A 115,343-nucleotide genomic window follows, 5' to 3' on the forward strand; every position below is an offset into this window, starting at 1 on the left:
GCTTTGCAGCCTTCTTAAATCCTCATGTATTTTAACAGGGTCTCCAACAAGGCTCTTTGATATCGGTGTGGAAGCTCGCGACATTAACGAATGAGCTTCTGCCTCCGATTCAGCACATATGACCGAGACCGCTACCATGGTATCTGGAATCTGTCTAAGCTTACCGGGTCTGAATTCATCCCGGTAAGCCCTCAAGGCACTTTCACCGTCATGCTCACTCATAAAATGACCAAACACATAGCCGGTTCCAAATTCCGCTGCATATTTCCCACTCTTCTCATTCGTTCCAAGCATCCAGATATCAGGTGGGTCTTGTGGAATCGGACGAGCCACCACAGGATGATCTTCATATTGGTACTCATTCTCAAAGAACTTGATCAATGCATCCATAGAGGAAGGCATATCAGTCACATTCTGAAGAAAGTTACCGCTTAACGCCATTGATGCATGAGCTGGCCCCCCTGGAGCACGGCCAATCCCAAGATCAATCCTTCCCGGGTACAGGCAAGATAATAGATGAAAAGATTCAGCTACCTTCATCGGACTGTAATGCGGCAAAAGTAGCGCCCCTGAGCCCAGACGGATCCGCTGCGTTCTTGCACCGATATGAGACATTAATATTTCTGGTGAAGTACAGGCCAGACCTTCCAAATCATGATGCTCCGCGACCCAATATCGATCATAACCCCAAGTTTCACTGTGTATCGCAAGCCGGACTGCTTCCTGAAGGGCAACCTCTGAACGTACACCATTATATTGAGGCACAAGGTCCAAGACGCTAAGCCTAATCGATTCCATGTTTGACACCTCTCGCACTTTGATTCTCCTCCAAAGAGTATGTTACTCTAAAACTGTAAATTAATTACCAAATAGACATAACGAGGTGAGACAATTGAAACTGACTTTCTTGGGACATTCCACCGTTTATGTTGACACTGGCGAGTACAAGTTCATTATCGATCCCTTCCTTACAGGGAATCCATTGGCCACTGCCAGCGCAGAGGACATCGAAGTGGATTATGTACTCCTCACTCATGGCCATTCGGATCACATTGGGGATGCCGAGCTAATTGCACGTAGGAACAAAGCCACAATAGTGGGCATCGTCGAACTAGCCAATTACTTCGAACATCTGGGTCTGGACACTATTGGAATGAACCTTGGTGGTTCTTTTCGCCTGCCTTTTGGGACGATTAAATTCACTCCGGCACTGCACAGTTCATCCATAACCAAGGATGGAGTAAATCTTTATCTGGGTGTCGCAGCAGGCATAATCATACAACTGGACCAGATCACCCTGTACCATGCAGGAGATACCGCCTTGTTCAGTGACCTGAAGCTCATAGGTGAACAACATCCTATTGATGTTGCGATGATTCCGATCGGAAATTACTTCACGATGGGTCCTGACGACGCTTTGCTTGCAGCACAGTGGCTTCAAGCCAAGATCACCGTGCCAGTCCACTATAATACCTTCCCTCCAATTGAGCAAAATGGGGATGAGTTCGTCAACCGGCTCAAACAAGCAGGTCTAACTGGACAAGCTTTGAAGCCGGGAGAGTCCATTGATCTGACCTAGCTAAAACAACCGACTGTACACCAAAGTAATCATTTAGTAACAAACAGCCCCCTATCCTTATGGAAGGGGGCATTCATCTTTTACTATAGAACTATACAGCTAAAATAACCATACCGATCCCATCGACTTCCAGCTTACTCGAATTAAGACTTCTAATTTGTTCTCGACCATGGATGATCTTCCACTCACCAAGTACAGGAAGCTCCAGGGAGACAGCCTCCCGTCTCGCATTATACAGCACATAGAGATGTTCAGCCGGGTCCCCTCCTGCATGATGACGAAGGGTATATGCCACTGTATTACTAGGGCTTGCTTCAAAGCGCAAATGCTTCCGTATTAATTCAGCCGACTCCAGTCTGAAGGCAGGGTGCTCTTTACGAAGCTTAATCAGCTCTTTCATAAATTCTACATCATCTTTGTATTCCGCACACCGTTCCCAATCGAGCCTGTTAACCTCATCCGGGAGGTTATAGCTGTTCTCAAAACCAAATTTGGAGCGGCAGAACTCTTGTCCAGCATGTATGAAGGAAATACCTTGACTGGTTAATACGATTGAAGATCCAAGCCGGTGCATTTGACGACGAATCTCGTTCTCTTCCCCGTCAACGGACACCAGAATCTTATCCCATAGGGTATGGTTATCATGGCACTCCGTATAGGTCACAGTCTGCGTAGGCTCGGCCGCAAAGCCTTTAATCCAATCGTCAAAGTCAATGCAGGCGGTAACCCCTTGCTTAATTGCATGCTCAAGGCCTTGACCTCCACTGATAAATCCCTTCTCTCTCGCTTCAAACACGTGTCCTCTAATTGCATCCCGAATGACATCGTTAAACAATCCGATTCCCGGCATCTGCCGGGCTTGGTGCTGATTCGCTCTCTTGTGAGAAGGAAGCTCAGTCTCCATAATCCAGCCTTCTCCAATCGTGATCAGCGAAGGATCAATCTCATCCAGCCTACGGCGTATCTCATTCATAGTGTCCACGTCTAAGAGACCCATAAGATCAAAGCGGAAGCCGTCGACATGGTACTCCTTAACCCAATGGAGGATAGAGTCGACAATGAACTTGGACATCATTTTCCGTTCAGAAGCCACATCATTTCCACAACCTGAACCATTAGAGAATTCCTGCTGACTGTTATAACGAAGGTAATAACCGGGTACAAGCTTGGTGAAATTAATAACATATCCATCGTAAACATGATTGTACACCACGTCCATAATGACGCGGAGGCCCTGATCGTGCAGAGTTTGAATCAGTTGTTTCAACTCGCGAATACGGACTTCAGGCTGATACGGATCTACCGAGTAGGAGCCTTCTGGAACGTTGTAATTCTTAGGATCATACCCCCAATTATATTGGGGAATATCAAGGCGGGTCTCGTCCACACTTTGAGTTGAGTAATCATAGATCGGCAGCAGCTGAACATGAGTTACACCGAGTCCTAGGATATGATCGAGTCCCGTCTTGATCCCTTCAGGTCCACGTGTTCCGGTCTCGGTCATACCAAGATACTTGCCCTTATGGGTGATTCCGCTCTCTGGATGGATTGAGAAATCACGAATGTGTGCCTCATAGATAATAGCATCTGTTGCTTTACTAAAAGGAGGCTTCTCATCGGTCCATCGTTCCGGATTGGTTCCAGCTAGATCAACAATTGCTGCGCGGTCTCCATTTACCGCGACAGCGGTTGCATAAGGATCGGCTGCTTCGTTCCACTGATCTCCAATGCGGACAAGATAAGTATATAAATAGCCGTTCAAATCCTCATCAATCTGTAGTGTCCAAGTGCCACGAACATCCTCATTCATTGGAACCAGACGTTCGGAACGCCCATCCCAAGTCCGGTATAGGACTACGAACACCTCGCTGGCCGTAGGCGCCCACAGACGGAATGCAGATCTCTTCTTACTATAGCGGACCCCCAGGTCATCTCCATCATAAAAATAGTGCTCATCAAACTCAGGTGCAAAAATGGAGATTCCACCAGTTCTGGCGGGATCTCCATAATCTATATGAACATTTCTGTCGATCTGTACGGACAAGCTGACTCACTCCTTGAAAATGAAATTCATGGTATTGTTGGCAATCGTTTGCACTCCAAACTATTTAACATTATAAAGGAGATTATCGGCTATTTGAAGACGAAAAATAAGACATCATGAATTATTGTGTTCCGCTTACAAGGGATTCATTCTACATCAAGCTACGCTGACAGTCTCAGAACAGGATCTGCGTACATTGTAGGCGAACTGGCGAAACGAGAAGAATGCTTCTTGGCAGAAGCATGCCCAACTAGTCCGCTACGGAACATGTTGATGACAAGATGTGGTTCAGCCAGATCATTATTCAACATTTGAACTAGAAGATCTGCATCTTCATGGCGAATTGCCAGCAAATATTGATGAAGCTCCGCTTTAGAATGCTCCGTAACTCCAGCAAGAGCCTCTAATTCTACCAGGCTTTCTCGTGTCATATTAACGGAGGCAAGGGCCACCCTCGCTCGATATAAAGCAGATTTCACAGCTCCTTCAGTCATATTCAGCTTATCCGCCACCTCGCGTGAGGTATAAGACAGAACGTCCCTTAATAGAAAAATACATTGCTGCAATGGAGACAGATGCTTCAATACATGTCTCATTACACTCGTAACATCCTCTGTATCCACATCAGCATGGTCTTCAAGATTAAATTCGTATTGTAGATCAGCTAGCTTACGATCAAGCACCTTCTGTCTTCGCAAGTGATCAATCCATTGGTTTCGTGCCGCTCTGAACAAGTAAGCCTTCGTATTCTCATGATATTTAATCCCTTGAATAACCGGCAGAGCCTTCAGACAGATATCCTGTACCAAGTCCTCCGCCTCCCACTTCGATCCGGTCAGAGTTAGGCAATAGCCGAGCAATGTGGAGCGGAGCTCCGAAAGCTCCACTGCGGGTACAGGAGCAGGGAGTTCGATTGATACGTTAACGCTCATGGCAATCTTCCTTTCCACAGTTCTTCGTTATTAAACGAAGAATGCCCGTCAATGGATACGCAAATTCATGAAAAAATTTATCTCTCGAACAAGTTGCCAAGTCCGCCGAGAATACTTCCTTCTTCTTTACTTCCACCGAACCTTGCCGCCGACATAACCCGGTCTGCCATGCGACTGAACGGAAGGGACTGAACCCATACCTTGCCTGGTCCGCGAAGTGTCGCGAAGAACAGCCCTTCTCCGCCGAACAGCGCGCTCTTGATTCCTTTTACAAATTCAATATCATAATCCACGCCAGCCGTCATCGCTACAAGACAGCCTGTGTCCAGACGAAGAACCTCACCAGGATTAAGAGTACGTTCCACTACCAGACCGCCCGAGTGGACAAATGCCCAGCCGTCCCCCTCGATCTTTTGCATAATAAAGCCTTCTCCACCGAAGAAGCCCGCTCCTAGCTTGCGCTGAAATTCAATTCCGATCGAGTTCCCTTTCGCGGAGCACAGAAATGCATCCTTCTGACAGATTACCTTACCGCCCAGCATCTGAAGATCGAGCGGAATGATTTTACCCGGATAAGGTGCGGCAAAAGTTACGTTCTGGCGATAACGACCTGCGTTCGTGAAGACGGTCATGAACAAGCTCTCACCTGTCAAGAGCCGTTTGCCAGCTCCCATTAACTTGCCCATCATTCCATTCCCACGCGCGCCATCGCCAAAGATGGTCTCCATCCTAATATCCTGATCCATCATCATAAAACTGCCAGCCTCAGCTACAACACTCTCTGAGGGGTCCAGCTGAATTTCAACACACTGCAATTCTTCACCCAAAATTTGATAATCAATTTCATGTGCACTCATGTACATTCGCCTCCAACTTTAACTTCTGTTTTATTTACGCGTAAGAGTGATCATAGTTGCAAAATAAGATGTCGTTTAAAAGTATTATAACAGCCTGAATTGAAAAGAGACCGCCTAACATATTCTAATGTTCGGAAGTCTCTTTTAGGCTAATTTATATTATTTAGCTTTAGCGAGTAAGTACAGGAAATAGGGGGCCCCGATAACCGCTACCACAACTCCGATCGGAATTGAGACTGAGCTCACACGGGTCACGGCATCAGCCAAAATCATTAGGAACCCTCCACATAACATGGATGTCGGTAGCAGCAATTGATGCTTGGGACCAACTAGCCGGCGTGCCAAATGAGGGCTGATCAGACCTACAAATGAAATCGCTCCTCCAACCGCAACACAGACACCTGCCAAGGCTACAGCTACCGCCATCAGCTTAAATCGCTCCCGATTGACCGCCGTTCCCAGACCCTTCGCTGCCGAATCGCCCAGTGTCAGAACATTCAGCACTTTCGCCTTATATAGGGAATAAGGAACAAGGATAAGCAGCCAGGGAATGAAAGAAAGCACGTAAGTCCAGTCCGTTCCTCTTATACTACCGGCCAGCCAGGTATAGATCAGCTGATGATTCTGGGGGTCAAGCTTCAACGATATCACTATGGTAAAAGCGTTAACTCCGGCGGCTACACCAATTCCGCTTAGAACAAGTCGGATAGCTGAGAGGCCGTCCCCTTTCTTATATGCAAGATAATAGATCAGGCCTGCGGAGGCTCCAGCACCGACCAGAGCAAGAACAGGCATAAGATAGACCGAGCCCAGCAGCTCCGCGGGATATAAATATACAAAGATCAACACGGCAAGTCCCGCTCCAGAATTAATCCCGAGAATTCCCGGCTCCGCCAGGGAGTTGCCTGTTACCCCCTGGAGCAAACAACCCGAGAGCGCAAGTCCTGCTCCAACCATAACCGAGATTATAATTTGCGGCAGACGAAATTCAAACAGAATCAAGTTTTGCTTCGGTGTTCCCCGTCCAATTATTGTCTGTAGAACTTCGGAAGGCGTAAGACGGATTTGGCCCAAATTCATGCTGATTAGGAACATGATTAATATCAGAATCGAAAGTGTAAGCATTACGACGATACCTCGGGCTCTCCTTCGGCTCTCTGCCTGTGAGATCAGGAGCTTATTCATAGACTAGATCAGCCCCCTTCCCGAACGCCGTATGAAGACAATGAAGAACGGTACACCTAACAGAGCAATCACCGCACCTAGAGGCGTTCCATATGTGGGGTCCAGCCATTGTCCCGCGATATCGGCTATTTCAACCAGCAGGCCGCCGAGAATTGCTGAGCAAGGAATGATCCAGCGGTAGTCGACACCCACCATGTACCTGGCAAGATGCGGAACCATTAAGCCAACAAATGCGATCATACCGGCAATCGATACACTACCTCCAGCAAGAACCATAACAACCACCAATGTTGCCGCCTTAACCCAGCCAGTTCGCAGGCCAAGCCCGGACGCCACCTCTTCTCCGAGGCTCAGGAGAGTCACTGAACGAGAGAGCATCAGCGCACCCGCCAGTGCAATGACAGCCCAAGGGAACACCATGTCTAACTGGGTCCATTTGGTCCCTCCAAGCCCGCCGGCATACCAGAACGAAAGCTCCAGTCCCAGATTAAAGTACACAGCGATACCTGTGCTTAGTGCTACAAATAAAGCACTGACCGCCGCGCCTGCCAGAGTCAGCCGGATCGGGGTTATTCCTCCTCTGGTCAACGAACCGATTCCGTATACAATGCCGACCGCGACCGCTGCTCCAGCGAAGGAGAAGAACATCAATCCCGCTGATCCAACAGAAGGAAAGAATGCAAAGCATACAGCTATCGCGAAACCCGCTCCTGCGTTCAGGCCCAGCAGTCCCGAGTCTGCGAGCGGATTTCTGGTCAGACCCTGCATTAAGGCTCCGGCAACAGCCAGACAAGCACCGACTAATACACCTGCCAAAGCTCGGGGAATACGAAGTTCCCTGATCACCTGATGCTGCTGCAGATCTGGATTGAAGTGAATGATTGCCTGCCACACAGTGCTAAGTGAAATAGCAGAAGAGCCGGTAGCTACAGATAGACCTGTAAGAAGAACCAGCATCATTAGTCCAGTAGCCATGATGATCATAGCTGTGATTGGCCGGCTGCTCTGCTGAATTAAATTTATATCCGAGTCTCGCGATGAGGCAGACATATGAAATCATCCTTTTAGAAGTTAGTAAAATAATTCGTTCTTTCGTCTACAGTTCATTGTATTGATAACGATTCTCACAGTCAATAATTTCTCTTATTAACCCTACCAAACGTCCATACCATATAGTCGTATGTGTAATATGATGTGTATTATCCCAAGAGAGGAGCTGATGATTGTGGCATTACAACCATCAAATTGTTCAGACCCACGGCCGATTTATACGGATAAAAAGGTAATTTATGAAGATGTGTTCAAACCGGAACCTGTGCCTGTTATTCATGAAATCGAGGTCGTAAAGCGGATTCACCATGTGCCCGTACCTGTTCATCACGTTGTCGTAACAAGAAGAGTCGTTCACTGCGGTTACGATTGTTAAACTAAAATAAGAGCAGCCGTCCCGATTCCCGAACGGCTGCTCTCGCATGTACTCCTTGCTATTCTACTATAGATTTCTCATAGCAAACACTGACTTCTGTCTGCGTATATTCACCAAATGTGCTAATACTTTCATAACCATATTTCTCATACAGAGCGATAGCCTCAGGCTGATTGATCCCCGTCTGAAGACGAATCCGACGATACCCGTCCTTTCGAGCCTGCTGCTCAAGCTTCTCAAGCATGGAAGATGCGATACCACGGCCGCGGTATTCTTCCTTTACATAAAACCTCTTAAGCTCTGTCACTTCCTGATTAAGCGGTCTTGTTGCGCCGCAGCCTACAGCCTTACCATTCCAAAGCGCAAGAACAAAGGTAATGGATTCCACCGCAGGATCACTGAAATCAATACCAAAGATAGGTTCCCCGGGATATCTGTCCCGCAGCTCACAGTCTAGCTCCTCTACTAGCATATGGAGGCGCGAATCGGTGCTACTAACCTGTTCAATGGAAAGCGTGTTTGATGAAGATTGATTTAGGGCAGGCTGGTCCACGGGATTGATTACCTTGCCTATAATCACCAGATCTCTTGCTACGCCGTCCAACATGGCCACTTCGGGCAAATACCCCCACTGAACAAAGCCAAATTTCTTCAGAAGGGACAAGCTGGGTTCGTTATGGGCAAAGACAAAACCAACCAGACGTGTAAGGGATAGCCGGGGGCATTCCTCAATCGCTTTCTGAATCAGAATTTTGCCAAATCCTTGTCCACGGGAAGCCTCTGCAATGTAGATACTTATCTCAGCCGTACCATTATAGGCCGGTCTTCCGTAGAACGATTGAAAACTAAGCCAAGCGGCGATCTCATCACCGACCCGCAGCACCCAAAGAGGTCTGTGATCCGGAGAGTGTTCATGGAACCAGGAAATCCGGCTCTCTACAGAGATAGGATCAAGATCTGCTGTGACCTGTCTACCTGCAATAGTACTGTTATATATATGTACAATCTGCTCAAGATCGTCAAGCTTAGCATCGGTTATCGTATAGGATGTCATGGTCTTTTGCGCGCCTCCGGTGATGTATTTAATGTGTAAGTTACTAAATACATTATACATGGGTACCGGGAATATTAAAGAGCTGCCAGGCAAGCCTGGATAAGCTCATCCAAGGTTTCATAATAGTACGTTGGCTGTACCCCTAGAAGCTCCTCCTTCGATCCATAACCATACCCTACACCTACGCTATGAATTTGATTAGGTTGGGCACCTAGAATATCGTGCTTTCGGTCCCCAATCATTACGGTCTTCACTGGATCCAGCTGAAGTGTATCTACTATATAAGCTATCAATTCTTTCTTATTCGAGCGGGTACCGTCCAGCTCACTTCCGAAAATCCCTGTGAAATAGTGATCTAACCTGAAATGGGTAAGAATCTCCGATGCGAAGACAAGAGGTTTCGAGGTTGCCACATATATCTTTTTGTCTTTCGACTTCAGCAGGCCGAGCAGGTCTGTAATTCCGCCATATACCTCATTCTCATACAAGCCCTTCTCTTTGAAATATTCCCGGTAATATTCAATAGCCTGCCATGTTGTTGTCTGATCAAATTCGTAGTGCTTACTGAAGTTCTCCTGCAGTGGCGGTCCAATGAAGGATTGAAGTTTGGTTAAGTCCTCCTCCACGATACCCATTTTGGAAAGCGCATATTGCACCGATTTGGTAATACCCGGAGCCGGGTCTGTTAGTGTTCCGTCCAGATCAAATAAATAGTGATTGTATTAAAGTATCGTAAGCACCTCTTTCTACAGATCGATTATCTCGTCAGTATTTTACAGCAATAACAATGGATTTGAAATACAGCACAATGTTTCCTCAGGGAAAAAATTTGTTGTACATGCATTTTTATTGGTGTATGCTAATATTGTAGTTTATGGGAAATACATACATCTTAAACGGCTTTTTTTATCCAAAAAGTTTCCTATAGGAAACAAATATGCCACAATGCAATATGCTTGGCCTACCTGTTGGAAATTCCAAAAACATTCAAAGGAGTGAAGCATGTAATGAAAGAGCGAGTCAAAGGAAGACATGGTAACAGATTCTTACCCTCAAGTAGGATGATAATTCTGATATGGATGAGTCTCATCATCGTCCTATCAGCCTGCGGGAACAGCAAGTCTCTGTCCTACCAGGATGGAGGTAAGGTCAAGATTACAACCACCACCGGGATGATCACGGATATTACCAGACAGGTTGGAGGCTCCCATGTAGAAGTTACCGGGCTCATGTCGGCCGGCGTGGACCCTCACCTGTACAAGGCGTCTCAAGGTGATATTCGCAAGCTGGATGAGGCCGATATTATTTTTTACAACGGATTGCATTTAGAGGGCAAGATGGTTGAAATCTTCGAGAACATGGCTAAGACAAAGACCACCGTTGCCGTCTCCGACTCTATTGAGCGTTCAGCATTGAGATCGGGGGCGCTTATGAAGACCGAGTATGATCCGCACATCTGGTTCGATGTACGGCTGTGGATGAAGGCAACCGAGAAGGTAAGAGATACGTTGACCGAGAAAGACCCGGCCCATGCCGAAGATTATAAGAACAATGCTGCAGCTTATCTCAAGCAGCTAGAACAGCTGCATCAAGAGGTAATCGAGCAGATCCTCACTATTCCGGAGGCTAGCCGCGTGCTGGTTACCGCGCACGATGCTTTCGGTTATTTCGGAGATGCCTACCATCTCAAGGTTATGGGACTACAAGGCATAAGCACGGCTTCCGAAGCTGGAACCAAGGATGTAACTGATCTTAGAGACTATCTGGTTAGTAACAAAATCAAAGCCGTCTTCATCGAATCCAGCGTACCTAGAAAGGCCATTGACGCCGTCATCCAGGGTGCTAGAGAGAAAGGTCATGAGATCAAGATCGGCGGCGAGCTCTTCTCTGACGCGATGGGCAAGGAAGGTACGCACGAAGGAACCTACATTGGAATGGTGAGACACAATGTGAAGACTATTGCGGAGGCGCTGAAATAAATGAGCATCCTATTTGAAGGGAGACTGGTCAAATGAAAGAATGCCCGTTAATCATTCAGAACTTATCTGTTGCTTATCAGAAAAAACCTGTCCTGAGAGATATCAGCTTCGAGGTGCCCGAAGGCCAATTAATTGGGATTATCGGCCCTAACGGCGCCGGCAAATCCACACTGATCAAGGCGGCCCTCGGCCTCCTTCCCCGGCTCTCGGGTGAGGTCTTAATCTATGGAGAGCCTTACGCCCAGCAGAGACAACGGATTGGATATGTGCCGCAGCGGGAATCCATCGACTGGGACTTCCCCACCAGTGCCCTTGATGTTGTGATGATGGGGAGATATGGACATTTGGGATGGTTGAAGCGGCCCGGCCGGGAAGAACGGAGAATAGCGATGGAGTGCTTGGCAAAGGTTGGAATGATGGACTACGCTGACCGGCAGATCAGCCAGCTGTCGGGAGGACAGCAGCAGCGAATCTTCCTGGCAAGGGCGTTGGCGCAGGATGCAAGTCTGTATTTCATGGATGAGCCGTTCGTTGGTGTGGATGCAGCAACCGAGAAAGCCATCATAACACTTCTGAATGAGCTCAAGCAGCAGGGCAAGACCGTGCTTGTGGTACATCATGATCTGAACACAGTGAAGGAATATTTCGACTGGGTAGTGCTGCTGAATGTGAGTCTCGTGGCAGCTGGGCCTGTAGATCAGACGTTCACCACAGACCTTCTGCAGCTTACTTATGGTGGACGCTTAACTATACTTGACCAACATAACCCAGCTTCCTTAATTACAAGTTAGAGAAAAGGAGGATCTAACCAATGCCTGAATGGATTCGCATATTTCTGGATCCCAATGCCAGGTGGATACTGCTGGGGTGTATGCTGCTCGGACTAAGCAGCGGTGTCATCGGCAGCTTCTCCTATCTGCGCAAGCAGTCGCTCATGGGAGATGCCCTGTCCCATGCGGCTCTGCCCGGGGTATGTATCGCCTTCATGCTGAGCGGTTCCAAATCCATCTTATTATTTCTGATCGGAGCAGCTGCCGCGGGCTTCCTGGCAACGTTCGGGATCGGCTATATCACACGTCATACCCGGATCAAACAGGACGCGGCTCTAGCTATTGTTCTATCCGTCTTCTTCGGATTCGGAACCGTGCTATTGACCCACATTCAACATAGCGGGAACAGCAATCAGAGCGGGCTGGATAAATTCCTGTTCGGTCAGGCGGCTTCCATGGTCCAATCTGACGTGATCATCATGGCCCTGATTTCTGTGGTGTTGATAGGGATATGCTGTCTGCTGTACAAAGAATTCAAGCTGCTTAGCTTCGACCCGGGATTTGCCCACGGGCTCGGTTACCCTGTGGCGCTGCTGGATCAGCTGATTATGTTCCTGATGGTTGTAGCCGTTGTGGTAGGCATTCAAGCTGTAGGAATCGTGCTTATGGCTGCACTCTTGATTACTCCGGCGGTCTCCGCCAGATATTGGACTGAGAAGCTGGGGATGATGGTTATTTTATCAGGTCTGTTCGGCGCTCTGAGCGGGCTTGCAGGTACCTTTGTCAGTGCAGGTGGCAGCAACCTGCCAACGGGTCCCTTAACCGTGCTCGCTGCAACCACTCTGTTCCTGATCTCCATGGCGCTTGCTCCTAAGCGAGGTCTGCTCTCCAAATTGATCATGAGAAAGACAGCCACAAATATGTACCGTCAGGATCAGCTAAGAGTGGCAGCCGCTCTTAAGCGCAGTGAAAGGAGGATACCAAGTGAGTGATTTCTGGATTATTCTGACCGGCGCACTGGTTGCCAGTACATGCGGAATTGTGGGCTGCTTCCTGGTCCTTCGCAAAATGGCCATGATCGGAGACGCCATAAGTCATTCGGTTCTCCCCGGGATCGTGATTGCTTTTCTGATCAGCGGCTCCAGAGATTCCCTCTTCATGCTGCTCGGTGCGGCAGCCTTAGGCCTGGTCACTGTGCTGCTGATTCAATTGTTTCATCAAAGCGGTCTGCAATCGGATGCTGCCATCGGAGTTGTATTTACTGCCCTATTTGCGGTAGGCATTATTCTGGTGAGCTTGTACACACGGGACATTGATCTTGATCTGGACTGTGTACTCTATGGAGAGATCGCATATGTACCCTGGAATACACTGGAAGTGGGCGGGATGGATATTGGCCCTAAAGCCGTATGGGGCGTGGGAGCGGCACTGGTGCTCAGTGTTGTAGTCATTACGGTATTCTATAAGCAGTTCAAGGTCTGTTCATTCGACCCGGCCTTCGCTGCCGCGATCGGAATACCCATTGCCCTCTTCCATTACCTCCTGATGGGATTGGTGTCGGTCAGCACCGTCGCTTCTTTCGAAAGTGTTGGAGCTATCCTTGTGGTCGGCATGCTGGTCGTTCCGCCAGCTACTGCCTACCTCTTAACCGACAAGCTGAATCGTATGATCGTCTACAGTGTGACGATTGGCATCGTTAGCTCCATTACAGGCTACTACCTGGCTCAGTGGCTAGATGCCTCTATTGCCGGATGTATGATTAGTACGGCAGGAATCTTCTTTGTAATCGCCCTGCTCTTCTCACCACGTCATGGCGTCATCTTCCGCAAATGGAAGCAGCGGCGCATGCTGCTCGAAGCTTCCGCATAATCCGGGTTAGGTTGAACGGCGGGATCGCATCGCGGGAACAAGTGTGGGCTTCCCTTTACCTGGTTCTGTGAATCTGCCGTACTCGTCCGTATCCATACCATATATGGCAATCCTGCCCTCTTCGTTATAGTGGATGCCCCATCCGAATTTCTTGGGAAGCTGAGAAGCTCTCAGGCATGGGTGCGGCTTCCGGAACAGGTCTTCCCAGATCTCATCAGCATGGGCAAGGACATAAGCTTCTTCTAGTTCTTTATGCCGAATATGGATCTCATAAATCAATTCTGCCTCGGTATAACGGTAAGGATTATTGGACAGCAGATCAAATTCAATTTCATAAACAGTCTTCTTGGCCCTAGAGGATACAGGGACCGTGCTGGTTGTTACCGGACAGTCAGTTGAAATCACAATGAATGTATTTCTGTAACTCATCCCCATCTTTCCTTTCCGAAAAATTTAATTGGTATTACCCAATGTATACCACTTCTGTGTATTTCAATTCAAATGAAAATAAGAGGGCAGCCCCAGGCTGACCCTCTTATCGTGCATACATCCTTAATGCATGGACATTTGCCGTACCGGATTAATTCTCCAAATCTCTTCCGCATACTGCTCGATCGTACAATCACTCGCAAATTTGCCTGAATGCGCAATATTAATAATAGACTTCTTCAGCCACTCTTTCTGATTCCGGTAAGCTGCATCAATCCCAAGATGTGTATCCACATAAGGTGTGAAATCCTTGAGCACAAAGTATTCATCATTATGATTCAGAATGGAATCATAGATCGTTTCAAATTCTTTTGCCGTAGAACAGAACGGACCTTCATGAGTGAGCTGATCCAGAACCTGATGGATACGCGGATCACTGTTATAGATCCCTCTCGCATCATACCCGCCGTATTGATAGTAATTAAACACTTGATCCGACCGGAGACCAAAGATGAACATGTTCTCATCGCCCAGCATCTCGTGCATTTCCACATTGGCTCCATCCAGTGTCCCGATCGTCAATGCCCCGTTCATCATAAACTTCATGTTTCCTGTGCCCGAAGCTTCCTTGCTTGCGGTCGAGATTTGTTCACTGATATTGGCAGCTGGAATAATCTTCTCCGCCAGTGACACCGAGTAATTCTCCAGGAATACAACCTTCAGCTTCTCACTCACAACCGGATCACGGTTAATAGTATCAGCTACGACATTAATCAGCTTAATAATCCGTTTGGCCAGATAGTAGCTTGGAGCGGCCTTCGCGCCAAAAATAAAAGTTCGAGGTACCCTATCCAGGGAAGGAGTAGCTTTAATCTGATTGTATAAGTGCATAATATGGAGAACGTTAAGAAGCTGGCGCTTGTAACCATGCAGTCGTTTGACCTGAACGTCAAAGATCGAGTTCGGATCGACGCTGACTCCATTCTTCTCTTGGATGTACGCCGCTAGCTTCATCTTGTTGTCCATCTTAATCTGGTGAATATGTTGTTGGAACCCTTCATCCTCACTAAACTTTAGGATATCAATCAGCCTGCGGGGCTCCGCAATCCAGCCACTGCCAATCGATTCGGTGATCAATTCAGCAAGTCTTGGATTGGCATGCATCAACCAGCGGCGATGCGTAATTCCGTTCGTCTTGTTGTTAAAGCGATCCGGGTACAAGTCATAGAAAGATCGCATTTCTCTCTTCTTAAGGATATCCGTATGCAGCGCGGCAACGCCGTTCACGCTGTGGCTTCCGGCAATTGCAAGATGAGCCATTCTGACTTGATCCGAGCCAATGATTGCCAGACGATCGATTCTCTCCTGATCATCCGGATTCTGTTCATGAAGCATCCTGCAGAAGCGTCTGTTGATCTCTTCAATAATCATATAGACCCGCGGAAGCAAATCTTTGACCATTCCTGTTGGCCATTTCTCTAGAGCTTCACTAAGGATCGTATGGTTCGTATAAGAGACCGTTCGCACTGTTATGCCCCAAGCCTGCTCCCAGCTGTATCCTTTGACGTCCACGAGAATACGCATCAGTTCCGGGATGATCAAGGTCGGGTGCGTATCATTAATATGCAGGGATACTTTCTCAGGCAGATGATCATAAGATAGCCCAAGCTTCTCGAAGGTTCTCAGTATGCTCTGCAGACCTGCCGAGCAGAGGAAGTACTGCTGCTTCAATCTGAGCAGCTTCCCTTCATACTGCGAATCGTCCGGGTACAGGAACTCCGAGATCGACTCCACCGAGCGGTTATAATTCAGGAAATTATAATAGTCATAATGCTTGGAAGCCATTCCTTTACTGCTGCCCAGCATCGCTGACTCCGCACTCCAGAGCCGAAGTGTATTCACATGATGGTGACCGTAACCGATCACAGGTACATCATAAGGAACAGCCAAGACCGATTCATAGTCTTTTGTCTCGAATATCCAGCGCCCATTCTCTTCGCGTGCCTCGACTTTACCCCAGAAACGAACCTCCACTTTCTTGTCCGCACGTCTAACTTCCCACTCGTTCCCCTTTTGCAGCCAATAATCCGGCAGTTCTACCTGATCGCCATCAATAATCTTTTGTTCAAAAAGACCATATTTATAGCGGATCCCACAGCCATGACCTGCATACTGAAGTGAAGCGAGTGAATCCATGAAGCAGGCGGCCAGACGGCCAAGGCCCCCATTACCAAGACCGGCATCAGATTCCTGTTCTTCAATATCTTCAAGGTTCCATCCCAGCTCCTGAAGGCCATCTCGCACGATATCCAGAATCCCGAGATTCAGCAGGTTGTTCCCCAGCAGACGGCCAATCAGAAATTCCATGGAGAAATAATAGACCTGCTTCTCCCCACGCTGCTGATATTCCCTGTTCGTTGCCGCCCAATCCCGGCCCGCATATTCCCGGATCAGTCCGCTGAGAACCTTATATACATCCGCGCTCGTAGCCTCCTCGAGCGGCGTCCCAAGCTCCCCTATAAAACTATCGCTGAACACTCTCTTGAAGCTTTCCTTATCGGTAAACAAAATAAATCCTCCTGTCGGGCACTCTAATCGTAGTTTAAAGTGTACTGCTCTTCGCTATGACAAATGGCCGCTTCACATCCCCAACCAGCATACGGTCAGGGGGAAGATTCACATCTTTATCCAGTATCACATTCTCGATAACGGCATTCTCACCGATTACACACTTCTGCATAATGATAGAGTTGGTAATTTTAGCACCCTTCTGCACTCTTACTCCGCGGAACAGAATGCTGTTCTCCACTTTCCCTCCAATTATGCAGCCATTTGCAACCAGAGAATTATTCACGCTTGCACTATCGAGATATTTTGTAGGTGCCTCATATTTTATTTTCGTATTTACAGGCCGTTCTTTGAATAGATTTTTGTAATTTTTTGGACAAAGCAGCTCAAGACTATTTTTGTAATAGCTCTCCACTGAGTTAATGACGGCATGATACCCTTTATATTCATAGGCGGCAATTTTTAGATTATGATGATTCTTTTGAATAGCATCCCGGAAAAAATAGCTGTCGCCATGTGCGATACAATGCCTTACCTGCTCAAGGAAGAACTTTTTCTCCATAATGAACATTTCCATATAGATGTTGGGATGATCCTTCTCATGGTGGATATTGCTTACCAAACCGTCCTCGCCTACTTCAAGTCGCAGGCAAGGATCGTGCTCTGGTTCAAGCTGATCCACCTTGGTATAGATCAGGGTAACATCGGCCCCCTTCTCCTTGTGATAATTGAAAGCATCACAGAAATCCACCTTGCACAGATGCTGGCTGCCGGAATGAAGAATGAATTTGGCCTTGCCGCGATTGAAGAAATCCAGATTATTGCGTAAATGCTGTAAATCGCCATGCGAGGTATCGGAGCTATCATTCCAGTCAGGCGGGAGTATAAAGAGTCCACCTCGCTTCCGATCCAGATCCCAAGGTCTTCCCTCTCCCAAATGGTCCATAAGGGAACGATATTTACGCCGGACGAAGACCGCTATATCTTTCATTTCGGCGTTAGCCATATTGGAGAGTACAAAGTCAATCAATCGGTATCTCCCGGCAAAAGGAACAGCAGCCCCGCAGCGGAAGTAGGTTAATTCATTCAGCAGGTCAAGCTCATGGTCGAGATTAATAACACCCATTAGTTCTGACATGGGAACACCGCCTTTTTTCATTTATTGGTCGATACCGAAGCTTCATGTTCTTTGTAAGAAGAGAGCTCTTCATCTGTAATTAAAAGTATTTCGTCTTCATCGGGTCGATTCAGGCCAAGAACGGTGTTGTCCTCGATGACAAGATTCTCACTGACGATCGCTTTATGGATGCGGACATTTTTGCCTATTTTCACCTTGGGCATGATCACGGAATCCGTAATCACACTACCTTCGCCAACCTCAATTCCGTAGAACAGCACAGAATGCTCAACGGATCCATGAACAACGCAGCCTTCATTAATGACACTGTTCATTACGGAGGCCTCGGGAGCAATATATTGAGCGGGCTGGTTCGGACTCCGGGTGTAGATCCGCCATGCTGGGTCGTTCAAATCAAGAGGGGGATGATCTGACAATAGATCCATATTGCTCTGCCACAAGCTTTGCACGGTCCCCACATCTCTCCAATATCCTTCAAAAGGATACGCATACAATACTTTCTGATTGCTTAGCATTAGAGGGATAATGTCTTTCCCGAAATCAAACGAAGAATCGGGATTTCGTTCATCTTCATACAAATGCTGCTTAAGAACATCCCACTTAAATAAGTATATTCCCATAGAGGCAAGCGTGCTCTTCGGATGCTCCGGCTTCTCCTCAAATTCATAAATGCTGAGATCCTCATTCGTATTCAGAATGCCAAAACGGCTCGCTTCCTCAAGCGTGACGTTAATGACTGAGATCGTACAATCAGCGTTCTTTTTCTTGTGATAATCAAGCATGGCATCATAGTCCATTTTATAAATGTGGTCTCCGGAAAGAATCAGAACATGCTCAGGGTCATACTGTTCAATGAACTTCATATTTCTGAAAATGGCATCGGCCGTACCTCGATACCAGCTGCTTCCATCCTCGCGTTCGTGCGGAGGAAGCACGAAGACCCCTCCATCTTTTCGCTCCATGTCCCAGTCACTGCCTACGCCAATATACGAATGCAGCACCAGCGGTTCATATTGTGTCAGGACCCCTACGGTATCGATTCCCGAGTTCGAGCAGTTGCTAAGCGGAAAATCAATGATCCGGTATGTACCCCCGAAATATACAGCAGGTTTGGCCAGGTTCTTGGTGAGACCTTTTAGTCTTTTTCCTTGTCCGCCGGCAAGCAGCATCGCAACCACTTCTTTTTTCTTCATTACGATATACCTCCTTCACTTAAGTTCAATCCCACGGCCGATCCATGTACAAGCTTTTTTGCTAAACAAAAAAAGATTAATCCGCCTTCTAAACTTTAGAACAGATTAACCTTGTTGAACCTACGCATCTGGGTAAGCGAAAGCTCTTTTCTTCATATATTTAAACAAGAATAAGTCCGTATAATCCTGCTTGAAGCTCACTCCCCGATATAATATTTGTATTGATTAATTCGACCAATATTACCTGCTCATGGACATACTTCCCTGGGTATTTGCTACGAGTTACAAGATATGTGGTTCAGCCATAAAAAAAGGCCCCGGTATGAAGTTCATACCAAGGCCCTTGATGGAAAATCCACGTTACTTATGGCGACATATAACGCCCGCCCTTAATTTCAAGCTCAACCAGAGCTTTGTCCGTTTGATTCAGGAAGATTGCATTCTTCCCTTCCGCACCCGCCCACTCCATGCCAAGGAGAATTCCGTTCTTAGTGGAAGCTGCGAATAAGAATGAGAACATATCTGGCGTAACCTCCCCGCCATCGTCTACCCGCCATGTCGAATTCGGATCATAATCGGCCACATAATCTTTGGTGACCATCTGTGACCCGTGCTTCAGTATAATTGAAGCCGTTACCTTCTTGCCCTTCTTCTTGAACTGGACCAGATAGATTTGGTTGTCCTGGCCCACATGACCGATCTCCCAAATTTTCTCGATTTGCAGCGTCTTCAATTTCTGAATGGACTGCTTAACCGAATCCTCTACACCGGATTTGACCTCGCTTGTGACGGGTATGACCGCATTAATGTTCATCTTGCGATCGTCAACAAGGTAATAAGTCTGGTTGGGAGAAGCCTTCCCTCCAACTACCTCGAAGATAAGCCCATCCAGATTGTCGAAATTGTTCGCCCATTGTCTGCCATCGTCCTTATCACTCCGGGACTGCTTCTTAATAAATTTCACGTCCAGGATCTTACCGCCTTCACCAATCGCTTTGTTCAGGTTCATATTCTGATTGCCAGTAAAAGAAATAAGATACTTGCCAGTACGATCTGCAAAGCTGTAACTATCGGTTAATGCAGCGGGGTCAAGCAGCTGCTTCTGATCTGGTACCTTTGCCGGCTGTTTATCTTTTTGGGTTGGGACTTGAACTGTTGATTCCTGTTTAGCTGTATCTGGATTGCCTACTGAGCAACCTCCAAGTGCAAGTATTACGCCAATCAAAATTGCGAGCTTTCTCACTATATTTCCCCCTTAGCTTTATTCGTCTTAAATTGTAACGTTGCAGCTTGGGGGATTGTTTCAAAATTTCCCAATTATTTATTAAGAATTGGCTGTGCCTACAGAGGAGTTTCCTGTGCTTTTCCGAGTTTCATAAGCACCTTATTAATTGAAATTGCGGCCATAGCACCATCACCCATGGCTACTGTCACTTGCTCAGCATGGACGCCCAAATCTCCCGCAACCCATAAATTCTGGACACTCGTCATTCTGGAACGCGCATCCGCCTCCACATGTTTATTGTGATACAGCTTGGCCCCAAGCTCCTCAGCAAGCTTAGAATGAACCTGATTGCCTCCAAAAGCAATAAAGCCTCTCTCCGCTGGAATTACTGTACCATCCTCAAGAATGACACTCTGGATCATCCCGTCATGCTCTTCCAGAAGACGGCTTATACCTCCCTCAATATACTGGATCCCTCGATTCTTTATTTCCATAAGGGTCTCCGCGTCAACAGCCTTCTGTTCATGATTAATATAAATTAATTCGGAGGCACGTTCAGCAAGCAGCAGCGCCATATTGGCACCTGGATTGCCCGAGCCCATGACTACCGTTTTTCTATCATGGATTTCAACCCCGTCACAATCCGGGCATACATATACAGACCGTCCCATTGCCGGAAGGATGCCAGGGATGTCTGGAAAGCGGTCCATCAAACCGGTTGCCAGCAGCAGAGTCCTCGCTTCATAATGCTCACCTTGTTCTCCAGTAAGCTTAAACAACTGGCCATGTCTGACTGCCTTTATCACCTTGTCTTGGACAAACTTAACGCCAGTCGAGGCCGCTTGGGCCTTCCCTCTCTTCCGAAGCTCTATACCGGAGACCCCCTCAGGCCAACCAAGAATATTATGATAATTACGGCACAAGGTGGACCTTCCATGTCCAGAATCAATCACAAGAATCTGATGAGTCATATATCGTCCTAGCTGAATGGCAGCCTGGAGACCCGCTATTCCTCCCCCGACGATGATACAATCGTAGGTCACAGAAATCCCTCCTGTCTGTAGTCAGTACCTTCGTTCTATAACTTCACTTTTCAACAATTAACCCGGTCATCCAGAGAACTGGATTATCTGTTCTATGAAAGATGATGTATAATGAGATCATACTGTCATCATGTGACAATCTTCCACATTTACTTATTATTTTCTTACAGGCGGGATATTACTTTGAAATTTGTGAACAAAAAAGGCTTTACCCTTCGATTCGGCATCAGCGTTCTTGTCATTATTGCTGTTCTCCTCACTATGCTGATCGGCATGATCTCTGCAATACAAGTTAACCGGGATTCCCTGATTTCAAGCTATCTGCAGAGTAATAACCAGTACGCCAAGAAGCTGGCCTCCAACACAGGAGACCTGTTAACCACCATGAGGATGAACATTATATCCATCTCATCCATCGTCAAACGCGGCACCAAAATGGACGCCGAGCTTCTAGATGATCTCTATCAGGAGAATCGCCAATATTTCAATTCCATCTTCATTGCGAATGAGAAGCGGGTTATCCAGTTCACGAGCCCGAACACGTCCGGAGTCCACCCTGGAGATCAGCTAACTTCGGAAGCAAGCAAATTGGCGATTACGTCCAGGACCCCTTTTATATCCAATCCATATCGAAGCAAGTCGGGAAGATATATTATCCTGATTTCCGCACCTGTCTTTAGTCAGAATGGTGAGTATAAAGGATTTGTTGGCGGAACGATCTATCTGGAGGAGAAGAATGTACTCAATTCTCTGCTGGAGGAGCATTTCTTTGGAAACGGCTCTTATGTCTTCGTAGTCGAGAAGACCGGTCATCTGATCTTTCACCCGGACAGGAAGCGTATTGGGCAATCCGTGAGCAGGAATGCTGTTGTCCAGAAGGTGCTTGCTGGCGCCAATGGCTCTCAGAAAGTAACCAACTCCCAGAATCACGATTTCTTTGCCGGGTATGCCTTTGATCCAACCAGCTCCTGGGGGATCATCGCCCAGACGCCAACTTCGGTTATCGAAGGCCCATCTTCTCATTTGATTTATAAGATGATGCTTCAATCCCTGCCCTTTCTCATCCTGATCCTCATCATAGGATGGTGGGTTGCGAAGCAAATCTCCAGACCCTTACATATTCTTGCCAAATTCTCAGACGAGGCTACACTTAATCTGGGAAAAGGAAAGAGTCTTCCTGAGCTAAGGTCCAATTATTACGAAGTACGTCTGCTGTACCAGAGTGTTAAGATTGCTTTTCAGAATATTAATCAGGATATCATTCAGCTTCGGGATGAAGTGAAGATGGACGGGTTAACCGGACTTGGAAACCGCAGATCCTTTGATTCTGTGATAAACAAACTAATGACAAGACACACGCCCTTCTCCCTGATCTTATTAGACATCGACCACTTCAAGAATGTGAATGATACCCACGGTCACCTTACCGGAGACGAAGTCCTGAAGTTCCTCGCGAGCACACTGGAGGATCTGGCGGGAGACCGCAGCTTAACCTTCAGGTATGGAGGAGAAGAGTTCGCTATTCTGGTGAAGCACGAGGATACGAACTATGCGTTCCAAATTGCTGAACGAATAAGAAAAATTCTCTCGGTTACGAAAAGCCCGACAGGTGATCCTGTCACGATCTCCCTTGGTATCGCTTCCTTCCCGCTTCATGCCAAGGAGACCCAGGACCTTATTATGAAGGCCGATCAAGCCATGTATCAGTCCAAACTGAATGGTCGAAACCGTACAACCCTAAGTGAAGCTGGATTATAGAAAAGAGCCTGAGAAATCAGGCTTTTTTTTATGATGTTATTCTTTTGAGTCATAGAAAATATGCTTCGCCTCTATTCCATTCTCTCTTAATTCAAGGAGACCGACCGAATAGCGGGCCTCTCGCCGCTTGTCGGCAGCTGAACCAGGATTAAATAAAAGCACGCCGTTCACCTGCTTTAGCAAAGGCTGGTGCGAATGACCGAACAAGATGACATCCAGATCGTCATCCTTGAACGAGAGCTGCGCTTTCTCTTCCGTAGTCCGGCCCGCAAATGGCGTATGGCCATGTACGAGTCCAACCTTGTAATTCTCAAGTGTTAGGATTTTCCGGTGTCCGAACCGGTCAATAATTTCACCCGGATCATTATTCCCTGCAATCCCCTCAACAGGGGCAAGCGCAGCAAGCTGCTCATAGACATCCATAGTGACCCAATCTCCAAGATGGAGAATGAGGTCCACACCACCGAACACCTCAATCACAGCAGAAGGCAGCCGATTGGCGGATCTAGGCATATGCGTATCTGATATAACTCCAATAATCATAAATAACTCCTCCTAATCTATAACCCGTTATCTCTTCCAAGAAACTGAAGAGGACTGGCGTCTATAGAGCAGAGCAGCTCCTGCCGGAGACCAGTCCGATTCATTCAGGTATCATCACCTACTTTAACAAGTATACCCTAGCCTCATAGGGTCTGAGCTGAAGCTTCTGAACATTCTCTTCCGGAACGGGCTTATAATTTGAGATAAGCAGTTCGGCTCCATCTAGATTCAGATCCTCAGGCCATTCAAAAGTCGGCTGCTGATCGAAAAAGTTCAGGATAACCAAGAGCTTATCCTCCTCACAAGTCCGGGTATAAGCATAAATCTCGGTTTCTAGAGGGCACAGGAGCTTATATTCCCCATATACCATAACCTTGTGCTCCTTCCGTAGAGCAATCAGAGCCTTATAATAATTATAAATGGAATCCGGGTCCTTCTGCGCCGCTGCCACATTGACCTCCATGTAATTGGAGTTCACTTTAATCCATGGCTGCCCACTGGCGGTGAAACCGGCATGCTCGGTATTATCCCACTGCATGGGAGTACGGGCATTGTCCCGGCTCTTCTTCCGAATTGCTTTCATGACTTCTTCTTCCGGGACTCCCTGCTCTCTCCTCTCATGATAAAAGTTCAGCGTCTCCACATCCCTATAATCCTCAATAGAGTTAAATGAGGGATTCGTCATCCCAATCTCTTCACCCTGGAAGATGTAAGGTGTGCCCTCCAAAGTTAAGAGGAACGTCGCCAGCATCTTGGCTGATGGCACGCGATAATGCAGGTCATTCCCGAACCGGGATACCGGTCGGGGCTGATCATGATTCCCCAGGTAGTTCGCATTCCAACCCTGGTTATGAAGCACAGTCTGCCACTCGCTCATGACTTTTTTGAGCTCAAGGAGGTTCCATGGCTTGATCTCCCATTTCCCGCTTCCGGGCGAAGTCGCATCCAGATACATATGCTCGAATTGGAAGACCATATTCAGCTCCCGCCGGGTATCCCCTACATAATCAAGTGCCTGATGGGGACCAAGCCCCGATGTCTCCCCGACGGTCATAATATCGTAGTAGTATAGTACCTTGTCATGAAGATTTTGCAGCAGGGTATGAACTTTATCCAGATTCGAGAACAGCTGATAGGCGCGGACCGTTGGCAGATGATTGGGATTCTCTGCGTCAGGCAGCCCTTGGGCTTTGACAATATGGGCTATGGCATCGAACCGGAAACCATCTACACCTTTCTTCAGCCACCACTGGATCATGTTATGAAGCTCATCAACCACAGCCGGGTTATCCCAGTTCAGGTCAGGCTGCTGTTTGGCATAGAGATGGAGATAATAGCTGTCGGTAGTTGAATCATGTTCCCAGACGGAACCGCTGAAGTAAGACTCCCAGTTGTTTGGAGGCCTGCCATCCTTCCCTTTGCGCCAGATATAGTAATCGCGTTTAGGATTGTCTTCCGAGGATCTGGACTCCACAAACCACGGATGCTCGTCTGAGGTATGATTAAGCACTAAATCCATCATCAGCTTCATCCCGCGGGCATGGACTTCACGAAGCAGCCGGTCGAAATCCTCCAAAGTTCCGAACTGCTGCTGAATATCACAATAGTCACTGATATCGTACCCATTATCATGATTCGGTGACTTGTATATTGGACACAACCAGATCATATCCACGCCGAGGTCCTTCAAATAATCCAGCTTGGAAGTGATTCCTCTAAGATCTCCTATTCCATCCCCGTTCGAGTCTTTGAAGCTGATTGGATAGATTTGATATACCACGCTTTCTTTCCACCATTTGGGATTCACCTTGCAAGGCCTCCTTTTCCTATGTAAAACAGTCCTTATTGTATACTTTTAAACAAGGTCTGCCATTTAGAACATTTTTAATGAAATATGAAGTCATTCATTCCAGCTTAAGACTATATTTATCCTTTACATTTTACGTCTAATGTATAATAATCAGGGCTGGTCAAAAACTGTAACTGCTACAGTATCATCTCGGACAAGAAAGGAAGAAATGGCCCATCATGAATACACTAGAATCAGGAACTGAGCCGCCCCTGCAATTATCACGATCCCGCCGGTTATGGACGGCGGTTATACTAGGTTCATTATCAGCATTCGGACCTTTGTCCATCGATATGTATCTGCCCTCGCTTCCAACGCTAACAGTAGATCTTCATACTACTGCTTCCCTAACCCAGCTGACTTTAACCGCATTTCTGCTTGGTCTTGCTCTCGGACAGCTTGTTGTAGGACCCCTTAGCGATGTAAAAGGAAGACGTTCTCCCCTGATAATTTCGCTTGCCGTATATACCGTATCCTCACTATTGTGCGTGTTCTCCCCTTCCATTGGGGTCTTAATCGCACTAAGATTCATCCAGGGTGTATCCGGAGCAGCCGGGATTGTTCTCTCCAGGGCCATTGTCCGGGACTTGTATTCTGGTACAGAACTGACAAAGTTCTTCTCATTATTAATGCTCATTAACGGAGCTGCGCCGATTCTGGCTCCACTAATCGGTGGGCAGCTGCTGCGAATATTTCCGTGGCGTGGTGTATTTGTTGTTCTTGCCCTCATTGGAATAGTTATGCTTGCAGCCGTCTTCTTCAGTCTTCCCGAGACCCTCCCCAAGCACAGAAGAGCTACAGGAGGTATTCGTCAGACCTTCTCCACCTTCGGCAGGCTGCTGACAGACCGTGTCTTCATGGGTTATACCCTTGCTAGTGGCCTCGTAACGGCTGCGATGTTCGGCTACATATCCGGGTCTCCCTTTGTCATTCAGGATATATTCGGTGTATCCCCTCAGATCTATAGTCTAATCTTCGCTTTGAATGGGATCGGGATTATTGCAGCCAGCCAACTCACCGGACGCTTGGCTGGCCGGGTTCGCGAGGAGACGCTGCTTGTCTTCGGGCTGTGCATGGCAGCAATAGGCGCGATTGTTCTGCTGCTGAGCATCGTTTTTTTTCCGCGGCTGGTAATGGTACTGCTGCCGCTCTTCTTCGTCGTAGCTTCTGTCGGCGTAGTAGGAACAAGCAGCTTCCCGCTGGCCATGAAGGAACAGGGCCATTCAGCAGGAAGCGCCTCTGCCCTTCTTGGACTGCTGCCCTACATCTTGGGTGCGGTAAGCGCACCGCTGGTTGGGATGGGCGGAAGCCATACAGCTATCCCAATGGGTGTGGTTATTACGGTTGCCAATGTTTGTGCAATCGGAAGCTATTACTTACTGGTTCGCAGAGCAGGGAACCGGGCCTAATTAAATTTGAGTAAAGAAGAAGCGCCAGGAACTAAGGTTCCCGGCGCTTCTTCTTGTTGTACGAAAGCGACTAGATTGAAGATTCTGCAAATAGTGGCTTGAAATAGAGCGCGTAAGCTTGTGCTGCTATTGCATCTGGACTGTAATTATTATTACGCCGCAGATAAATGTAGCAATCCGGCCTGAACAAGAACAAGAACGCATTGATATTGAAGCAGGGGTCGCAAGACATGATCTCATTATTGTCAGCCGCCTTCTTCAACAGGTCATTAAGTATTCCATAGATAAATGCATGAGGATGCGACTCGGAGAATTCGAAGCCCATCTTCTGCATTTTACAGTTCTCTTCCAAAGCGCCTATCCAGTTCATCATTTCCTCAACGAAGTTCACCCATTTATGCACAACATCTTCTATTTTCTCACTAGTCGATCGCGACTCCTGACTTATCCCACTGCGAATATCCTTCATGGCGGCAGTCAGTTTCTCGTCAATCAGATTCAAGCAAATGTCTCCAACGCTTGTGTATCTTCTATATAAGGTTCCTTGCCCGATTCCTGCGGCTTTGGCAATCTGGTGCATACTGACTTTGTCGGCACCTTTCTGCTCGATCAGCAACCGGGCATTCTTCAATATTAATTCATTAATTTCAAGGTGGCTTCTACTCTCTTCATGAAGCGTCATGGACCAAGATCTCCTTCTAAGCAGGTAATGGATCGTACATCAACTCATTGTAACCCTTACTCTCTTAAAGGATCAATACCTACTAGAATTAGCTCTTAGCTCCATGCTCTTGAGGAATGGCGCTGCGGCGCATGAACAGAGCCAGAATCAGGGCGACAACCGTCAAGATCGCAGCGAACCAGAAAGCGTTATGCACACCGGCGGTCATGGCCTCCGGAAGGTGCTTCGGATTGGTTGGATCTTGAAGCCCGCTCAGATAACGCGTCTGCCCTGAGGTCATGATGCTGATGAACAAGGCAGTACCGACTGCCCCAGCAACCTGCTGAATCGTATTCATAATGGCAGTTCCATGAGGATACAGATTACGCGGCAGCTGATTAAGTCCAGTTGTCTGTGCAGGCATAATCACCATGGACAACCCGATCATCAGGACAGAGTGAAGAATTATAATAATGAACACTTCCGATGTGGTCGTTACTCGCGTGAACATCCACAGGGAGAGGGTCATGATCACAATTCCTGGAATCACCAGGGCTCTTGGCCCGAATTTATCGAACAAACGCCCCGTAACTGGTGACATAAGTCCATTAATAACTCCACCAGGGAGCAGGATGAGGCCAACGGTAAAAGCTTTCAGAGCCAGTCCGGTAATCATGAACATTGGCAACAGAGTCAGTGTTGAGAATAAGGTCATCATCAGAATAACCATTAGAATGACGGCCAAAGTGAACATCGGATACTTGAAAGCCCGCATATCCAGTACAGGCTCAGTAAGCTTAATTTGACGAAGAACGAACAACAGCAAGCCAATAAAGCCGACAACCAGACATGTAATGACCAGCGAGCTGGACCAGCCAACCTGTGGATCCCCAGCACTGCTGAATCCGTATACGATCCCCCCAAAGCCTACGGTGGAGAGCAGAATGGATAGGATATCTACCTTAGGACGTGTAACCTCAGAGACGTTCCGCAAATAAATGAATGCGAAAATTATCGAGAACAAGGCAAGCGGTAGAACTGAGAAGAACAGCCAGCGCCAGCTCAAGGAATCCAGAATCAATCCTGCAAGAGTAGGACCAATGGCAGGAGCGAACATAATGACCAGACCGATTGTACCCATGGCTGCTCCGCGCTTCTCCGGCGGGTAGATCGTCAAGATCGTATTCATCATGACTGGCAGCAGCAGACCTGTTCCAAGAGCTTGCACCAAACGGGCGACCAGCAAAACCCCGAAGCTCGGTGACAAGCCGGCAATCAGTGTCCCGGCGAGGAACAGTACCATCGCACTGATAAAAATCTGCCTGGTTGTGAACCATTGAATCAATAAAGCTGTTACCGGGACCAGAATACCGATTAACAGCATATAGCCTGTAGTCAACCACTGAATCGTTGAATATGACACCTTCAGATCCTGCATTAGATCCGTTAGGGCCACGCCAAGCAATGTCTCATTAAGGAGGGCTAGAAATGCCCCGATCATGAGAGAGATAACTATGGGGAGACGCTTAATCTCACCTATGGGTGCAGCCGCCCCCGACGTTGTACTTGCTGTATTCATTGAAAATCCTCCTTATATGTATCTCTATCTAACCGCACTGTACAGTATAGTCTGTCTATTAAAAAGTCTCCGCTCTCCCTTCATACGAACATATGATATCGCGGACAATTGTCCGCACGTTGTATATTAGCAGACAATTGTCCGCTGAGTCAATGTAAACAATAATTATATTTATTTTCATCCTTGTTGACTTGTATATGAGAAAATGAACCGTTCCCCATGGCAGGAGAACGGTTCATGTGCAGATCAATTTCCAAGCATCTTACAGTTATTAGATTGTCCTTACATTGCTATTCTTGACCCCAGATCGCAGCGCCTCTTGCTTCAAGTTCCCTCACCAGTTCTTCGCACAGCTCATGGGTCATAAGTGCATCCCTGGCTGAAGGCGATGGATTTCTCTGCTCTCTTACTGCGGTTAGGAATTCATCAATTACCTGATCAAAGCCCCTTCGGTAGAGATTCGGATCCCAATCCTTGAAATGAGAATGCTTTTCTTCTCCATTCTTATAATGAATGGTGGAATTCAGATCCTTAACCCGCCACTTGTTCCCGGGACTCATGACTTCCAGTATCTCTTCATTACTTCCGTTATCCCGGTTCATAATCCCTATACAGCTGAATCCCTGACCCTCAAGCTGCAGCATCACATGATACAGCTTACCCTCTTCGATATGAGCCGAGATACGAGTCTCTGAAATCTCACCTGGAGCCAGAAAGCGAAGCGTATCTACAACATGGATGAAGTCATCCAGCACGAACCGGCGGGCGATATCAGGGTGGTGCAAGCGATTTTTCTGCAGTATTACCAATCGCCGTTCTTCTACATCCTTAAGCTGAGCATACATCGGGGCAAATCTCCGATTGAAGCCAACCATCAGAACAAGACCGGCCTGTTCAGATAATTCCACGATCCGGCGTGATTCTTCAAGTGTGTAAGCAATAGGCTTATCCACGTAGACATGAATCCCTGCCCGAAGAAGCTGCTCTACAACAGCGGGATGTGATTCCGTTGAGGTATGTACGAAGGCCCCATCTACACCAAGGGTAATTAGCTCCTCCAGTGTCCGAACATGCTCCTGAATCCGGTACCTGGAGCTTAATTGTTGCAATGTCTCTTGGTTGCGGGTGCAAAAAATCAATTCAATATCCTCACGTGCGGTAATCACGGGTAAATAAGCTTTCTGGGCAATACTTCCCAGACCAATAACGCCAATTCTCATAGGTTAGCTCCTCCAATATCAACAGCTTAGTCTCTTTATTATAAGGTTCAAGAGACTTAGATTAAAGGAAGCCACCCTCTCTCACAAATAAGAGGAGAGGTCTTCTATTCTTCGTAGATCATTTTGCGTGTCATTCCACCGTCAATGACCAGATTGGCGCCTGTGATAAATGTATTGTCCGGATGGGTCAAATATAGGCAGGCTCTCGCTATATCGGCTGGCTTCCCTACTCTTCCTGCCGGATGCTGCTGATGATCCTCTGGGCGAAGCGCCTCGTAGTCTCCTGTCTCAATCCATCCCGGACTAATACTATTGACTCGGATCCCGTCCTTGCCAAGTGAGATCGCCATCGCGTGGCTTAGTGAAATAATGGCCCCCTTGGAAGCCGCGTAAGCTTCCGAATTCGGCTCTGACATCGCAGCCCGTGTAGATGAGATGTTGACGACAGCTCCTTGTATCCCCAAATCCGTCATATGCCGGGCAACTTCACGTGTGGCCAAAAAGCAGCTGCGAACATTGGTGTTCAGGACGTCATCCCATTCCTCGAGCTTAAGCTCGTAAGGTGATTTCCACCGGGAGACACCCGCATTATTAATCAGGATATCGATACGTCCATACTCCCTTATAGCCTCCTGCATTAAATGTATGATGTCTTCTTCCTTCCTCACATCACATGAAACGAACAAGGCATTTCTTCCTTCTTGACGAATTTCAGCCGCAGCGGCTGCTCCTTTGGCTTCCTGAACGTCCGCAAGAACGACTGAGGCCCCTTCAGCAGCGTAAGCTTCCGCAACAGCGCGCCCGATCCCATCCGCCGCACCGGTAACAATTACAACCTTCTCGTCATAAGACAAGCCGTCCCCTCCTGTTCAACTGAACTCTAGGCCTTTCCACTAGCAATATCTCTGACAAGCTCAGGGAACCAATCGGACAACGAATTAAATGAATAACCCGCTTGAACCGCTTTACTTGTATCCATAACCCAGTCTGCCGGCACACCAAACGGGGATTTATGCTCAGGCTGAGTATCTGTCTGTATAACTGCAATCTGTCCGGTGATCTCCTGGATGATACTTAGAATCTGACGGACGGTCAGGCTTCCAGCGGATGCTGCGTTAACCGGCCCGTCTATCTTAGCCTGGCTCAGCCATGCCAGGAATTTCGCTGTCTCATCAGATGAAATAAAGCTGAGTCTAGCAGCCGGATTTGGAACTCCGATAGGCAGCCCCTCTTTTACGTGGTTCACATGAAAGTGCAGTCGCTTCGTATAATCATCGGGCCCCAGCACGATAGGAATCCGCATGGCGATTACAGGGAAATTTGCTCTCTGGAATAAGACGGCCTCTGCCTGACGCTTACCTTCTTGGTATGTGAAGACAGCCGACGAACCTTTTTTAATTGAATATGTATACGGATCAAAATCTTTCTCAGTCAGAAGCCGATCTATAGGATTATAGACGGACAAAGTTGAAGTCAATATATAACGCCCAACATGACCATCGAACACTTCAACCGCACTGCTGGCGTCATCCGGCGAATAGCAGATGTTATCATATATGACGTCCCAATCTCCCATTGATACTGTTCTGAGAAGATCTGCCTTGCTCGTTCTGTCGAGTGTTAAATGCTTGACCCTTCTGCTGAAAATAACCGGTGTGTTCCCTCTGGTGGCCAAGGTTACATCATGTTCACCTTCTCTGAGAAGAAGTTCAACCAGTTTTTTGCCAAAATAACGAGTTCCTCCGAAAATTAATACTTTTCCCATGATTCTTATCCTCCTCTGAAGTGTATTCACTTAGTAGGCGAAATCATATCGATTAAAGAAACCTCTCAACTTTTAAGCACGTAAAGGATTCTCTTAAATTGTAAACATTTGAATGACGCTAAACAACAAGTCTGATGGCATGAGCTTTCAAAATTCAGACTGCTTCACTGATACTTTAGTACCTTATTTCCATTTGATAACCTGGAAGGAAGTCCCAGTCTACTGAATATATGAGTCTCCCTTCTTCCATAATTTATGAGTATTGTGGGATACCCAAATGAAAACACTTCCATAATAATGGAGAAACAGGAGTCTTCCAACTATCAATAACAGCCATTGTACAAAATATTTGGGAGGAGTGTCGAAGTTTGTTCCAATCTATAGTCCGCAAATCTGCTTATTTGATTACTAGCCTTACTGTAGTCTCAGGAGTTTTTGCCAGCAATGGCTATGCCGCTCAGGAAACTCATAAGTCCCCTGTTATAGAATGGTCTCAGGAATATGGTAAAGGGCAGCTGTCCGCAAATGGGCGCGGTGTAACGCCTACCCCGGATGGAGGCTACATCGTGGCCGGAGATTTTACAGGGAAAGATCCATCCAGCTATGGAATTACACAAGCCTACATTCTCAAAGTTAACGCCTCCGGTCAGAAAGAATGGGAGCGAAAGGTTCAGCATGGTGACTCGGAGTATTCCTATGCTTACAAAGCAGTCCCCACTAATGACGGCGGCTATATTGTCAGCGGAGCAACTAAGAATTATGATGGCAAGCCGCGCAACGTGGTCTATTTAATTAAGTTAAATGCTGAAGGCAGCGTGGAATGGGAGAAAGAATACGGGGATGGATACACCAATCAGTATGGCGAGTCCGTTGCTCAGAGTGAAGATGGCGGATTTGTCGTAACCGGGTACAGCGTAACTTCAGCCGGAGAAGCACCGGCTTATGTACTCAAGACCGATGCCAAGGGGAATCAGTTGTGGCACAAGAAGTTCCGCTTCGACGATAATCAGTACTTTAATGACCTAATATCCACCTCTGACGGCGGTACGATTTCAGTAGGAACCATTAATACCTTTTTCGGTCCCGGTGATAATGATGCCTCTGTAGCCACCAAGCTGAATGCAAATGGTGAAGAAGTATGGACTAAGAAATTCGTTCAACCTGGCTCCTCACGCTCGGCGTTCTCCATTACGTCTACTAATGAGGGAGGTTACATCATTGGAAGCAGAACCCGGGATGACATTAACATCCTGACCAAGGTTGATGCAGACGGCACAGTAATCTGGGAGAAGACCTATAACCCTACTCCAGACCGCGAGCTCTTCACCCAGGTCGTTCGTACTCAAGACGGATACGCCCTGCTAGGTGAGAATCAAAAAGGCCAATACCCTGATGAACAAAGGCAATTCGAAGTATTAAAGGTCGATAAAAATGGCGGCGTGCTGGATAATGTACTCTTTGGTGAACCGAACCTGTATGGAATTGGTAAAGGTACGATCTCTAAGGACGGCGGCTTTGTACTTACGGGCCAAGCCAACCAAGGGGGAGAATATTATCTTCAGCTAACTAAGCTTGCGGGAAGCAACGCGCCAGCGGAGCCTACGATCACAGGCATCGAATTCTCGGAGACAACCAAGACTCTTGAAGTAGGCAAAAATACGGCTGTAGCACTTAATGCTCTGTATTCGGATGGCACAAAAGCAGGGGTATCTGATTCAGTCTCCTACACCTCTGCCGATGAGAATATTGTATCCGTAGACAGCTCAGGTCTGCTCACCGCGAAGCAGCCCGGCAGCACCACAATCTCTGCCGATTACAAAGGACTGGTTGCACAGCTTCAAGTAAATGTCTCAGCGTCTGGAACATCGGATGGATCCTTTTATCTGGATTCTGACGAATATTCCTTATCCGCGGGAACTTCTCTTGATACCATAGCCATCTTTAAGGACAAGGATGGACAGATTCATAATGTTACTGGACAGGCTGTCTTTAAAAGCGAGAACCCACTGGTAGCCGAATATGACAAAGACGGCAATATCATCGGAGTGCATGCGGGTATCACGCATGTAATAGCGGAATATAACGGTCAGACCTACAAAGCTTTGGTTCAGGTTGTTCGTGCCTATGTGCCGAAATAACCAGGAGAGCCATCCTTAGGGATGGCTCTTTATTTTAAGATAAATTTTGAAATTCCCCATACTGCCCCTAGCCAAACTTCTACCTAACTTTTACCGTATTGGGACACCACACCATCATGATTACCTCTTAGTAGTTTACTAGCACTTACATACCAGAGCGGCACACGAAAAAAATTTTTGAGAGGAGTGTCTTAGTTTGTTCAAGTCTATTATTCGTAAAACCAGCTATGCTCTTGTAAGCCTCACCCTCGCATCAGGTATTCTTGTTGGTCACAGCAATGCAGCATCAGGGTCCAGTCAGCCCGTTATTGAGTGGTCCCACCAATATGCCAAGGATCAGCTATTCACAGACGGCAGCAGCATTGTCCCAACCTCGGATGGGGGCTATATTACAGTTGGAAGACAGGATGCGGGCAGCGAGAACAGAGCCTATATCATGAAGCTGGATGCTTCCGGGAAAATGGAGTGGGAACAGACAATTAAGATTGGATCCTCCAACTATACCGAAGCATTAAAGGCTATCCAGACCCGGAACGGGGAATTTATTGTCAGCGGATCTGCCAACAACGGTTCGTATAATGTAATCTTCCTGGCCAAACTTAGTGCTCAGGGTACGGTGGAATGGCAGAAGGAATTTGACCATGGTGTCCATGAAGACGGAAATTCTGTGGCTGAGACTAAGGATGGCGGCTTCGTCATCACTGGTTTTACCTATTCCGGTTCTGGCGAAGCCCCTGCCTTTGTGCTTAAGACAGATGCCCAGGGACAACAAGTATGGTACGACAAGTACCGGGTAGGCAGGAATCAATACTTCAATGATATCATTGCAACCCCCGATGGAGGATCGATTGCTGTGGGTACCATCGATCGTCGAGTTGACAGCAACGACATACTCGGCGGTATCGTGACTAAGCTGAATGCGAACGGGCAGAAAGTCTGGACCAGACAGCTCATCACACCGAATTCAGGGCGCAATGCCTCTTCAGTTATTCCCTCCGGGGACGGAGGATATGTGGTTGCGAGCAGAAGCTGGAGCAGCATTAATTATCTAACCAAGATAGACACAAATGGAAAAGTGATCTGGGAAAATAGTTATTCTGCCGCTCCCGACCTGGAGCTTTTGAAAAAAGTTGTTCAAACGGATCAAGGCTATGCTCTTCTGGGTGAATATCTAAAAAGAGACAATTCTGATCATAATAAACAGTATGAAGCATTAAAGGTCGATGCTCATGGAGAGATCGTGGACCGCATTATTTTTAGCAGCAAGAATTATGAGGCTTTTACTACTGGGACGATATCGCCAGATGGTGGATTAGTTGTATCAGGACTAGCCAAGGTTAATAATAAGTACTTTTTGCAGCTCACCAAGCTAGCTGGACAAGACCGTTCGCCGGTAGATCCAACCGTGACGGAAATCTCTTTTACGGATATAAGCAAACAGATTGCTGTCGGTGAATATACCGCTATTAACGTCAATGCGCATTACTCAAATGGTACCGAAGCAAAAGTAACAGACTCTGTATCGTTCACATCAGAAAATGAGAGTATAGCTACAGTAGACGCGAAAGGAATAATTACGGGAGTCAAGCCAGGCAGCACCACAATTAATGCAGTCTACCAGGGTCATCGTGCACAGTTAAACGTACAAGTAACCGAAGTTCCAGGCAGCGAAGGCCCGGGTGAGTGGACGTATCAGTTCGGTAAGGATCAGCAGTCCACAAATGGAAGCAGCGTCACCTCTACCTCGGATGGAGGTTATATTGTAACGGGGGATTCTAGCAATTCTAGTGACGGAGAGACAACGGCCTTTGTTATAAAGCTAAACTCTTCAGGAGGCGTACAGTGGCAGCAAAAGATTCATCATGGAGAATACGCCTATGCTAAAAGTGCTGTTCAGACCAGAGACGGCGGATTCATTGTCAGCGGCTCGTTCAGCAGTCAGGACGGAAGGCCTCATAATGCCATTTTCCTAACAAAACTCACTGCCCAGGGTATCGTAGAATGGGATCAAGAATTTGACATCGGCGCTAATGTGAACGGGGATTCTGTGGCCGAGACCGAAGATGGCGGTTTTGTTGTTACTGGTTATACCTTATCCGCTTCCGGTGAAGATTCTGCCTATGTGCTTAAAATGGATGCCCATGGACAGCAAAAGTGGTTCAAATGGTACCGATTTGGCAGTAATCAACACTACAATGATATCATCGCTGCGCCGGATGGCGGCTCCATCGCAGTCGGTACCCTTGATACGATAATCGGCAGCACAGATGATGACGGCGCTATCGTTACCAAACTAAACGCCGATGGCGAGGAAGAATGGACCAAGAAACTAGTCCATCCTAAATCCGGTCGCAGTGCATATTCAATCACTTCTTCCGATGATGGAGGATATGTAATCGCCAGCACCGCAACACAGGCCGGCGTTGATGTTAACTACCTGACCAAAATTGACGCTGCAGGTAACGTAATCTGGGATAAGAGCTACGATCCAACCTCTGATCGGGACTTCTTCACTACAGTCAATAGAACCGGGCAAGGATATGCCCTGATCGGGAATGCCCGAAAGGGAACCTACCCTAATTACGAGACCCAGTTCGAAGTGTTACAGATTGATAAGAATGGGGAGATCGTGAACAACACCTTGCTTCCTGAGCCGAATTTGTACGGTTTAGGCCGTGGCGTTGCTTCATCGGATGGCGGATATGTACTAATGGGAACGATCGCGGTGAACGATAAGTACATGTTGCAGCTGACCAAGCTGGCTGGACAGAACCATCCACCAGTGGAGGGCACTTTCTATCTGGACTCGGATGAATACTCATTAACGGCGGGAACTTCACTCGATACTGCTGCCTTTTTTAAAGATAAAGACGGCATAGTCCACAACGTTACAAAGCAATGCATATTCAAAAGTGAAAATCCAAAGGTCGTTGATTATGACTCAGATGGCAATATCAATGGCTTGCAGGCTGGAATTACAGCTATTACTGCTGAATATCAGGGTCAGACTTATCGGGCAACGGTACAGGTGGTTCGTGCTTCTGTTCCGAGATAATGAAGAAACCACCTATATCAGGTGAACTATTGATTTACACATGAGGCGGCCGTGTGAAATGTTCTTCCGATCGCTGTTGTTCCCAGATTTCTTAATTAATTATATACAAGGTGGAAATCCAGTCACAAAGGCGAACGCTTCGCTTCTCCAGAATCATTTCACACTCTTGCCCATGGGTAATTCTTAAGTTCAACTTATATAGCTAAAAAAGACGTAAAATGAAAAGCCCTGTCCAATTAGGAACAGGGCTTCTTGTCATACGTCTTTTTGGGTATCATCTTTTTCGATAACATCTTTTTCGTTACCATCTCATCCAATACGTCTCGTGTATGACAGAATTCATCGTCATGCACAAATGTTTATTTGCAAGCAACCTATCTGAATAATACCGGCCCTGGACTCGATCTCTATTGCTGTACAACTGGCTGTGCTTCAGTATCTCCGGTTCTTTGTCCCAGTTCCACATCCGCTGTTACCAGCATATATACTCTAGATTCATAAGGCTTGAGTGCAAGTGTCTGGATACTCTCTGAAGGATCTGCCTCGTAATTATGAACAAGGAGCTTAGCGGATTCATATTCCCAACCGATTGGGCAGTCGAACAGCGCTTCCTGGGCTGAGAGATTAGAGATTACCAGCAGCTTCTCATTGCCAAGTGTCCGGCTGTAAGCATACAGATTCGGGTCCTGCTGTGGCACAAGATCATATTCTCCATATACAATCACCGGGTTCGCGGCACGAAGTGCAATCAGCTTCTTGTAATGGTTGTAGATCGAGTTCGGATCCTGGATCTGCTGCTCCACATTGATCGTTCTGTAATTCGGGTTAATCTTCAGCCAAGGTGTGCCTGTCGTAAACCCTGCGTTGGCTTCTTCGTTCCATTGCATAGGTGTCCGGGAATTATCACGGCCGTTCTTCCAGATGATCTGCATAATCTCATCATGGCTCTTCCCCGCTTCCAATTCCAGCTGGTAGAGATTCTTGATAGCCACATCGTTGTAGTCATCAATGGAATCGAACTGCACGTTCGTCATCCCGATCTCCTGTCCCTGATAAATAAAAGGTGTACCCTGCATGAGGAAATACATGGTTGCCAGTGATTTGGCAGATGCTTGCCAGTGCTCCTGGTCGTTACCCCACGTGGACGTAGAACGAGGCTGGTCATGATTCTCGATGAAGAGCGCGTTCCAGCCTCTTCCCGAAAGTCCTTTTTGCCAGCGGCTAAGAGTCTCCTGCAGGGCCTTGATATCCAATCCCCCGGTCACGCTCTTGTTCCACAGGGCCAAATGTTCAAATTGGAAGATCATATTGAACTTGCCATTCTCTTCTCCGACCCATTGATCCGCTTGCTCGGTCGATACGCCGCTGGCTTCCCCAACGGTCATGATGTCGTACTTGTCAAATGTCTCCTGCTTCAATTCCTTCAGGAAGTCATGAATGCCTTCCCGGTTCATATGACCTTCGAAGGAAGGAACATATTTGAGACTTTCCGGGTTTGGCATATCCGGGAATCCGTCTACTTTCTTAATATGAGAAATGGCATCTACCCGGAAACCGTCAATTCCCTTATCCAGCCACCAGTTCACCATGTCATATAATTCCCTGCGCACGTTCGGATTCTCCCAGTTCAAATCCGGTTGTCTTGTGGAGAACACATGCATGAAATACTGCTCGGTGGCAGCATCGTACTCCCATGCGGAACCACCGAAGATACTTTCCCAGTTGTTCGGCTCCGAACCTTCCTTCGCATCGCTCCAGATATAATAATCACGCTTTGGATTGTCCTTGGACGAACGGGATTCAATGAACCAAGGATGCTCGTCCGAAGTATGGTTGATAACCAGGTCAAGAATAAGCTTCATTCCGCGCGCATGTACCTCACGCAGCAGCTCATCGAAATCTTTCATACTTCCGAACTCTTCCATAATGTCCTGATAGTCTGAAATATCATATCCGTTATCGTCGTTGGGAGACTTGAAGATCGGGCAGATCCAAATCACATTAATTCCGAGATCGTGCAAATAATCAAGCTTGGAAATGATTCCTTGAATATCACCGATACCATCTCCGTTGCTGTCCATGAAACTCCGGGGGTAAATCTGATATGCTGTCGCTTCTTTCCACCAAATTTTTTTCATAATAGCTCCTTAAATCTTGAGTAGTCTTATTTGTGTGCACCTTATTGTGCATACGATTGCACAAAAAGTTTCTGTGACTATTTTAACGTTTTTCCCGCCATTTGTCCTTAGAATTTTTCATATAAATAATTGGTAGACAATTAAAAAAAGAAGAACCACCGCAAGGATATATACCCTGCTGTGGTTCAACTTAATGTATGGCTACTCTTGATAGAAGAACAGTGCCTAGCTCTCCCCCTGTTATCTCCATCACCTATTGAGCGAGCTTCTATCCCCTCACTATCTTCTTGTATCGAACAAGCTCTTAATGAGCGACAGCCCGCTAATCACCCCGAAGAAGAAATGACCGTTACGGCCTGAGCCGCTTTACTGCTTGGGCTCGTTGACTTAATTACCTTTTGTCCTTTACGGGCTTTGTAGCCAAATATCGCCCGTCCTCCTGCATAGCCACGCTGTTGGGTTATCTTGTTGCTCCCCCTGCTAACTTGAGGGCAAATTCTAGTCTTTGGTACTGGTTAAGCAGTTCCATCAAGCCGTTAATCAGAAAATTGCTTAGGTCTTTCTTATGGATGAAATAAGACGGTTGCTCGATGCTTTTCACATTCACGCCGTACTTCTTGAACTCTTGATGCACCAACACTTTTACAATGTCAGACCGCCATAAACGGCTTGTATTGAGGACTACAACAGTCTCATAGTTCGGGTGGCTAGGGCGGCTAACATGCTCCGAAAGCCGATTTTGTCCACTTCAAGAGCATCCTTATCCACCTTCATCCCCTAACACCTTCATCCATAAAGATGTCCTAGGGGTGATGAGGGTTAAGTTCGATTGGGATTAGCCACCCGCTTCATTCGGCACTGGGTAGGGGTAATAGAAAGGCCTTGAGGATTTCTGCCCTCAAGGTCAATGAAATTACATAAGTTTAATTATACTTCGACAATCGTTGATATTGATTTGTATCCTTCTGGCAGATTATTTCTCCATAACTCTTCTACTCCAGATCCACCAATATTAATACCTAAGATTGAAGGATCTAAAAATATTTCTTGACGGTTAGTTAAAATCAATTTAACCGCATCGCATATTAACTCACAATTATTTACATCTATGTTGAACAACTCGATCATTGCAATCTTATTTTCTAGCATTGGATTATTAAAGATAACCCCACTAATTCTCGACTTTGCAGGTATAACATCTTCCAAATCGATATCTATTTTTATAGTATCAACTTTAGCGATAGATAGTTTTGAGTATTGTTCAATGGATTGAAATTTAATCAATTGCTCTCCGAACTCAAAAATGAGATAGTCCGTATTGGCGACAAATTCAGACAACTGATTTTCTTCGAAATCAACAAAACCCGTTAAATATATCTCATTTAAACAAGACTTACGCATTACTTCTGTAATTTCTTTTAACATTCGCAACTCCATTCTGAAACATTATTTGAATACTATATTAAGATCCATACCCTTGCCAGTTTCTAAATACGTAACCCATTCGCCATTTGGTTTAGTTACTACAGTCAGCCCGTTCCCTCGATAAATATTCATCAATCCTGAATCTTTATTTATCGTTCCTTGATCTACAAAACTTACTGTCCCATCATCTATCATTTTCCCAATATCCTCAAGAAACCTAGGTCCATCTGCTGAAAGCTTAGAATACTTTGTACCAAGAGTTTTTTCCAGTAATGTCTTATGCTTCAAAAAATGAGATTTAAATTTATTTCCTGCGGTAATAATAGTACAATTATGCACCCAAACTCCAAGGTTAGGATACAAAGTAAGAATGATACCCGTCGACCATGAAGTTGTAAACCGTTGTTTGTCTCGGCGCTTTCTCAATCTTATCTATTTCCAGTTTAGTACCATCACTTGAGACAAGCAAATCTCCAACCTTTAGGTCTTGTACGAGAGTCCACCCTTTTTCCATCAAGCCAAAATGGATGTAATCCAGTTGTTTCAATGATTTCATCACCGATACGGACATAATAAATCTCATCAGCTTGCTTTTGGAAAAGCTATACGACCTCTTTATATTCTACTTCTCCAGTTTCTTCATTCTTGGAAAGTACTTTATCACCTACCTCGATTTCCTCGATAGGTTTCTCCCCTACGTCTGTTAAAACCTTTGTTCCTGCAGTAAAACAATAACATTTAGAAATAACCGCTCGTCCTTTATTTACTTTACTATTAATATTCGGAGAGAGTTCAGATAAGGCAATAGTCCAAGCTATATTTCAGCATACTTCTGATAAGCCTTTAGAAACTCGTCTCTTGCCCAATCCGCATTTCCTTCACTATTCTTATATGGGCTGGTTTGAGTGAGCAGCCCAATTAGATAATTAAAACGATTGTTATTCTTTTCATTAAATACAGGTGCAAAGTGTTTAAGCATGTTTGCTTTATAGGCGTTGTATTCTTTTGTATTTAAATGCGACTTTGCTTGTTCTTGCCTGATCACATCTTTGATTTCGCTATACTTAAGCGGTGTCTTGATGGAAATCGACATGTTGCCACTCGGATCAAAAAGAGTTAATGGATTATTGCTTACATATGTATACAAATTTAAAGTCAGAGGATTCGTAATGTTCCCCTCATACGTATCCTCACTAATGAACCTCGCATCTCCCGGATCATAAACATCATCATAGATTTGGTTATTTGTGCGTATACTATGTGCATATGATTGCACAAGGAGTTTTCTGTGACTTTTTTAACGTTTTTCCCGCCATTTGTCCTTAGAATTTTTCATATAAATAATTGGTAGACAGTTAAAAAAAAGAAGAACCACCGCAAGGATATATACCCTGCTGTGGTTCAACTTATTGGCATGACAGATCTGGGTAAAAGGACAGTTGTACTCTCCTTCTCTTATCTCTATCACCTATTGAGCGGGCTTCTATCCCCTCACTATCTTCTTGTATCGAACAAGCTCTTAATGAGCGACAGCCCGCTAATCACCCCGAGGAAGAAATGACCGTTACGGCCTGTTATATCCGCATAGTAAGGAATTGTAGGAAGCTTCGTATAACTGGACAATAGTACATAAATCAGCAGAATAAAGCTTGGAAGGAACACCGAAATGAACATCGGTTTGTTGAAATTGGATCTGCCCGGCAGACCAAATAATGCACTTAAATAGATCCCCAAGATGAAGGAGTAGGCGGCACCCACCCATACCCCTCTTTTAATATTGAAATCTACTTCCCCCTGCCGGACTACATCATTCAAGTAATGATTCCCGTAATAGAGCAGCAGAAGCGCGCCAATAATCCAGATAATATAATACATATAGCCTTTTTTCTTCATAACAACTCTCCCGCAATCCAGATTCAGTTAAGCACATCAGCTTCAGACTGTTCGACAGACTTATGATCGCTAAGGTCACGCTGGCCTTTGACGTGCTTCAACTGGGCAACAATAATAAGACTGATGACCACGAGCAGGAACCAGGAACTTATTTTACCGAGATGGACAAGCTGCCAGGCATGCTCCTGATCCGGATAACGCCAGGCACCGAGCAGGGTTGATATATTCTCGGCCACCCAGATGAAGAATCCGACCAACAGAAATGAAACAACGAGCGGCATCCTTAAGGTAAGCTCCTCAACCTTGAAATGGATCTGTGTCTTATAGAATATGAGACATAACAGCACAATCAGAACCCATCTGTAATCACCTATATAGTGATGAGTGAAGAAGTTCAGATAGATCGCGCCACTGATCAGCCAAGGCAGAACAGGTCCCGGCCAACCCGTGATCCGAAGATCCATTCGCCTCCAGGCCTGGCAGATGTAACTTGCTACACTGGCATACATAAAGCCGCTGTAGAGCGGCACACCATAAATTTTGCTCCACCCGGGCTCTGGATATGACCAGGAACCCATATGCACTTTGTAGAGCTCCAAGGCAAGCCCAATAATATGGAACAAGCAGATGACCTTGAGCTCATCGATCGTCTCCAGGCTGAATAACACCATGGCTACTTGGGCCACGATACAGATCATCAGGATCAGATCATATCTTGGCACATAAGGTACATGGATGAACTTGGTTATAGCCAATGAGGCAAAGATAATAACCGGGAATACACAGCAAAGGGCCTCTTTCCAGGTAAAAGCCCATAATTTACGCCAAAATATCATTTTTCACCACCAAATCTCGAATTCACAGCTTGATCACCATATGAATATCTTCTGGTTCAAGCTGGTACAGTTCTTCATCCACCTCAGCAGTCAAGCGGCTCCCGCAATGGGTATAGAATTGTACAGCTGACTGGGTTTCGGTAGAGGACACATAGAGGTATGCAGCCCCTCGTCTGATTGCTTCACGCTTCAGCTCATTCATAATGGTTCTTCCAATGCCCTGTCTCCGGTATGCTCTCGACACGTACATCAGATCCACCTGGAGTTGGTTCAGGTCTTGGCCACGGAATTTATATCCTAGAACTCCGAAGCCAGCCAGTGTCGTACCGTCATATGCACCATAAGCAAAGCCACCGCCATGCAGCTGTTCGCGGTACCTTGCCTTTAGCTCTTCCAGATGATGCGAGTCCCATGCTACACATTCATGCCCGGCCTGAATTTCCTGAATACTTCCTTCCTCTATCCGATAAACCTTCTCAATATACTCCGAACGGTCAATTTGTGCAATCAATTCCGCCTCTTTTACATTCATTACTCTGTAGCTAATCACGTGGTCTTCTATCCTTTCATTCATTTAAGTCCATTTCAAGCATGATCATATCTCTGCAAGGAATCCCATTCTCAAATATGGGCTCATTATAGTGCTTGATGAAATAATCCCGCAGGACACCCACTATGCGAAATCCACTCTTCTGGTAAAAGGCCAGTTGATTCAGGCTGGAGTTCCCAGTTCCTACCTTCAGATGAAGATAGCCAGCCTGACGGGCAGCATGAATGGTGTACTGCAGCAGCCTGGTCCCGAAGCCTTTACCTTGTGCATTCTCAGCTATAGCAATGTTAACGATCTCGACAGTGGCGCCCGAACGGGGCACAAGTACACTAATACCCAAGACCTTCTCGTCTTCCAGCAATTTGTAGATGATACCATTATGTATATATGTCTCAATCATATGTTCATCAGGGTCAGCTAGAAGCAGCAGATCCATCGGCAGTTGTTCAGATTCCATATGCTCTCGTATAGATATAGTTGAAATTTAAGTTCCCCTCCCATCGCTTTCGCGTAATTTCACAGCACTCGTCCTATTATACCATTTCGTACAATCTCGCACTTAGGGAGGATGTAATTTAGATGCAAACGGTTTGCAGTGTGTTAGAGATTGACATTCAGGAGTTAATCGAGTTGGAGTAGTCCTTTTGTTCTAGTAAGTCGTTCTATGCACGTAAAAATTGCAAAACAAATTTAAATGGCAGGGAGAAAGCGACAGTATGACTTTGGAGAATAGAAATGGTGGTAAATAAAGTTATTATAGTTATTTGCTAACAAAATAAAGAGTAAAGAGGGTATACGTTTTAAAGGTGATGTACATACTAAAGAATTTGCTAAAACATCATTTTAGGGATTGCAAAAGGTAAGCCAATTCTCTATACAAAAAAATAAACTATTCGATACTGTGTAGTCCCTCCAACAAAAAGAACCTTGAAAGACATTCAGCCAATCAAGGTTCTTGAGAAAAAATTCAGGGAAGATAGATTTCACATTTCTATATTTTAACAGTACCCTTTGTCTTTTAAGTCTTTTTTCGCTAAATCAAGAGCAACAGCCAATTTAATTTGATTTTGCTTATTAAGTCCTTTTAAATACTGAGATATTGTTATAGTTTTGACTTTTGGCTCTATTTCAGAATTATTACGCTCTAGTTCAATTTCTGCTATAATGCTATCGTTTATCAGTATCTTATAGATATCCTCACCTTGTTCAGGTATCCAATTAATGATATATGCTGTAATCATTTCTGTATAAAAACTTTTTATCACTTCTAGAAGCGTTATTTTATCTTCACTTTTGAAAAGTAACTGATTAGATTTAATAAGGAGTTCCCTAATTTCTTGTTCTGTTTTGCTCCCAATAAGTTTCACAATCCCATCCTCTCCAGACATTTTCTATTTTATTTTTCCTGGCGTTACTGTCACTAGGTTACCATTTCTATCGGTCAGGATAGTCATGGTAGATGTAGGTTTAAAATTATTGAACTTGTCAAGCCCAATTGATTTATTTAATGTGACTTCTCTTATATATCGAACACCATCAGCACTATCTAGGCTTCTATTAATAGGGGATTTAACAATATCTTTGCTTGATAGCAATGAACGTAATTCATCCTGAGAAATTGTAAAATGTGAATCATTCTTATAAGAAAAATGCCTATCTATTACATGACCCCATCCATCATTACTTAAACTAATGCGTGACTGAACATTAGGGGGCATTCCCTTAACTTTACCTATACCCTGAGTTATATTCCCTGTAGGTCTACTTCCTCCCTCTGGTGCCAAAGTAGATGGCAACATCTCCATCACAGAATTGCGCTCCCAATCCTGATAGGCCGCAAGGAGTTGGCTTTTTGCCAATCTGTATTACCTGCACTATTCTTATACGGACTTGTCTGCGTTAGCAACTCGAACAATTGCTTAAACCAATTGTTGTATTATTAAGTATGGATTAGTATACATAATCAATATTTGATATAATCATAATAATCCCAGTACCCCGCATTCTTGGTGGAGGTTGCTTCATAGTTCGATTAGTCGGTCTGGTCCTCATACAAAGTTCACTACTGGGTTACTTGCATTGGATCTGGAAATAACCAGGCTATCGTTTTTTATATCGGGTCTTGTTACTATCCTCGATTTTAGATATTCTGATCCCTACATCTCAACCCGAATTTTGGTAGTTTTATTTTCCTTGATTACAGTCTTGAGCCGGTCAAGACATTGTAGGTGAATGTCATTTCCGGCGAATCATTAGTGTTACTATCTCCTTCAATGTGGATCGATACCCGGTGAATCGTACGAATTAGAACATTGGCTTTCCTAGAGAAAACCACAATACGAGACTTAGTCGCATTGTTGTTTGTAGTCATGATATCTTGATAACTTGAGTATCTATTCTATAGCTTCACAAAACATTTCTTCCACAGTACCAATTTTCCTCTTAATAAGGCTCCTCTCTATTAGATGATTGAACAATATATCCATGTACTGATATTTTACGTACTAATGTGAAAATATATCCGTTAGCTAATCAAGGTTGAGAGATATGCAATTCCTCTAACATTATGTCAGAACATACTACTGACAACCACGGTTTTGAGTAGTCTGTAGTAAAAATCCCCACATATTTTTGCTCATCTGAATTATTTTTACTCTCTACCAGCTCTTTAAAGAGGACAATCGTAAAGAGACTTTCTTTGTTTACTTCATCAGGAGTTAAGGGAAGTTCTGTGCTAATTTGAAAATCCGCCTTTATACATTTTTTAAAAATAATTTTTAGCAGCCTTGTAGTGTCCCTTCCATCTTGGATATCCCAATAATAATCAACAACAACTATCAGGTCTATTAAATTTTCATCCCATTTCACTTCAGTAACAATACTATCTGTAAAATCAAAGTTTTCTAGAACGTCATATAAGCTGAAAGCCAACACTTTTTACTCACCTACTTTTTAAAATAAAAATGGGTCAAATCTCTTAATTCTTGCTTTGTTGCGTTGCTTGGGAATACCCCATTGTTATCGAGATAGCCGCCCTTATTTGGGACCCAAAATAAGGAGTACCTTCCCCAGGCTCTGCATGTATTCTCACCTTTGTACCTGTTTTTGAGTCAGTTAGAATGGTGGCAGGCCCACTTTTCTTTCCACCAGGCTCAATTATTACGTAAATCTTCAATAGTTATATGCATCCCTTTTTCTGGGTCGTAATCTAATTTCCCTCTTATTTTTCCATAAGCAGACTGCCCACCAACCACATTACCATATCCAGCACACTAAAATTTAAAGCCTTAAGAGACACTATCTCTTAAGGCTTTGTTATCACTCAAAATGAATATCTATCATTTTAAGCCCATCTAATAAAAAATAACAATTTTCAGTTGTATCAGAGGCTAAAAGTTCAGTTAAAGGGCTTCCAAACCTTGTCCAATTGTCTGAAATCCCCCCCAAAACATTATTTATTTCCTCTTCGGTAGTACCTACTGAAATTAACATTGTAATCTCTACAACGTATACTCCATCAATCTTCCAATATGGTTCTATCTTCTGGATTTCTTTACTCCTTAATATAGGTTGAAAAATATTAACTCCTTATAGAGATGAAAAAGGCCATTTTACTACTAATTCTTCAGGAAGAAAAGTCTACAGTGAAGAGTTTATATTAATAGGGAGGAAATAAGTAAAATGGTTGAAAAATTAGCCATTAAACCATACGTCAGGTTATTGAAGATGTTAGGCGAAGACTTAATTAAAGACTCAAAAACTGCTTTAATCGAATTAGTAAAGAACGCTTACGATGCTGATGCGACATGGGTAACTGTCAACTTCAAAAATTTCGGAGATAATTTTAGTGTCACCGCTAAATCTGAAATAATCATTGAAGATAACGGGGATGGCATGACTGATGATATATTAAGAAATGAATGGTTAAATCCAGGCACTCCTTTTAAAAAAAATATGAAGAAAAACAATCATGTAACAGAGAAAGGAAGAATTCTTCAAGGGGAAAAAGGCATCGGTCGTTTTTCTATGTTCAAACTAGGAAGAATAATTGAACTTAGTACAAAACATCAAGAATCTTTAAATGAACATAAAATTGTCGTGGATTTATCTAATTACGACGATGACTTTATGTCTAGTTCAGCAAGTAGCGAAGCTGAATTTTTAGAAGACATGGAAGTTACTTTGTCTCAAAACAGTGTTTCTACCTTTGATGAACCAGGATACTTTGAAAGAAAGGGCACTGGAACAAGGATAACTATTTCTAATTTAAATGGATCTTGGAACGCAAAAAAAATAAAAGAAGTATATTCGGACGTAGCAGCTTTACAATCAATCGGTCCAATTATTAATGGGTGGACCACCGATTCAAAACTGGAAGACTTTAGTACAGGCGCGCGCGAGTTTGCAGTTCATTTTTATCGGGATGGGGTAGAAACTTATCACAAAAAAGAATACGAAGCCAACTTGGAGCAACTGCTAAATATCATAAAGGAAAAGTGTTTTCTAGAAGTAAAGCAAGGCAAATTTAATGATCAAGATAAAGAATTCAGTTTCACTATCAACAATGCTAGCAAGACAATAAAAATAACCGATCCACTAATGAAAAACCTTAATGTATATAAAAGATATTTTGTTGATGAAAGAGATAGCTTTGAAGAAGACACTATTGAATGTGGCCCGTTTTCTTTTGAGTTCTATATCTTCCTTCTAGATCCACGTGCTTATAATAAAATTGAAACCGAAAAATATAGAGTAAATACAGAAGAAAGAGAAATTCTTAAAAAACATCGTATTTATCTATATCGTGATGATATAAGGGTTTACCCTTACGGTGATCCAAAGGATGATTGGTTACAAACAGATACATTGCGGGGAATATTGCAAGCTGGACAATTTTTTAGTAATGATCAAGTCGTCGGCATTATAAATATTACTCATTCTGGAAATCTTAATTTGCAAGATAAAACTAATAGAGAAGGTTTGATAGCTAATGGTGAAGCTGTTTCAGAAATTATAGCTTTACTTCAAACATTTTTATCATACCTCAGAACACATCAATACAATGATTTTTTATTAGAATTAGAAAATGCAAAAAAACAAGCTGAAAGAAAAAAAGCAGAGGAAGCAAGAAAAAAAAGAGAAGAAGAACGTCAAAAACAAGAAGAACAGAGAAAAAAGGATGAGGAAGAGCGCTTATTAAGAGAAGAAGAACAGCGAAAAAAAGCAGAACAGGATAAACAAGAAGCAGCACGAACCAAGCAAAATCGAGAGGATGAACAGCAAGAGGGCCAAGATCAGAACCCTAATGGAAGTAATAAGGAAAATGAATCTGATCCTGGTAACAAAAGTATTGAAGAGATTGAAACAGCGATAGATATGAAAAACAAGAGAAAAAACTTATTTTTTAAGCGTTCAGATATTTTGAAATCCTCTATTCAAGGATCAACTTTTTACCTTGAGCATAATGAATTAATAGAACAATTATCCAGTTTGAAATACGAGAAGCATTATCTTCTATTTGTAATGTCTTTTCGTGTTTTGATTGAAAACGCAGCTAAAAAATACTTAGTTAGCTTTGCTCAAAAAGATTTGCGCGCTGGACTTGGAGAAAATGTTAATCTTATGATTGAAGATATTCTAGCCAGAACTTCTCAGTTAGAAGCTCCTAAACAAAGTATTATATATGGAATGTTCGGTGGAAGAGATTCTTTCCGAAACCAATTAAAAGTAATAAAAGACGAATTTTACAAAAATGGAAGTCAAGAACTCTTGGCGACTCGTTTAAATGCGTTAACTCACAATCCAATAAGAATGGAAGAGTTAGATGCTTTAAACATAGCGAATAATAAAATTCTACCCTTGATCTTAGTTTCTGAAAAGTTAATGGAACTTTAACCATATATGAGAATGGTAATACACGTATCCGTGATTTGCTTCATAAAAAATAGTAAAGAATGAAAGATTGAATGATCGGCCACCTTTAGTATATTTCAAAGGTGGCCTTTCCAGCCAAAGGGGGCCAACATTCACTGACTGTGTCGCAATTATTGCTCAGTAGCAACATCTGCTGTAGCAAGAGCTGTTGGAATCACTACTGGAGCATACATAATCCCTGCCGCTAAAGCAGGTACTGATAAGGATAAGGAGAACCAATCTTCCTTGACACCTCTTGTCATATCCGTACTGCGTGAAGAATTCGGATGGATCCGAGACATTCATCAACCGATTCTGATCATCGAATTCATGACGGACGATATTTTGGACGCCTTCGGACTCTTTGGCTTATATCGCTGGGAACTCTGTCACTAAAAAACAACCCTCAAAAGAGGGGTAGAATTTCTCTTCTGAGGGTAAATCCTGTATTACTTTAATCCTATTCTTACTTCACCATCATGAAATATCTCTATAACATATCCAGAAGATGGTGAAAATAACCACGTATCAAAACTTACAGCAGTAACATCATCTATAAATTCAAATACTTTTTCTAAATTAGATTGAATAATAGGTAATGTAACTTCGTCCCAAATTACATAAATAATATTACTGTAATCAACGTTTTGATTTAAAAAGGAATTTATATCTTCAACTGTATTTACCTCTGTGTGATTAGATACTTTATCCCAATCAATTCGCCCCCAATGAGTAAATGGAAATGAATCTTCAAAATTGTTTAATATTTGCTCCCTTTGACTGTCAGATAAAACATGTGCATTCTCACCAAGTACTTCGATACACTCATCAAATAGACTCATTTTGTCTCTCCCTTATTTATTCAAATGTTTTAATAGAGATTTGAATGTACTTTCGCTGCCCTCAAACGGAATTACTATTTTTATAGCATTAGAACCTTTACCATTACGATAATCTTCAATATTTATGTGCATACCTTTTTCTGGGTCGTAATCTAATCTCCATCTTACTTTTCCATCAGCAGACTGCCTACCAACCACTTTACCATATCCAGCACTGGATTTAAGTGTTCCAATATAAGGTTTTGAATTTGGTCCTAAATCTCCAACCAAGTGCAGGGCTTGATTTCTAGCTTGTTCAAAATTTTTGACTTTACCTAGTATCACCTCTCCTTTTCCTATACCCTTAAGTTTTCCAAGCATTCCGAAAGATGATACAGCTATGCTCTCACCAGGGTGATTTTCAATAAAGTCAGATACACCTTTAAGAAAGCTTTGAACAGCGCTCAATAAAGGGTTCGATGCATGGGCTTTGTTCATTATAGAATCCATTGGTATCATCTTATCTGTACTTTGCATGATATCAGAATCAGAATATTTTTTTCTTGCCTGTACTCTTATTTTTTCTGCTTCCTTAGACCAATAGTCTCTTTCCCCTTGAGTAGTTGCATTCGCCCACATATTTTTCATTTCATTAATAGTATAATTAAAACCGAGATTCTGGTTCCATTGACCGGTTGGATCAATATAAATTAATGGATTATTAGTTACGTACGTATACTGATTCAAACTCAGTGGATTAGACACATCCCCTTCATACGTATCCTTACTAATAAACCGCCCTGAAGATGGATCGTAATATCTTGTCCGCAGATAATAAAGCCCGGTCTCTTCATCCTGCAGTTCCCCCGCATATTTGAACGAGTTCGGTACCTTCTCCTCTTTTTGAAGAATATTGCCCCACTCATCGTACTGGTACTTGTTTACCACTGTACCATTCTCGTCAATGATCTGGACAACATCCCCATGTCCGTTATACATATAATAATACTTCTTGTTCGATGCCGCATCCCGCTTCTCAATTAGACGGTCTGGTCCCCATACATAGTTCGCTACGGCTTGGTTAGTAGCGTTCGCTTCCGAGATTATCAACCCATCATTGTTGTACGCATACCGCGTTTTATTACTTCCCGTAGCCTTGTACAACCGGAGCCCTTGCATTTCATACTCAAACTGAGTCGTCTGTTGCCCCTTGGTTACCGTCTGGAGCTGGTCCCAGACATTGAAGGTATACGTCTTGTCCGACGAATCCTCAAGCCCGCTGTCCCCCTTCACGGTAGAGCGGTTCCCACGAACATCGTAAGCGTAGACAACAGTCTGTCCGTTTGGACGCTTGACCTGGGTCAATCGGTTCAATTTATCATACTGATAGTTCGTCGTTCCCGTACTGTCTGTGATCGCTGTGATATTGCCATTCGGGTCATACCCATATTGGTAATCGGATATAACCGCGCCTCCCTTAGTGTTCGTTACCTTGGTCTGCCGGCCTATCCCGTCATAACTCTTGCTTGTCTTCAGAATGCTGCCGTCATTAAGCTTTGGATACGTGATGCTGCTGACCTTACCATCCGGTTCATACTGGTAGAATGCATTGGCTGTATCCGCGCTGGAAGCCGCATACGCCCCATCTGTCTGCACTCTTGAAATGCGCGTCTTATCATATCCATACTGTGTAAAGAAGTCGAATGGATCGGATACGTTCTTCAACCGATTCTGGTCATCGAATTCATGACGGACGATATTTGCTACTCCGTCTGACACGTTTGCTTTGTAAGTTTGTGACCCATACATATTATAGTCATTATAAACGGTCATAAAGTTAGCGCCGCTACGGGTCTCTTCTTGACGAGTAGGACCGAACGAACTGTACTGGTATATATTCTTAAGGGTTGTCTGATTGACCACCTTAGCTAGGTTACGTCCAGCTTCATCATATAGATAGTTAATCATGTTGCCATTCGGATCGGTACGGAGTGAGATTTGTCCCAATTTATTTCGAGAGAACTTATCCTGATTGGATGCAGGATCTGTACTGCTCTTCAGGAAGCCCGTCTCATCGTAGTCCTTGGAGCTTACCCAGGATTTGATTCCATCCGTTTGCGTTGTGGTTTTAAGCTGTCCTAGCTTGGTATACGCGTATGTCGTAGTTTGATTCAGCGCATCGGTTACCGATGTCAACCGGTTCAGCTTGTCATATGCATATTTCGTCGTGTTGCGATTTGGGTCCGTATAGGTAAGGACATTGCCCGCATCGTCATAGCTGTAGTTCTCTTCAACTACATTCGTGGTCCGGTTCGGCCAGTTCGGAAAGCCCTTACGGGAGACTTCTCTGCCCCAATTATCGCTGATAGATTCCATGACATTCCGCTTAATGCCGTCCTGCGGGTTGCTACGGAAAGCAGGGACATCTGCACTAGCCACAAAGTAAGACGTGTTCTTGTGGTCAATAAGATCGTAGTCGCTCCGGTACAGATTGCCATAAGGATCAAGCATTTCATTGGCTCTCCCCCATGCATCATATGATGCCTTGGATACATTGCCGCTGGTATCCGCCACATACTCAGGACGGGCCATAATATCGTAGTGATACTGGGCACGAATTAACTCTTTACTTTTGGCAATATCTAGTTGGCCTTGAAGTACCAAGTTACCAAAACCATCATAGAACTCGTGAGTGTAGTTCTCATAGCTCGGAACGTTATTCTCAAGCTTGGTTGTCTTAGTATAGCTGTCGACTCGAGTGGTAATGAGATACTTATTATCCGCGTCGAAATAATCCGGGCTGCTATCCACAATCTGATCATTGTAGACCCAAACGTCTTCAACCTGATAACGTTCTCCTGATTGATTGTTCGTAATAGGATGAAGGGCACTGATTACTCTTCCGTATTCATCATACTTAAACTGCGTGGTTTGGTTGTCGGAATTCGTCTCGGAAGTAAGCAGTCCCAACAAGACATTATAGGTTCGCTGCACCGTTGTCTCAATTTGTTGTCCTGCATCATTAGTGTAGTGGCTCTTGATTGTTGTAGGGAACAGTTGAGAGGCTGCCTGGCCATATACAGAGATGGTCTGGGACGTCTTCCCGCTCTCCAGTAGTGTTGAGACTTCTACCGTTCGAGAGTCAGCCCCCATTGTATAATTATAGGATGTGACTTCCCCATTCACATTCTGGGCGGTCTTGATACGCCCCTGACTATCATAACTATAGATCTCATTAAGCAATGTAGTACCATTATAGTACTGCGTCTTGGTTGGCAATTTGTAGGTTGGATCATATTCATATGTTGTGGTGTACTGCCTTAGCTGATTAGGATCATTTTGTTGGGCGGCTGTTAAGGGTCTTGTCTCCGATAACAGGTCTCCTGCTGCACTATACTGATAATTAGTGTACAGCTTGTTCTCCCTGCCGCCGCTGGTAACCTTACTCTCTACCTTTGTCGGCTTAAATTTGTAGTTCGGATCATACGCCTGAACCGTCTCTACAGAAGTCTCACCGTTCTTCGCTGTCTGTTCAGTTGTTAACAGCTGCTTCTTTCCGTTAAATGTCGACTTTGTCTTCATTCCATCATTGTTAGTAACCTCGGAGCCAAACCGGTATGATTCAGGCAGATTCTCTTCTTCAGAGTAGTTCGGATAGCCCGTAACGTCGCCAAAGTAGGTATAATTCCTCTGATTGTATAATCCCCTGGCCTTGATCTGTGGATTAGGTTGGTCATATTCATAGATATTTAGACCATCCCAGCGACGGGAGACTTCAAAGGCCTGGTAAGCCCCGTTTCCTCCCCAGTTCCGTGACACCACGTGATATTCATAAAAGCTGGTAGAATGCGGGTACATAGCGTATTGAAGTAAATATACAGCAGTTCCCGCTGTGCTGCTGCCAAGTGACTTGCTCTGAGAATCAAATGCCTCGGAAGCTAAATAATAATTATAGAATGTACTGTAGCCTTCTGTATCCTTAACGCTGGACAAGTAAGGCTCATATCTTGTTCCAATTAAGGTTCCATTCTCAAAAATGCTTACCTGTTTCCTCTTTTTGCTATACACAATTGTCTGTTTGTCGATCGTTGAAGGGTGACTTACAGTTATTTTAATATCTTCTGTCATATTCTGTGTATCAAAATTAGGATCATTCAAATTACTCTGATAATTAAAGTCAATATTACGCCCAACAGAATCCACAATCTTCACTATGACCGGATAAGTATGACCATTCATAGTCCTGTTAATATGTGTAAACCGCACCTCATTACCGAACCGGTCCTTTATCCCGAGCAGCCTGCCGTCACTGCCAAAGTAGGTCTTCTTCTTATGCTCATCGGTAAAAACATAACTGGAATTCATTTGTCCGTTAGAATAACTGGAATCGTAGAGCATACTTACATCATTTCGACCATAATCCTCCAGTTTACCCTGGTTATTCCCATCGAAACGTACAATATACGCTGCTCCAGTTCCGTCATGGAAATGGATGTAATCCCCTTCTATTTGCAGCGAAGGAAAGGCAAGCGACCAGCCTCCCCCAATATCATAACGGAGGCGACTGTATGAGTTCTCATCCGGATAAATCTTTGTTGTTGTAGTATAAGTAATCTGTACGTACTGCACCGTCTTGTATTCAATATCATATTCAATATACTGCCTTCCACTGTCAGGCTGATTTCGAATATAGTAATCAGCTATGCTGTATGCTGAGCTATAGTCGCTGTAATAACCAGGTACCTTGGTTCCATAACTTGATGTAGCATTATCCCAATACAGCAAAGTGACATAATATCCTGTACCGTAACCAACCAGTTGGCTTGTATCTGAAGTAACGGATACTCTCTTAGTACCAACTTCAGCTTGGCTGGAGTTATATTGCCGATCCAAGTTGACATCAAGCCCATCCTTGCCGGGAAGACTTAAGTCATGCTCCGTCAAGGTTAATGTTCCTGTGGCCGGGTCTATACTTTCCGATACCTGATTCCTATCCGACAAGTTAGGCTTATTCGACTCATTTACCAATTTTGGAGTGACAAGTCCGTTCAACACACCTTCGAGAACTTTGTTGTCCACCTGAGCATAGGTAGATGGAGCGCCAATTTGTGAACTTACAACAAAAAGGACAAGGGCAATTATAAAATTACGTGTATAGTTAAATAGTTTGATCACCAAATACTCACTCCTTCTCCACGAGTACATTCTTACTCAAATCTTTGGCGCTCTTATACTTACTTATAAGTTCATTTAGAGGGGTGCCCGTCTTCTCAGATATCCCCTTCAACCTGGTCAGCACATTTGGATCAATATCCGTCGAATCGGAGGAGTTAGTTGACTGGCTCTCTACCTTTACCGATTTAGCTGATTCATAGTTTGTAACTGCCTTCTCCCCCTTGGACTTAAAGGTGCTTAACAGGTCCGTTATGCTCCCCTTCCCTTGATCCAAGGAGCTCAGTAAGAGTATCTTGTTCTGATCCGTCAGCTTCTCATTCTTAATTTGTTGATATTCACTAGGGTGCTCCTTAATCAGAACCTGCAGCATAGAGGTATCTTTCTCCTGTTGGAGCACCTCACCGAGCTTAGCCCAGTCTAGCTTATCTCCCTCTTTTCGGGTGATGATAGTCTGAGGGTCTATTAATAACTTGTTAGCCAACTCATCAATTTTATAAATGTCGTCCACACTATATCCTTTGGTCACCAGGTCTTCAATCTGTTGCTTGCTCAGGTTGAACAGGTCTGACTTCTTGTTATCCACTTTGAAGGACTTTGATGTTGCCGGGTTAACCTTAGGCTGGTACTCCTTTTCTGTATGAGCAACGCTACTCTCTGAAGTGAAACCTTTAAATTTCTCAAGGTCTTCATTAGCATTAACAGTAATATTACCTTCCTTGTTAGGCACCTGAATGAATGGCTTGTCTGCTGGCTTGCCAAGAATCTTCTCGTTGAACTGACTAAGTACCTCTGCTGCGAACCCTGTTGTTACGGAGGAGAATGGAGATACCAGAACACCAAGGCAAATTGCAGCTACCATTAACTTTTTAACAGATCGTTTGTTATTTTTATTCAATTGGTTCACCTCATCAATTAGATTTAGGAGTCTTAGTAACACGTCTTAACAATAGATTGCCGTTCCGGTCATATTCATACTGAATAACGTATTGATATAAACCTTGTTCATACTCTACTTTTATCAAGTGGTTAGCATCATCATAGGTATAAGTCTTCAGCGGTGACAGCGTAAGACGCAGCAGGTAAGGATCAGGTCCAAAAGCCCCTAGATCGGCATAAACCCGGATATACACCGTTTCATTTTTAACTGCAAAAAAGGAAACATCGACATCTTGCTTATTTTGAGTTTGTAGAACATTAAGTTTCTGTCCAGCTGAGTTCAGTATTTCAACTTTATAGTTCTTATCTTTCGGCGACTGCAAGGTCAGGAAGTAATTGTCAGTATCGGCAGCGACAACTTTATAATAATCCTGATCCAGAGGCTCTGAAATGTATGCGGTTATCAATTTCGAAGCGGTGATAGCTGATGCAGTTGCAATGGTATTGTTTGGCTCATAGAGATCTGCAGCTGACTTAGAGGCAGTTAAATAAGCAGCATCCAAGGCAAGGATGTAGCTGGTACTTGCCGTGTTCTTGCCCGTAACTTCCAGCTTGAGAGTATGTGTTGCCCGGTTGTCCAAGTTAATATTTCCCACAGCAACATTTGCATACTTTGCAGAGGGACTGTATAGATCAATAGGTTGTCCAACAGCTATCCCATCTACATACACCTTTGCTATACCACGATTTGTGAACTGCTTAAGTCTGAGATCTAGCTGATAAGAACCCGCCTTACTAACCTGGAAAGGGAATTCTATATAATCTCCTACGGTACTAGATTCATAAAATACATGATTCCCGCCACTAGATTCTTTCTCACTTATTTTGGTCTGCTTCTTTCCAGAGCTATTTCCACCAGTTAGCTGCTCTAATTCAAGAACGGTTTTGCCTGCAAGCGTTGAAACTTGTAGAGTAGTGCTCCAGTCTGAATAGATTCCGTCTTTGTTCTTCGCTTTGACACGGTATGAATAAGTTGTGCCAGCAGTGAGACCTTGAATTGTAGTGAAGGTTTGTGTACCCGCTACCTTTCCAGCAAGTTGATCGTGCTCGTATATTTCATAGCTATCTATCCCTTTTGTATCTGTAGAAGCTGTCCATTCCAAATTCAATGTGGTATCTGCCTGAATTGAAGATTTCAGGTTCTGAGGTGTGGATGGCTTTGCTGCTGTTATTTGTTTAGTTAAATAAAGTGCATCCAACCCTAAAAGGTAAGAAGTACTTAAGGGGTTCTTATCCGTCAGAACAAACTTAATTGTGTGTGAAATTCCGCTGCTTAAGTCCGCCACACCAATTTTGCTATTTACATAACGGGCAGTTGCATTATAAGAGTCTAGTGGGTCCCCAACAGCTTTTCCGTCAATATAAATTTGAGCAATTCCACGATTCTTGAACTGCTTATTCCGCAGATCAATCTGATATTGTCCCGGCTCCGCTATGCTAAATGGATATTCAATATAGTCTCCGTTGGCACTGGCTTCATAGAACATATGATAGCCTCCGCTTGACTCCTTCTCCGCTACTCTTGAAAGAGGCTTACCGGAGTGTTTAACACCAACAAGAGACTCAAACTCAATAACCGTTTGACCTTTTAAGGTTGCAATATCCAGTATGTTGCTCCAATCGGAGTAGACTCCGTCAATATTTTTGGCTCTCACTTTAAAAGAGTACGTTTGACCCGGAGTGAGCCCTGCAACCGTATAATTGGTTTGTTTCCCCTCAACGGAAGCAATTTGTTGATCTTTCTCATAGATTTCATAAGTGGCAACACCTTTGGAATCCTGAGAACCTGTCCATTCCAAGTTGACAGAAGTATCGGATTGAACTGCTGATTTCAAACCAGAAGGAACAGAAGGTGCTGTAGTTGTTGCCTTTTTAGTTAAATAAAAAGCATCTACTGCCACAATGAAATTACTGCTAGCCGAGTTTTTACCTGTTAGTGCAATCTTAAAGATATGATTCTGGGTTTTATCTAAATTCACAGTGCCCACCAGCGAATTGATATATCTAGCAGTTACATTATAGGAATCAGTAGGTTGACCGACTGGTGCATCATCAATGTAGATTTGAGCTATGCCTCGGTTAGTAAATTGTTTCGAACGAAGTTCTATATCATAACTTCCTGTCTCTGCAACTTGAAATGGGAACTCGATATAATCACCCGCTTCATTAGCTTGGTAGAAATCATGATAACCTCCGCTTGATTCCTTCTCATTTACCTTTGTCAGAGCGTCACCCGAGCTTTTAGAAACTGTTAGACTCTCCAGCTCGTACACCTTTTTGCCCGTGAGGGTAGGAATCTCAATGCTTTGACTGAATTCAGAATAAGCGCCTTCCTTGTTTTTGGCTTTTATCTGAATCTTGTACGTATTTCCTGCAGCTAAACCTCCAATCGTATAGAAGGTTTGATTGCCAGGAACAGTGCCTGCAAGGCTGTCGTTAACATAAATTTCATAAGCTGAGATGAGTGATGAATCTTGGGAAGCGGTCCATTCTACATTAATCGTTGTGTCTGACTGAACCGAAGATTTGAGGTTTGTAGGAGGTGTAGGTAATACAGCTTGTAACGAAGTATCAGTGTTATTCGGTAGTTCTTCCTTTGAAGCAGGCTTACCGGCTTCCTGGGGAACTTCCTCAGTAGATTTTCCCTCTGGTGAATTCTGCTCAGTAGTGGGCGGGGCAGGAACTACAGGTGCAGTTTCATCCTTCACTTGGGTAAGTTCATCTCCAGCAGCAAAAATAGGAACATAGGCCGAAGAAAGGAAAAATACAGAAACAAAAAACAACACAAACATTTTCTTGAATAAATTACTCAAAAGATCACCTCTTTCTATAATATATTCAAAATTATACTAAATGTGGTAAATCGGGAAAATGGTTCAATTTTGTTGATTGCTGATAACCTTTGTCGAAGATTACAATAAATCACTTTCATTGGATTTTTTCATTGCCATAATCTCTCATTCATACCTATCCCTGAGCATGGTATAATGATCAGCGCCGACAATCCTGCCAGCGAGATCCTAATGAAAGAAGATGAATTTATACTCATGATTGCAGTCATCCTTGTTCAAGTCGTGCTGCCGATATTTATACTGATCAGCATCGGTTCGGTGATGCAGTACATATTCCGGCTCGACCTCTATACGCTAACCAAAATCAATTTTTATTTCATAACACCCGCAGCGGTCTTTATCAGCATGTACAAATCAGAAATGTCACCTGCGCTCTTTGGAAATGTGGCCCTTTTCTATACCTTGTATGTACTGATTCTCTATGGGGTCGCCACGCTCGTATCACGGCAGCGTAAATTTACAAAGGGCATGAAAGCGGCATTTACGAACAGTCTGATCATTGACAATTCTGGGAATTACGGACTGCCGATCAATACTCTGGCTTTCAAGGGGGATCCCCTTGCCAGTTCGATTCAGGCCCTGATTATGTCGATGAATAGTCTAGTTACATTCACATATGGAGTTATCTCCATCCAGGGTGCGAAGAAGGAAGGCTTATACCGCCACGCCATCATAGGCTTTCTGAAGATGCCCGTCCCCTATGCACTTGTGCTGGGACTCGTCATGCATATATTCAGCGTTCCACTTCCCATGTTCCTCTACCATCCGCTTCAATATGGCAACCAGTCCATGGTCGCAATCGCACTTCTGACGCTCGGAGCACAGATTATTAAATATCCGCTCAGGCTGGACCGGTTGGAGGTCTATCTAAGTGTGGGTCTTAGGCTGCTGCTCGCGCCTGCCGTTGGCTTCGTGCTGATTCTGCTGCTCGGCCTCAAAGGGATTCCGGCCCAGGCCCTGCTCATTGCCTCCGGCATGCCGGTTGGCGTCAATACCTCGATTCTGGCTGAAGAATATCAGAACGAACCGGATTTTGCGGCCCAGACGATCCTGATCTCAACTCTCCTTAATGTAATTACTATAACCGGGCTAATCTCCCTGACTAAATTTGTGGCATAAGTTAGTTCCGGATATGTCCAAATCTGCCTAGCAAAATGAATGAACAGCTGGAAAGGTCCCGAGTTGGTTATGAACTCGGTCCTTCTGCTGCAAGTTCAATTCAATTCTCTATTTTCATATCATCGCCTATTTAAGGCTGATGATTATTTGTGTACCTCTCTCCGACTATCTGTTCCCCCCTTAACACGTGGATTAACTTCGATTCCCTAATGGACTGCTCCAATTGGTAAAACCCAATACCCTTACAACTTAGGACTAAGGTCAGACCTGTATAGTCAGGTATTCTCTTTCTTTTAGATAAATGCATCAAAGCTCATAGTCTTTTTGGGTCCCGTCGTACCTGTCGGACAACCAGGTTATCCAGCACAATTAACTTGTATAACATTGCCAATTTGGGGAGGGATCAGGATTTATGGGAGTTTTGCGAAAGTATGGGAAGATGTTTGCTGCCGTATGTATCGGACTAAGCCTTTGGTCAGGGCAAGCTCACTCAAGTTATGCAGCCACAAGTACTGAGGTGCTGGAGAAGGAGTGGACCCAGTTCTATGGAAATTCGGCTAACTACAACGAGCCCAGTAGTGTTGCTCCCACTGCTGACGGAGGAAGTGTGATTTTAGGTGAGACTACCCCGCGAGATGGTTATATTACGAAAGTCTATGTAATCAAGACTGATAAAAATGGCCAAGTGGAATGGCAGAATGAGTACTTTGAGGATCAATATGATACAGAAGCTGTTCACGGTTACAATATTAGACAAGTAAAAGATGGCGGTTATTTGGTAGGAGGTGCAGTTAAGGACGATAGCGGAGGCAAGTTTGTATATCGGGCCTATCTGCTCAAGCTTTCTGCCTCAGGGCAGAGAGAGTGGGGACAAATGTATGGTAACTACGGTGATAATCCGGTCAATGAGGTTCGAGAGACTAGTGATGGAGGTTATATCGTGACCACATCAACCTATAATGTATCGGACACAGCGCGCGCTTATATTGTCAAGGTAGGAGCCAATGGAGTGAAGGAATGGGAGCATTATTTCCGAAATAATGAGCTCGTCGAGTATAGTGATGATCAATCGTACAGTGATGTCATTGAATCTGAGGATGGGGGCTATTGGGCTATAGGCAGGACACAAGTCTATGGGGCACGGCAAAGTTATCCTCTACTGGTGAAATATGACGCAGCTGGTCAAGTGAAGTTCAAACGAATTAAAGAGACACTGGATTGGGGCAGATTAACTTATAATGAGATCGAGAAAGCCCCTGAGCACGACGGGTATGTATTGCTTAATACGGAGGGCCTTTGGAAAATAAACGAACAAGGACAGACGGTATGGAGCAAGAAATTGGCTGATACCACTCCGGAGCTTGCAAACGTTAACTTCTATGATCTGGAGCCATCTTCTCGTGGATTCCTCATATCAGGCATAAACAAGGTTACAGGGAATCATGTGACTCTAAACGTTGATTCCAAAGGGGCTATCCTTGACGTATTGAGTCAAGAGATTCCCGGTTATTCCTCTCTTAATGCAGCTCGCCGGGCTCCGATTCCTGGAGGGGGACTGCTGCTGTTAAGCAAGACCGACAACGCGGCGCAGCTGGCACTTACCAAATTCAAGTCGGTCTCCCCTAACGAAGGCCCTGGGGGTAGTGAGGAAAGCTATTACCTGGATTCGGAAGAATACTCCATTACGGTGAATACAACTTTTGATATTGTTGCACTTCTCAGGAAGACAGACGGAACGACCCTTCCTGTTACAACGGATACCCGGTTCACAATTGAGCATCCGGACATAGCATCGATTGACGATCAAGGAAACATCACCGGGCTGGCTCCTGGACTTACGAAGATCACTGCTGAATATCAAGGACACAAGGCCGAAGCCACAGTCCTGGTCGTCCGTCCGTACCAGCCGAACTAGACCTGGTTGTTCCTCAGCTTATGAGACCGGCTGAACCCGAGGAATCGGGGACAGCCGGTTTATTTTTATAACAAGTCCAGTATGTCTATATTTGCATAATAAAGAGAGAACAGCCCTTACAGGCCGTCCTCTCTTATTAACGTAACCTACCATTATGGATCAACCGCTTCCTTGGTAAGCTGGTAAAGCTAGAATTCCATTCCTAAGCTCAAATCCACTCCGAAGCCAGAATACCGTAGACCACATGGTCGATATAACGCTTCCCGTTAAGCTCAGCCTGCCGGATTACCCCTTCCTCAGTGAAGCCAAGTCTTTCCGGAATGGATCTGCTCTTCTGATTTCCTACTCCCGCCCTGATCTCTATCCGATTAAGTCCCAGCTCTCCAAAAGCATAATCAATCATAGCTTTGCATGATTTAGTCATAAGTCCTTTGCCTTGATAAGCCGAACCGAGCCAATAACCAATCGATGCTGTCCGGTTAGCCTGATTGATATCCATCACCGAAATGCAGCCTGCAATCTCACCTTGATACACGATACTACAGCTTATGCCAATTCCGCGTGCGAAGATATCCAGCTGGGATTGAATGAAATCCTCTGAATCACCGACCTTGTGAGTGTACTTGACCCAAGGTAGCCACTCGTCTAGCATATCCCTGTCCTGATTTGTAAGTTCAAATAATCGGGCAGCGTCCCGGATACCTAGCAGCTTCAAGGATAAGCCTTCATCTATAACGTGCTTGAACATTTGAACCCTCCCTTGGTCCAGGAATCCGGCCCCTTTTATCGTGCCCTAGCGACTTAAACAGCCTCTTGAAGCTCCTTATCTTTAGGCAGGAAGATTGTAAGCAGTCCAATCAAAGGCAGGAATGCACATACCTTCATAACATTAGTAATGCTTGTTGCGTCCGCGTAGTGCCCCAGCACAGCTGAGCCAATCCCCCCAAGTCCGAAGGCAAGACCGAAGAAGAGTCCAGACACCAGACCCACCTTACCGGGCAGAAGCTCCTGAGCATACACTACAATGATCGAGAACGCCGAGGAAAGGATGAAACCTGCGCATACAACAAGAACGCCGGACCAGAACAAATTGGCGTATGGCAGAAGCAATGAGAACGGTGCGGTGCCAAGAATGGACAACCAAATAATGCTTCTTCTTCCATAACGGTCTGCAAGCGGCCCACCGAAGAAAGTCCCTACAGCCGACGAAGCAAGAAAAGCGAACAAAAACCACTGAGCAGTCTGCTTCGTAATCCCAAATTGTTCTATCACAAAGAACGAATAGAAATTCGTAATGCTGACCATGTACACATTCTTGGAAAATACAAGCAGGACCAGAATCGTCATCGCAACGATCACCTTCGTCTTGGACAAAGTCCGTCTGCTGCCAGCCTGCACAGCAGATGCCTTTCTCCTTGGCTTCAGTTCCTGGGCGCTATACCATTTGGCAACCCGGTATTGAATCCCGATAGCTATAAGCGCTGCGATACTGAACCAGATCACACTGAACTGTCCCAGCGGAACAAAAATCAGCGCGGTCATCAAAGGTCCCAGTGAGCTGCCGAAATTCCCGCCGACCTGAAAGATCGACTGGGCCAGCCCCCGCCGGGGACCAGCTGCAAGATAAGCAACACGGGATGATTCCGGGTGGAATACAGACGAGCCTATTCCGATCAAGGTAACCGCCAGGAGGATATACAAATAATTTGGAGCGAAGGCCACCAGGACAACGCCCAGCAGCGTGAAGCATACACCGAAAGGAAGTATGTAGGGCCTTGGCCTGAGATCTGAATAGATGCCAACAACCGGCTGCAGTACAGAGGCTGTGATATTCATGGCAAAAGTGATCCAGCCGATCTGCCCATAGGTCAGCGACAACGAATCCTTCAGAACCGGAAATAGCGCCGGTATGGCCGACTGCATAGCATCATTTAGCAAATGGACTATACTTACAGCGAATAATATAGGAAATACGGTGGCGTTATTTACAGCGGATCTCATAACGGCAGCAGCTTTGCTCACCTTTCTCCCTCCCTTTCTCTTTGTAAATAGTTTTAAATGGAATCATGCCACATTTTGGAGAGGATGAAAAGAGGAAATGTATTCTTTTCACAATTTTCAGAATCACACAAGTCGTACTTTCTTCCCGTATCTCTGATAACAAAAATAAAATACAATAAAATGGTAAAGCTTTAAAAAGCGTTTTGAAAATAAGTAGATTCGGTAATGAAGGTGGTACTCGGAATGAGACCTTACATAATCTTTGACTTTGATGGGACTCTGGTTGGGTCCAAGGCATTAGCGATCCATATTTTTAACCAACTCGGTGCGAAGTATGGTGGAAGAAGTATTAGCGATGAGGAAATTCCAGCATTATCGAATATGTCCATCCCGGACAGATTGAAAGTGCTGAATATACCTGCTTATAAGCTCCCGGCCTTATTAATTGAAGGCAAAAAGGAATACAAAAAAGAAATTGTCAATCTGGAACCTGTAAGAGGAACTAGAGAAATTCTAATTGAATTGAAGGAACTAGGCTATTCTCTTGGTATCTTATCTTCTAATACCACGGAGAATATTCACAAATTTATAGCGGTTCATCAATTAGACTTCTTTGATTATATTCATTCTGCAACCAACTTATTTGGCAAGCACAAAGCAATTGCAAGCATGACAAAAAAACTTGGAATAACCACGAATGACATCCTGTATATCGGAGACGAGCTGCGCGATATCCAGGCTTGCAAAAAAATAAACGCAAAAGTAATTGCTGTCACTTGGGGGTTTGATTCTCCAGACTTACTTGCCAAATCTTCTCCCGACCTTATATGTCATACTCCTGAGGAATTATTACGATTAGTTACACAAACAATGCCCTGCAGAATTAAATCGATTTGACGAAAGCAATCTCAATTAATCAACAAAAAGGCTGAAGCAGAAGCTCCAGCCTTGTGTTCATCAACAGAATCAGATAAATAACTAAATCTACCTAGAAGTTAAAGTTGTCCGGATCTGGACCGGTACGTTCATTCAGATTCAGCGAATCTATGGCAGCCATATCCTCCGGGCTTAATTCAAAGTTGAAGACATCGGCGTTGCCTGTAATCCGGTCTTCATGGACTGATTTCGGGATGGTGATGATGCTGTTCTGAAGGTCCCAACGAAGGACAACCTGGGCAGCGGTTTTACCATATTTATCACCGATCGCCTTAATCGTCTCATCCTTTACCACCTTGCCCTGAGCAAGTGGAGACCAGGCTTCCACCGCAATTCCTTTCTTCGCACAGAAATCACGAATTTCCTTCTGGCTCAGATATGGATGAAGCTCAATCTGATTAAGAGCCGGGATGATCTTGGCATCCTCCATCAAATCCTCCAGATGATGCACTTGGAAGTTACACACACCAATCGCTCTGGCTTTGCCATCTTGATAGATCTTCTCAAGAGCCTTCCAGGTTTCTTTGTATTTGCCTTTAACAGGCCAATGGATCAGGTAAAGGTCCACGTAGTCAAGCCCCAGCTTGTTCAGACTGTCATCGATTGCCGCCAAGGTTGACTCATATCCCTGGTCCGCATTCCACACCTTGGTTGTGATGAACAGCTCGTCACGCTTTAGTCCATTCTCCTGCAGCGCCTCACGTATAGCTTGTCCTACGCCTTCCTCATTCTTATATGCCGCGGCGGTGTCAATGCTTCGGTAGCCGTGACGAATCGCGGTCTTCACCGAGCTCAATACCTCATCCCCGTCTTTGACCTGCCATACGCCAAGACCGAACCATGGCATTTCTACTCCGTTGTTTAGTGTGACTGTATCTTGTAAATGGTTAGGCATGAACGTAAATCCTCCTTAGATTGTAATTGCATAGTTAATCCATGAACATTATAGGCTGGCCAGGCTGAGAAAGAAAAGAAGGCACATATTTGATACTTACCCCATCCGAAGCGTAATATTCCCTATGAAAGGTAATTTTTATGAATTATACTAATTAGATAGATTGAACTAAAGGCTGCGTGATTAATGTCCAGGCGTAACAAGTAGTTGCCTGACTCCCAACGTTTAATTCTTTAGTTCACTCCATCTTGATTATTTTTTTATTTCATTCCTTGAACAGGAATAAAATTGTTAAGATCTAGGGGATTTAAAGAACAATGGAGAACTCGAATTTCATGCCTTCAAGCAGCGGGAAAAACGAACGGAAAAAGCGTTTCTTCGGACGGGGTGGTGTGAAATATGCCCTGCTTGAGCTGCTCACCCATGGACCCATGCATGGCTATCAAATGATTAAAGCGCTTGAGGAAGAATCTGGCGGAATATATGTACCGAGCGCAGGGTCCGTCTACCCAACACTGAACATGCTGGAAGCAAGAAAGTTAATTGCATCCGAGGCTGCCGAAGGAAAAAAAGTATACAGCCTGACCGAATCAGGCCGCCAATTTCTAAACGACATGCCAATTCAGGAGCTGTATGGGGCTTCTGCCTATCGAAAGGAACTATACCGGATTGAACGGGAAGGACATGGCAAGGAATTCAAAGACGAGCTATCCGAGCTGCTGCTGCTCATCGGTAAAGCGGAGAAAGCTACGGTCGGCCATCCTTTCCACTGGGAACGGTTCCGCAGTGCCTTGGATCAGCTCAAGGAACAGATGAATATGATTGTGGATGACCTGGACCGCTCAAGACCGACCTCACGCAAGACGAAAAACTCACTTTAGGCCGCCGAAGTTGTCTAGTTACTTTTTTTAATATAGCTGGTTGGAAGAAATTGCTTGTCGCAAGACATCAATCTCATCCTGGCTTATCTCATAACCGCCAAGCTCACCCGCCGCTTCAGCAGGGATCACACCGGCAAGCACAAGGCACCATAACATACGCAAAATATACTTATCCATGGGAGCCACAAATGCGGCTTCAGCAAATCCATCAATCCGCGCCGATAAGTCCATGAATTTCTCATAATTACCCTCACTATAAGCCTGAATCAGATCCGCCTGTATATTAGGGAATGCCGCTCCAAGCCCAACCAGAGCACTCTTCGCTCCCCGCATGAGGGAATACCCGAACATCCGGTCCTCCCCGGTGAAGAACAGCTTGTCCGGGAAGTGGTTATGGAGGATCACAGAGACATCCTGCATCGTCATGACGCTGTCAAGAGTCGCCATTTTGATTCCAATCACTTGGGGCAGCTCGAGCAGTACTTTAAGTACCTCTGGCGAATATTTGATTCCTCCAGCCTCTTCATACAGGTAGAACAGAATAAGCGGATAACCTTGATCCGCAAGGCTTCGGTGATAGTCAATTATGGCCTGATCCCGCTCAGAAGAGGCAAGCTCACGGAAGATGACCGGTGGGAAGACGAGCAGTGCGTCCGCTCCCCAGTTCATAGCATCGACCGCCATCGCGTGGCTTGAAGCGGACCAACGCTTGATTCTCTCATCTTCAGGCCATGATGGATCGATCAGAGAACCGACACCTGCGACAATCGCCTGCTCCGGCTTAAGCCTGGTCCTCCAGCACCGAAGCACATATTCTCTTTCAGAACGGGTTAGCTGCAGACCTCTTCCAGTGTGCACCCAAAGGGCAACCCCGAGAATCCTCTGTGCTGCCATATACTCTGCATAATTCTCATGAGCTTGAGCATGTATGCTTCCATCCGCCGAACGCGGAACAGGAACAGCCGGGATCATTCCTCCGGTTAACTGTTCCCTGATCAGCTTATAATCCCGCATGCTTGCATTCCCCCTATACCATGTACAGAAAGTACTCCTTACCTTTGTTCCGGTACCAGGAAGCCATATCTCTGAACCGGATTATTCCATCCGGACAATCAATCTCCTGATGTTCTTTCAGATGCAGCATCCAAGTAATCAATCCTTCTCCAGGATGAAAATATAGCTCATGAAGCGCCCGCTCGGTCTTGCTGCCCGTGCGCATGCCAAAGGCTGAATTCGGCCGTTGGAACATCGTATGCATCTGCACACTCTCCGCCCCGCGGAGGGCATATTCCACAGTCATCTTGCCGGAATGCACATTCCCTGTCCCGGATAATGGAGGGATCGGTCTCTTCAGCTTCCCCTGAATTTCCATCTTGCGCAGTCTTGATAGAATCCTGAGATTGCGCGTGCTCAAATCCGGGCCGCCATAAGCTGCCCCTTCCTTGCCCAAAAATTTAAGGTGTGAATCATACAACCGGTTCGCATATACCACATAATCAGGCCGTGTCCGGCCTTCTTCCAGGAGGAACCGGAACGATTCCAGTTGAAATTTATCATCAAACATCGTGTTCATCAGCTTAATTCCAAGCTGAACGTCACTTTCTGGAACTGAAGATTTAATCAGATAAGGGACTTGTCTCAACCATTCAAGAACGGTGTTCTTCTGGCTGGCAAGGCCGGAACCCGCTACCGTAGGACTGAAATCCTTCTCCATTTGGAGCGGTCCAGTCTCTCCGGCTTCCTTCCATACCTTGTATAACATTTGGGTCGTATACCGATACTCATCAAGCTGATATTCAAGCTCGGTCTGACTCGGAAGGTGATATTTGCATGAGGGGACTATGACCGTTCCGCGGGTTCTTCCTGCCTCCAATGCTGACCGGAAAAATTCCAAATAGGCATTCAAGGTCCCATACCAGCCCCGCCCTCTCCAGGTCACATTCCATCCAAGCTCACCCGTCTCCTTGCCGGTGATCTGATTCACCACCATCCGGGTCTCCTTCACCGCCCATTCCTTCATCGACCGGTTCCCCTGCGGATTCTCGGCAACGACTGTCTTTAGGACCACAAAGCCAAGCCCGGCCTTTGAATCGGCCCGAACCTGTTCCAAATTAACCGACAGCTGACCAGATGCCTTGCCAAAAGGGTTTCTTATGGGTGCGGCACCATACCGTGATGAGACATCTACTCCATAGCGATCCAAAATGTATTGTTCAACCTGGTCTGGCATGCCTTCCCGGAAACGGTCATAATCCGCTTCGATCCGGGATACCGTCTCTTTGCCGATAAGCGGCTTCACCGGTAAGATAGGCCCATTCATCATCTCTAACCTCCTGTATGTGATCAAGGTCTTGAAGACTCTATTCCACACCTCGCATGAAGTCTCCTGTCCCCTAGGAGGAATTTTACCTGGAGTTTTCACTTGGAATATTCAACTGGAATTTGAACCCGAATTTAACCCATTACTTATTCTGAGTGTAAAATCAGCCAGAAACGCCGCGCCATGCACAAGAGCCTTCTCGTCAATCGTCATTCGGGGATGATGTAGCGGAAATTCACCCCGCCCGGCGCCTCCGGCACCCACTAGCAAAAAAGCCCCTGGCACCTGGTCCATATAATAGGCCATGTCCTCACTTGTCATCTGCGAATGCTGCATCTGAACAACCGAGACCTCCTCAGGCGCTTTACACAATGTCTCCTCAGCCCACAGGATTAGCTGGGGATCATTCACAGTTGGCGGGTAGCCATAGGTATAGCTTACCTCAGCCCGTCCATTCATTCCCGCCGCAACGCTGCCGGCAAGCTCCTGAATACGCTTGGCCATACGCTGGCGCGTATCCTCACGAACCGCCCGAACGGTACCTTTGATCTCCACCCGGTCGGCAATAATGTTAGGCAGGCTGCCGCCATGAATGGAGCCCATACTGAGCACCACCGGATCAGCCGGATCACTCTCCCTGCTGATGAGCGATTGCAGCGCGGTCATCACATGCGCAGCGACCAGGATCGCGTCAACACCCTGATGCGGGGCTGCACCATGACCGGCCGTCCCATGGACCGTGATATTCACATGGTCCATACTTGCCATAATGGTGCCAGGGCGCAGACCGAATTGGCCAGTCGGCAGATCCGGCCACAGGTGCAGGCCGACAATCGCATCTACCCGGGGCGATTCCAGTGCCCCCGCTTTAATCATATGCCGGGCACCGCCCAGCATTTCCTCCGCCGGCTGAAAAATAAACTTCACCGTCCCCGCAAGCTCTTCGCGGTGGCCAGTCAGGATCCGCGCCGCACCGAGCAGCATCGCCATATGCCCGTCGTGGCCGCAAGCATGCATCCGTCCTTCATGCAAGGAGGCGAAGGGGAGTCCTGTCTGTTCCAGAAGCGGAAGGGCGTCCATGTCGGCGCGGAGAGCAATAACCGGTCCGGGCCTGCCTCCTTTAAGCAGGGCCACGATGCCCGTACCGGCAAGCCCGGTCTGTACAATTAGACCGAGCTTGCCGAGCTCCCCCGCCACATAAGCCGAGGTCAGCACTTCTTCAAAGCCTAGCTCCGGATACTTATGCAAATGACGGCGTATGGCCGTAAGATCATCACTTAGTGACAGGGCTTTTGTCCAAATGCTCTCTCTATTCATGGCCTACTCCTTCCAAGGTTATGTGATAGATTTGACGGGGTCTGCCGCGGCCTGCCGGCTGCTCTTCCCCAACGATTCGGGCAATCTCGAACTTCTCCAGCACAGCCATAATCCGGCGAGCACTTCGCAATGTTATGCCGAAGCCTTCAGCCAGCTGGGAAGCCGTGAATGTCGTTGTCCCCAGTCTGTTACAGAAAGACTGGAGCTTGTTGATCGTGCCGACACTTAAGCCTACCTTCTTGGCGATAGAGAGAAGCTGCGGATCCTCACTTCGTACGGAATACTCCAGAATCAGCTCCGATCCCATAGGTCCGTATACAAGTCCGTCCTGCATAATCAGGAAGCAGTTCCCGCCTCCGCTCAGCTTCGCCTTTAGCAAGGCTTCTCTTGCTTTGCCTTCCGCTTCATTCGCGGTTCGGCCGATTCCGATCCCGATGCTTGCTTTCCACTGAAGCTTCTCCATAATTTCAAGCAGGAGCGGCGCCTCCTGGAACTTTTTGGTCGACTGTTCAATGATTCCCCTGGTTGTGATGAAGGAGACCTCATCCCCATCGGTCCATTTGATTAATGCCTGCGTTTCTTCCCCGTAATCGAGCAGAATCTGTTGAAGTACAAGTTTTTTTCGCTGAAGTTCATATTCGGAGGCAACTTCTTTGGAAACCTTCATAAAATTATCAATGTTCATAATCCCAACAGCAATCTGCGTGCTGCTGAACTTGAGACTTTTGGCCTCAAGAAGGGCCCGGTTCAGGGTATCCCTGATTGAGGACAGGGTGGGAACCACTCTGTACACAGGAACACCCAGCTGCTTGAGGCGTTCATAGACCGATGTAACCGACGTCACAGTGACCTTTACCTTGCCATCTTTCCAGAGCTGATGATGAAAGGAGACCAGTTCTTCGGTCTCGATGCCTACCGTATAAGACTTCACATAGAGCTCATAATCAGTCATTCCGATCTCGGTAAGCCGTTCCTCGATCTCCTCACGTTCGAGAACGTCCACACTGATCTTAAGCCCTTTATCCCCTAGATGAAGGACTTCGTCCCGAATGAAATCGAAGAGCACTTTATACAGCGCGGTTCCAGAATAATGAACGTGCACCATTGGCTTATCCTTAATTTGTCCAAGGGCAATCTGGTACGGAATCGGTCCGGTGAACAGAAGAATATCCGCCTGTGTTCCCACCTCTGCCGCAAGCTGTAGAGTATCCTTCTCATGCTGATACGCTGCTGGGAGCATCGTTAGTCCCTCATACTTTGACCCAAGCTCCATAATTGCCTGAACTAAATCCTGAGGACCAATTACGGCTACTTTTAAATTCAGGGTCATGCTGATCACCTCCATGCCTATTTACGAAAGAACATGGTGCAGGTAAGTCCGAATCTCTGCGAGAGAACGACTGGCCAGACTGAGGCTTGAATCACCAAAATACTCAAACGAAATAAACCCATCATATCCGGATGCAAGCAGAGCATTAATCAGAAGCTTATGGTCACAATCTCCCTGTAGGACCGGCACAGGCTCACTCAGGTTCCAATTACGGTGATCCCAGATATAATTCTTGAAGTGCACGTGGGATATCCAAGGTCGAAGTTCATTTAACACAGGTCCGGGTTCCTGACGATCTACAAAAAGATTGAATGGATCATAGATCAGCTCCAGACTGCCTGACCCGGCTTCCTGGATAAGTGCCTTAATCCGGTCCAGGCGGTCCGCATACGTATTGTTATGAATTTCAACCGCTAATCGGAGCCCTGCCTCTTCGCAGCGGGCAGAGGCTTCCCGGAGCCCATCCATAGTCTGGTTCCATTCCTCTTGACCTGCATGGGCGGAGGGTACATGCCCGGCAAAAGTACGGATTCGCGGGCTGCCGACTCCCTGTGCGAGCTCAGCCGCCCGGTTAAGCTGAACCAGATCCGCATGGATATCTTCCGCATCCTTGGAGAAATACGTATAAGCCGCTATGGCTGGAACCTCAAGTCCCCGAGCTATAAGAAGCCCCCGAACCTCCTCTAAGCTCCCTCCCTGGTAAACAAAATCTTCAAGATGCTGTGACCACAGCTCCACTCCATCCAGAGAAAGGCTCTTGGCCGCATCAAGCACTTCCAGTAAAGACTTTGATTTGAGGCCAGTCGAACAAATGCTGTACTTCCATAGAGCAGATTCAGGATAACTCAAGGAACCGTTCACCTCCCTGCGCGTCCGAGGCGTATATGGCTTCAATGGCTGCTATGACGGTTCGGGCATAAGCTCCGGAGCTTTCCGGCTCCTGTCCGGTTCTGATTCCCTCAAGTAGATCCCTGAATTGGAGAACGAAGGGATCTACCTGTTCCTCCAACACGCACTGCACATACTGTCCATGCCGCGAGATCCACAACCCTTGGCCAGAGATGAGCCTGGCCATCCCTTGTGTGAAGATCAAGTCTGTAGTATCTGCAGACACACCTTCGTACCCGGACTGAACAATGGTAGCTGCCAAGCCGCTCGTTGTCTGAAGGAAGACCATTCCGCTGCCTTCCACATCTCCTTTAGGTCCGTGATAACTGAGAGCCGCGTGGATTCGGGCGACCCGGCTCCCGGTGATAAACTGAATTTTATCAATGGAGTGGGCACCCAGGTTCATCATAATGCCTCCCCCGGATTTAGCCTTCTCGAAGAACCACTCTGGTCGTTCGTCCTTATAGTAATGAAGATGACGTGTATCCTGGATTGCAATAAGCTCACCAAGCTCCTTCCCTTCGATCAGCTTCTTCGCCTGAATATTCGCGGGCAGATAGTGTTGGGTATGACCGACAAGGAGGGTAACCCCGGCGCGGCTTGCCGCCTCAATAATCTCACCGCATTCCTTCACATTCAGAGCCATCGGCTTCTCCAGAAGAATGTGACAACCCTGGGAGCAGCACCAGATCGCACACTCCCTATGGAGGAAATGAGGAACCGCAATAACCACGATATCGGGCTTCTCCTGCCGGACCATCTCGCGATAATCCGCGTAGGCGCTTATCCCGTACTCTTCGGCCAAAGATGATCTTTTGGACAGATTGGGATCAGCCACGGCTACGGCAGCAATCTCCGGCATCAAGCGGATCGCATCCAGATGGTTCCGTGAGATAATGCCTCCTCCTATAACAGCTGCCTTGAAGCTCATACAAGGCTCCTCCCCTCAATACTCACTTGATACCAGCAGAATTGCTGCCTTGAACAAAATATTTCTCTGCAAATAGGAACACCAGCAGGATCGGCACGAGACTCAGCAGTGCGGCGGCAACCACGTACTGCTCGCCTCCATTATATTGACCACCCAGAGACAGAATCCCGATTGGGAGAGTAAAGTTCTCTTTGGAGGTCAGGAAGATCGCCGGCGACAGAATCTCATTCCACTTAGTCATGAAGGTGAATACCGCAAGTGTGGCGAAGGTCGGCTTGCACATGGGCATGAAGATTCTCCAGTAAATCTGGAACGGATTGCAGCCGTCCAGCTTGGCGGATTCCTCATAATCCTTGGGGATCGTGAGGAACGCTTGACGCATCAGGAAGATTCCAAATGGTTGTGCCAGCCATTCCAGGAGCCATAGCGGTGTCAGGGTATCCAGCATCGCCAAGGATTTGAAGATAACAAATTGCGGAATGATCAGGACTACCGCGGGAATCATCATCGTTCCCAGGACAACCATGAACAGGGTGTTGCGGAACGGGAATTCGATTCTTGCGAATGCGTAAGCCACCATGGAGCAGGAAATGAGCGCCCCGATAACGGACAAAACGGTAACGATCGCGCTGTTTGAGATATATTGCGCGAATGGCCCCAGCTTCCAGACCTCACTGTAATTGCTCCACTGTACCGGATTTGGAATCCATTTAGGAGGTACCGAAGTAAATTGGGCATATGTTTTCAATGAATTGAATACAGTGGACAGGAAGGGCAGCAGCATAATTAAAGAGCTGATCGTCATGACAATATAACTGACTGTTTTGCGTACCTTGGATTGGGTCATATTCGGTACCGCCTCCTAACATCATCAGTAGTCAAGAGCTTATTCATAATGCACCCACTTCTTCTGCAGGGTGACCTGTACGATCGTAAGAATAAACAGCAGCACGAACAGCACCCAGGCGATCGCGGAAGCATAACCCATCCGCAGGAAAGAGAAGCCTTCGCGGTACAGATAGATCATAAGCACAAGGCTTGAATTGTTAGGGCCGCCCGCAGCCGTGGCATCCTGTGCTCCACCCGTCATGACATAGATCTGCTCAAATGCCTGGAAGGTGGAGATCGTACTGAGCACAACAACCAGAAAGGTGGTTCCCGAGATCAGAGGAACGGTAATATTCAGAAATTTCCTGAATGTGCCGGCTCCATCAATCTCTGCGGCTTCGTATACATCCGAGGGCACATTTTGCAGCCCTGCCAGGAAAAGCACCATAATGTAGCCGATCCCTTTCCACACCGCAATGAGCACTAGAAGCGGGATCACCAGATGCGGATCCTGGAGCCATGTCTGCGGGTCAAGACCCATCCGGATTAGGAGATCATTCGCCAGACCAAATCGCGTATTGAAGAACGTATCCGACACATACAGAATAACGGTCCAGGAAGATATAACCGGGAGAAAGTGGGCTAGCCTGAACAGCTTGAGAGCCCTGAGCTTCTGATTAAGCGCGGCGGCTAGAATCAGTGCCAGAATGGTCTGCAAGGGAACAAAAAGGACAGCGAAATAAAGCGTGTTGCCGAGTGCCTTCCAGAAGACTGGCTCATTGAAGAGCTTCGTATAATTGTCCAGTCCCGTCCATTTCGGCGGGTTGAGGATATCGTAATCCGAGAAGCTGAAATATAGTGACGCGATCAGCGAGCCCAGAACAAACACAACAAAGTGAACAAGATAAGGGGCGACCATTAGAAGGCCCCATTTTCCATCGGAATTCAGTTTTTTTCTACGCTTGCGGACCACATGCTTGACTTCCGTACGCGCAAGTTCCGTATTTCCCATCACGTTCCCTCACTTTCTCCAGAGATCCTGCATAACCGGATGTCCTGTAGAGTTACATGGACAGGGTGCTATAGATTCTTACCTCTAAATGGATACGGGCAGCCCTGCCACATCAAGTGGACAGGACCGCCGTGTACCCGCTCTGATAAGATTTATTTCTTCTTGTAGAATTCATCGAGTACTTGCTGAACATCTTTATCCGCTGTGGATAGAGCCTGATCTGCCGGAATCTCGCCTTGGAATGCACGATTAATGCTTTCATTAAATTTGCCTACCCACTCACTCCATACCGCGTTGACATCCAGCGTACCCGCGAATTCAAAGCTGTCGAGGAACGCCTTCTTGTTAGCAGGCTTACCATTCAGGAACTGATCGGAATTCGCAACGGATTTCTTAACCGGAACTGCTTCACCGAGTGAAGCCCACTCCTTCTGAGCTTCGTCCGTAGTAGCCCAGAATTTAACCCATTCCCAAGCCGCATCCCCAACTTGGTTCTCAGCCTTCTTGTTAATCACCCAGCTGTTCGCAATAACCGGGGAGAAGCGCTTGCCATCAGGACCTTTTGGCAGGAGCGTGACATCATAGTTCAGACCGGCATTGTTCGCATCCATCGTCCGCGCGTAGATCCCGATCCGCATTGCGGCCGCCTTGCTCGGGAATGGTGCCATATTGCTCTGGAAGCTCTTCAGATCAGCAGGAGTCGGTAGCAGGTGGCGACTCATACCATCCACGATCCAATCCAGTGCCTTCTTGTTCTCTGGAGAGTTAATAATCGATTTCTGCAGAGTCGGATCAAGCACGCCTCCGCCGAAGGATTTCAGAACAGGCATCCAGCCTTCCGTGATACTGAAGAACGTTAAGCCATATTGCTTCACCTTCTTGCCATCAAATGCGGCATCTGTAGCATATTTACCATTGGAGTCCAGCGTCAGCTTCTCGGCAGCCGCCTTCAGATCATCCCAGGTCCAGTCCGTAGTCGGATAAGCGACCTTGGCCGCATCGAACATGTCTTTGTTATAGTAGAGAACGCCAATCTGAATTCCCTGTGGTACGCCCCAGTATCTGCCGTTCGTATCTTTATTGAAATCAAGACCATAGTAGTCATCATGATTCAAGTCTTTGCCGATTAGATCTGTAAGGTCCTTCAGTGCTCCGCGTTCGGCATATTTAGGGACAAGTACTCCATCTGACAGCCATACATCCGGCGCGTTACCCGCAGCAATCTGCGTATCTAGCTTCTGGAAGAACTGCCCGTAAGGTGAGGATTCAGTCTTTACTTTGATGTTCGGGTGGGAATCCTGGAACTTCTTGACCAGCTCCTGCATCTTAGCATCGGTCTGAGCTGAAGAGTAATACCCGAGTCTTAGTTCCACTTGTTCTTGTTCTTGTTTTTTGCCTCCAGGAGAAACTTCACCTTCCTCCTTCTTGCTGCTTCCAGAGCATGCTGACAAAATAATGGAAGAGAACATAAGCACAGCAAGTATCAAAGCTCCACGTTTGAATGCCAGATGTTTCATGATAAGCCCCCTTAATCAATTTTATAAAGAAAAGTAATCACATGTGATGTTAGCAATTACTTTCTTTTATAATATTAAAGCTACCCAGTTTATCCTTATTGGTCAACGGCCTTAATAAGACCGAAATTGCTTCAAAAAAATTTAGTTGTAGATCTATAATATGAAGCGCTTCCAAAAAATAGACTGATGCTTCGGAAGAAGCGCTACGCTTCTATCCGCGGCGAATGATCTGTTATATTTTCAATATCCAGCTTTCTACAGCCTGAGCTGTCTGATGACGCGCGGCCATTACTTCGCCCGACAGGTGAACCCCGGCGAACTGGTATCCCTTTGGCCCTTGATGGGAGATAAGGAGCGAATCGACGGTATCATCCCTTACTATCTCGACCACGGTCGCCAGATCTGAATCCACCCTGCGGCCATAGCTGTCCTCGCAGCTCCCAAGTCTTACCTCAAGCCGGGTCTGTTCATCAGGCCTTTCGGGATAGAACAGCGTAACAAACCGGGTTACTCCCTGACCAGATTGCTGGAGCACGGCTTTCACAGCAGGAGTCTTCTCGTTATAATTTCTCGACACCCAAGAGGACTCGATCCTGACCTGAACAGGTGTAACGGGAATAATCCGCAGGGAAGGCCCAGCACATGAGCCATGCTTCTCGGCTGAAGCGATAAGCTCACCCGGATCTCTCAGCTCAGTTAGGGTCATGCCCTCAGCAAAATGCAGAGGAAGCTCATAGTTATGCTCTCCATGAGAATGAAGGGTATCGACGACGACCCAGTAATCCGGCTTCATGAATACAATCTGCCGCTTGATCCGAACGGGCTGCGCAAGCCGCCAATATCCGTCATGACCAGCTTCCGCATAATCAAATGCATGACTGCTCCGCCACACTCTGCCGAGCGGATTCGCTTCTGCATTCCACCGCCATGAATCTACATATTCAGAGATCGTTCTGCCATCAACCGAGATCGTATTATGCTGCAGGGACTCTTTGAAATATCTCCGTTCCTCGTTCTCCATGTACGTATAGCGTCCAGGATCAATCAGGAACTGCTGACCGTAGGCGGATAAGCTGAAATGAAGCAGGTCGTCATGGCCATGTGCCCGGATAACGTCCATATGTCCCGCATCGAACAATAAATATTTGGCATCCGGCGACCAGTCACTGCGCATGAACATATAACCGCTATCTTCTAACAGAGTGGAGCAGAATTCGGGTTCCGTGGCTTTCAATTCTTCATAATTGCGGTAGCCTGTGCTGCCAAAATACCAGATACCCTCATAATCCAGATGCTCATACGCCTGACTCTTCAGATCACCACGGCGAAATAGACAAGCACCCCGGCTAAGAACATCTCTCACATCCGTTCCGTCGCTATCCCCCAGCATAGGCTGATGTCCATCTGGTTGAACGAAGGCGAGGGTAGCTGTGTACATGCTTCCCAGTGTCTGACGGAGATGATCTGGAAGCTTATACCCGTTGATCTCGCTCAGCCATACCGATTCAAAGATACAGTGCAGCACCTCATGATGATACATCGTGCACTGCTCATTATGCATGCCATCACCGAATACCTGAACAGGGGCCATTTCAGCCAGCCGATGAGCTGCTGTCTCGATCCACTTCGAAGACTCCTCAAACTCAGGAAACAGCAGGGCTAATTGAAACAAACCATTGGTCTCAAGATATCCCCAGTTGCTTTGTCTATCATGCGTGGTATATGCCCGGTTCAGATATACGCCATGCAGGTGTACCGCCTCCTTGAAGAGGCTCTCCTCCTCTTCTGTCCATAGCGAAGAAGTACGGACACAGAAATATCCTTTAATCCAATGCGTAATTCTTATTCCGCTATCCAGCTTCCGCCAAGTGTCCTTCACGTTATAGGCCTTGGCCGCACTGGCATCAAGCTCCTCAAGACTAAGCGGATTCTGCCTGATCCAATCCTTCATCAGACGGATATACGCAGACGCATACCTCTCCTCATTCGTGAGCCAGTACGCCTGACCGAGCTCACTCATGTACCGTGCCCGGTTCAGCATGACCAGCCATTCCAAATCATCATGGTGACGATAGTTCCAGTTGATCCCGCTTCCAAAGCTTACAGGCTCCGTACATCGTTCCATGTCCCACCTGTGGGTAAATATAAACGTGTTCTCGCAGGCTAAATTTGACCGATGCAGCACTTCCTTGACTTCTTCAGGCCAGTTGCTGTGACAGGCGGACACTATAAATTCCTTGTCTTCGGGTGACCAGTAGAATCTCGGGCTCCGTGGCGTGTTCTGAGTATTCATTTGGTTCGACTACTCCTCTCCGATTGCTGCTGCGGGCGGCGGATCTCCGAACAATTGGTCCTTGATCCTCCTGCCGGTAGGCGTGTCAGCAAGCCCGCCCATGGCGGTCTCCTTCAAGGTGTTCGGCATCGCCTGACCAACCCGGTACATGGCTGTAATCACTTCATCTGCGGGAATAATACTTTTGACCCCGGCCAGGGCCAAATCCGCGGCCACCAGCGCATTCGCCGCCCCCATCGCATTGCGCATGACACAAGGCACCTCGACCAGCCCAGCGACGGGATCACACACCAGACCGAGGGTGTTCTTCAGCGCGATGGCCACAGCCACAGCCGACTGCTCTGGTGTACCCCCCGCAAGCTCAACAACAGCTCCGGCTGCCATTGCGGAAGCGGAACCAACCTCAGCCTGGCACCCGCCTGCTGCACCTGAAATAAAGGACTGGTTCGCGATGACCATGCCTATTGCTCCTGAGGTGAACAGGAAGCGTACCATCATCTCCCTGTTAACTCCAAGCTCAGGGGCTAACCCGAATAAACATCCGGGAATAACGCCGCAGGCTCCAGCCGTAGGGGTTGCTACAATCGTGCCCATCGCCGCATTAACTTCGTTAGTTGCGATTGCGCGGCTAACCGCATTTAGCATTCTACTGCCTGAGACCGTGCTTCCGCCGGCTGCATATGCATGTAACCTCTTGCCCTCTCCGCCGGTCAGGCCGCTGTGCGAACGAATATCTTCGGTGAGCCCCCGTTCCACTGCCTGCTCCATGGTATTCAAATGCGCTTGCATCCTGCTGATCACTTGTTCACGGGTAAGGTCAGAGGCCATCATCTCTTCCTGAATCATGACTTCAGAGATCGGGATCTCTGCCTGCTCCGCAAGCTGTACCAGCTGTTCAATTGTCTTGAATTTCACGGCAGCTGCACTCCCTTCCGGCGGTCTATAGAGGAGCTATAATGCGGACCCCATGTACATCGGCAATCGCTTCGATCTTACTTCCCAGGCCGTTATCCATAGGCTGATCGGCCTCGATCAGCAGAAGAGCTTCCTGTCCCTTTCCTTTACGGGACATATGCATGCTTCCAATATTAATTTGGTGATCTGCGAGAACCTGGGCAATGGAGGCGATCATCCCGAAATGGTCCTCATGGAAGACCAGCATTGTCCAGTAATCCCCGGTCAGATTCACATCGAATCCACCTGCTTGCTTGATCTCTATCTTACCTCCGCCAATAGAGATTCCTTTGATCTCCAAGCTTCCTTGCCCATCTGTCAGGATGATTCTCGCCGTATTCGGATGTTCCTCAGGATCATCTGCCGTTATGATCAGGATATCAATATTCAGATCTTTAGCCATGAGGAGAGCATCCTTGATTCTTGGATCAAAAGTATCATATTGCAATATGCCGCCAACCAGGGCCACATCTGTTCCATGGCCCCTGTATGTCTCCGCAAAGGAACCATAAAGCACAAACTCAGCTCTCAGGGGCTGTCTGCCAAACAGCATTCGGGCCATTCTCCCAATTCGCGCAGCCCCGGCGGTATGGGAACTGGACGGTCCAATCATGGCCGGGCCGATAATGTCGAACACGGATCTGAATTTCATGTGTTCAACCATTCCTCTAGATGGGCCTTCACAAAGGCATCATCGTTCAGATGGGGATACAGGCGGTACACCCTATCAATTTCCTCCAGCTGTCCCGCCGATAATTCCTCTTCAGGATTCAGACACCATCTTCCTTCGAGAAGTCCCTGCCTGCGAAGAACCTCATGAATGCCTGGAATACATCCGTGGAATCCGTGGGAGGGATCGAACAAGGCCGCATTGGTATCTGTAATCTGTGCTCCCCTTTGAAGAAGTTCGGCCGGAATCGGGGCTCCTTGTTCACGAAGAGCCATAATTTCACCAAACAGCTCTACAGCTGTCCGTGTCCAAACGGCCCAATGTCCGAGAAGACCACCAGCAATCCCCTTCTCAAAGCTCCTTCCATCCTCCTCGAACCGGTAGGTTGTGAGCAGATCGGCCACAATATTGTCATCGTTCCCGGTATACAGCACAATTTCATCTTTTCGGCTGGACATGCAGACTGCCCGAACCACATCCAAAGTCTGGTACCTGTTGAAGGGAGCCATCTTGATGGCTTTAACGCCCGGAATCTCCGCAAGCTCTCTCCAGAACGAATAACTGAGCGGCTTTCCCCCAACAGCGGGCTGCAGATAGAATCCGAACACCGGAATAATGTCCGTAATCGCCTGGGCCCTTTTTAGCAGCTGCGCCTCGGTCCAGTCCCCCAGACCACCTGTGCTTACCAGCCCAAGATCATAGTTGTACTTAACTGCGAGTTCCGCCTCCCGAAGTGCCTGATCTGTGGGTCCGCATATTCCCGCTACCTTGATTAGCGGGCGGTTAAGCCCGGCGGCATCCACCTCTTCAGCTGCAAGACGCAGGACAGGTTCAAGCAGACCTATATCCGGTTCACGGATTTCAAACTGTGTGCTGTGTACAGCAACGGCAATCCCGCCTGCACCGGACGCCAAATAATAACGTGTCAATGCCCGCTGCCTGCGCTCATCCAGCTTACGGTCCTGATTCAGTGCCAGGGGATGCGCAGGGATGACCGTACCCTTCATCAGCAGGCTTCGGACCGAAGCGCTTAACTCCCTAGGTTCCCCCATTTAGAACGCACCTGTCCTTTCTTGGAAATGTGTAGGTTTGCCCAGGGTCTCCCCGCCCCTTTCCACCCATTCCAGTGTCCAATCGATCATTGTCCGCAGTGATACACGAGGATAGCCGAACAGCTGATGCGATTTGGAAGCATTGCTCAGTAGGGCCGTATCTCGCTCTTCTCCCGTAAATACAGGCTGCTTACCAAGACCTTCCCCAAATCTTTCGGCCAGCCAGCGAATGGAAACGGTTTCAGGGCCAGTTACGTTAAGCGTCACTGCTGGGGATTCACCAATTAATAATGAACGAATGGCCATTTCATTGGCATCTCCCTGCCAGATCACATTCACTTGACCCATCCCAAGATCAATAGGGCGTCCTTCGTTCACTGCACTGGCGACTTCAAGTAATATTCCATATCGCATATCTATGGCATAATTCAAACGAAAATTCACAACCGGGGTACCATTCTCCCGAGAGAAATATTCAAATACACGTTCCCGGCCCAGACAAGACTGCGCATACTCCCCGATCGGACCAACCGGATGCTCCTCGGAAGCTCCTCCAAGTGACACGGGGGTCAGTGGATAAATATTACCGGAGGAAAAGGAGACAATGCGCGAATTGCGATACTTCTCAGCAACACGTCCTGGAAGATACGCATTCATGGCCCAGGTGAAGTACTCTCTTCCCGTTGTGCCGAACTTGTGCCCGGCCATATAGATTACATTTGGGACATCCGGAAGTGCACGCAGAGCCTGATCACTGAGCAGATCTGCACTGATGGTCTCAATTCCGGATTCTTCAAGTTCCTTTTGCAGATTGCCTGATGAGAACCGGGATACACCAATTATTTTCTTCTTCACACCTGCCGCTTCGGCTCCCCGCCTCGCCAATTTAGCCAGACTCGGACCCATCTTCCCCCCTACGCCAAGAATCAGAATATCCCCATCCAATTGGGCCAGATCAGCGGCCAATGAAGCAGACGGCTCACTTAAGCAATTCTCTAATTCGGATACTGTTCTCACTACCCATCACCTCTTCTGATCATAAAGTCGCCTGCATTGGTCTTTCTACCCTCATAGTAGGACCCCCTATATTAAAAGACAACGACTTTAAATAGTCCGTTAATTCAAAAAAAGAACGTCCCCAAAGTGTAAATTTGGTAGACGTTCTTCTGAAATCTAATTTAACAAGGTCAGAAAGAGATCATGGCACCGCTTTCATCAAATATGGCTGAAGGATTCCAGGCCACTTCCCAGACATGATTCTCCGGATCGGCGAAATACGCAGTCCGGCCGCCCCAAAATGCTTCGTGAGGCTCGCGGAGAATTTTTGCTCCAGCTTTCCTCACCTGCTCGGTGATGTCATCCACTTGCTCAGGTTCCTCCACATTGATGGCAAGCGTAATCCCCCGGAAGTCCGGTTCCTGAATCTGAGCAGCACCCTGCTCAAGTCCAGCATCTTTTAACAGCTCGTCATACGGAAAAAGGGACAGCAAGACTCCCGCAGTAGTGAACACACTATACTGATCATTGCTAGTTGGTGTTTCTTCCCAGCCAATTTCCCGGTAAAATGCTCTCAGCTTCGGCATAGAAAGTGTTCCCAAAGTTACAAGGGTAACGCGCGCAGGTACCATTTTGATATCCCTCCATAATTTGACTTAAGGCAGTTGGAACTGTGGTGTTCCTTCCACCTTGAATTATATATTGAAAATTTAATAACTTCTATCTTATCCCCTTAAGCGTGAAAATACTATGAAGCTGGTGTCTAATTTTGACGTCGAACGATTTTATTTATTAACACCGGTAAATATTTCTCCATGATATCCCGATCAAGACCGTCCACATCCAAGGTGCTTATGAACTAAAGGGTATCCTGTACATGAGTCCTCTCCCCTAGGCTGATCTACAAGACTCTCGAATGACTATTTATCAAAATTAACATATAGCTGGTACTTTTGTATCTAAGTTCCAGATTCATATCTCTTCATCCTCTATCTTTCGACTCCATCTGAGAAAAGCCGCCTCCACTAATCAGAGGTGCCGCCCATAGTAGAACAGTAGGATATGTTTTCTTCCAAAAATATGTAAACTCTTAGTATCTTCACTCTATCATTTTGAGCTAGAATACATGAATCCAAATTGAGAAGGAGGAAACCACTTGAAGTCTATTTCACGTCAGCAATGGTTGGTCGGAGTTCTTAGTCTATCCCTAGTTCTTGCCACAGCTTCTCCAGGCGCAGCATCCGCGGCTTCAACAGTAGATGCTCAGACTGCTTCCAAATTAAAGGTCCAATCCAGATTGAATTCCAACCTTAATATCCCCCGCAGCGGGGAGTTAACCCCAGGTGCGGTACCCTTCCTGAAATCCTCAACCTCAACGAATACACCGAAGAACTTCGTTCCGGAGAGTGACAGCAGTAATCTGACCACCGTAATCGTCCAGCTGCAAAATGATCCTATTAAAGTTTTCGAGAAACAGTCAGCCGGTGCCAATCTCGCGGATCATGCCAGCAAAGTTCGTGTTGAGCACAATACCTTTAAGTCAGCTGCCCAGGCGCTCCGCGGTCTGACATTTAAGAGAGAGTACTCCAAAGTGTTCAACGGATATTCCGTTGAGCTTCCCGCGAATCAGGTAGACGGCCTGCTCAAGCTGCCAGGGGTGAAGGCTGTATTTCCTAACTTGACTTATCATGCTATCCCGGTCGAATCCACGGGTGAAGTAGGACCCTCCGCGGATAACAGTATTCCTTATATCGGTGCGCCCAAGTGGTGGGAAGAAGGCTACAAAGGTAAAGGGGTAAAAGTCGCTGTTATTGACACTGGTGTTGACTATAATCATCCAAGCCTTAAGGGAGCTTACAAAGGCGGATATGACTTCGTAGATAATGACAAAGACCCATCCGAAACAAGACCGGATCCTACCAAGCCTCCTATCGACGGGAAGCCATACGATACCGAGCATGGAACCCATGTATCCGGAACAATTGTGGGACGCGGGAATCCAAATGATTCCCAGGGCAAGGAAGGATGGGCACGGGGCGTTGCGCCTGAAGCGGATCTCTATGTCTACCGTGTTCTTGGTCCTTACGGCAATGGTACTACCGAGAATGTAGTTGCCGGTATCGAAGAGGCCGTCGCCGATGGAAATGACGTAATCAACCTGTCTCTAGGCTCGGACTTTAACAATCAATACACAGCGGACAGTATAGCCGTTGATAACGCGGTAAAGGCTGGAGTCGAAGTGGCTGTATCCGCCGGCAATGAAGGCCCCGGGGATGAGACACTTGGAAGTCCGGGCGGCTCCCAGCTCGCGATCTCCGTGGGTGCTTCCACCCCTCCGGGCGACACCCCTATTTTCAAATCGGCTGAGCTTGGTGATCTGTATGCATACTTGACCACTTACTCGCCCGAGCTTAAGGACAATAAGGACGGCTGGGGAGTTGCCTTCGCGGGTCTTGGCAAGCCAGCTGATTTCGCCGGGGTGGATGTCAAAGGCAAAATCGCTCTGATCTCACGCGGCGAAATTTCCTTCCATGACAAGGCTGTAAATGCCAAAGCGGCGGGCGCCGCCGGTGTGATCATTTTCAACAATGTTCCAGGGGAAATTCAAGCCACCCTCGGTAGTGAAGGCGATTATGTGCCAACGTATACCATCACTCAGGAAGATGGACTTAGTCTGAAAGCGAAAGCTGAAGCATCGGATTACAAGATCCATATTGGTGCTGTCCATGAACAGGATCTCCTGGCGGATTTCAGCTCCCGCGGACCTGCACTTCCCGACTATTCCATCAAGCCGGATATCACAGCACCAGGCGTAGCCATTACCTCTTCCATACCTTCCTGGAATGGGGATTACAGCAGCGCCTATGAATCCCTGCAAGGGACAAGCATGGCGTCTCCTCATGTCGCGGGAGCAGCGGCGCTATTGATTCAGCGTTCCAAGTCGGAAAGCAAGGAGAACCATCTAGGTCCTGAACAGATCAAGGCTCTGCTCACGAATAATGCGGTAGAGATTCATGATCGTTCCGGTACTCCATACTCGGTGCAGCTTCAAGGCGCTGGTCGGATTGATCTGGGTAATGCGCTCACAGCCGAAGCGATCGCTTCGGTCAAAGAGAAGCTTCCAATTGAGCTTCAGGGATCAACAAATAGTGAGTATCAGACAGGCAGTCTCTCGTTTGGACTACAGGCTGGCGGAGCAACGGTTACGAAGGAGATTACTCTGAACAATATTGCGGGTACCAAGCAAACCTATGATGTGCAGGTGAACTGGACCGCAGAAGGCAAGAATGCTCCTTCCCTCATCTCCTCCAATCAGCAGATCACCTTGCAGCCTGGACAAAAGCAGGCCACCTTTACGGTGAAGCTGACCGTTCCTAAGGGAGCACCTGAGGGCAAATTCGAAGGACAGGTCCTCCTCGTCAAGCAAGGGGACGGTCATACTCTACGCTTGCCGGCAAGCGTATATGTTGGTGAAGATCTCAGCATCAGCGAAATTAACAATATCGCCTTTTCGAACGACATCTTCTCTCCTAACAAAGATTACTTAGCTGACACAACCGATGTATCATTCAATATTAATTATCCAATCAAAGATTTTGATTTGGTCGTTAACAGTGACACTGAAGGAGATCAAGGAACTCTGTACAATGGGCTGAATCATGCCCCTGTTCATAACCCTGACAATTATACGATTACAGACTGGGATGCCAGAGTAACCGATCATGGTCAAGAAAAATCGTTAAAGGATGGACTTTACTGGCTGACTCCGGTCATCCATGATACGAATTCACGGCTTGACAAAGAACGTGCGCCGTTCGTCGTTGATCGCGAAGCTCCGAAAGCCGAGATTGATCAGCCTGGACTTGTTATCAAGGATGGAGATGGAACGAAAGGGACGATTTCCGGCAAGATTCTGGGAGATACTCTCCTTAATGTGCTTCCGAATGTGAAATACTCCGATGTTATTGGAGTTGCCGTATTGACTACGGATCCTAACGGTACTTATACTCAAGCGGATGGTGTAATCGATGACAACGGTCACTTCAGTGTCGATGTTCCTGTCTATCCGGACACCGACAGCAGTTATGAAGTCTATGTATATGATGCAGCTTCCAATGGTCTACTGACTCCGCTTGCTACCTTGAAGAAGAACCAGGAACAGGCCAAAATCTATGCTGATCCTCAGACACAGGAGGCCAAGACGAACGCTGAATTCCAAGTTGGAATTAAATTTGCCACAACTGCTAAAGTGAGCTCGGCCTCCTTCAGTCTTCAATATCCGAAGAACTTGAAGCTGAATAACGTTAAGTTGGACCCTTCAGCTGTGCCGAATGCCCAAGATGCGGTGGTTACACAGGATATTGTGGATGCGCCTAACGGAGACAAGCAGCTGAATTACTCGGTCTCATTGAAGAGCGGTACCTTTACAGGATCGGGTCAACTTGCGAGTGTGAGCTTCCAATCGGCTGATGCAGGTAATTACTCCCTTACACTTGCATCCGCTGCTGTGAAAGCGGGAGCTGTTCAAGTACCGGTTACTGGACTGAATTCGGTACAGGTTGTTGTCAAATCCGGTGGAACGGATCCGGGAACGCCTGAACCTGGCGTGTTCAGCCTGGATTCAGAAGATTATTCCTTGCTCGTAGGAGAACAATTTGAGACCGTAGCCCTGTTCACTGATCAGAATGGCAAGGTCAAGAATGTCTCTTCCGAGGCCGTCTACACTTCCAAGAATCCAAAAGTGGTAACGGTTGATAAGGATGGCACCCTTACAGGTGTGAGCAAAGGTGTCACACAAATTACGGCGACTTATAAAGGACATACCGTTACAGTCGGTGTTCTGGTTGTTGTTCCTTATGTGAAGCCTTCCACCACCACAGACTCTTCTCTGGATAGTACTCAGCCGAAGCAAGCTGAAACTGTACAGCCTGGGGTAGCGCAGCCTCAACTGCCTCTTGAAAATTAATTAATTTATCCCGTAATGAATGAGGGGTCTGCCCAAAAGTCCAATGCGACTTTCTGGGCAGACCCCGTTCTATAAGTAAAATTAGTGAGTTCATGGTAAGACAGCGTGTAAGTTGGTTCCGAGAATCGCTGATACTCGTAGATTCCATTTCTTTATGGGAATTCTTAAGTTCAATTTATATAAGTGCTTATTTATGTAGCTCCGCTTTGGCTAATACTAGATTACATCCGAGTACAGTCTGTGGCTCATTTGTTCTCTGTGCTGCTGATTACGCAGTTTTTGTCTTGCCCGGTACAGTAGAATTTTGAACCTGGATAATCCAATCCCCATCATATCTGCGGACTCCTGATACGAGAAGCCTTTAAAGTCATACAGAAGAACGGTCTGTCTCTGAACCTCGGTCAATGAATCCAGCATTTCGGATACCGCTTGCTGCTTCTCCTTGATGATGAAGATGGACTCCGGTGTATCCGTCTCCGGAAGCTCATTAAAATAATCCGAATCGTAATATTGCATCCTTTTTTCTTTGCGCACCTTATCAATGAACAATCGGTAAGCCACTCTCAGCAGCCACGGTCTTACTCGGCCTTGATGCTCAGGCTTCAGATGAACCAAAGCACGCGCGAATGTCTCCTGAGTCAAATCCTCTGCCAGATGGTGATTCTTCCCCAAATACAGCAGGTATAAATATACATCTTTTTTGTAGTCTCTATATATATTTTCTATTTGAACACAGTCCATTAAACTCTCCCCTTCGATGAATTGGCTTTGAACAGTTACAACTTGAATCCATAATCAAGCAGCTTACTTGAGTCCTTCCACACGCCCTCAGCTGTGGAGTGGAGGACCACACTGATCAGATTCCTGCCCTTTCGGCTTGCTGAAGCTACGAGACAATACCCTGCCTCATCAGTGAAGCCTGTCTTTATCCCGTCAGCACCCTGAAAATAATACTCGCCTCCACTTTGAATCAGCTTATTGCGATTGGAGAATGAAATATTAGACAGCGTGGCTTTGTGTTTTTGCTCCGCGACTATATTCCGGAAATCCTTATTTCTCATGGCAGTCTGGGCAATCAGCGCCATATCCTTTGCCGTAGAATAATGATTCGGGTCATGCAGGCCGTGTGGATTAACAAAGTGGGAAGCCTCGGCTCCCAGCTCAATAGCCCGGGTGTTCATCAGACCGGCGAAATAGGCTTCGGACTCTTCCGGGGACATGCTGTGTCCCGAATCTAATCTTGCGATATATCTGGCTGCAGTTCGGGCTGCATCATTGCCGGAGGGAAGCAGCATCGCGGCTACGAGGTCTCTCAATCTCAGCTTTTGACCCTGCTTAAGCCCCGCAGAGCTCTCGCCCTGTGTTCGAAGATGGACTTCCTCTCCCACGGTAATGATGTCGCTCGGATTCCCCTTCTCCAGCGTGATGAGTGCTGTTAAAATTTTGGTTGTGCTTGCCGGATACAGACGCTCGGTATCATTAATGGAATACAGGATATCCCCCGTATCCTCATCCATAAGTAAAATTCCTTCCCCCTCAAGACCAGGCAAGGAAGGGTGATTCATATCCCTCCACTGCATCTTAACCTCGTGCATAAGGGCAGTAGTATGCCGTTTTAAATTCCCGGAGCTTAATTCAACAAGCAGAAGTACAACAATTAGGAACCCTGTTATGAATGCTATTTTTCGTTTAATCACCTTGAAACTCTCCTCTACTAACCAACGTCCGCCAATGATTCTATTATCCGGGGTATAACTTTCGCTACGCCTAAGAAAATATTAAGAATATATTAAGAATTGTCTACGAGTTCATAGATTGGGGTGATTTACGGGCGGGGATTTTATAGAGTCAAACGACAAAATAAGCATGTCCCCAACTAACCCGGTGACATGCTTCTTACTTTGTGAGATGTTTTGTTACTAAGCATTCTGACTGATCCGTACGGTGAATACCGTTTGCTCCTCATCACTTGTAACCCGAATCGAACCTTGGTGAAGATCCACAATGTGTTTGGCAATCGCAAGTCCAATTCCCGAACCGCCTGTGTTCTTATCACGGGATTTCTCCACTCTGTAGAAGCGTTCGAACAAGCGAGGAATATCCGATTCAGGGATCGGTTCACCATAATTGATCACATCAATAACCGCGTCCTGACCTTCGATTCTCCCCCTGATATCCAGGAATCGGCCCTCATTTCCATAACGGATGGCGTTTGAAATAAGATTCTCATACACTCTTCTAAGCTTGTCGCCATCAGCAATAACAATCATCTGGTTCTGCTCGAAGAACAGCCTGGACTCCATTCCGCTCTCGCCGAGCTGCCACTGGAACTGTGCAGTGATCTGATGGAGCATTTCCACCAAATTGATTCTTGACTTATTCAGCGTCATTTCCCGGTTGCGCAGGCGCGTATACTCGAATAGATCCTCCAGGAGCTGCTTCAGCCTTAACGATTCCTCATAGGCCATGTTGTTATAATATCTGAGCTCCACTTCATCCCGGTAACGATCCTGATCGATAAGGCCAAGATACCCGGTAATTGTGGTTAGCGGCGTCCTAAGGTCATGCGATACGTTCGTAATGAGCTCATTCTTCGTCTGTTCCGCCCGCCGCTCTTCCTCCAGCGAGATTCTAAGCCTCTCCATCATCCGGTTAATGTCCGCAGCGAGCTGTCCCAGCTTTCCTATCGAGCGAACCGTAACTTTGCGGTCAAGCTGCCCCTCCTCCAGGTTGTGCACTTCTTCAATAAGCAGGGCCAGGTAATTCTGCTCTTGTCTTCGGCTCTCTCTGCGGTACAGATAGATACCCGTAATCACAATAACTGGAATGGAAGCCACGTAATAGATCTCTGGACGGCCTATTCCAAAATAAAAGAATCGGACAATACGGATGATGTTCAAATTACCGTAGTTGTAATATAGGTAGTTAATTAGCATATAGAGCAAGGAACACAGAATGGCCGAGGCTACCACGGTCCAGAAGAACCATTTGAAGAATCTTAAGCTAGATCTCAATTTTGTAGCCAACCCCCCATACGGTGCGAATCAGCTTCTCACCGCGCATTTCCTTCTCCAGCTTGTCCCGCAGGCGGCTGATATGAACCGTAACGGAATTGTTATTTTCAAAATACTTATCCTTCCAGATCAACTCAAAAATATCCTCCGAGCTGAATACCCGCCCTGGCTGACTCGCCAGCAGGAAGAGAATACTGAATTCAATCGGGGTAAGCTTAACCGGACGGTCGTCTACCCTGACCGAGTGGGTCTCCTTATCAATCTGCAGGGAACCAAGCTCAATTAAATGGTCTCTAGCCGTAAGTGCAGGCTGTGCACTGTAGAAGGCGCGTCTCAATAATGATTTTACCCGGGCTACCAGCTCCAGCGGATTGAAAGGCTTCACCATATAGTCGTCCGCCCCAGTCATCAGACCGGTTATTTTATCCATATCGCCGTCCTTGGCGCTCAGCATCAGAATGGGGGTCATATTCGTCTCTCTGATCTTGAGACATACCGTAATTCCGTCCATCCCTGGCATCATAATATCCAGAACAACCAGATGGATCACTTCATTCTGCATGATCTCCAGCGCCTTGAAGCCATTCTCGGCTTTGAACACGACGTAACCTTCATTAAGAAGATAAATTTCGATCAGCTTCGCAATTTTGTCATCATCATCTACGATCAGTATGTGTCTTTCCATACCCTTCATCCTTTGTCATTGATTTGTGCTTGAATCATCATAACATGATTCCGAATTTTGTTTTCAAACAAAAGGTTAAGAAAGAGTTAAGAAGTTCTTAATATTTTGTAGGATTAGACTTTGGGGTAATACGTTACAGTAGGGTCAGTAAGATCAGTAAGGATCACTCAGGAGGACAGGAACCATGATTTTATTTATTCATCGAAAAGATCTTCGCGCCCACGATCTTGCCGCTTTCGAGCTTATTGCTGACAAACAGCAGACGAGCCTGCATATATTTATTGCCGATCCCACCCTGCTTACTCCTGAGCGCAGAAATGAGCATAGCGGCATTCATTTTCTCAGTCAGGTTAGAAGCCTGCAAGGATTATATACTCAGGCAGGCCGAAGGCTTCACATCCTGTATGGGGATCCCGAGCAGATCGTAGATGCGATTCTCGGGCAGTACCCAGTTCGAGAAATGATGCTTGGGAGAGATTATACGCCATATGCAGTTGCACGGGATCATAAGCTTAAGCAGACAGCCAGGCGGCATGGAGTCATGGTCACCTCTCTTCACGATCAGACCTTGATCGATCTTGAAGATTTCCATGCTTTTGCCGGACGCAAGGAACCTTACAAAGTATTTACGCCCTTCTACCGAAAATGGAAAGAATATTTGGAGTTGTTCTTCCGGCCTCCCGGAACTGCTTCGGTGTCTGACCTGCATACGGCGGACCTGCAACCAGAGTTCCTGGATCGCTTTCGCCTTCCATTTCTTCTGGAGGACTACCCAGCTGCCGAAGAGCCAAGCATTCAGCTCGCAGATTTCATTGAGGACGATCTGAGTAATTACGAGCGGGAGCGGGATCGTTATGGAACTGAAGGGACAAGCCGGATTAGCGGGGCACTGAATACCGGAGCGCTGTCGATAAGGGCAGTCTACCAGCAGGTGATGGGTATTCCGGAAGGAGAAGCCTGGCGCAGACAGCTCGCTTGGCGGGATTTCTATCTCTATCAATCGGTGTTTGACCCCGACTTTTATCACTATGAACAGCGCTATGATCTATCACTGCTGAACGATAAGCTGTTCAGCGCCTGGACACAGGCCGAGACCGGGATTCCAGTCATCGATGCAGCCATGACCCAACTTAACGAGACCGGGCAGCTGCCTAACCGGCTTCGGATGGTGACAGCCATGTTCCTCACCAAGAATCTGCTTTGTCCCTTCCCTCTCGGAGAAGCTTACTTCCGGCTAAAGCTGGCTGACTATGATAACGCGCCGAACCGCGGGGGCTGGCTATGGAGCTCCTCCCTCGGCTTCGATGCAGCCCCTTACTTCCGAATTATGAACCCGGTCAATCAGTCGGAGAAGTTCGATCCTATGGGCAGCTACATCCGCAGATGGCTTCCGCAGCTTGCGGATGTAGAAGGACGGGAGATTCACCGTCCAAGTCCCCATGCTATTGTGGACCTAAAGGCTTCCCGGGAACGGGCGATCGGAGTCTATAAGGAGATATTAAGGAGCCGGACGGTGGGTGGGCAGAAAGAAAATATCTAACAAACAATTAAATCTGTGATTTTCAAGAAAACAAAGTATATAAAAAAAGAACCGGCCTATGCCGGTTCGAGTCACATATCGGCTTAAAATTGAAATAAGCCATTCTTATAAGCAAGATTAAATAGCTCAACCCAGGTAATTATTGTACCAAATGTAAAAATAATTATAAGAAACAAGAAAGTTCTAGTCTTCCTTTTAGTGAAATAAACTAAGATTGTCATAATTAGCGCTACGACAGCTAAAATATTAGAAATGAATGTTTCTAACAAGACATCAACCCTTACTCTACTGAATTATGATAACAATAGTCAGGTACATCTAGTGCATAGACCACAGTTACACCATAGCCATCATCTACATACTGTAAAAAACCAGCTGTAGCCCATGTTATTCCAGAAAAGGCTCCTAGAATTGCAGCATCGGCCTGCCCCAGAAACGGAACCCAGGCTGTTGCCACAGCCGTAACACCAGCACCCCCCGCTATCATATTTAATGCACCTTCTAAGTGTTGTGTTCCAATTTCGTTGTAAGTATCCTCGTAGCCCCACCAATAATCATGTTCAATCATCGATGGAGTATGTGATGTAAACCATGCTTCAGAAAGGTCATGTGTTGAGTTCGCTGAAAAAAGTCTTGTATCTTTTCTCAGATGAGTAACAGTATCGACCATCTTATTCTTTACTAAATTATTATATTGATTAATTTTATTTTTAATTACGTTGATTTCCTCTAAGGATAATCCAAGATTTGTGAGACTTTTTGTTGCATTTACTGTACCATCTGCATTAGTTTGAACATAGGGCGCAACTTTAGAGATAGCACTTTCTGCTTTTTGCCCTAATTCACTACTTTGCGAATACTTAGGTAATGCAGGCAATTTAGAAGAGATCACTACTGGTGAAGTTAACGTACTCGATGTTGCTGCCAAAGAGGCTGTTGGTAATGCTAAGATAGCTAATAATGCAACAGAAGCTGTAAAAAATTTTTTCATATTTTACCTCCTAATTTTAACTTTTCATTCCCATATTTAATGACAATATTTAATGACAAGGGATTGAAGTAAAATTAGATTAACATAACCTAGTTATAAACAATATAATACATATTAGGTATTATATTCCAAATAATTGCAGCAACACAGTAACTGCTAAAATTGTTTTGGAATTAATATTTAGCTTACCATTTATATTTCTAATATGTGTCCTCACGGTATTTTCGCTAATATATAGTTTTTCACTTATAGCTTTATAGTCAAAATCAGAAATCCAGTACATTAATATTTCTCGTTCTCTTTTCGATAGACTTAGAATTAAGTCAGGATTATTGGCAGAAAAGTCTGACAGAATACAATAAAGCTCTTCTTTGTCCATTTAACCTCCTATAATTTGTTTAATATATAATTAATTACCATTATAAATTGTTAAAGATCAATAATCTACTTGATGATAAGGATTCATATATACCTGTACCAACTCTGCCGAATTCAATTTTCGTCTCCTACACCGACCATCCGGTGGACCTTACCTTTCTGGTATTCGAATAAAAAAGAAATATTCATCCCTCAATGGTTCAATGTAACGTGTTATCCTTTAACTACTACGAATTCTGCAATAAGAGATTGGATAATTATGATACAGAAGCTAACAAGATGGGCCAAACAATTGAAAAGAAAAGTAGTTATACTGTATTTCGCATATAAAGATGAACGGACACCTTGGACTGCAAAAATACTTGCGATTTGTGTGGTCGCCTATGCGTTTAGTCCGGTTGATCTGATTCCGGATTTCATCCCTGTGCTTGGTAATTTGGATGATGTAATCTTGGTTCCGCTGGGGTTGCAATTATTCTAAGAATGATCCCCAAGCCAGTAGTTGAAGACTGCACGATCCGAGCGTAGCAGCAGATGAAAGAGAAGAAACCCGCAAATTGGATATCGGGCAGTTTGATCATTTTGGTGTGGATCGCGGCGTTTGTATGGATAACAACACTTGCTTTACGTTATTTCGGGTAATTTAATTCTTAACATGGATAAAAGAAGCCTTGCTCACAACTAGTTGAGCAAGGCTTCTTCAATAGCGAGGTGACTCCTCGTTCACGTTCATACCGCTATCGTAATACAATTGCCTGGCTGTTTCTCAGCCAGGCTCCAGCACCCTCTATTTACCTTGCTTGATTGCATCTCTCACCGGAACCCCGAAATTCGGGGTTCCATCCTCGTTCCAGCCAAATACCTGTGCCCGGGTATGACGGTTCGGATCATACAGCGGATCTCCGGTAATCTCCTTATAATTGCGGGCATGATAGATAATCACATCCTGTCCATCCTCGGACACGGTGAAGCTGTTATGACCCGGACCATACTCGCCTGTCTCTTCGTTCGTCTGGAACACAGGTTCAGGCGACTTGGTCCAGGAGTCTGGATCAAGCAGATCCGATGACTCATCGGCGCTAAGCAGACCCATACAGTAGTTATGATCTGTAGCACTTGCCGAGTAACTGATGAATATCCGGCCATTGCGTTTGAGTACGGCTGCTCCCTCATTTACCTTGAACCCGATAACTTCCCACGGATACTCCGGAGTGGAGATCATGACTTGCTGCCCGCTCAGAGTCCAGGGATTGCTCATAGTCGAGATATACAGGTTAGAGTTCCCCTCGATCAAAGGATCCTTCTGCGCCCATACATAATACAAGTTGCCTTGATGTTCAAAGGTCGTCGCATCCAGCGAGAAGGTCTCCCACACGGTTCGCACCTGCCCCTTCTCTACCCACTTCCCTTCCAGCGGATTGGCAGATTCATTCTCCAAAGCATACATCCGGTGATCGAACAGACCTTCCTTCGTCTCAGTTGTTCTGGCTGCGGCGAAATAAATGTACCATTTACCCTGAATAAAATGAATCTCCGGCGCCCAGATGTTCGCACTGAGCATCCCGGTCTCGTATTTGCGCCATGCCACTACAGCCTCGGCATCGCGTAAGCCCTCCAAAGTCTTAGAACGGCGAATTTCTATCCGGTCGTATTCCGGAACCGATGCGGTGAAGTAATAGTAACCGTCGCTATGCTTATATACCCACGGGTCGGCACGCTGTTCCACTAATGGATTGTTATATTCTCTGGTTGCGTCCATTGCTCTCGTCTCCTTTAAATTAAGCGATTACCACTCAATATATCTATGATTTATTAGCTCCTACCCATCTGGAGTCTCCCGGATAAGGACATACGGAGTCCACCAGCCTCGCTCTAACCGCCACCAGACAACCGCAGTGCCTGCATGTAGTTCCATATTGAAGCGACTGACAGCTCAGGCAGCGGTCAAGACGCCGCTCGTACTCCTCATCGTCTACCGCAGGCCGGTTCTGTGTCGCCATTTCAATCAGCCGCGCAAGCTTCTCCGGTGAAATTTGGACACTCTCTGAGCAGCCTTTGCAGCCTTGGACACCCCGCATATTCCCGCTCATCTTTAGGTGAGGGACAGTACGAGAACAGAAGCCGGCGGCAGTTCAAATTCAAGAACTCCATCCTTAAGAATCGCATCTTCAAAAGCCACAGGGGCAACATGATCCGGCTGCTCGAACGTGTTGTGCGCGTTCAGGGAAGTGTGCGTTAGAATTCGGCCAGTCACTTGTCTGTAATCCGCGCCCTCAATATGACAGCTGAACGTGGCAGCTTCTGCGTGGTGCAGATTACAAGCCGTCAAATGGATCGCTCCCTCTGAATCCTGAGATGCCGAGACACTGATCTGCGGAATCGATACATCCCCGTAGGTGTATTCCGGGCTGTCGAACTGAAGATTGAGCAGCTGATTATCCATATGTACCTGATACATATCGAACACATGGTAGGTCGGCGTCAGCAGCATTTTGTCACCCTCGGTAAGAATCAAAGCCTGCAGCACATTCACCAGCTGGGCAATGTTGGCCATCTTCACCCGGTCACAATACTTGTGGAAAATATTCAGGTTAATCCCCGCAACCAGCGCATCCCGTAGCGTGTTCTGCTGATATAGGAAGCCTGGATTTGTTCCCGGCTCCACATCGCACCAGGTTCCCCATTCGTCGATGATCAGACCGACTCTTTTCTCCGGATCATACTTATCCATAATTTCGGAATGCTTCACAATCAGCTCTTCCATGTAAAGGGTATTCTTCAATGTGGCGAACCACTCATCTGTGCCAAATTCTGTAGCAGAGCCTTTGGTTCCGAACCAGTTGCCGGATGGAATGGTGTAATAGTGAAGACTAAGTCCGTCCATCAGCCCCGCCGCTTCGCGCATCAGCACCTCAGTCCAGTGGAAGTGATCTGTATTCGCACCGCATGCAATTTTGTATACCTTATTTCCGCCGTAATTCCGAACATAAGTGGAACAATGCCGGTACAAGTCCGCATAATATTCCGGGCGCATATTGCCGCCGCAGCCCCAGTTCTCGTTCCCCACGCCAAAAAATTGCAGAGACCAAGGCTCGTCACGGCCGTTATCACGACGCAGGTTCGCCATCGGAGACTCCCCGTCAAACGTCATATATTCCACCCACTGCTGCATTTCGCGAACAGTACCACTGCCAACATTGCCGCTGATATAAGGTTCCGTATTCAGTAGCTCGCACAGACGCAGGAATTCATGTGTTCCGAAGTGGTTGTTCTCTTCAACCCCGCCCCAGTTGTTATTGATCATTCGCGCCCGCTCGGACGCCGGACCAATTCCATCCAACCAATGATACTCATCGGCAAAACACCCGCCCGGCCAGCGCAGAACCGGGATATTCAGGCGCTTCAGAGCGCCGAGCACATCGTTACGAATCCCTTCCGTATTGGGAACTGGCGAATCTACACCCACCCAAAGCCCCTCATATACACATCTGCCCAGGTGCTCCGCGAAATGTCCGTACAAGTGACGACTAATTTGACCTTTCTTCTCTCCTGCATTTAGCTTCAAAGTTATCATTTCAGTTGTCCTCCCCACCCTATATTTATTGTTTAGGCGCTGCTTGCTTGCCCCATACGGAGATCCCCTTCTCATCCATTCCGGTAAAAACAAGCGTCTGGCGATTCTGCTCCCAGTCCCAGGATGGCAGAAGCTGAACATGATCCGTCTTCCCCTTGCCTGCCTCGGGATTATCCCATGTCAGGGTCAGCTTAAATTTACCGTCAAAGGACCATGTTCCTTGACCCGAAGGGCCGTTAACGGACCCATCGTTCTTTAGCTCAATTCGGCTTGACTCCACTTGACCATCAACAGACGGGTCTATAATCAGGTAATCCCATCCGCCTGTAATCAGAGATTTGGGAATATTCTGCTGGGTCTCCCCCGCATATCGCTCCGGTGATACAACAGGCCAGCCGTCCTCAGTCCACAAGATTTTGCGGACATGCAGGTAGGACCAATTCTTATCCTGTTCACCCCTTGCATGATTGACAATGAAGTAATTCTCCCCATCCTTCAGAACGGAATTATGTCCGGGAGCAATCCATCCCGGATCATCCCCAGGCCGGTAACCGCCCAGAATTTTATTACCTACCTCATACTGGGGCTCGTAAGTTGTATCCGTCATTTCACGGCCGTTATAATCCACATATGGACCCGTAATGGAGTCGGAACGGGCTACCCGTACGTTATAGTCTTCAAATAAGGAGTCATAAGAGACGAACAAATAATACTTCTTGAACTTCTCGTTATATATGATGTATGGACCTTCTACCGCTCCGTCCTCGGTGACCCGGTCCCGCGCGGCAATCAAGGTGCCGAACCCGGATTCAGCAGGTTTGCCAGTCTCGGGGCTCAGCTGAATGATATGAATTCCTCCAAAGAAAGAACCATATACCATCCACATCTTGCCGTCAGCATCCGTTATGACATTGGGATCAATCGCATTAAGCGCGTCATTATTTCTCGTCTTAATGACTGCGCCCTTATCGGTCCATGGCCCCTCGATAGAATGGGATGTGGCTAATCCGATCATGGATTGTCTGCTTCCAAAGGTAGAAGCTGAATAATAGAGACGATAGGAATCCTTGTATTTCACTACATCCGGCGCCCATAATCCAACAGCACCAGACCAGGCTTTGGCTTCAGCAGGTACACCCGGCAGGGCGTACTGCACCCATTTCCAATGAATGAGATCCTCCGATTTCCGGACCATGACGCCGGGCTTTGGTTCCCCGCCCACCTTCACATCCGTCGAGAAGACATAATATCCTTGATCTGTCTTGATAATGCCTGGATCATGAGCATTGTTCACGGTCCAGTTGGCCTCATTGTCAATCGCAGAAGAATCATACATGGTGATATCGCCGGGAGAGGAAGGGAATACGGGCTTCGCCGTATTGTCCGCCGTACATCCGCCAGCCCCCATCAACAGAAGCATAGGAATAACCATAATCGCCCTCCATTTGGCCTGTGGGATCATCCCTTAACACCTGAGATGGCCACCGACTCAATAATTTGTTTTTGGAACACCAAGAACGTAATCAGGACCGGCAGCAGCGCAATGATAGAAGCTGCCATGATTAACGGGTAGTCCGTCTGAATGGCATAAGTCGCATTATAGTTGGCAATAACCAGCTGCAGCGTCTGAGTCTCCGGGGAGTTCAGATAGATAATCGGCGCCAAATAGTCGTTCCAGATCCCCATGAACCACAGGATGAGCTGAGCGGCAACCGCAGGCTTGATGAGCGGGAACGTGATGGTCGAATATAGTCTGAAGTAGGAGCTGCCATCAATTTTGGCCGCCTCAATAATCTCATTAGGCACACTCACCAAATATTGCCGGATGAAGAAGATCATCACGATATTTCCGAACAAACCCGGAATAATCAAAGGCAGCAGCGTATCAACCCACCCAAGCTCCGAGAACATAATGAACTGCGGGATCATCACTGCCGGATAAGGAATCATAATCGCTGAAAGCAGCAGCAGGAAGATCTTGTTCTTGTGCGGAAATTTAAGCTTTGCAAATGAGAAAGCGGCAAGACTCGAAGTGAAAGTACCCACGATTGTTACACTCAAGGCAACGATCAAGCTGTTCGTAATCCCCGTAAGCAACGGGCCTTTCTCCCATATCTCCGAGTATTTATCCCAGTGAAATACGTCCGGGATCCATTTCGGCGGAAGTGCAAATACATCCTGCTGATCCTTAACGGATGTGGTAAGCATCCATAACAGCGGGGCAATCATGAAGATCGCGCCTATGGCTAGTAAGATAAAAATTAAGATGTTGGCCGTTCTTCTTCTTTGTGAATGGGACATGTTCATATTCGCTCCTTTCTCCTTGTGATCAATCGGCCTCGTAGGATGATTTCTCGTTCATTTTGAATTGGATTAGAGTAATCACAAATATGAATAGCCCGAGTACAACGGCCATGGCTGAAGCGTAGCCCATTTGCAGATTGCCGAAGGCTTTCTGCCAGATGTAGAACACCACAGATGCGGAGGAATACTCTGTGCCTCCAGTAGGCGTCATGATGTTAATTTCAGTGAAAATTTGTGATCCGCCAATAATGCTGGTCACGACGATGAAGAACGTCACCGGCTTCACCATCGGCCAGGTAATATGCCTGAATGATTTGAAGCCCGTAGCCCCATCGAGCTCTGCCGCTTCATAATAGGTTCTTGGAATGCTCTGGAGCGCGGCCAGATAGAGAAGCATGGTATAACCAAGACCTTTCCATACGGTCATAATGATGATCGCGGGCTTCACAGTATACTTGTTGGCGAGCCAGTTCGGTCCCTTGATCCCTAACAGGTCCAGGAACTGATTCACAAGTCCGTAATCTCCGTTGTAAGCCCAGTTCCAGAGAATAGAAATGGCAGCCAGAGATGAAATGACCGGGACGTAGTAGATGACGCGAAACGCAGTTGTTCCGGGGATTCTTCGATTAAGTCCGAGAGCCAGCAATAGGGCTAGGAATAATCCAATCGGAATTCCTATCATCATGTAAATGGTGTTAAATGCAGCCTTATAGAACAAGTCATCCGAGAATAGATCCTTAAAGTTGCTTAGGCCGACAAAGCTCATTTGTCCAAGTCCGTCCCAGTCCGTCAGAGACCCGTAGAAGGAATAGATGACCGGGTACAGTGTGAAAATCAGCAGTCCCAAAACGGGAGGAAGTATGAACAGATACCCGTAAATTCTCTCTTTTCGATAGAGATTTGATTTGGTTTCCATGGGGTTTCACCTCAGCTTCAGATACCGGAAAGGAAAATGATGTTAGCCATCAGGCAGCTAACATCATATATTCCGGTTAATGATTACTTCTTGGATTTGTTCTCCTGCTCGATGGCTTTGTCGAGCAGCTTCTGCATTTTAGGCTGCTCCTGCTTCACGTAATCCGCCGCAGACATTTTACCGTCAAGAACCGGTTGGATATCTGTGAAGAACAAGTCGTACCATTCTGAATTGTAAGTGAAGTTAGCTGGAAGAGGTCTTCCGTAATCCTGTACGATTTGAATGAACTCTTCTTTGTTAGCTGGCTTCGTAGATGTATCCTCTGCCCAAGTTTTTGCCATATCAACCATGTTAGGAATTTGTACTTTAGCTTTAACTAGAGCGTCCATACCTTCCTTGGAGGAAGTCAGGTAGTTCACAAGCTCCACGGCTTCGTCCGGATATTTAGTTTTCTTGGATACCCCGATACCAAGGGAACCCGTCCATGTTGCCGATTTGCCAGTAGACCCGGCTGGGTAAGGAATAAGATCATAATCGAACGGCAGCTTCTCATAGGTTGACATATCCCATGGACCGACCGGGAAGAAGGCAAGCTGTCCTTTCATCCAGCGCTGATACGTATCGAGTGTCTGGGAATCTGCAATGGAAGGTGTGACTTTAGCCACGTTCTGCAGATCGGCCAGGTATTGAAGTGCTTCGGCGAACTTAGGATCATCCACAGTGACCTTAGTCTTCGAGGAGTCGATGAAATCCGCACCGTTACTCCATACAAAGGCCTGAAGTGCCCAAGTAATATTGAAGCCTGATCCGAACTGATCGAGCTTCCCGTCCCCATCGGTGTCTTTGGTCAGCTTCTTCTGCACATCCAGGAATTCAGCCCATGTCATTGGCTTATCCTTATCCGGCAGTGGAATGCCGGCCTTCTCGAACATGGTCTTGTTATACCCAAGCGCAAATGGGCCCACGTCCTTCGGCATACCGTAGATATCACCTTGGCCCGCCATATTGCCGTCATAACGATAGAGATCCACGCCATATTTCCAGATGTTATTCAGATCAATATTCTTGTTCTTCTCGATATATGGAGAAAGATTCATAAGTACGCCGCCGTTCACGTACGCTTTGAGATCACCGGAGCCGAAATAGAACACGTCCGGAAGCTTATTCCCGGTAATGGCTGCCTTCAGCTTGGTTGCGTATTGATCACCTGTAGTGATAACTGTCTTCACTTTAATATTCGGATGATCCTTCTCAAATTGCTTGACAACATTCTTGTACGCTGTCTGCTCATCCGGACCCCCGCGGAACATGAAGGTAAGCTCCTTAGTTCCTCCTTCAGCACTGCTTGACCCGCTTTTGCCACACCCTGTCAATACAGCCGAGCATACGAGAATCAATGATAACAATGTTAACCAACCTTTTTTCTTTGCCACAATAACCCCTCCTATAATCTAATAAGAAATAGAAAGAACTGGAGTTGGTCTAGCCAGGAATGCAGGTCTCTCACAAATGGGCTGGCTGGATACAATTCAATTCAACCTATTGAAACCGGAATTGTTAGCGCATTCAATCAATCTGATGAGTTCACCTTGCTCAAGCGGATTACATTCCACGAGGCTTTAGCAAGCCGCCCTCGTACATAACCGTCACGGTACTCGGCAGTCCCTCTGGAATGAGGTCTTACCTTCTCTTCGTTCGCCGTGTTCACGGCTTTCAAGTCGTCATGTTCAAGCACAATATGCTCGGCTAGACGATAACCCTCGAACCCGCGTACATCACATTCCAAATCAAGCGCTTCTTCCAGATGGCGGTTAACTGCGAAGATCGTCAATTCCTCAGCTGCTTCGTTGAAGACTACTGCGCTGTCCAGATAAGGGACATCCGTATAATCCTGCGCGTCGTACTTCGGAGAATCCACAATAGGCATGAGTGAGACGCCCCGCCCATATTGTGACGCGTGCAGATAAGGATAGAATATCGTCTGCTTCCAGGCTCTTCCGCCATTCTCAGTCATGATTGGAGCGATGACGTTGACAAGCTGGGCAAGACAAGCCATCTTCACCCTGTCCGCATGTCTTAGAAATGTAATCAACATGCTTCCAACAAGTAGTGCATCCTCGAAATTATAGACATCCTCAAGCTGCGGAGGCCCGATACTCCAAGGTTCAAGCTTCGCATCAGAGTCATTGGAGTGATACCATACATTCCACTCATCAAAGCTGAGCATCATCGTCTTCTTGCTGCGCTTCTTCGCCTTGATGTAATCGCAAGTCGATGCGACGGTATGAATGAAATGTTCCATATCCATCGACCGGGCCAGGAAATTAGCCGAATCGTTATCCCGGTTCCCGTAGTATTGGTGAAGAGAGACATAATCCGCTACATCATAGGTATGGTCCAGCGTTACCGCTTCCCACTCCGGGAAGGAAGGCATTCCGGTACTTGAGCTTCCGCAGGACACCAGCTCTATCGAAGGATCAACCAGACGCATGGCTTTGGCGGTCTCGTAAGCAAGTCTGCCATACTCCTGTGGAGTCTTCTGCCCAATCTGCCATGGACCATCCATCTCGTTCCCGAGGCACCAGGTCTTTATCTTGTGCGGCTGTTCAAAGCCATGCTGACGACGCAGATCACTCCAATAACTGCCTCCAGGATGGTTGCAGTACTCCAGCAAATTTCTCGCTGCGTCTACACCGCGGGTTCCAAGGTTCACTGCCATCATGACCTCTGAGCCAACTTCCTTGGCCCATTTCATGAACTCGTTCGTTCCGACTTGGTTAGGCTCAACCGTTCTCCATGCCAGCTCCAAACACTTGGGACGCTTCTCTATCGGACCTACTCCGTCCTCCCAGTTATACCCTGATACAAAGTTACCTCCTGGATACCTTATAATAGGTACATTCAATTCTTGTACGAGCTGCTTAACATCCTCCCGGAAGCCATCCGGATCTGCTGCCGGATGCCCAGGCTCATAGATCCCACCGTATACGGCCCGCCCTAAATGCTCTATGAAGGAGCCGTAGATCCGGTTGTCAACTTCAGCTATTCGGAATGCTTGATCCACGACCATCCTTGCTTTCAATGCAGTTAATGACATGTGTTCACCATCCGTTTTAAAAATGATTGAAATAGTTTATAATATATTAAATGAATCCGTTTACATACTTAAATTAACACATATTATTTACGTTGTAAATACATTTATCTAAACCTTTTTATATTTATGTAAATCAAATCAGAAAAACGGCTGAATTTCGGATATTTCCTTACTCTATCAACGTTTTTATTCAAATACATCTAAACTCCCTCTGTTATTTATTACAAAAAACAATAGTATACTTTAGAAATATTACAATATTTAATTCACATCTTTCTTTAAACTCTTGATTAGTTTATAATTATCTAAAATAAATTTTTATCAAATAATTCACTTGGAAGAAGGTTCATGACCTATGATATACATTAAGGATTTGATGAGCGGGATTGAGATCTTCAAAGCATTAAGCTCTGAGATAAGAATTCAGATTCTTGAACTGCTGGCTAACAACCAGGCGTTGAACTTGAACGAGCTTGCCACGAAGCTGAATTTGAGCAACGGGGCGATTACCATGCACATTAAGAAGCTTGAAGAGAGCGGACTTATCGAAATCAATACATCGGTTGGGAAGCACGGCATCCAAAAGATTTGTTATTTGAATAAAGATAAATTGATTGTTGATTTGCGGAGCAAGGATATGGAGAATTTATACGAGGTGGACATTCAGGTAGGCCATTATAGCGATTATCAGGTCTCTCCCACTTGCGGACTTGCAACCAAGGACAGCATTATCGGAGATTTTGATGATCCCAGATACTTTGCTGATCCGCAGCGCATTGATTCCGAGATTATCTGGCTGTCTGAAGGCTACCTGGAATATCGGATTCCGAACTATCTAAAGCCGAATCAGACCTTCCGGGAGATTCAGTTCTGTATGGAGCTTGGATCAGAAGCACCGGGATACTGTGACAACTATCCGTCTGATATTTATTTCTACTTAAATGGTGTTGAACTCGGGTTCTGGACTAGTCCAGGCGACTTTGGAGATACCCGCGGTACATTCAATCCGGAGTGGTGGCCGCCCCACCTCAACCAATACGGCATGCTCAAATTAATCCGGATTAACAATGAGGGCAGCTTTATCGATGGCTGCCGGATTTCGGATGTAACTCTGGACCAAATCCAGCTGAACTATAAGAGCGAGCTCACCTTCCGCATTGCGGTTACAGATAAGCCGGTTAACAAGCGGGGCTTGACCATCTATGGCAAGCATTTTGGCAATTACGGCCAAGATCTTTCAGCGCGTGTGCTGTATAACGTGGAAGAGCCATAACAAGCGAAATAAGATAATATATTTAGAACATACTCAGGTAAAAAAAGGATCACGTCTAGCTAATGGACGTGATCCTTCTGTTTGTTAAGCTTCGTTCAATGCACGAAGAAGTGTATGACGATTGCGCAGACGATGAGCCTGGCTCAGGCTCCGTTTAAGCAGTTCATCATCGATCCCCAGCTCGGTCCTGTCATTAGGACCGCCCGCAATCCGCAGCAGATCACGGATTGTGGATTCTGGAGGAATCTCAGCTATCCATTTCCGAACCTCTGAACCATGTTCCCTTAGTGCTTCTGGCTCTGCCCCGGGAAAGATCCCCTCATCCACGGCCTTGTGATATAGATGTGAGATCTCCGCGCAGGCAACACCTACCTTCGCCCCATGGAGCAGCGCTCTCCTGCCGAGGCGCAGGTATTCCATCTCCCAATAATGGGAGAGATGGTGTTCAGCGCCGGAAGCTGGGTGCGATTGTCCGAATAGTAGCATGGCCATGCCTGATTCGATAAGTGCGGTCATCAGTGTCCGGATGCCCTCTTCTGTTCGATTCCCGATTGCCTCCACCTGATCTACACAGGACTGAAGCGCCCGCTGGGTTATTACAGCAGCCTGTTCATCATATGGTTCGCCCGCAGTAAGGTGTGAGAACTTCCAGTCGAACAATGATGTGTACTTGCCGAGCATATCCCCGAACCCGGCTGCAACTAACGGCTGTGGAGCTTTAACGAGAATATCCAGGTCGGCAAATATGGCAATGGGAGGAACGGCCGCCACCGTCGTCTTCACACCACGGATAATTAGCGGTGCCCCGGCAGAAGTGAAGCCATCTACTGAAGGCGCGGTGGGAACAGAGATAAAGGGTACCTTCGTCTTATGACTCACAAAACGGACGACGATATCATGAATCGTCCCCGATCCCACCGCAATCAGACAGTCCGTCTGATCGGGGTTCGTGCTTAGAAGCACTTCAACAATCGATTGCTCATCAGCAACACAATCTCCCTGGGGATTCGGACTAATTCGCAGCTGGCTAACCGGGATCCCTTCATGTTCAAGCAGATTCATGAGCTGCTCCCCTGCAGCCTTATACGTATTCTCGTCAGCAATCAGCTGCACTTCCGAATACTTCCGCTTCTGCAGGAATGACGCAACCTCATGAAGGGCGCCTGGGCTGAGCGACACTTGCTGGATCGCTTTAATATCGTTCAAGGTACTCATATCAGCAGACAGCCTCCTAACCTGGTGTATCTTTTATTCGGCAGATTTCTTAATCGCCTTCAGACGCTTCATCACGTCATTCTCACCGCGTCCAAAATAATCATGAAGCTTGCTGTACACCTGATACAATAGTTCATAAATCTCCACATTAGCGGGAATCGGCTTGAAGGTCTCTTCCTTAACTCTGGCCATGCTTGCAGCCGCATCAATGATCGAGTCGTAACCCCCTGCTTCCGATCCGGCAGCAACCGCGGCGAACATGGCCGCTCCAAGAGCCGGTGTCTGCTTGGAGTCTGCAATATAAATTTCGCGGTTAGTCACATCAGCGTAAATTTGCATAAGCAGACGGTTCTTCTGAGGCAGCCCGCCACAAGCATAGAGTGCATCTACAGGAACCCCATTCGAGTGAAAAGCATCAACGATCTTCCGGGTTCCAAATGCAGTAGCCTCCAGAAGTGTTCGGTAGACTTCCTGCGGCTTGGTTAATAGCGTGAGTCCAAGAATCATGCCGGTTAGATCGGTATCTACCAGAACGGAACGATTGCCGTTCCACCAGTCGAGTGCAAGCAATCCCGTCTCTCCAGGCTGATACTTGGCTGCTTCTCTCTCCAGCCATTGGTGAACCCCCAGCCCTTCCTGGACGGCTTGCTCTCTCACATATGCAGGGAGCGACTCTTCTACGAACCACTCAAATATATCCCCAACGGCCGATTGACCAGCTTCATAACCATACAGTCCCGGAATAATGCCATCTTCAACAACGCCGCACATGCCCTCTACTTGCTTCTCTTCAGTACCAAGCAGCATATGACAGATGGAGGTTCCCATGGCCATCACTAATTTCCCAGGAGTAACCACGCCAACGGCAGGAACCGCAGCATGAGCATCCACATTACCTACCGCCACCGCGATACCCGGCTTAAGACCGGTGAGTTCTGCCATCGCTTGGGTTAACCCGCCTGCTGGTGATCCCAGGGCAATGACCTCACCGCGGAGCTTCGTATCCGTAAGGTTCTCGAGTCTCGGGTCAAGTGCCTTAAAGTATTCTCGGCTAGGGAATCCCTCCTGCTTATGCCAGATCGCTTTGTATCCGGCTGTACAGCTGTTCCGTACAATCTTCCCGGTCATTTGGGAGATAACCCAGTCTGTTGCTTCCAGAAATAGATCTGCACGATCATAAATCTCTGGAGCTTCGTCAAGTATCTGCCAGATCTTTGCGATCATCCATTCCGAAGAGATCTTCCCGCCGTAGCGGGGCAGGAAGGTTTCCTCGCGCTCAGCAGCAATTTGGTTAATCTTGTCGGCTTCCGGCTGGGCGGCATGGTGCTTCCATAGCTTCACCCAGCTGTGAGGATCATTTACGTATTCCTCACGGAAGCAGAGCGGCTCTCCAGCTTCATCAACGGGCAGCATAGTACAGGCCGTGAAGTCAATTCCAACGCCTATTACGTCTTCAGGGTTAACTCCCGATTCCTTGAGGACTGCGGGAATGGATCTTCTAAGCACCTCCAGATAGTCATCCGGGTGCTGCAGAGCCCAGTCATGGGCAAGCTTGATCCCTGAACCCGGTAGATATTCATCTATAACATGATGAGGATACGGTGTTACATGATCGGCAACTTCTTGACCGCTCGATAAATCCACAAGTACCGCACGCCCCGACTGGGTACCGTAGTCAACACCAATCGTATATTTTTGTCCCATATTGGCTTCCTCCCGCTAATTGTTTGATTTTAAGTCGTTATTTCTGTCCGTAATAAGCGTTCACACCATGCTTCCGTAAATAGTGACGGTCAAGCAGCACTTGGTCCATTGGTGCGGATTCCGGATTAAGCGCGAGCATGCGTCCAGCGATCTTCGCCACTTCTTCCAGCACGACCGCATTATGCACCGCATTATGAGCATCTTTGCCCCAGACGAACGGAGCGTGTGCGTGAACCAGTACACCGGGGATGTGGTTAGGATCCAGGTCCTTGAACCTTTCTACAATCACATTCCCGGTCTCCCTTTCGTAATCTCCTTCGATCTCCGCCTTGGTCATTGGCCGGGTCACCGGAATCTCTCCGTAGAAATAGTCTGAGTGGGTGGTTCCATATGCCGGGAGAGCACGCCCCGCCTGTGCCCAGCTGGTTCCCCAAGGAGAGTGCGTATGCACAATACCTCCGATATCAGGGAATGAACGATACAATACGACATGCGTAGGTGTATCGGATGAAGGACGAAGATCTCCCTCAACAATCCGGCCCTCCAGATCAACTACAACCATGTGCTCTGCCTTAAGATCCTCGTAGGGCACCCCGCTTGGTTTGATCACAACTAGCCCCTTCTCCCGGTCGATACCGCTGACATTTCCCCATGTGAACGTGACCAGATTATGTTTGGGCAGATCCAGATTGGCCTCCAGCACCTGTTGTTTGAGTGCTTCAAGCATGTACAGACACTTCCTCTCCATTAAAATGTTGTACGTACAAGTTATAGTGTAAAAGTCCATTCATGGACTTTATCTATGTCTTATTTCCGTTTATGCACAGATTGACGCTCAATTAATTCCGGCTCGAATACGGTATCCTCAAAGGTACTCCCTTGTTCAATCATGCTGATTAGCTGCCTTGCGGCCATCTCGCCCATCGTAGTCTTGGGATGAGTTAACGTGGTTAGACGAGTGCCCAAGGACAGACTGGAGTCGTCGAACCCGATAAAAGAAATATCCTCCGGAATACGCAGACCACTTACCGCGGCTGCTTCCATAAGCCCCACAGCTAATTCATCGTTGTAACACACAAAGGCCGTTGGCCGGTCCTGCTCACTGCTACGAAGAAGCTCCAGCGCCTGTTTGTAAGGAAGATCCTGCTTCTGCTCTGTGGTATAAGTGACTACATGCCGCGGAGATACGGTGATTCCATGCTCCCGATGGGCATGCAGAAAGCCTTTTAACCGATTCACGCCCTGCAGGTCATCCCGCTTGAAGAAGCCGGCAATCTGTGTATGGCCGTTCTCCAAAAGATGCGCCGCCGCCTTATACCCACCCGCCTCATCGTCCACCCTAAGACTTGGACATTCGAGCTCACGATACTTCTCGTTAATCATCAGGTAGGGAATATTCTTTTCCTGAAGCTCCAGGAAATAACCTAGATTCGGATTGCCTTCCGCGCTTTTGGTCGGTTCAATAATGAGGCCGCTGAGGGGCTGGCTCGTCATTAGTTGGAGGCTCTCCATTTCCTTCTCTTTCTTGTTATCTGTGCTGGACAGCAGAAGCCGGTATCCCTGGCTGCGGAGCTCAGCTTCCGCTCCCCTCACAATATGCGGAAAGATATAGTCAGAGATATAGGTCGTGATCACGCCGATCGTCTTAACCTGCTCACCTTCACGCCTACCCGGGTTTCTTGCAAAAGTCCCCTTGCCCTGAATCCGTTCTAGCCAGCCTTCCTTCTCCAGCTCTCCAAAGGTCTGCCGGACCGTCTGACGGCTTAGCTTGAATTGTTCAGAGATTTCATTCTCGGAAGGAAACTGCTTGCCAGCCTGCAGCCTGCCTGACTCCAGCCAGGACAGAAGCTCTTTTTTCAACTGTAAATACTTAGGAATTCGTCTATTACTCATACGTCACCTCAGCCACCGCTCTAGTTATATACGGGTTATTGTAACACAGACTGGGTGAACGAAGCAGTTTTCATCGCTGCAAACGGTATGCCGCGTCACTCCATAACAATTCATTCTTGAATCTCGGGATCGTTGTGTTCTTATCAATAATGACAGCTTCAATCCCGGCCATCTCGGCGAAATCCGTCAGGTTCTCTGCGCTAATCGCATAAGAAAGCACCGTATGGTGAGCTCCGCCGGCCAAAATCCAGGCCTCTGCGGATTCGCGAAGAGACGGCTGCGGCTTCCACAACACGCGTGCAACCGGCAGCTTCGGCATTGGCTTCTCTACCTGAACGCCATCCACCACATTAACAAGCAGACGGAACCGATGACCCAGGTCTACGAGAGAAGCATTCACTGCCGCCCCGCCCTGTCCGTCAAAGACGATCCGTGCTGGATCTTCCTTACCTCCAATACCTAGCGGATGAACCTCGATCGATGGCTTGGTTGCTGCGATGGTCGGACATACTTCCAGCATGTGTGCTCCCAGAATCATATGATTGCCCGGCTCGAAATGATAGGTGTAATCCTCCATGAAAGAAGTGCTCTTGTTATCTGCCAGCACTTTAAGCACACGAGTCAGAGCTGCTGTCTTCCAGTCACCCTCTCCGCCGAATCCATACCCGGCTTCCATTAACCGCTGTACCGCAAGCCCTGGGAGCTGCTTAAGACCATGAAGATCCTCAAAGGTTGTGGTGAAAGCTCCAAATCCGCCATCCTTCAAGAAGCGTTTGAGCGCAATCTCAAGCTTGGCTTGATACGCGATGGAATCCCTTACCGGGCCTGCGCTTAGTCCTTCCTTGGTAATGGTGTATTGCTCCGCGTATTCCGCAAGCAGCGCGTTCACTTCAGCATCGCTAACCTCCTGAAGCACCTGAACGAGATCACCAACTCCATAACCATTTACAGACCATCCAAGCTTGATCTGTGCTTCCACCTTGTCGCCATCGGTAACAGCCACTTCACGCATGTTGTCACCGAAGCGGGCAACCTTTAGTCTGCGGCTCTCTGCATAAGCAGCGGCGGTGCGCATCCAGCCCGCGATTCCATCACGGACCTCGCCATCTTCCCAATGCCCAACTACAATTTTGCGAGCGATTCCAAGACGCGCACCGATATGGCCATACTCACGGTCTCCATGTGCAGATTGATTCAGGTTCATGAAATCCATATCAATCGTCTCCCAAGGAATATCCCTGTTGAACTGGGTATGGAAATGAAGCAGCGGCTTTTGCAGCTGGGACAGCCCGGCAATCCACATTTTTGCAGGCGAGAAGGTATGCATCCAGGTCACAATCCCGGCACATGATTCATCGCTGTTCGCCTCAAGAATGAGCTTATATATTTCATCCGGTGTAGTTACGATCGGTTTGAAGATGATGGGGTAAGTGAACTTGGAATCCTTGTCCAGCTGCTCCGCTATAATGTGGGAGTGCTCTGCCACCTCTTGAAGAGTCTCGGGTCCATATAAATGCTGACTTCCTGTTACAAACCAAAATGAATGCGGTTTCAAACTCATTTACTAACGCCTCCCGAATAATTGGATAGATTAATTCAATTCAATTAGTCATACGTACAAGTTATGTTAAATTGAATATTTATCAATATATGTACGTACAACTTAATCTGAGATCATTGTATCTCCTTCCTTAAAAAAATACAACCCTCTTTTCTGTCATTCCAGGCGATTTGTCAAATAAAAAAAGCACCTCAGCGGTGCTTGTCATATTATCTCTCGTGTATCATTTATCAAGGATTACCTTAAAAGTAGTTCCCTCACCCAGCACGCTGACTACTGTGATCTCTCCTTCATGTAATTCTACTATCTTCTTCACGAGAGAGAGACCGAGTCCGCTCCCCCCTGCCTCACGATTCCTTGACTTATCAGCTTTGTAGAATCGCTCGAAGATATGAGTCATGTCCTCAGGAGAAATTCCGATCCCGTTGTCTGCAATCTGAACTTCAACCTGGCTTCCCATTTTCCTTAGACCGATCTTGATCCACCCGCCAGGCTTCGTGAATTTAATACTATTATGAAGCAGGTTGATCCATACCTGGCTCATCAGGTCTTCCTCAGCTTTAATCATCGTTTCTTCAAGCTCGAGTTCAATGTTGAGGTCTTTGCCGCTCCACTGGGTTTCTGCCGATAGGACTACCCGTTGTATTTGCTTATCGAGCCTGTAATGCTTCTTCTCGAACAACGGTTCCGCGGATTCCAGCGCGGTCAGCTTCAGCAGATTATCACTCAGCTTGGAAAGCCTTTGGCTTTCGGATTCAATAATGCCAAGATAATGCCTTCTCGTCTCTGGACTAACCTCTTCCTCCTGCAGTAAAGCCCTGGCGAATCCTCCTATAGACGTAAGCGGGGATTGGATCTCATGGGATACGTTCGAGATGAAGTCCTGCCGCATCGTCTCCATCGTCCCAAGCTCGCTGACCATTTCATTGATTGTCGCCACCACTTTTTCAAAGCCTTCGTCATACTGCTCTATATCCAGACGAACCGAGAAATCGCCTTTGGATACCCGCTTCATTGCGTCTATAATATTGTTTATTTTTCGAATTTCTCGTTTTCTGAGCAGTAGACTTATGATTACAATGGTTAGAAGAAAAAGGAAAATACCTATTCCAAAATAGATCAGATATCCCGCATACTCCCGCATGGAACCTGGCTTGCTCTGGTAGAGTGACTTAACCCAATATGCTCCTGAAGCGGCTCCAAATGCGACCACAATAAGCATAAGTATCCCCAGAATTTGCTTCATAACGATTTTGAATTTTTTCAATCTTGAACCTCCAGCCGGTAACCCAGACCCCGTATTGTACGGATTCTAAATTTGCATTTCTCTTCAGGGAACCGCTCTCTTAGCCGATTGATATGAACATCGAGCGTTCTCTCGTTTCCTTCAAAATCATAGCCCCATATCTCTTCAATCAACTGATCACGTGTTAACGTTGCGCCCGGATAGCTTGCCAGCTTGAAGAGCAGTTCGAACTCCTTCAGAGGCATATTGAGCGCCTCGGAGCCCAAAGTGACCTCATAGATTCTGCGGTTCATTTGAACCAATCCCGCTGTAACTACCTGAGAGGAGGATATCTGATATCTCTTGAGCAGAGCCTTGACTCTGGCCAACAGAACAGGGGGTTCAAACGGCTTCACAAGATAGTCGTCGGTCCCAAGATCAAATCCCTTTACAACCTGGGAAGTCTCGCCCTTTGCCGTCAGCATGAGAAGAGGAAAGTCATAATGGGCACGCAGCTCCCTGCAGAGCTGCCAGCCATCCATATTCGGCATCATGATATCCAGAACGACCATATCCACCTTTTCCTTCTCCAGCAGGGCCAGTGCCTCAAGTCCGTCCGAGGCTTCAATACTCTCCATCCCCGCTCCCTCCAGAAATACGGTCACCAGCTCCCGAATGTGAGGATCATCATCCACTACCATGATCTTGGCCATCAGAGATCACCTGACTTCTCTATTAAATCTTGTTCTTCCACAGCAGAATTCTGGAATTGTTGGGTGGCGAATTTCCTATACATCTCATGGGACTGCAGCAACTCAGCATGAGTGCCTCTTCCCGTGAGCTTGCCTTTCTCAATAAAGAGAATCTGATCAGCTCTTACGACTGTGGACAAGCGGTGTGCGATCACAACAGTCGTTCTTCCATTCATCAAGTTAAGGAGTGCCTTCTGAACCACCTCTTCGGATTGGCTGTCTAGGCTCGAGGTAGCCTCATCCATCATAAGGATCTTGGGATCTCTCAGAAGGGCTCTGGCAATGGCCAGACGTTGACGCTGTCCTCCCGACAGCTTAACCCCCCGTTCTCCAACATCCGTCTCAAGCCCACCGGGCAGCTCCCGAATGAATTGATCAGCATAGGCCATCCCGGCCGCCTGCCAAATTTCCTGTTCACTAACCTCACGGTCTATCCCATAGCACATATTCTCCCTGATTGTTCCGGCAATCATCGGACTGTCCTGGGAGACATACCCGATCTGTCTACGCCAGGATCTTAACGAGAATCCGTCAATGGGCTGATTGCCAAGCAGGATTCGTCCTTCATTTGGTATATAGAACCTCTCTAGCAA

General features: G+C 46.6%; 99 protein-coding genes and 4 pseudogenes (2 of these 103 only partly in view). 20 read left to right on the top strand and 83 right to left on the bottom strand.

What is annotated here, in order from left to right:
- Positions 1-798 carry the 5' portion of an MsnO8 family LLM class oxidoreductase gene (locus ACRRNK_RS12725; protein ID WP_433943119.1) on the bottom strand. The gene continues 96 nt to the left of window position 1, outside the view, so 798 of the gene's 894 nt are visible here — the first part of the coding sequence; it begins with the start codon at positions 796-798; its stop codon lies beyond the left edge, outside the window.
- A gap of 94 nt (positions 799-892) precedes the next feature.
- Between ACRRNK_RS12725 and ACRRNK_RS12730 the strand changes: the two genes are divergently transcribed.
- Entirely contained in the window at positions 893-1,579 is a 687-nt protein-coding gene (locus tag ACRRNK_RS12730) for a metal-dependent hydrolase (RefSeq protein WP_433943120.1), read from the top strand.
- Positions 1,580-1,670: 91 nt separating this feature from the next.
- Here the strand turns inward: ACRRNK_RS12730 and pulA are convergent, their stop codons facing one another.
- The 5 genes from pulA to ACRRNK_RS12755 form a co-directional block, all read right to left on the bottom strand.
- Positions 1,671-3,623, bottom strand: coding sequence for a type I pullulanase (gene pulA / locus ACRRNK_RS12735; protein ID WP_433943121.1), 1,953 nt, complete (start codon positions 3,621-3,623; stop codon positions 1,671-1,673).
- A 161-nt stretch (positions 3,624-3,784) separates the two neighbouring features.
- Complete coding sequence (locus ACRRNK_RS12740) at positions 3,785-4,555, bottom strand: RNA polymerase sigma factor (protein ID WP_433943122.1); 771 nt, start codon at positions 4,553-4,555, stop codon at positions 3,785-3,787.
- A gap of 77 nt (positions 4,556-4,632) precedes the next feature.
- Positions 4,633-5,412 (bottom strand): TIGR00266 family protein, encoded by a 780-nt coding sequence (locus ACRRNK_RS12745; protein WP_433943123.1) that lies wholly within the window; start codon positions 5,410-5,412, stop codon positions 4,633-4,635.
- 159 nt (positions 5,413-5,571) lie between these two features.
- Positions 5,572-6,597 (bottom strand): FecCD family ABC transporter permease, encoded by a 1,026-nt coding sequence (locus ACRRNK_RS12750; protein ID WP_433943124.1) that lies wholly within the window; start codon positions 6,595-6,597, stop codon positions 5,572-5,574.
- A gap of 3 nt (positions 6,598-6,600) precedes the next feature.
- Positions 6,601-7,647 (bottom strand): FecCD family ABC transporter permease, encoded by a 1,047-nt coding sequence (locus ACRRNK_RS12755; RefSeq protein ID WP_433943125.1) that lies wholly within the window; start codon positions 7,645-7,647, stop codon positions 6,601-6,603.
- 175 nt (positions 7,648-7,822) lie between these two features.
- On the opposite strand from ACRRNK_RS12755, the gene ACRRNK_RS12760 reads away from it, so the two are divergent.
- Positions 7,823-8,023, top strand: coding sequence for a hypothetical protein (locus ACRRNK_RS12760; RefSeq protein WP_433943126.1), 201 nt, complete (start codon positions 7,823-7,825; stop codon positions 8,021-8,023).
- Positions 8,024-8,081: 58 nt separating this feature from the next.
- Here ACRRNK_RS12760 and ACRRNK_RS12765 read toward each other — a convergent pair whose 3' ends face one another.
- From ACRRNK_RS12765 to ACRRNK_RS12775, 3 genes and pseudogenes are all read right to left on the bottom strand, one after another.
- Entirely contained in the window at positions 8,082-8,495 is a 414-nt protein-coding gene (locus ACRRNK_RS12765; protein WP_433946885.1) for a GNAT family N-acetyltransferase, read from the bottom strand.
- A gap of 84 nt (positions 8,496-8,579) precedes the next feature.
- Positions 8,580-9,077, bottom strand: a pseudogene (locus ACRRNK_RS12770) (N-acetyltransferase family protein); the annotation flags it as partial.
- 74 nt (positions 9,078-9,151) lie between these two features.
- A pseudogene (locus ACRRNK_RS12775) lies at positions 9,152-9,799 on the bottom strand (HAD family hydrolase); the annotation flags it as partial.
- A gap of 339 nt (positions 9,800-10,138) precedes the next feature.
- Here ACRRNK_RS12775 and ACRRNK_RS12780 point away from each other — a divergent pair.
- From ACRRNK_RS12780 to ACRRNK_RS12795, 4 genes are read left to right on the top strand one after another with little or no spacing between them, the layout of a single operon-like run.
- Complete coding sequence (locus ACRRNK_RS12780; RefSeq protein WP_433943127.1) at positions 10,139-11,056, top strand: metal ABC transporter solute-binding protein, Zn/Mn family; 918 nt, start codon at positions 10,139-10,141, stop codon at positions 11,054-11,056.
- A 32-nt stretch (positions 11,057-11,088) separates the two neighbouring features.
- Positions 11,089-11,847: a metal ABC transporter ATP-binding protein gene (locus ACRRNK_RS12785; protein WP_433943128.1), complete on the top strand. Its 759-nt coding sequence runs from the start codon at positions 11,089-11,091 to the stop codon at positions 11,845-11,847.
- A gap of 20 nt (positions 11,848-11,867) precedes the next feature.
- Complete coding sequence (locus ACRRNK_RS12790; RefSeq protein ID WP_433943129.1) at positions 11,868-12,818, top strand: metal ABC transporter permease; 951 nt, start codon at positions 11,868-11,870, stop codon at positions 12,816-12,818.
- Positions 12,811-13,695: a metal ABC transporter permease gene (locus tag ACRRNK_RS12795; protein ID WP_433943130.1), complete on the top strand. Its 885-nt coding sequence runs from the start codon at positions 12,811-12,813 to the stop codon at positions 13,693-13,695. The genes ACRRNK_RS12790 and ACRRNK_RS12795 overlap by 8 nt, the downstream gene beginning before the upstream one ends.
- Positions 13,696-13,701: 6 nt before the next feature.
- Here ACRRNK_RS12795 and ACRRNK_RS12800 read toward each other — a convergent pair whose 3' ends face one another.
- From ACRRNK_RS12800 to ACRRNK_RS12825, 6 genes are all read right to left on the bottom strand, one after another.
- Positions 13,702-14,124: a DUF6157 family protein gene (locus tag ACRRNK_RS12800; protein ID WP_433943131.1), complete on the bottom strand. Its 423-nt coding sequence runs from the start codon at positions 14,122-14,124 to the stop codon at positions 13,702-13,704.
- Positions 14,125-14,247: 123 nt separating this feature from the next.
- Positions 14,248-16,692, bottom strand: coding sequence for a glycogen/starch/alpha-glucan phosphorylase (locus ACRRNK_RS12805; RefSeq protein ID WP_433943132.1), 2,445 nt, complete (start codon positions 16,690-16,692; stop codon positions 14,248-14,250).
- 34 nt (positions 16,693-16,726) lie between these two features.
- On the bottom strand, positions 16,727-17,830 hold the full coding sequence (glgD, locus tag ACRRNK_RS12810; RefSeq protein WP_433943133.1) for a glucose-1-phosphate adenylyltransferase subunit GlgD: 1,104 nt from the start codon (positions 17,828-17,830) through the stop codon (positions 16,727-16,729).
- 17 nt (positions 17,831-17,847) lie between these two features.
- Positions 17,848-19,023: a glucose-1-phosphate adenylyltransferase gene (locus tag ACRRNK_RS12815; protein ID WP_433943134.1), complete on the bottom strand. Its 1,176-nt coding sequence runs from the start codon at positions 19,021-19,023 to the stop codon at positions 17,848-17,850.
- A gap of 364 nt (positions 19,024-19,387) precedes the next feature.
- A complete protein-coding gene (locus ACRRNK_RS12820; protein WP_433943135.1) occupies positions 19,388-20,266 on the bottom strand; it encodes a hypothetical protein in 879 nt (292 codons plus the stop codon).
- A gap of 98 nt (positions 20,267-20,364) precedes the next feature.
- Entirely contained in the window at positions 20,365-21,291 is a 927-nt protein-coding gene (locus ACRRNK_RS12825) for an NAD(P)/FAD-dependent oxidoreductase (RefSeq protein ID WP_433943136.1), read from the bottom strand.
- Positions 21,292-21,483: 192 nt separating this feature from the next.
- On the opposite strand from ACRRNK_RS12825, the gene ACRRNK_RS12830 reads away from it, so the two are divergent.
- A complete protein-coding gene (locus ACRRNK_RS12830) occupies positions 21,484-23,049 on the top strand; it encodes a sensor domain-containing diguanylate cyclase (protein WP_433946886.1) in 1,566 nt (521 codons plus the stop codon).
- Between the two features lie 36 nt (positions 23,050-23,085).
- Here the strand turns inward: ACRRNK_RS12830 and ACRRNK_RS12835 are convergent, their stop codons facing one another.
- Positions 23,086-23,592, bottom strand: a complete 507-nt coding sequence (locus ACRRNK_RS12835; RefSeq protein ID WP_433943137.1) for a metallophosphoesterase family protein — start codon at positions 23,590-23,592, stop codon at positions 23,086-23,088.
- Positions 23,593-23,710: 118 nt separating this feature from the next.
- Positions 23,711-25,399 (bottom strand): glycoside hydrolase family 13 protein, encoded by a 1,689-nt coding sequence (locus tag ACRRNK_RS12840; protein ID WP_433943138.1) that lies wholly within the window; start codon positions 25,397-25,399, stop codon positions 23,711-23,713.
- A 221-nt stretch (positions 25,400-25,620) separates the two neighbouring features.
- Here ACRRNK_RS12840 and ACRRNK_RS12845 point away from each other — a divergent pair, with 221 nt between their 5' ends.
- Positions 25,621-26,850, top strand: a complete 1,230-nt coding sequence (locus ACRRNK_RS12845) for a multidrug effflux MFS transporter (RefSeq protein ID WP_433943139.1) — start codon at positions 25,621-25,623, stop codon at positions 26,848-26,850.
- A gap of 70 nt (positions 26,851-26,920) precedes the next feature.
- Here the strand turns inward: ACRRNK_RS12845 and ACRRNK_RS12850 are convergent, their stop codons facing one another.
- The 5 genes from ACRRNK_RS12850 to ACRRNK_RS12870 form a co-directional block, all read right to left on the bottom strand.
- The gene (locus ACRRNK_RS12850) at positions 26,921-27,532 is read right to left on the bottom strand and encodes a TetR/AcrR family transcriptional regulator (RefSeq protein WP_433943140.1); all 612 of its coding nucleotides are present in this window, start codon (positions 27,530-27,532) and stop codon (positions 26,921-26,923) included.
- 88 nt (positions 27,533-27,620) lie between these two features.
- Positions 27,621-29,090 (bottom strand): MDR family MFS transporter, encoded by a 1,470-nt coding sequence (locus ACRRNK_RS12855; RefSeq protein ID WP_433943141.1) that lies wholly within the window; start codon positions 29,088-29,090, stop codon positions 27,621-27,623.
- Positions 29,091-29,380: 290 nt separating this feature from the next.
- Positions 29,381-30,310, bottom strand: coding sequence for a Gfo/Idh/MocA family protein (locus tag ACRRNK_RS12860; protein ID WP_433943142.1), 930 nt, complete (start codon positions 30,308-30,310; stop codon positions 29,381-29,383).
- 104 nt (positions 30,311-30,414) lie between these two features.
- On the bottom strand, positions 30,415-31,164 hold the full coding sequence (locus ACRRNK_RS12865) for an SDR family NAD(P)-dependent oxidoreductase (protein WP_433943143.1): 750 nt from the start codon (positions 31,162-31,164) through the stop codon (positions 30,415-30,417).
- A gap of 26 nt (positions 31,165-31,190) precedes the next feature.
- Positions 31,191-32,075, bottom strand: a complete 885-nt coding sequence (locus tag ACRRNK_RS12870) for an NAD-dependent epimerase/dehydratase family protein (protein WP_433943144.1) — start codon at positions 32,073-32,075, stop codon at positions 31,191-31,193.
- A 368-nt stretch (positions 32,076-32,443) separates the two neighbouring features.
- Here ACRRNK_RS12870 and ACRRNK_RS12875 point away from each other — a divergent pair, with 368 nt between their 5' ends.
- Both ACRRNK_RS12875 and ACRRNK_RS12880 read left to right on the top strand, forming a co-directional pair.
- Entirely contained in the window at positions 32,444-34,213 is a 1,770-nt protein-coding gene (locus tag ACRRNK_RS12875; protein ID WP_433943145.1) for an Ig-like domain-containing protein, read from the top strand.
- Positions 34,214-34,409: 196 nt separating this feature from the next.
- Complete coding sequence (locus tag ACRRNK_RS12880; RefSeq protein WP_433943146.1) at positions 34,410-37,268, top strand: Ig-like domain-containing protein; 2,859 nt, start codon at positions 34,410-34,412, stop codon at positions 37,266-37,268.
- Between the two features lie 407 nt (positions 37,269-37,675).
- On the opposite strand, the gene ACRRNK_RS12885 is transcribed toward ACRRNK_RS12880, so the two are convergent.
- From ACRRNK_RS12885 to ACRRNK_RS12965, 17 genes and pseudogenes are all read right to left on the bottom strand, one after another.
- Positions 37,676-39,406, bottom strand: coding sequence for a glycoside hydrolase family 13 protein (locus ACRRNK_RS12885; protein ID WP_433943147.1), 1,731 nt, complete (start codon positions 39,404-39,406; stop codon positions 37,676-37,678).
- Between the two features lie 350 nt (positions 39,407-39,756).
- Positions 39,757-40,209 (bottom strand): annotated as a pseudogene (locus ACRRNK_RS12890) (recombinase family protein); the annotation flags it as partial.
- A gap of 124 nt (positions 40,210-40,333) precedes the next feature.
- Positions 40,334-40,831 carry a hypothetical protein gene (locus ACRRNK_RS12895; RefSeq protein WP_433943148.1) on the bottom strand — a complete coding sequence of 166 codons (498 nt, stop codon included), beginning with the start codon at positions 40,829-40,831 and terminating at the stop codon, positions 40,334-40,336.
- Positions 40,832-40,852: 21 nt separating this feature from the next.
- Positions 40,853-41,194, bottom strand: a complete 342-nt coding sequence (locus tag ACRRNK_RS12900; RefSeq protein WP_433943149.1) for a hypothetical protein — start codon at positions 41,192-41,194, stop codon at positions 40,853-40,855.
- The gene (locus ACRRNK_RS12905; protein WP_433943150.1) at positions 41,184-41,414 is read right to left on the bottom strand and encodes a polymorphic toxin-type HINT domain-containing protein; all 231 of its coding nucleotides are present in this window, start codon (positions 41,412-41,414) and stop codon (positions 41,184-41,186) included. The genes ACRRNK_RS12900 and ACRRNK_RS12905 overlap by 11 nt, the downstream gene beginning before the upstream one ends.
- 19 nt (positions 41,415-41,433) lie before the next feature.
- Complete coding sequence (locus ACRRNK_RS12910) at positions 41,434-41,649, bottom strand: Hint domain-containing protein (RefSeq protein ID WP_433946887.1); 216 nt, start codon at positions 41,647-41,649, stop codon at positions 41,434-41,436.
- Positions 41,646-41,924 (bottom strand): hypothetical protein, encoded by a 279-nt coding sequence (locus ACRRNK_RS12915; protein ID WP_433946980.1) that lies wholly within the window; start codon positions 41,922-41,924, stop codon positions 41,646-41,648. The genes ACRRNK_RS12910 and ACRRNK_RS12915 overlap by 4 nt, the downstream gene beginning before the upstream one ends.
- 57 nt (positions 41,925-41,981) lie before the next feature.
- Positions 41,982-42,107 (bottom strand): annotated as a pseudogene (locus ACRRNK_RS12920) (hypothetical protein); the annotation flags it as partial.
- A gap of 218 nt (positions 42,108-42,325) precedes the next feature.
- Positions 42,326-42,724, bottom strand: coding sequence for a hypothetical protein (locus tag ACRRNK_RS12925; protein WP_433943151.1), 399 nt, complete (start codon positions 42,722-42,724; stop codon positions 42,326-42,328).
- Between the two features lie 23 nt (positions 42,725-42,747).
- Positions 42,748-43,560, bottom strand: a complete 813-nt coding sequence (locus ACRRNK_RS12930; protein WP_433943152.1) for a DUF817 domain-containing protein — start codon at positions 43,558-43,560, stop codon at positions 42,748-42,750.
- Positions 43,561-43,582: 22 nt separating this feature from the next.
- Positions 43,583-44,134 (bottom strand): GNAT family N-acetyltransferase, encoded by a 552-nt coding sequence (locus ACRRNK_RS12935; protein WP_433943153.1) that lies wholly within the window; start codon positions 44,132-44,134, stop codon positions 43,583-43,585.
- Positions 44,127-44,567 (bottom strand): GNAT family N-acetyltransferase, encoded by a 441-nt coding sequence (locus tag ACRRNK_RS12940; RefSeq protein ID WP_433943154.1) that lies wholly within the window; start codon positions 44,565-44,567, stop codon positions 44,127-44,129. The genes ACRRNK_RS12935 and ACRRNK_RS12940 overlap by 8 nt, the downstream gene beginning before the upstream one ends.
- Positions 44,568-45,108: 541 nt before the next feature.
- Positions 45,109-45,498 (bottom strand): hypothetical protein, encoded by a 390-nt coding sequence (locus tag ACRRNK_RS12945; protein ID WP_433943155.1) that lies wholly within the window; start codon positions 45,496-45,498, stop codon positions 45,109-45,111.
- Positions 45,499-45,501: 3 nt separating this feature from the next.
- Entirely contained in the window at positions 45,502-45,918 is a 417-nt protein-coding gene (locus ACRRNK_RS12950; protein ID WP_433943156.1) for a hypothetical protein, read from the bottom strand.
- Positions 45,919-46,307: 389 nt separating this feature from the next.
- Complete coding sequence (locus ACRRNK_RS12955; RefSeq protein WP_433943157.1) at positions 46,308-46,481, bottom strand: hypothetical protein; 174 nt, start codon at positions 46,479-46,481, stop codon at positions 46,308-46,310.
- Positions 46,482-46,642: 161 nt separating this feature from the next.
- The gene (locus tag ACRRNK_RS12960) at positions 46,643-47,044 is read right to left on the bottom strand and encodes a hypothetical protein (RefSeq protein WP_433943158.1); all 402 of its coding nucleotides are present in this window, start codon (positions 47,042-47,044) and stop codon (positions 46,643-46,645) included.
- Positions 47,045-47,428: 384 nt separating this feature from the next.
- Positions 47,429-47,602, bottom strand: a complete 174-nt coding sequence (locus tag ACRRNK_RS12965) for a hypothetical protein (protein ID WP_433943159.1) — start codon at positions 47,600-47,602, stop codon at positions 47,429-47,431.
- 189 nt (positions 47,603-47,791) lie between these two features.
- Here ACRRNK_RS12965 and ACRRNK_RS12970 point away from each other — a divergent pair, with 189 nt between their 5' ends.
- Together ACRRNK_RS12970 and ACRRNK_RS12975 are read left to right on the top strand one after the other, a co-directional pair.
- Positions 47,792-50,005 carry an ATP-binding protein gene (locus tag ACRRNK_RS12970; protein ID WP_433943160.1) on the top strand — a complete coding sequence of 738 codons (2,214 nt, stop codon included), beginning with the start codon at positions 47,792-47,794 and terminating at the stop codon, positions 50,003-50,005.
- A 264-nt stretch (positions 50,006-50,269) separates the two neighbouring features.
- Entirely contained in the window at positions 50,270-50,419 is a 150-nt protein-coding gene (locus ACRRNK_RS12975) for a hypothetical protein (protein WP_433943161.1), read from the top strand.
- 53 nt (positions 50,420-50,472) lie between these two features.
- Here ACRRNK_RS12975 and ACRRNK_RS12980 read toward each other — a convergent pair whose 3' ends face one another.
- From ACRRNK_RS12980 to ACRRNK_RS12995, 4 genes are read right to left on the bottom strand one after another with little or no spacing between them, the layout of a single operon-like run.
- Positions 50,473-50,865, bottom strand: coding sequence for a hypothetical protein (locus ACRRNK_RS12980; protein ID WP_433943162.1), 393 nt, complete (start codon positions 50,863-50,865; stop codon positions 50,473-50,475).
- 12 nt (positions 50,866-50,877) lie between these two features.
- The gene (locus ACRRNK_RS12985) at positions 50,878-56,019 is read right to left on the bottom strand and encodes an RHS repeat-associated core domain-containing protein (RefSeq protein ID WP_433943163.1); all 5,142 of its coding nucleotides are present in this window, start codon (positions 56,017-56,019) and stop codon (positions 50,878-50,880) included.
- A gap of 7 nt (positions 56,020-56,026) precedes the next feature.
- Positions 56,027-56,914: a hypothetical protein gene (locus ACRRNK_RS12990; protein WP_433943164.1), complete on the bottom strand. Its 888-nt coding sequence runs from the start codon at positions 56,912-56,914 to the stop codon at positions 56,027-56,029.
- Positions 56,915-56,927: 13 nt separating this feature from the next.
- Entirely contained in the window at positions 56,928-59,768 is a 2,841-nt protein-coding gene (locus tag ACRRNK_RS12995; RefSeq protein WP_433943165.1) for a fibronectin type III domain-containing protein, read from the bottom strand.
- 234 nt (positions 59,769-60,002) lie between these two features.
- On the opposite strand from ACRRNK_RS12995, the gene ACRRNK_RS13000 reads away from it, so the two are divergent.
- Together ACRRNK_RS13000 and ACRRNK_RS13005 are read left to right on the top strand one after the other, a co-directional pair.
- Positions 60,003-60,926 (top strand): AEC family transporter, encoded by a 924-nt coding sequence (locus ACRRNK_RS13000; RefSeq protein ID WP_433946888.1) that lies wholly within the window; start codon positions 60,003-60,005, stop codon positions 60,924-60,926.
- Between the two features lie 412 nt (positions 60,927-61,338).
- Complete coding sequence (locus tag ACRRNK_RS13005; RefSeq protein ID WP_433943166.1) at positions 61,339-62,841, top strand: hypothetical protein; 1,503 nt, start codon at positions 61,339-61,341, stop codon at positions 62,839-62,841.
- A gap of 208 nt (positions 62,842-63,049) precedes the next feature.
- Here ACRRNK_RS13005 and ACRRNK_RS13010 read toward each other — a convergent pair whose 3' ends face one another.
- Together ACRRNK_RS13010 and ACRRNK_RS13015 are read right to left on the bottom strand one after the other, a co-directional pair.
- Positions 63,050-63,589 carry a GNAT family N-acetyltransferase gene (locus ACRRNK_RS13010; protein ID WP_433943167.1) on the bottom strand — a complete coding sequence of 180 codons (540 nt, stop codon included), beginning with the start codon at positions 63,587-63,589 and terminating at the stop codon, positions 63,050-63,052.
- Between the two features lie 53 nt (positions 63,590-63,642).
- Positions 63,643-64,842, bottom strand: a complete 1,200-nt coding sequence (locus tag ACRRNK_RS13015; protein WP_433946889.1) for an MFS transporter — start codon at positions 64,840-64,842, stop codon at positions 63,643-63,645.
- Positions 64,843-65,085: 243 nt separating this feature from the next.
- Here ACRRNK_RS13015 and ACRRNK_RS13020 point away from each other — a divergent pair, with 243 nt between their 5' ends.
- A complete protein-coding gene (locus tag ACRRNK_RS13020) occupies positions 65,086-65,739 on the top strand; it encodes an HAD-IA family hydrolase (protein ID WP_433943168.1) in 654 nt (217 codons plus the stop codon).
- A 91-nt stretch (positions 65,740-65,830) separates the two neighbouring features.
- On the opposite strand, the gene ACRRNK_RS13025 is transcribed toward ACRRNK_RS13020, so the two are convergent.
- Positions 65,831-66,673 (bottom strand): aldo/keto reductase, encoded by an 843-nt coding sequence (locus tag ACRRNK_RS13025; RefSeq protein WP_433943169.1) that lies wholly within the window; start codon positions 66,671-66,673, stop codon positions 65,831-65,833.
- A gap of 317 nt (positions 66,674-66,990) precedes the next feature.
- On the opposite strand from ACRRNK_RS13025, the gene ACRRNK_RS13030 reads away from it, so the two are divergent.
- On the top strand, positions 66,991-67,554 hold the full coding sequence (locus ACRRNK_RS13030; RefSeq protein WP_433943170.1) for a PadR family transcriptional regulator: 564 nt from the start codon (positions 66,991-66,993) through the stop codon (positions 67,552-67,554).
- A gap of 27 nt (positions 67,555-67,581) precedes the next feature.
- Here ACRRNK_RS13030 and ACRRNK_RS13035 read toward each other — a convergent pair whose 3' ends face one another.
- The 15 genes from ACRRNK_RS13035 to ACRRNK_RS13105 all read right to left on the bottom strand — a co-directional run bounded on the left by ACRRNK_RS13035 (position 67,582) and on the right by ACRRNK_RS13105 (position 84,294).
- Positions 67,582-68,568 carry a dihydrodipicolinate synthase family protein gene (locus ACRRNK_RS13035; protein WP_433943171.1) on the bottom strand — a complete coding sequence of 329 codons (987 nt, stop codon included), beginning with the start codon at positions 68,566-68,568 and terminating at the stop codon, positions 67,582-67,584.
- 13 nt (positions 68,569-68,581) lie between these two features.
- On the bottom strand, positions 68,582-69,877 hold the full coding sequence (locus ACRRNK_RS13040; RefSeq protein WP_433943172.1) for a hypothetical protein: 1,296 nt from the start codon (positions 69,875-69,877) through the stop codon (positions 68,582-68,584).
- Positions 69,878-69,985: 108 nt separating this feature from the next.
- Positions 69,986-71,191, bottom strand: coding sequence for a M20 metallopeptidase family protein (locus ACRRNK_RS13045; RefSeq protein WP_433943173.1), 1,206 nt, complete (start codon positions 71,189-71,191; stop codon positions 69,986-69,988).
- Positions 71,184-72,521 carry a transcriptional regulator gene (locus ACRRNK_RS13050; RefSeq protein ID WP_433943174.1) on the bottom strand — a complete coding sequence of 446 codons (1,338 nt, stop codon included), beginning with the start codon at positions 72,519-72,521 and terminating at the stop codon, positions 71,184-71,186. Before ACRRNK_RS13050 ends, ACRRNK_RS13045 begins: the two co-directional genes overlap by 8 nt.
- A gap of 21 nt (positions 72,522-72,542) precedes the next feature.
- Complete coding sequence (locus ACRRNK_RS13055) at positions 72,543-73,370, bottom strand: sugar phosphate isomerase/epimerase family protein (protein WP_433943175.1); 828 nt, start codon at positions 73,368-73,370, stop codon at positions 72,543-72,545.
- Positions 73,357-74,340 carry a Gfo/Idh/MocA family protein gene (locus tag ACRRNK_RS13060; protein ID WP_433943176.1) on the bottom strand — a complete coding sequence of 328 codons (984 nt, stop codon included), beginning with the start codon at positions 74,338-74,340 and terminating at the stop codon, positions 73,357-73,359. The genes ACRRNK_RS13055 and ACRRNK_RS13060 overlap by 14 nt, the downstream gene beginning before the upstream one ends.
- A 22-nt stretch (positions 74,341-74,362) precedes the next feature.
- Positions 74,363-75,187, bottom strand: coding sequence for a carbohydrate ABC transporter permease (locus tag ACRRNK_RS13065; protein ID WP_433943177.1), 825 nt, complete (start codon positions 75,185-75,187; stop codon positions 74,363-74,365).
- 39 nt (positions 75,188-75,226) lie between these two features.
- Positions 75,227-76,180 (bottom strand): carbohydrate ABC transporter permease, encoded by a 954-nt coding sequence (locus tag ACRRNK_RS13070; RefSeq protein WP_433946890.1) that lies wholly within the window; start codon positions 76,178-76,180, stop codon positions 75,227-75,229.
- A 152-nt stretch (positions 76,181-76,332) separates the two neighbouring features.
- Positions 76,333-77,697, bottom strand: coding sequence for an ABC transporter substrate-binding protein (locus ACRRNK_RS13075; protein ID WP_433943178.1), 1,365 nt, complete (start codon positions 77,695-77,697; stop codon positions 76,333-76,335).
- A gap of 232 nt (positions 77,698-77,929) precedes the next feature.
- Positions 77,930-79,990: an alginate lyase family protein gene (locus tag ACRRNK_RS13080; protein ID WP_433943179.1), complete on the bottom strand. Its 2,061-nt coding sequence runs from the start codon at positions 79,988-79,990 to the stop codon at positions 77,930-77,932.
- A 9-nt stretch (positions 79,991-79,999) separates the two neighbouring features.
- Positions 80,000-80,905: an L-serine ammonia-lyase, iron-sulfur-dependent, subunit alpha gene (gene sdaAA, locus ACRRNK_RS13085; RefSeq protein WP_433943180.1), complete on the bottom strand. Its 906-nt coding sequence runs from the start codon at positions 80,903-80,905 to the stop codon at positions 80,000-80,002.
- A 25-nt stretch (positions 80,906-80,930) separates the two neighbouring features.
- Positions 80,931-81,596 (bottom strand): L-serine ammonia-lyase, iron-sulfur-dependent subunit beta, encoded by a 666-nt coding sequence (sdaAB, locus tag ACRRNK_RS13090; RefSeq protein WP_433943181.1) that lies wholly within the window; start codon positions 81,594-81,596, stop codon positions 80,931-80,933.
- Positions 81,593-82,666: a dihydrodipicolinate synthase family protein gene (locus tag ACRRNK_RS13095; protein ID WP_433943182.1), complete on the bottom strand. Its 1,074-nt coding sequence runs from the start codon at positions 82,664-82,666 to the stop codon at positions 81,593-81,595. Before ACRRNK_RS13095 ends, sdaAB begins: the two co-directional genes overlap by 4 nt.
- On the bottom strand, positions 82,667-83,683 hold the full coding sequence (locus tag ACRRNK_RS13100; protein ID WP_433943183.1) for an NAD-dependent epimerase/dehydratase family protein: 1,017 nt from the start codon (positions 83,681-83,683) through the stop codon (positions 82,667-82,669). It lies immediately after the preceding gene.
- Positions 83,684-83,853: 170 nt separating this feature from the next.
- Positions 83,854-84,294: a VOC family protein gene (locus ACRRNK_RS13105; RefSeq protein ID WP_433943184.1), complete on the bottom strand. Its 441-nt coding sequence runs from the start codon at positions 84,292-84,294 to the stop codon at positions 83,854-83,856.
- Between the two features lie 524 nt (positions 84,295-84,818).
- Between ACRRNK_RS13105 and ACRRNK_RS13110 the strand changes: the two genes are divergently transcribed.
- Entirely contained in the window at positions 84,819-88,628 is a 3,810-nt protein-coding gene (locus tag ACRRNK_RS13110; RefSeq protein ID WP_433943185.1) for a S8 family serine peptidase, read from the top strand.
- A 216-nt stretch (positions 88,629-88,844) separates the two neighbouring features.
- On the opposite strand, the gene ACRRNK_RS13115 is transcribed toward ACRRNK_RS13110, so the two are convergent.
- From ACRRNK_RS13115 to ACRRNK_RS13130, 4 genes are all read right to left on the bottom strand, one after another.
- The gene (locus ACRRNK_RS13115) at positions 88,845-89,369 is read right to left on the bottom strand and encodes a sigma-70 family RNA polymerase sigma factor (RefSeq protein ID WP_433943186.1); all 525 of its coding nucleotides are present in this window, start codon (positions 89,367-89,369) and stop codon (positions 88,845-88,847) included.
- A gap of 35 nt (positions 89,370-89,404) precedes the next feature.
- Complete coding sequence (locus tag ACRRNK_RS13120) at positions 89,405-90,325, bottom strand: D-alanyl-D-alanine carboxypeptidase family protein (RefSeq protein ID WP_433943187.1); 921 nt, start codon at positions 90,323-90,325, stop codon at positions 89,405-89,407.
- A gap of 222 nt (positions 90,326-90,547) precedes the next feature.
- Entirely contained in the window at positions 90,548-91,642 is a 1,095-nt protein-coding gene (locus ACRRNK_RS13125) for a sensor histidine kinase (protein ID WP_433943188.1), read from the bottom strand.
- Complete coding sequence (locus ACRRNK_RS13130; RefSeq protein ID WP_433943189.1) at positions 91,632-92,327, bottom strand: response regulator transcription factor; 696 nt, start codon at positions 92,325-92,327, stop codon at positions 91,632-91,634. The genes ACRRNK_RS13125 and ACRRNK_RS13130 overlap by 11 nt, the downstream gene beginning before the upstream one ends.
- A gap of 184 nt (positions 92,328-92,511) precedes the next feature.
- Between ACRRNK_RS13130 and ACRRNK_RS13135 the strand changes: the two genes are divergently transcribed.
- Entirely contained in the window at positions 92,512-93,867 is a 1,356-nt protein-coding gene (locus ACRRNK_RS13135; protein ID WP_433943190.1) for a cryptochrome/photolyase family protein, read from the top strand.
- A gap of 280 nt (positions 93,868-94,147) precedes the next feature.
- Here the strand turns inward: ACRRNK_RS13135 and ACRRNK_RS13140 are convergent, their stop codons facing one another.
- Positions 94,148-94,858 (bottom strand): hypothetical protein, encoded by a 711-nt coding sequence (locus ACRRNK_RS13140; RefSeq protein ID WP_433943191.1) that lies wholly within the window; start codon positions 94,856-94,858, stop codon positions 94,148-94,150.
- Between the two features lie 121 nt (positions 94,859-94,979).
- The gene (locus ACRRNK_RS13145; protein ID WP_433943192.1) at positions 94,980-95,237 is read right to left on the bottom strand and encodes a LuxR C-terminal-related transcriptional regulator; all 258 of its coding nucleotides are present in this window, start codon (positions 95,235-95,237) and stop codon (positions 94,980-94,982) included.
- A gap of 258 nt (positions 95,238-95,495) precedes the next feature.
- On the opposite strand from ACRRNK_RS13145, the gene ACRRNK_RS13150 reads away from it, so the two are divergent.
- Positions 95,496-95,717 (top strand): YkvA family protein, encoded by a 222-nt coding sequence (locus ACRRNK_RS13150; RefSeq protein WP_433943193.1) that lies wholly within the window; start codon positions 95,496-95,498, stop codon positions 95,715-95,717.
- Positions 95,718-96,023: 306 nt separating this feature from the next.
- Here ACRRNK_RS13150 and ACRRNK_RS13155 read toward each other — a convergent pair whose 3' ends face one another.
- From ACRRNK_RS13155 to ACRRNK_RS13190, 8 genes are all read right to left on the bottom strand, one after another.
- A complete protein-coding gene (locus ACRRNK_RS13155) occupies positions 96,024-96,995 on the bottom strand; it encodes a glycoside hydrolase family 43 protein (protein WP_433943194.1) in 972 nt (323 codons plus the stop codon).
- Between the two features lie 43 nt (positions 96,996-97,038).
- Positions 97,039-97,326 carry a DUF6171 family protein gene (locus ACRRNK_RS13160; RefSeq protein ID WP_433943195.1) on the bottom strand — a complete coding sequence of 96 codons (288 nt, stop codon included), beginning with the start codon at positions 97,324-97,326 and terminating at the stop codon, positions 97,039-97,041.
- 2 nt (positions 97,327-97,328) lie between these two features.
- Positions 97,329-98,810 carry an alpha-N-arabinofuranosidase gene (locus tag ACRRNK_RS13165; protein ID WP_433943196.1) on the bottom strand — a complete coding sequence of 494 codons (1,482 nt, stop codon included), beginning with the start codon at positions 98,808-98,810 and terminating at the stop codon, positions 97,329-97,331.
- 25 nt (positions 98,811-98,835) lie between these two features.
- A complete protein-coding gene (locus ACRRNK_RS13170; RefSeq protein ID WP_433946891.1) occupies positions 98,836-100,236 on the bottom strand; it encodes an arabinan endo-1,5-alpha-L-arabinosidase in 1,401 nt (466 codons plus the stop codon).
- Positions 100,237-100,268: 32 nt separating this feature from the next.
- Positions 100,269-101,111: a carbohydrate ABC transporter permease gene (locus ACRRNK_RS13175; protein WP_433943197.1), complete on the bottom strand. Its 843-nt coding sequence runs from the start codon at positions 101,109-101,111 to the stop codon at positions 100,269-100,271.
- A 28-nt stretch (positions 101,112-101,139) separates the two neighbouring features.
- Entirely contained in the window at positions 101,140-102,030 is an 891-nt protein-coding gene (locus tag ACRRNK_RS13180; protein WP_433943198.1) for a carbohydrate ABC transporter permease, read from the bottom strand.
- Between the two features lie 83 nt (positions 102,031-102,113).
- Entirely contained in the window at positions 102,114-103,463 is a 1,350-nt protein-coding gene (locus ACRRNK_RS13185; RefSeq protein ID WP_433943199.1) for an ABC transporter substrate-binding protein, read from the bottom strand.
- A 137-nt stretch (positions 103,464-103,600) separates the two neighbouring features.
- The gene (locus tag ACRRNK_RS13190; RefSeq protein ID WP_433943200.1) at positions 103,601-105,127 is read right to left on the bottom strand and encodes an alpha-N-arabinofuranosidase; all 1,527 of its coding nucleotides are present in this window, start codon (positions 105,125-105,127) and stop codon (positions 103,601-103,603) included.
- A 355-nt stretch (positions 105,128-105,482) separates the two neighbouring features.
- Between ACRRNK_RS13190 and ACRRNK_RS13195 the strand changes: the two genes are divergently transcribed.
- Positions 105,483-106,400: an ArsR/SmtB family transcription factor gene (locus tag ACRRNK_RS13195; RefSeq protein WP_433943201.1), complete on the top strand. Its 918-nt coding sequence runs from the start codon at positions 105,483-105,485 to the stop codon at positions 106,398-106,400.
- Positions 106,401-106,484: 84 nt separating this feature from the next.
- On the opposite strand, the gene ACRRNK_RS13200 is transcribed toward ACRRNK_RS13195, so the two are convergent.
- The 8 genes from ACRRNK_RS13200 to ACRRNK_RS13235 all read right to left on the bottom strand — a co-directional run.
- The gene (locus tag ACRRNK_RS13200) at positions 106,485-107,615 is read right to left on the bottom strand and encodes a sn-glycerol-1-phosphate dehydrogenase (protein WP_433943202.1); all 1,131 of its coding nucleotides are present in this window, start codon (positions 107,613-107,615) and stop codon (positions 106,485-106,487) included.
- A 33-nt stretch (positions 107,616-107,648) separates the two neighbouring features.
- Positions 107,649-109,319, bottom strand: coding sequence for a ribulokinase (locus tag ACRRNK_RS13205; RefSeq protein WP_433943203.1), 1,671 nt, complete (start codon positions 109,317-109,319; stop codon positions 107,649-107,651).
- Positions 109,320-109,356: 37 nt separating this feature from the next.
- The gene (gene araD, locus ACRRNK_RS13210; RefSeq protein WP_433943204.1) at positions 109,357-110,046 is read right to left on the bottom strand and encodes an L-ribulose-5-phosphate 4-epimerase; all 690 of its coding nucleotides are present in this window, start codon (positions 110,044-110,046) and stop codon (positions 109,357-109,359) included.
- A gap of 80 nt (positions 110,047-110,126) precedes the next feature.
- Positions 110,127-111,212 (bottom strand): GntR family transcriptional regulator, encoded by a 1,086-nt coding sequence (locus tag ACRRNK_RS13215; RefSeq protein ID WP_433943205.1) that lies wholly within the window; start codon positions 111,210-111,212, stop codon positions 110,127-110,129.
- A gap of 70 nt (positions 111,213-111,282) precedes the next feature.
- Positions 111,283-112,773, bottom strand: a complete 1,491-nt coding sequence (araA, locus tag ACRRNK_RS13220; RefSeq protein WP_433943206.1) for an L-arabinose isomerase — start codon at positions 112,771-112,773, stop codon at positions 111,283-111,285.
- Positions 112,774-112,996: 223 nt separating this feature from the next.
- The gene (locus ACRRNK_RS13225) at positions 112,997-114,040 is read right to left on the bottom strand and encodes a sensor histidine kinase (RefSeq protein WP_433943207.1); all 1,044 of its coding nucleotides are present in this window, start codon (positions 114,038-114,040) and stop codon (positions 112,997-112,999) included.
- Complete coding sequence (locus ACRRNK_RS13230; RefSeq protein ID WP_433943208.1) at positions 114,037-114,711, bottom strand: response regulator transcription factor; 675 nt, start codon at positions 114,709-114,711, stop codon at positions 114,037-114,039. The genes ACRRNK_RS13225 and ACRRNK_RS13230 overlap by 4 nt, the downstream gene beginning before the upstream one ends.
- Positions 114,711-115,343 carry the 3' end of an ABC transporter ATP-binding protein gene (locus ACRRNK_RS13235; protein WP_433946892.1) on the bottom strand. 1,152 nt of this gene lie beyond the right edge of the window, so 633 of the gene's 1,785 nt are visible here — the last part of the coding sequence; the start codon falls outside the window, past its right edge — the gene reads right to left on this strand; its stop codon occupies positions 114,711-114,713. The genes ACRRNK_RS13230 and ACRRNK_RS13235 overlap by 1 nt, the downstream gene beginning before the upstream one ends.

Source organism: Paenibacillus sp. SN-8-1 (genome assembly GCF_050995535.1).
GTDB lineage: Bacteria > Bacillota > Bacilli > Paenibacillales > Paenibacillaceae > Fontibacillus.

Excerpts from the sequence above, each read along its gene's own strand:
- ACRRNK_RS12740 (WP_433943122.1), bottom strand. The coding sequence starts at position 4,555 with ATGAGCGTTAACGTATCAATCGAACTCCCTGCTCCTGTACCCGCAGTG.
- ACRRNK_RS12745 (WP_433943123.1), bottom strand. The coding sequence starts at position 5,412 with ATGAGTGCACATGAAATTGATTATCAAATTTTGGGTGAAGAATTGCAG.
- ACRRNK_RS12750 (WP_433943124.1), bottom strand. The coding sequence starts at position 6,597 with ATGAATAAGCTCCTGATCTCACAGGCAGAGAGCCGAAGGAGAGCCCGA.
- ACRRNK_RS12755 (WP_433943125.1), bottom strand. The coding sequence starts at position 7,647 with ATGTCTGCCTCATCGCGAGACTCGGATATAAATTTAATTCAGCAGAGC.
- ACRRNK_RS12765 (WP_433946885.1), bottom strand. The coding sequence starts at position 8,495 with ATGCTAGTAGAGGAGCTAGACTGTGAGCTGCGGGACAGATATCCCGGG.
- ACRRNK_RS12780 (WP_433943127.1), top strand. The coding sequence starts at position 10,139 with ATGATAATTCTGATATGGATGAGTCTCATCATCGTCCTATCAGCCTGC.
- ACRRNK_RS12785 (WP_433943128.1), top strand. The coding sequence starts at position 11,089 with ATGAAAGAATGCCCGTTAATCATTCAGAACTTATCTGTTGCTTATCAG.
- ACRRNK_RS12790 (WP_433943129.1), top strand. The coding sequence starts at position 11,868 with ATGCCTGAATGGATTCGCATATTTCTGGATCCCAATGCCAGGTGGATA.
- ACRRNK_RS12800 (WP_433943131.1), bottom strand. The coding sequence starts at position 14,124 with ATGAGTTACAGAAATACATTCATTGTGATTTCAACTGACTGTCCGGTA.
- glgD (WP_433943133.1), bottom strand. The coding sequence starts at position 17,830 with ATGTCAGAACTAATGGGTGTTATTAATCTCGACCATGAGCTTGACCTG.
- ACRRNK_RS12815 (WP_433943134.1), bottom strand. The coding sequence starts at position 19,023 with ATGAAGAAAAAAGAAGTGGTTGCGATGCTGCTTGCCGGCGGACAAGGA.
- ACRRNK_RS12835 (WP_433943137.1), bottom strand. The coding sequence starts at position 23,592 with ATGATTATTGGAGTTATATCAGATACGCATATGCCTAGATCCGCCAAT.
- ACRRNK_RS12845 (WP_433943139.1), top strand. The coding sequence starts at position 25,621 with ATGAATACACTAGAATCAGGAACTGAGCCGCCCCTGCAATTATCACGA.
- ACRRNK_RS12850 (WP_433943140.1), bottom strand. The coding sequence starts at position 27,532 with ATGACGCTTCATGAAGAGAGTAGAAGCCACCTTGAAATTAATGAATTA.
- ACRRNK_RS12855 (WP_433943141.1), bottom strand. The coding sequence starts at position 29,090 with ATGAATACAGCAAGTACAACGTCGGGGGCGGCTGCACCCATAGGTGAG.
- ACRRNK_RS12860 (WP_433943142.1), bottom strand. The coding sequence starts at position 30,310 with ATGAGAATTGGCGTTATTGGTCTGGGAAGTATTGCCCAGAAAGCTTAT.
- ACRRNK_RS12870 (WP_433943144.1), bottom strand. The coding sequence starts at position 32,075 with ATGGGAAAAGTATTAATTTTCGGAGGAACTCGTTATTTTGGCAAAAAA.
- ACRRNK_RS12885 (WP_433943147.1), bottom strand. The coding sequence starts at position 39,406 with ATGAAAAAAATTTGGTGGAAAGAAGCGACAGCATATCAGATTTACCCC.
- ACRRNK_RS12895 (WP_433943148.1), bottom strand. The coding sequence starts at position 40,831 with ATGTTAAAAGAAATTACAGAAGTAATGCGTAAGTCTTGTTTAAATGAG.
- ACRRNK_RS12905 (WP_433943150.1), bottom strand. The coding sequence starts at position 41,414 with ATGAGATTTATTATGTCCGTATCGGTGATGAAATCATTGAAACAACTG.
- ACRRNK_RS12915 (WP_433946980.1), bottom strand. The coding sequence starts at position 41,924 with ATGTCGATTTCCATCAAGACACCGCTTAAGTATAGCGAAATCAAAGAT.
- ACRRNK_RS12925 (WP_433943151.1), bottom strand. The coding sequence starts at position 42,724 with ATGAAGAAAAAAGGCTATATGTATTATATTATCTGGATTATTGGCGCG.
- ACRRNK_RS12930 (WP_433943152.1), bottom strand. The coding sequence starts at position 43,560 with ATGATATTTTGGCGTAAATTATGGGCTTTTACCTGGAAAGAGGCCCTT.
- ACRRNK_RS12935 (WP_433943153.1), bottom strand. The coding sequence starts at position 44,134 with ATGAATGAAAGGATAGAAGACCACGTGATTAGCTACAGAGTAATGAAT.
- ACRRNK_RS12940 (WP_433943154.1), bottom strand. The coding sequence starts at position 44,567 with ATGGAATCTGAACAACTGCCGATGGATCTGCTGCTTCTAGCTGACCCT.
- ACRRNK_RS12945 (WP_433943155.1), bottom strand. The coding sequence starts at position 45,498 with ATGTCTGGAGAGGATGGGATTGTGAAACTTATTGGGAGCAAAACAGAA.
- ACRRNK_RS12955 (WP_433943157.1), bottom strand. The coding sequence starts at position 46,481 with ATGACTACAAACAACAATGCGACTAAGTCTCGTATTGTGGTTTTCTCT.
- ACRRNK_RS12965 (WP_433943159.1), bottom strand. The coding sequence starts at position 47,602 with ATGTTAATTTCAGTAGGTACTACCGAAGAGGAAATAAATAATGTTTTG.
- ACRRNK_RS12970 (WP_433943160.1), top strand. The coding sequence starts at position 47,792 with ATGGTTGAAAAATTAGCCATTAAACCATACGTCAGGTTATTGAAGATG.
- ACRRNK_RS12980 (WP_433943162.1), bottom strand. The coding sequence starts at position 50,865 with ATGAGTCTATTTGATGAGTGTATCGAAGTACTTGGTGAGAATGCACAT.
- ACRRNK_RS13000 (WP_433946888.1), top strand. The coding sequence starts at position 60,003 with ATGATTGCAGTCATCCTTGTTCAAGTCGTGCTGCCGATATTTATACTG.
- ACRRNK_RS13005 (WP_433943166.1), top strand. The coding sequence starts at position 61,339 with ATGGGAGTTTTGCGAAAGTATGGGAAGATGTTTGCTGCCGTATGTATC.
- ACRRNK_RS13010 (WP_433943167.1), bottom strand. The coding sequence starts at position 63,589 with ATGTTCAAGCACGTTATAGATGAAGGCTTATCCTTGAAGCTGCTAGGT.
- ACRRNK_RS13015 (WP_433946889.1), bottom strand. The coding sequence starts at position 64,842 with ATGAGATCCGCTGTAAATAACGCCACCGTATTTCCTATATTATTCGCT.
- ACRRNK_RS13020 (WP_433943168.1), top strand. The coding sequence starts at position 65,086 with ATGAGACCTTACATAATCTTTGACTTTGATGGGACTCTGGTTGGGTCC.
- ACRRNK_RS13025 (WP_433943169.1), bottom strand. The coding sequence starts at position 66,673 with ATGCCTAACCATTTACAAGATACAGTCACACTAAACAACGGAGTAGAA.
- ACRRNK_RS13030 (WP_433943170.1), top strand. The coding sequence starts at position 66,991 with ATGGAGAACTCGAATTTCATGCCTTCAAGCAGCGGGAAAAACGAACGG.
- ACRRNK_RS13035 (WP_433943171.1), bottom strand. The coding sequence starts at position 68,568 with ATGCGGGATTATAAGCTGATCAGGGAACAGTTAACCGGAGGAATGATC.
- ACRRNK_RS13040 (WP_433943172.1), bottom strand. The coding sequence starts at position 69,877 with ATGATGAATGGGCCTATCTTACCGGTGAAGCCGCTTATCGGCAAAGAG.
- ACRRNK_RS13045 (WP_433943173.1), bottom strand. The coding sequence starts at position 71,191 with ATGAATAGAGAGAGCATTTGGACAAAAGCCCTGTCACTAAGTGATGAT.
- ACRRNK_RS13050 (WP_433943174.1), bottom strand. The coding sequence starts at position 72,521 with ATGACCCTGAATTTAAAAGTAGCCGTAATTGGTCCTCAGGATTTAGTT.
- ACRRNK_RS13060 (WP_433943176.1), bottom strand. The coding sequence starts at position 74,340 with ATGAGCTTCAAGGCAGCTGTTATAGGAGGAGGCATTATCTCACGGAAC.
- ACRRNK_RS13065 (WP_433943177.1), bottom strand. The coding sequence starts at position 75,187 with ATGACCCAATCCAAGGTACGCAAAACAGTCAGTTATATTGTCATGACG.
- ACRRNK_RS13070 (WP_433946890.1), bottom strand. The coding sequence starts at position 76,180 with ATGGGAAATACGGAACTTGCGCGTACGGAAGTCAAGCATGTGGTCCGC.
- ACRRNK_RS13075 (WP_433943178.1), bottom strand. The coding sequence starts at position 77,697 with ATGAAACATCTGGCATTCAAACGTGGAGCTTTGATACTTGCTGTGCTT.
- ACRRNK_RS13080 (WP_433943179.1), bottom strand. The coding sequence starts at position 79,990 with ATGAATACTCAGAACACGCCACGGAGCCCGAGATTCTACTGGTCACCC.
- sdaAB (WP_433943181.1), bottom strand. The coding sequence starts at position 81,596 with ATGAAATTCAGATCCGTGTTCGACATTATCGGCCCGGCCATGATTGGA.
- ACRRNK_RS13095 (WP_433943182.1), bottom strand. The coding sequence starts at position 82,666 with ATGGGGGAACCTAGGGAGTTAAGCGCTTCGGTCCGAAGCCTGCTGATG.
- ACRRNK_RS13105 (WP_433943184.1), bottom strand. The coding sequence starts at position 84,294 with ATGGTACCTGCGCGCGTTACCCTTGTAACTTTGGGAACACTTTCTATG.
- ACRRNK_RS13115 (WP_433943186.1), bottom strand. The coding sequence starts at position 89,369 with ATGGACTGTGTTCAAATAGAAAATATATATAGAGACTACAAAAAAGAT.
- ACRRNK_RS13130 (WP_433943189.1), bottom strand. The coding sequence starts at position 92,327 with ATGGAAAGACACATACTGATCGTAGATGATGATGACAAAATTGCGAAG.
- ACRRNK_RS13135 (WP_433943190.1), top strand. The coding sequence starts at position 92,512 with ATGATTTTATTTATTCATCGAAAAGATCTTCGCGCCCACGATCTTGCC.
- ACRRNK_RS13140 (WP_433943191.1), bottom strand. The coding sequence starts at position 94,858 with ATGAAAAAATTTTTTACAGCTTCTGTTGCATTATTAGCTATCTTAGCA.
- ACRRNK_RS13145 (WP_433943192.1), bottom strand. The coding sequence starts at position 95,237 with ATGGACAAAGAAGAGCTTTATTGTATTCTGTCAGACTTTTCTGCCAAT.
- ACRRNK_RS13150 (WP_433943193.1), top strand. The coding sequence starts at position 95,496 with ATGATACAGAAGCTAACAAGATGGGCCAAACAATTGAAAAGAAAAGTA.
- ACRRNK_RS13155 (WP_433943194.1), bottom strand. The coding sequence starts at position 96,995 with ATGGACGCAACCAGAGAATATAACAATCCATTAGTGGAACAGCGTGCC.
- ACRRNK_RS13160 (WP_433943195.1), bottom strand. The coding sequence starts at position 97,326 with ATGAGCGGGAATATGCGGGGTGTCCAAGGCTGCAAAGGCTGCTCAGAG.
- ACRRNK_RS13165 (WP_433943196.1), bottom strand. The coding sequence starts at position 98,810 with ATGATAACTTTGAAGCTAAATGCAGGAGAGAAGAAAGGTCAAATTAGT.
- ACRRNK_RS13175 (WP_433943197.1), bottom strand. The coding sequence starts at position 101,111 with ATGTCCCATTCACAAAGAAGAAGAACGGCCAACATCTTAATTTTTATC.
- ACRRNK_RS13180 (WP_433943198.1), bottom strand. The coding sequence starts at position 102,030 with ATGGAAACCAAATCAAATCTCTATCGAAAAGAGAGAATTTACGGGTAT.
- ACRRNK_RS13190 (WP_433943200.1), bottom strand. The coding sequence starts at position 105,127 with ATGTCATTAACTGCATTGAAAGCAAGGATGGTCGTGGATCAAGCATTC.
- ACRRNK_RS13195 (WP_433943201.1), top strand. The coding sequence starts at position 105,483 with ATGATATACATTAAGGATTTGATGAGCGGGATTGAGATCTTCAAAGCA.
- ACRRNK_RS13200 (WP_433943202.1), bottom strand. The coding sequence starts at position 107,615 with ATGAGTACCTTGAACGATATTAAAGCGATCCAGCAAGTGTCGCTCAGC.
- ACRRNK_RS13205 (WP_433943203.1), bottom strand. The coding sequence starts at position 109,319 with ATGGGACAAAAATATACGATTGGTGTTGACTACGGTACCCAGTCGGGG.
- araD (WP_433943204.1), bottom strand. The coding sequence starts at position 110,046 with ATGCTTGAAGCACTCAAACAACAGGTGCTGGAGGCCAATCTGGATCTG.
- ACRRNK_RS13215 (WP_433943205.1), bottom strand. The coding sequence starts at position 111,212 with ATGAGTAATAGACGAATTCCTAAGTATTTACAGTTGAAAAAAGAGCTT.
- araA (WP_433943206.1), bottom strand. The coding sequence starts at position 112,773 with ATGAGTTTGAAACCGCATTCATTTTGGTTTGTAACAGGAAGTCAGCAT.
- ACRRNK_RS13230 (WP_433943208.1), bottom strand. The coding sequence starts at position 114,711 with ATGGCCAAGATCATGGTAGTGGATGATGATCCTCACATTCGGGAGCTG.